At 64.0% G+C, this 115,343-nt stretch carries 97 protein-coding genes, 1 tRNA gene and 1 pseudogene (1 of these 99 running past the window's edge); 61 read left to right on the top strand and 38 right to left on the bottom strand.

Annotated features, from left to right (window positions below; all coding sequences use genetic code 11):
- Window positions 1-424: the beginning of an acetate--CoA ligase gene (gene acs / locus R3P93_RS13470; RefSeq protein WP_317533228.1), read on the bottom strand. It extends 1,547 nt beyond the left edge of the window; 424 of the gene's 1,971 nt are visible here — the first part of the coding sequence; it begins with the start codon at window positions 422-424; the stop codon falls past the left edge of the window.
- 444 nt (window positions 425-868) lie between these two features.
- Between acs and R3P93_RS13465 the strand changes: the two genes are divergently transcribed.
- The 5 genes from R3P93_RS13465 to R3P93_RS13445 all read left to right on the top strand — a co-directional run bounded on the left by R3P93_RS13465 (window position 869) and on the right by R3P93_RS13445 (window position 6,945).
- Window positions 869-2,491, top strand: coding sequence for a peptide ABC transporter substrate-binding protein (locus R3P93_RS13465; RefSeq protein ID WP_317533227.1), 1,623 nt, complete (start codon window positions 869-871; stop codon window positions 2,489-2,491).
- A gap of 147 nt (window positions 2,492-2,638) precedes the next feature.
- Entirely contained in the window at window positions 2,639-3,562 is a 924-nt protein-coding gene (locus R3P93_RS13460; RefSeq protein WP_094638620.1) for an ABC transporter permease, read from the top strand.
- Window positions 3,555-4,493, top strand: coding sequence for an ABC transporter permease (locus R3P93_RS13455; protein ID WP_094638621.1), 939 nt, complete (start codon window positions 3,555-3,557; stop codon window positions 4,491-4,493). Before R3P93_RS13460 ends, R3P93_RS13455 begins: the two co-directional genes overlap by 8 nt.
- 1 nt (window position 4,494) lies before the next feature.
- Window positions 4,495-6,168: an ABC transporter ATP-binding protein gene (locus tag R3P93_RS13450; RefSeq protein WP_094638622.1), complete on the top strand. Its 1,674-nt coding sequence runs from the start codon at window positions 4,495-4,497 to the stop codon at window positions 6,166-6,168.
- A 30-nt stretch (window positions 6,169-6,198) separates the two neighbouring features.
- The gene (locus R3P93_RS13445) at window positions 6,199-6,945 is read left to right on the top strand and encodes an oxidoreductase (RefSeq protein ID WP_094638623.1); all 747 of its coding nucleotides are present in this window, start codon (window positions 6,199-6,201) and stop codon (window positions 6,943-6,945) included.
- A 359-nt stretch (window positions 6,946-7,304) separates the two neighbouring features.
- On the opposite strand, the gene R3P93_RS13440 is transcribed toward R3P93_RS13445, so the two are convergent.
- A complete protein-coding gene (locus R3P93_RS13440; RefSeq protein ID WP_394855301.1) occupies window positions 7,305-8,150 on the bottom strand; it encodes an HAD family hydrolase in 846 nt (281 codons plus the stop codon).
- 334 nt (window positions 8,151-8,484) lie between these two features.
- Between R3P93_RS13440 and ssd the strand changes: the two genes are divergently transcribed.
- The 6 genes from ssd (at window position 8,485) to R3P93_RS13410 (ending at window position 17,198) form a co-directional block, all read left to right on the top strand.
- Window positions 8,485-9,600, top strand: coding sequence for a septum site-determining protein Ssd (gene ssd, locus R3P93_RS13435; RefSeq protein ID WP_317533225.1), 1,116 nt, complete (start codon window positions 8,485-8,487; stop codon window positions 9,598-9,600).
- Window positions 9,597-10,781: a TadA family conjugal transfer-associated ATPase gene (locus R3P93_RS13430; protein ID WP_094638662.1), complete on the top strand. Its 1,185-nt coding sequence runs from the start codon at window positions 9,597-9,599 to the stop codon at window positions 10,779-10,781. The genes ssd and R3P93_RS13430 overlap by 4 nt, the downstream gene beginning before the upstream one ends.
- Entirely contained in the window at window positions 10,778-11,557 is a 780-nt protein-coding gene (locus tag R3P93_RS13425) for a type II secretion system F family protein (protein ID WP_317533224.1), read from the top strand. The genes R3P93_RS13430 and R3P93_RS13425 overlap by 4 nt, the downstream gene beginning before the upstream one ends.
- Complete coding sequence (locus tag R3P93_RS13420; RefSeq protein ID WP_256989514.1) at window positions 11,554-12,126, top strand: type II secretion system F family protein; 573 nt, start codon at window positions 11,554-11,556, stop codon at window positions 12,124-12,126. The genes R3P93_RS13425 and R3P93_RS13420 overlap by 4 nt, the downstream gene beginning before the upstream one ends.
- Window positions 12,127-12,315: 189 nt before the next feature.
- Window positions 12,316-14,007 (top strand): recombinase family protein, encoded by a 1,692-nt coding sequence (locus tag R3P93_RS13415; RefSeq protein ID WP_317533223.1) that lies wholly within the window; start codon window positions 12,316-12,318, stop codon window positions 14,005-14,007.
- A 1,301-nt stretch (window positions 14,008-15,308) separates the two neighbouring features.
- Complete coding sequence (locus tag R3P93_RS13410) at window positions 15,309-17,198, top strand: hypothetical protein (RefSeq protein WP_317533222.1); 1,890 nt, start codon at window positions 15,309-15,311, stop codon at window positions 17,196-17,198.
- Between the two features lie 192 nt (window positions 17,199-17,390).
- Here R3P93_RS13410 and R3P93_RS13405 read toward each other — a convergent pair whose 3' ends face one another.
- Complete coding sequence (locus R3P93_RS13405) at window positions 17,391-18,341, bottom strand: ParA family protein (RefSeq protein WP_317533221.1); 951 nt, start codon at window positions 18,339-18,341, stop codon at window positions 17,391-17,393.
- 727 nt (window positions 18,342-19,068) lie between these two features.
- Here R3P93_RS13405 and R3P93_RS13400 point away from each other — a divergent pair.
- From R3P93_RS13400 to R3P93_RS13365, 8 genes are all read left to right on the top strand, one after another.
- A complete protein-coding gene (locus tag R3P93_RS13400) occupies window positions 19,069-19,593 on the top strand; it encodes a hypothetical protein (protein WP_317533220.1) in 525 nt (174 codons plus the stop codon).
- A gap of 889 nt (window positions 19,594-20,482) precedes the next feature.
- Complete coding sequence (locus R3P93_RS13395; protein WP_283347334.1) at window positions 20,483-20,629, top strand: hypothetical protein; 147 nt, start codon at window positions 20,483-20,485, stop codon at window positions 20,627-20,629.
- A 65-nt stretch (window positions 20,630-20,694) separates the two neighbouring features.
- Window positions 20,695-21,528 carry a hypothetical protein gene (locus R3P93_RS13390; protein WP_317533219.1) on the top strand — a complete coding sequence of 278 codons (834 nt, stop codon included), beginning with the start codon at window positions 20,695-20,697 and terminating at the stop codon, window positions 21,526-21,528.
- Window positions 21,529-22,497, top strand: a complete 969-nt coding sequence (locus R3P93_RS13385) for a hypothetical protein (RefSeq protein WP_317533218.1) — start codon at window positions 21,529-21,531, stop codon at window positions 22,495-22,497. It abuts the gene before it with no gap.
- Complete coding sequence (locus R3P93_RS13380) at window positions 22,487-23,848, top strand: radical SAM/SPASM domain-containing protein (protein ID WP_317533217.1); 1,362 nt, start codon at window positions 22,487-22,489, stop codon at window positions 23,846-23,848. The genes R3P93_RS13385 and R3P93_RS13380 overlap by 11 nt, the downstream gene beginning before the upstream one ends.
- Window positions 23,849-23,854: 6 nt before the next feature.
- The gene (locus R3P93_RS13375) at window positions 23,855-25,009 is read left to right on the top strand and encodes a hypothetical protein (protein ID WP_317533216.1); all 1,155 of its coding nucleotides are present in this window, start codon (window positions 23,855-23,857) and stop codon (window positions 25,007-25,009) included.
- A gap of 327 nt (window positions 25,010-25,336) precedes the next feature.
- Window positions 25,337-26,389: a GmrSD restriction endonuclease domain-containing protein gene (locus R3P93_RS13370; RefSeq protein WP_317533215.1), complete on the top strand. Its 1,053-nt coding sequence runs from the start codon at window positions 25,337-25,339 to the stop codon at window positions 26,387-26,389.
- Window positions 26,390-26,634: 245 nt separating this feature from the next.
- A complete protein-coding gene (locus R3P93_RS13365) occupies window positions 26,635-27,036 on the top strand; it encodes a hypothetical protein (protein ID WP_317533214.1) in 402 nt (133 codons plus the stop codon).
- A 2,655-nt stretch (window positions 27,037-29,691) separates the two neighbouring features.
- On the opposite strand, the gene R3P93_RS13360 is transcribed toward R3P93_RS13365, so the two are convergent.
- The 6 genes from R3P93_RS13360 to R3P93_RS13335 all read right to left on the bottom strand — a co-directional run bounded on the left by R3P93_RS13360 (window position 29,692) and on the right by R3P93_RS13335 (window position 35,583).
- The gene (locus R3P93_RS13360; RefSeq protein WP_317533213.1) at window positions 29,692-29,835 is read right to left on the bottom strand and encodes a hypothetical protein; all 144 of its coding nucleotides are present in this window, start codon (window positions 29,833-29,835) and stop codon (window positions 29,692-29,694) included.
- A gap of 920 nt (window positions 29,836-30,755) precedes the next feature.
- On the bottom strand, window positions 30,756-31,904 hold the full coding sequence (locus R3P93_RS13355) for a hypothetical protein (RefSeq protein WP_317533212.1): 1,149 nt from the start codon (window positions 31,902-31,904) through the stop codon (window positions 30,756-30,758).
- A gap of 651 nt (window positions 31,905-32,555) precedes the next feature.
- Window positions 32,556-32,933 carry a hypothetical protein gene (locus tag R3P93_RS13350; protein ID WP_317533275.1) on the bottom strand — a complete coding sequence of 126 codons (378 nt, stop codon included), beginning with the start codon at window positions 32,931-32,933 and terminating at the stop codon, window positions 32,556-32,558.
- Window positions 32,934-32,963: 30 nt separating this feature from the next.
- Entirely contained in the window at window positions 32,964-33,479 is a 516-nt protein-coding gene (locus tag R3P93_RS13345; protein ID WP_257216701.1) for an LppA family lipoprotein, read from the bottom strand.
- 95 nt (window positions 33,480-33,574) lie between these two features.
- Window positions 33,575-35,290: an alpha/beta hydrolase gene (locus tag R3P93_RS13340; protein WP_317533211.1), complete on the bottom strand. Its 1,716-nt coding sequence runs from the start codon at window positions 35,288-35,290 to the stop codon at window positions 33,575-33,577.
- The gene (locus R3P93_RS13335) at window positions 35,287-35,583 is read right to left on the bottom strand and encodes a hypothetical protein (protein ID WP_317533210.1); all 297 of its coding nucleotides are present in this window, start codon (window positions 35,581-35,583) and stop codon (window positions 35,287-35,289) included. The genes R3P93_RS13340 and R3P93_RS13335 overlap by 4 nt, the downstream gene beginning before the upstream one ends.
- A 312-nt stretch (window positions 35,584-35,895) precedes the next feature.
- On the opposite strand from R3P93_RS13335, the gene R3P93_RS13330 reads away from it, so the two are divergent.
- Together R3P93_RS13330 and R3P93_RS13325 are read left to right on the top strand one after the other, a co-directional pair.
- Complete coding sequence (locus R3P93_RS13330; protein ID WP_317533209.1) at window positions 35,896-36,237, top strand: hypothetical protein; 342 nt, start codon at window positions 35,896-35,898, stop codon at window positions 36,235-36,237.
- A 91-nt stretch (window positions 36,238-36,328) separates the two neighbouring features.
- Window positions 36,329-36,910, top strand: a complete 582-nt coding sequence (locus R3P93_RS13325) for a TRAFAC clade GTPase domain-containing protein (protein WP_317533208.1) — start codon at window positions 36,329-36,331, stop codon at window positions 36,908-36,910.
- Between the two features lie 97 nt (window positions 36,911-37,007).
- On the opposite strand, the gene R3P93_RS13320 is transcribed toward R3P93_RS13325, so the two are convergent.
- Complete coding sequence (locus R3P93_RS13320; protein ID WP_296774159.1) at window positions 37,008-38,408, bottom strand: IS1380 family transposase; 1,401 nt, start codon at window positions 38,406-38,408, stop codon at window positions 37,008-37,010.
- 278 nt (window positions 38,409-38,686) lie between these two features.
- Here R3P93_RS13320 and R3P93_RS13315 point away from each other — a divergent pair, with 278 nt between their 5' ends.
- The 11 genes from R3P93_RS13315 (at window position 38,687) to R3P93_RS13265 (ending at window position 54,935) form a co-directional block, all read left to right on the top strand.
- Window positions 38,687-39,190: a hypothetical protein gene (locus tag R3P93_RS13315; RefSeq protein ID WP_317533207.1), complete on the top strand. Its 504-nt coding sequence runs from the start codon at window positions 38,687-38,689 to the stop codon at window positions 39,188-39,190.
- 870 nt (window positions 39,191-40,060) lie between these two features.
- A complete protein-coding gene (locus R3P93_RS13310; RefSeq protein ID WP_317533206.1) occupies window positions 40,061-43,477 on the top strand; it encodes a helicase-related protein in 3,417 nt (1,138 codons plus the stop codon).
- Entirely contained in the window at window positions 43,474-46,125 is a 2,652-nt protein-coding gene (locus tag R3P93_RS13305) for a DUF1156 domain-containing protein (RefSeq protein ID WP_317533205.1), read from the top strand. The genes R3P93_RS13310 and R3P93_RS13305 overlap by 4 nt, the downstream gene beginning before the upstream one ends.
- A gap of 10 nt (window positions 46,126-46,135) precedes the next feature.
- Window positions 46,136-48,958, top strand: coding sequence for an ATP-binding protein (locus tag R3P93_RS13300; protein ID WP_317533204.1), 2,823 nt, complete (start codon window positions 46,136-46,138; stop codon window positions 48,956-48,958).
- A gap of 281 nt (window positions 48,959-49,239) precedes the next feature.
- The gene (locus tag R3P93_RS24625) at window positions 49,240-49,908 is read left to right on the top strand and encodes an 8-oxoguanine DNA glycosylase OGG fold protein (RefSeq protein WP_372581501.1); all 669 of its coding nucleotides are present in this window, start codon (window positions 49,240-49,242) and stop codon (window positions 49,906-49,908) included.
- Between the two features lie 1,058 nt (window positions 49,909-50,966).
- Window positions 50,967-52,100, top strand: coding sequence for a hypothetical protein (locus tag R3P93_RS13290; RefSeq protein ID WP_317533202.1), 1,134 nt, complete (start codon window positions 50,967-50,969; stop codon window positions 52,098-52,100).
- Window positions 52,093-52,542: a hypothetical protein gene (locus R3P93_RS13285; protein ID WP_317533201.1), complete on the top strand. Its 450-nt coding sequence runs from the start codon at window positions 52,093-52,095 to the stop codon at window positions 52,540-52,542. The genes R3P93_RS13290 and R3P93_RS13285 overlap by 8 nt, the downstream gene beginning before the upstream one ends.
- Window positions 52,543-52,955: 413 nt before the next feature.
- The gene (locus R3P93_RS13280) at window positions 52,956-53,870 is read left to right on the top strand and encodes a hypothetical protein (protein ID WP_317533200.1); all 915 of its coding nucleotides are present in this window, start codon (window positions 52,956-52,958) and stop codon (window positions 53,868-53,870) included.
- 239 nt (window positions 53,871-54,109) lie between these two features.
- A complete protein-coding gene (locus R3P93_RS13275; protein ID WP_317533274.1) occupies window positions 54,110-54,238 on the top strand; it encodes a DUF4244 domain-containing protein in 129 nt (42 codons plus the stop codon).
- Between the two features lie 23 nt (window positions 54,239-54,261).
- Window positions 54,262-54,573: a TadE family type IV pilus minor pilin gene (locus tag R3P93_RS13270; protein WP_068054152.1), complete on the top strand. Its 312-nt coding sequence runs from the start codon at window positions 54,262-54,264 to the stop codon at window positions 54,571-54,573.
- Complete coding sequence (locus tag R3P93_RS13265; RefSeq protein WP_068054155.1) at window positions 54,570-54,935, top strand: Rv3654c family TadE-like protein; 366 nt, start codon at window positions 54,570-54,572, stop codon at window positions 54,933-54,935. Before R3P93_RS13270 ends, R3P93_RS13265 begins: the two co-directional genes overlap by 4 nt.
- A 193-nt stretch (window positions 54,936-55,128) precedes the next feature.
- Here R3P93_RS13265 and R3P93_RS13260 read toward each other — a convergent pair whose 3' ends face one another.
- Both R3P93_RS13260 and R3P93_RS13255 read right to left on the bottom strand, forming a co-directional pair.
- Window positions 55,129-56,391 (bottom strand): alpha-hydroxy acid oxidase, encoded by a 1,263-nt coding sequence (locus tag R3P93_RS13260; protein ID WP_317533199.1) that lies wholly within the window; start codon window positions 56,389-56,391, stop codon window positions 55,129-55,131.
- 51 nt (window positions 56,392-56,442) lie between these two features.
- Window positions 56,443-58,092 (bottom strand): L-lactate permease, encoded by a 1,650-nt coding sequence (locus R3P93_RS13255; protein WP_317533273.1) that lies wholly within the window; start codon window positions 58,090-58,092, stop codon window positions 56,443-56,445.
- 148 nt (window positions 58,093-58,240) lie between these two features.
- Between R3P93_RS13255 and R3P93_RS13250 the strand changes: the two genes are divergently transcribed.
- Window positions 58,241-59,017 carry a FadR/GntR family transcriptional regulator gene (locus tag R3P93_RS13250; protein WP_068054166.1) on the top strand — a complete coding sequence of 259 codons (777 nt, stop codon included), beginning with the start codon at window positions 58,241-58,243 and terminating at the stop codon, window positions 59,015-59,017.
- A 265-nt stretch (window positions 59,018-59,282) separates the two neighbouring features.
- On the opposite strand, the gene R3P93_RS13245 is transcribed toward R3P93_RS13250, so the two are convergent.
- A complete protein-coding gene (locus R3P93_RS13245) occupies window positions 59,283-61,652 on the bottom strand; it encodes a DEAD/DEAH box helicase (protein ID WP_179276525.1) in 2,370 nt (789 codons plus the stop codon).
- A gap of 391 nt (window positions 61,653-62,043) precedes the next feature.
- On the opposite strand from R3P93_RS13245, the gene R3P93_RS13240 reads away from it, so the two are divergent.
- The 8 genes and pseudogenes from R3P93_RS13240 (at window position 62,044) to R3P93_RS13210 (ending at window position 69,520) form a co-directional block, all read left to right on the top strand.
- Entirely contained in the window at window positions 62,044-62,247 is a 204-nt protein-coding gene (locus R3P93_RS13240) for a cold-shock protein (RefSeq protein WP_005248460.1), read from the top strand.
- A 147-nt stretch (window positions 62,248-62,394) separates the two neighbouring features.
- The gene (locus R3P93_RS13235; RefSeq protein WP_037187885.1) at window positions 62,395-62,982 is read left to right on the top strand and encodes a hypothetical protein; all 588 of its coding nucleotides are present in this window, start codon (window positions 62,395-62,397) and stop codon (window positions 62,980-62,982) included.
- 109 nt (window positions 62,983-63,091) lie between these two features.
- The gene (gene topA, locus R3P93_RS13230) at window positions 63,092-66,094 is read left to right on the top strand and encodes a type I DNA topoisomerase (protein WP_317533198.1); all 3,003 of its coding nucleotides are present in this window, start codon (window positions 63,092-63,094) and stop codon (window positions 66,092-66,094) included.
- A 116-nt stretch (window positions 66,095-66,210) separates the two neighbouring features.
- Window positions 66,211-66,249, top strand: a pseudogene (locus R3P93_RS24620) (hypothetical protein).
- Window positions 66,246-67,382: a DNA polymerase III subunit delta' gene (locus tag R3P93_RS13225; protein ID WP_394855303.1), complete on the top strand. Its 1,137-nt coding sequence runs from the start codon at window positions 66,246-66,248 to the stop codon at window positions 67,380-67,382. The pseudogene R3P93_RS24620 and the gene R3P93_RS13225 overlap by 4 nt, the downstream one beginning before the upstream one ends.
- Before the next feature lie 85 nt (window positions 67,383-67,467).
- Window positions 67,468-67,543: transfer RNA gene (locus R3P93_RS13220), tRNA-Thr, on the top strand.
- A gap of 102 nt (window positions 67,544-67,645) precedes the next feature.
- The gene (locus R3P93_RS13215; protein ID WP_218829151.1) at window positions 67,646-68,689 is read left to right on the top strand and encodes a zinc-binding dehydrogenase; all 1,044 of its coding nucleotides are present in this window, start codon (window positions 67,646-67,648) and stop codon (window positions 68,687-68,689) included.
- A gap of 21 nt (window positions 68,690-68,710) precedes the next feature.
- Complete coding sequence (locus R3P93_RS13210) at window positions 68,711-69,520, top strand: esterase/lipase family protein (RefSeq protein ID WP_317533196.1); 810 nt, start codon at window positions 68,711-68,713, stop codon at window positions 69,518-69,520.
- On the opposite strand, the gene R3P93_RS13205 is transcribed toward R3P93_RS13210, so the two are convergent.
- The 4 genes from R3P93_RS13205 to R3P93_RS13190 are packed head-to-tail and all read right to left on the bottom strand — an operon-like array spanning window position 69,510 to window position 73,522.
- Window positions 69,510-70,322 carry an ABC transporter permease gene (locus R3P93_RS13205; protein ID WP_269595986.1) on the bottom strand — a complete coding sequence of 271 codons (813 nt, stop codon included), beginning with the start codon at window positions 70,320-70,322 and terminating at the stop codon, window positions 69,510-69,512. The two genes, R3P93_RS13210 and R3P93_RS13205, sit on opposite strands and share 11 nt — an antisense overlap.
- Window positions 70,319-71,281 (bottom strand): ABC transporter ATP-binding protein, encoded by a 963-nt coding sequence (locus tag R3P93_RS13200; RefSeq protein ID WP_317533195.1) that lies wholly within the window; start codon window positions 71,279-71,281, stop codon window positions 70,319-70,321. Before R3P93_RS13200 ends, R3P93_RS13205 begins: the two co-directional genes overlap by 4 nt.
- Window positions 71,278-72,402, bottom strand: coding sequence for a LolA family protein (locus R3P93_RS13195; RefSeq protein ID WP_317533194.1), 1,125 nt, complete (start codon window positions 72,400-72,402; stop codon window positions 71,278-71,280). Before R3P93_RS13195 ends, R3P93_RS13200 begins: the two co-directional genes overlap by 4 nt.
- Window positions 72,403-72,424: 22 nt before the next feature.
- Window positions 72,425-73,522 carry a DNA alkylation repair protein gene (locus R3P93_RS13190; RefSeq protein ID WP_317533193.1) on the bottom strand — a complete coding sequence of 366 codons (1,098 nt, stop codon included), beginning with the start codon at window positions 73,520-73,522 and terminating at the stop codon, window positions 72,425-72,427.
- Between the two features lie 314 nt (window positions 73,523-73,836).
- Here R3P93_RS13190 and R3P93_RS13185 point away from each other — a divergent pair, with 314 nt between their 5' ends.
- Together R3P93_RS13185 and R3P93_RS13180 are read left to right on the top strand one after the other, a co-directional pair.
- Complete coding sequence (locus R3P93_RS13185; protein WP_317533192.1) at window positions 73,837-76,362, top strand: putative bifunctional diguanylate cyclase/phosphodiesterase; 2,526 nt, start codon at window positions 73,837-73,839, stop codon at window positions 76,360-76,362.
- Between the two features lie 47 nt (window positions 76,363-76,409).
- Window positions 76,410-77,501, top strand: a complete 1,092-nt coding sequence (locus R3P93_RS13180) for a spore photoproduct lyase family protein (protein ID WP_394855300.1) — start codon at window positions 76,410-76,412, stop codon at window positions 77,499-77,501.
- Between the two features lie 52 nt (window positions 77,502-77,553).
- Here R3P93_RS13180 and R3P93_RS13175 read toward each other — a convergent pair whose 3' ends face one another.
- From R3P93_RS13175 to R3P93_RS13165, 3 genes are all read right to left on the bottom strand, one after another.
- A complete protein-coding gene (locus R3P93_RS13175) occupies window positions 77,554-78,504 on the bottom strand; it encodes a manganese catalase family protein (protein ID WP_068054204.1) in 951 nt (316 codons plus the stop codon).
- A gap of 109 nt (window positions 78,505-78,613) precedes the next feature.
- Window positions 78,614-79,645 carry a DUF2087 domain-containing protein gene (locus tag R3P93_RS13170; protein ID WP_317533190.1) on the bottom strand — a complete coding sequence of 344 codons (1,032 nt, stop codon included), beginning with the start codon at window positions 79,643-79,645 and terminating at the stop codon, window positions 78,614-78,616.
- A gap of 59 nt (window positions 79,646-79,704) precedes the next feature.
- The gene (locus tag R3P93_RS13165; RefSeq protein ID WP_094669097.1) at window positions 79,705-80,073 is read right to left on the bottom strand and encodes a winged helix-turn-helix transcriptional regulator; all 369 of its coding nucleotides are present in this window, start codon (window positions 80,071-80,073) and stop codon (window positions 79,705-79,707) included.
- A gap of 81 nt (window positions 80,074-80,154) precedes the next feature.
- Between R3P93_RS13165 and R3P93_RS13160 the strand changes: the two genes are divergently transcribed.
- The 3 genes from R3P93_RS13160 (at window position 80,155) to R3P93_RS13150 (ending at window position 82,459) form a co-directional block, all read left to right on the top strand.
- A complete protein-coding gene (locus tag R3P93_RS13160) occupies window positions 80,155-80,565 on the top strand; it encodes a RidA family protein (protein ID WP_094687657.1) in 411 nt (136 codons plus the stop codon).
- A gap of 69 nt (window positions 80,566-80,634) precedes the next feature.
- Entirely contained in the window at window positions 80,635-81,192 is a 558-nt protein-coding gene (locus tag R3P93_RS13155; RefSeq protein WP_317533189.1) for a dihydrofolate reductase family protein, read from the top strand.
- Between the two features lie 40 nt (window positions 81,193-81,232).
- The gene (locus R3P93_RS13150) at window positions 81,233-82,459 is read left to right on the top strand and encodes an AGE family epimerase/isomerase (protein WP_317533188.1); all 1,227 of its coding nucleotides are present in this window, start codon (window positions 81,233-81,235) and stop codon (window positions 82,457-82,459) included.
- A 30-nt stretch (window positions 82,460-82,489) separates the two neighbouring features.
- Here the strand turns inward: R3P93_RS13150 and R3P93_RS13145 are convergent, their stop codons facing one another.
- From R3P93_RS13145 to R3P93_RS13130, 4 genes are read right to left on the bottom strand one after another with little or no spacing between them, the layout of a single operon-like run.
- On the bottom strand, window positions 82,490-83,317 hold the full coding sequence (locus tag R3P93_RS13145) for a fumarylacetoacetate hydrolase family protein (protein WP_317533187.1): 828 nt from the start codon (window positions 83,315-83,317) through the stop codon (window positions 82,490-82,492).
- Between the two features lie 3 nt (window positions 83,318-83,320).
- The gene (locus R3P93_RS13140; RefSeq protein ID WP_317533186.1) at window positions 83,321-84,253 is read right to left on the bottom strand and encodes a VOC family protein; all 933 of its coding nucleotides are present in this window, start codon (window positions 84,251-84,253) and stop codon (window positions 83,321-83,323) included.
- A 1-nt stretch (window position 84,254) separates the two neighbouring features.
- Window positions 84,255-84,758, bottom strand: coding sequence for a DUF3237 domain-containing protein (locus tag R3P93_RS13135; RefSeq protein ID WP_317533185.1), 504 nt, complete (start codon window positions 84,756-84,758; stop codon window positions 84,255-84,257).
- A 1-nt stretch (window position 84,759) separates the two neighbouring features.
- A complete protein-coding gene (locus R3P93_RS13130; RefSeq protein ID WP_317533184.1) occupies window positions 84,760-86,346 on the bottom strand; it encodes an MFS transporter in 1,587 nt (528 codons plus the stop codon).
- A 147-nt stretch (window positions 86,347-86,493) separates the two neighbouring features.
- Between R3P93_RS13130 and R3P93_RS13125 the strand changes: the two genes are divergently transcribed.
- From R3P93_RS13125 to R3P93_RS13110, 4 genes are read left to right on the top strand one after another with little or no spacing between them, the layout of a single operon-like run.
- Complete coding sequence (locus tag R3P93_RS13125) at window positions 86,494-87,279, top strand: IclR family transcriptional regulator (protein ID WP_317533183.1); 786 nt, start codon at window positions 86,494-86,496, stop codon at window positions 87,277-87,279.
- Window positions 87,280-87,338: 59 nt separating this feature from the next.
- Window positions 87,339-88,958, top strand: a complete 1,620-nt coding sequence (locus R3P93_RS13120; RefSeq protein WP_317533182.1) for an FAD-dependent monooxygenase — start codon at window positions 87,339-87,341, stop codon at window positions 88,956-88,958.
- The gene (locus R3P93_RS13115; protein ID WP_317533181.1) at window positions 88,951-90,474 is read left to right on the top strand and encodes a carotenoid oxygenase family protein; all 1,524 of its coding nucleotides are present in this window, start codon (window positions 88,951-88,953) and stop codon (window positions 90,472-90,474) included. The genes R3P93_RS13120 and R3P93_RS13115 overlap by 8 nt, the downstream gene beginning before the upstream one ends.
- Window positions 90,475-90,512: 38 nt before the next feature.
- On the top strand, window positions 90,513-91,964 hold the full coding sequence (locus tag R3P93_RS13110) for an aldehyde dehydrogenase family protein (RefSeq protein ID WP_317533180.1): 1,452 nt from the start codon (window positions 90,513-90,515) through the stop codon (window positions 91,962-91,964).
- A gap of 44 nt (window positions 91,965-92,008) precedes the next feature.
- Here the strand turns inward: R3P93_RS13110 and R3P93_RS13105 are convergent, their stop codons facing one another.
- Both R3P93_RS13105 and R3P93_RS13100 read right to left on the bottom strand, forming a co-directional pair.
- Entirely contained in the window at window positions 92,009-92,320 is a 312-nt protein-coding gene (locus R3P93_RS13105; protein WP_068284000.1) for a hypothetical protein, read from the bottom strand.
- An 83-nt stretch (window positions 92,321-92,403) separates the two neighbouring features.
- Complete coding sequence (locus R3P93_RS13100) at window positions 92,404-92,937, bottom strand: CGNR zinc finger domain-containing protein (protein ID WP_068054245.1); 534 nt, start codon at window positions 92,935-92,937, stop codon at window positions 92,404-92,406.
- Between the two features lie 39 nt (window positions 92,938-92,976).
- Between R3P93_RS13100 and R3P93_RS13095 the strand changes: the two genes are divergently transcribed.
- Window positions 92,977-93,978, top strand: coding sequence for an EamA family transporter (locus tag R3P93_RS13095; RefSeq protein ID WP_094669105.1), 1,002 nt, complete (start codon window positions 92,977-92,979; stop codon window positions 93,976-93,978).
- A gap of 23 nt (window positions 93,979-94,001) precedes the next feature.
- Here the strand turns inward: R3P93_RS13095 and R3P93_RS13090 are convergent, their stop codons facing one another.
- Window positions 94,002-94,646: a TetR/AcrR family transcriptional regulator gene (locus R3P93_RS13090; protein ID WP_068054255.1), complete on the bottom strand. Its 645-nt coding sequence runs from the start codon at window positions 94,644-94,646 to the stop codon at window positions 94,002-94,004.
- Between the two features lie 73 nt (window positions 94,647-94,719).
- Between R3P93_RS13090 and R3P93_RS13085 the strand changes: the two genes are divergently transcribed.
- The 3 genes from R3P93_RS13085 to R3P93_RS13075 are packed head-to-tail and all read left to right on the top strand — an operon-like array spanning window position 94,720 to window position 97,802.
- Window positions 94,720-95,586 (top strand): SDR family oxidoreductase, encoded by an 867-nt coding sequence (locus R3P93_RS13085; protein ID WP_094638655.1) that lies wholly within the window; start codon window positions 94,720-94,722, stop codon window positions 95,584-95,586.
- Window positions 95,587-95,612: 26 nt separating this feature from the next.
- Window positions 95,613-97,103, top strand: a complete 1,491-nt coding sequence (locus R3P93_RS13080; protein WP_317533179.1) for a flavin-containing monooxygenase — start codon at window positions 95,613-95,615, stop codon at window positions 97,101-97,103.
- Between the two features lie 39 nt (window positions 97,104-97,142).
- Entirely contained in the window at window positions 97,143-97,802 is a 660-nt protein-coding gene (locus tag R3P93_RS13075; protein ID WP_068054262.1) for an NADPH-dependent F420 reductase, read from the top strand.
- Window positions 97,803-97,849: 47 nt separating this feature from the next.
- On the opposite strand, the gene R3P93_RS13070 is transcribed toward R3P93_RS13075, so the two are convergent.
- From R3P93_RS13070 to R3P93_RS13050, 5 genes are all read right to left on the bottom strand, one after another.
- Window positions 97,850-98,131, bottom strand: a complete 282-nt coding sequence (locus R3P93_RS13070) for a protealysin inhibitor emfourin (RefSeq protein ID WP_082899002.1) — start codon at window positions 98,129-98,131, stop codon at window positions 97,850-97,852.
- Between the two features lie 10 nt (window positions 98,132-98,141).
- Window positions 98,142-99,230, bottom strand: coding sequence for a M4 family metallopeptidase (locus tag R3P93_RS13065; protein ID WP_317533178.1), 1,089 nt, complete (start codon window positions 99,228-99,230; stop codon window positions 98,142-98,144).
- Window positions 99,231-99,317: 87 nt separating this feature from the next.
- On the bottom strand, window positions 99,318-100,067 hold the full coding sequence (gene surE / locus R3P93_RS13060) for a 5'/3'-nucleotidase SurE (RefSeq protein WP_317533177.1): 750 nt from the start codon (window positions 100,065-100,067) through the stop codon (window positions 99,318-99,320).
- Window positions 100,064-101,017, bottom strand: coding sequence for a 1-phosphofructokinase family hexose kinase (locus R3P93_RS13055; protein WP_068054270.1), 954 nt, complete (start codon window positions 101,015-101,017; stop codon window positions 100,064-100,066). The genes surE and R3P93_RS13055 overlap by 4 nt, the downstream gene beginning before the upstream one ends.
- Window positions 101,018-101,072: 55 nt before the next feature.
- On the bottom strand, window positions 101,073-102,746 hold the full coding sequence (locus tag R3P93_RS13050) for a phospholipase D family protein (protein WP_094669109.1): 1,674 nt from the start codon (window positions 102,744-102,746) through the stop codon (window positions 101,073-101,075).
- 54 nt (window positions 102,747-102,800) lie between these two features.
- Here R3P93_RS13050 and R3P93_RS13045 point away from each other — a divergent pair, with 54 nt between their 5' ends.
- Window positions 102,801-103,649, top strand: a complete 849-nt coding sequence (locus R3P93_RS13045; protein ID WP_068054275.1) for an aldo/keto reductase — start codon at window positions 102,801-102,803, stop codon at window positions 103,647-103,649.
- A 56-nt stretch (window positions 103,650-103,705) separates the two neighbouring features.
- Here the strand turns inward: R3P93_RS13045 and R3P93_RS13040 are convergent, their stop codons facing one another.
- Together R3P93_RS13040 and R3P93_RS13035 are read right to left on the bottom strand one after the other, a co-directional pair.
- Complete coding sequence (locus R3P93_RS13040) at window positions 103,706-104,344, bottom strand: 3-oxoacid CoA-transferase subunit B (RefSeq protein ID WP_317533176.1); 639 nt, start codon at window positions 104,342-104,344, stop codon at window positions 103,706-103,708.
- Window positions 104,341-105,102 (bottom strand): CoA transferase subunit A, encoded by a 762-nt coding sequence (locus tag R3P93_RS13035; RefSeq protein WP_068053500.1) that lies wholly within the window; start codon window positions 105,100-105,102, stop codon window positions 104,341-104,343. Before R3P93_RS13035 ends, R3P93_RS13040 begins: the two co-directional genes overlap by 4 nt.
- Before the next feature lie 143 nt (window positions 105,103-105,245).
- Here R3P93_RS13035 and R3P93_RS13030 point away from each other — a divergent pair, with 143 nt between their 5' ends.
- Window positions 105,246-106,019, top strand: a complete 774-nt coding sequence (locus R3P93_RS13030; RefSeq protein WP_317533175.1) for an IclR family transcriptional regulator — start codon at window positions 105,246-105,248, stop codon at window positions 106,017-106,019.
- Here R3P93_RS13030 and R3P93_RS13025 read toward each other — a convergent pair.
- Entirely contained in the window at window positions 106,016-106,285 is a 270-nt protein-coding gene (locus R3P93_RS13025; RefSeq protein WP_317533174.1) for a hypothetical protein, read from the bottom strand. The two genes, R3P93_RS13030 and R3P93_RS13025, sit on opposite strands and share 4 nt — an antisense overlap.
- A gap of 143 nt (window positions 106,286-106,428) precedes the next feature.
- On the opposite strand from R3P93_RS13025, the gene R3P93_RS13020 reads away from it, so the two are divergent.
- Entirely contained in the window at window positions 106,429-108,894 is a 2,466-nt protein-coding gene (locus tag R3P93_RS13020; protein WP_317533173.1) for an HNH endonuclease signature motif containing protein, read from the top strand.
- 33 nt (window positions 108,895-108,927) lie between these two features.
- On the opposite strand, the gene R3P93_RS13015 is transcribed toward R3P93_RS13020, so the two are convergent.
- Window positions 108,928-110,073 (bottom strand): NADH:flavin oxidoreductase, encoded by a 1,146-nt coding sequence (locus tag R3P93_RS13015; protein ID WP_317533172.1) that lies wholly within the window; start codon window positions 110,071-110,073, stop codon window positions 108,928-108,930.
- A gap of 65 nt (window positions 110,074-110,138) precedes the next feature.
- Here R3P93_RS13015 and R3P93_RS13010 point away from each other — a divergent pair, with 65 nt between their 5' ends.
- The 3 genes from R3P93_RS13010 (at window position 110,139) to R3P93_RS13000 (ending at window position 113,069) form a co-directional block, all read left to right on the top strand.
- On the top strand, window positions 110,139-110,960 hold the full coding sequence (locus tag R3P93_RS13010; RefSeq protein WP_317533171.1) for a sulfurtransferase: 822 nt from the start codon (window positions 110,139-110,141) through the stop codon (window positions 110,958-110,960).
- A gap of 72 nt (window positions 110,961-111,032) precedes the next feature.
- Complete coding sequence (locus R3P93_RS13005) at window positions 111,033-111,854, top strand: SDR family oxidoreductase (protein WP_068053525.1); 822 nt, start codon at window positions 111,033-111,035, stop codon at window positions 111,852-111,854.
- A gap of 69 nt (window positions 111,855-111,923) precedes the next feature.
- Complete coding sequence (locus tag R3P93_RS13000) at window positions 111,924-113,069, top strand: acyl-CoA dehydrogenase family protein (RefSeq protein ID WP_373454783.1); 1,146 nt, start codon at window positions 111,924-111,926, stop codon at window positions 113,067-113,069.
- A 7-nt stretch (window positions 113,070-113,076) separates the two neighbouring features.
- On the opposite strand, the gene R3P93_RS12995 is transcribed toward R3P93_RS13000, so the two are convergent.
- The gene (locus R3P93_RS12995) at window positions 113,077-114,114 is read right to left on the bottom strand and encodes an SRPBCC domain-containing protein (RefSeq protein ID WP_094669116.1); all 1,038 of its coding nucleotides are present in this window, start codon (window positions 114,112-114,114) and stop codon (window positions 113,077-113,079) included.
- Window positions 114,111-114,470 carry an ArsR/SmtB family transcription factor gene (locus tag R3P93_RS12990; protein ID WP_094640883.1) on the bottom strand — a complete coding sequence of 120 codons (360 nt, stop codon included), beginning with the start codon at window positions 114,468-114,470 and terminating at the stop codon, window positions 114,111-114,113. The genes R3P93_RS12995 and R3P93_RS12990 overlap by 4 nt, the downstream gene beginning before the upstream one ends.
- A 94-nt stretch (window positions 114,471-114,564) precedes the next feature.
- Here R3P93_RS12990 and R3P93_RS12985 point away from each other — a divergent pair, with 94 nt between their 5' ends.
- Entirely contained in the window at window positions 114,565-115,194 is a 630-nt protein-coding gene (locus R3P93_RS12985; RefSeq protein ID WP_317533170.1) for a nucleoside/nucleotide kinase family protein, read from the top strand.
- Window positions 115,195-115,343: the final 149 nt, after the last annotated feature.

Here is a 115,343-nt window from a genome sequence, read left to right as displayed (position 1 = left end):
GCATGTAGATCGCGACGCGGTCGCCGGAGGCGAGGCCGAGTTCGGTCAGGGTGTTGGCGGCCTGGCTGACGTCGGCGAGCAGATCGGAGTAGGTGACGTCGCGGCTGTCGCCGGGCTCGCCTTCCCAGTGGATGGCCACCTGGTCGCCGTGGCCGTCGAGGACGTGGCGGTCGACGCAGTTGTAGGCGACGTTGAGCTCGCCGTCGGCGAACCACTTGGCGACGGGGGCGTCGGACCAGTCGAGTACCTCGGTGAACGGGGTGTGCCAGTGGAGTCGGCGAGCCTGCTCGGCCCAGAAGCCGAGTCGATCGTTCTCCGCGGCGGCGTAGAGGTCGGCTCCGGCGTTGGCCTGAGCGGCGAACTCGGCCGAGGGCGCGTAGGAGGCAACCGCGGTCTCGTCGGTTCCGGAGGTACTGGTCGTCATCTCGAATAGCTCACTTTCGTCCGGTGCATTTCGCTCATGAAACTGCACTTCCGTGCCTGTCTCGAGCCCCTTGTGAGGGTAGTCACATGTGATGGCAATCGCACCGTTGCAATCGCCTGCAACCCCCTGATCTGCGGTGATCGGTAGTTTCTGCACGCTGGGCGGTAATCGGGACCGCCGGCGTGCACCCCGGGCGACGCCGATGTCCGAACTGTGAGAAATCGACTTGCCGAAACGTTTCGATCATGTTTCCTGCTTACTCACGGGTCAGCAAAATCTGGGGGAGTTCACATGTTCGTTTCAGGATGTGTCTAAAGTCCATCCCATCAGATCGTTGGAACGGCCCACCTGCCGTGCCATGCGGTCGCCCACGAATCCCCGGGCGTCGCGCCCGAGGAACTGAGCACGGACGACCCCGTGTTCACATCTGGATGGAGGATTTTCTTGCGTATCAAACGTGCCGCGGTAGTCACCACGGCTGTGCTGATGAGTGCGAGCCTGCTCGCCGCCTGTGGCGGCGGTGGCTCGAGCTCCGGCGGTAGCGCCGACGGTATCTACAGCATCTACATCGGCGAGCCCGAGAACCCGCTGATTCCCGGCAACACCACCGAGAGCGAGGGCAGCCAGGTTCTCGAGGCGCTCTTCACTCCGTTGGTCACGTTCAACGACGAGGACAACAGCGTCGAGTACAACGGCGTTGCCGAGTCCGTCGAGTCCGAGGACAACACCACCTGGACCGTCAAGCTCAAGGACGGCTGGACGTTCCACGACGGCACCCCCGTCACGGCTGAGTCCTACACCAAAGCGTGGAGCTACAACGCGTTGAGTACCAACGCTTTCGGTGCCTCCTACTTCTTCGAGAACATCGAAGGCTACGCAGACCTGCAGGGCAGCGACACCACCGAGCCCGTCGCGACCGAACTGAGCGGCCTGAACGTCGTCGACGACACGACCTTCACCGTCCAACTCACCGGACCGTTCGCGATCTTCCCGCTCACGCTGGGATACACGGCATTCGACCCGCTGCCCGAGGCGTTCTATGCCGACCCCGATGCCTACGGCGCTCGCCCGATCGGTAACGGCCCGTTCAAGGCCGACGAGGACTTCGTTCCCGGACAGGGATTCACCGTCACCAAGTACGACGATTACGCAGGCGACAATGCGGCACAGTCCGCAGGCGTCAACTTCAAGGTCTACACCGAGGTGAGCACCGGCTACAACGACGTTCAGGGTGGCGGACTCGACGTCATGCTCGACCTCCCCGAGGACGCGTGGGCCACTGCCCGCGACACGTTCGGTGACCGGTACGGCGAGCGCGCACGTCCCGACATCACCTCGCTCGGCTTCCCGACGTACGATCCGCGATTCCAGGATCCGAACGTGCGTAAGGCATTCTCGATGGCCATCGATCGCCAGGCCATCGCGACCGCGATCTTCACCGATACCCGCACTCCGGCAGGATCTTTCGCATCGCCCGTCGTCGACGGCTACCGCGAGGACGCCTGCGGTGCCAACTGCGAGCTCAACGCGGACGAGGCCAACCGTCTGCTCGACGAGGCCGGATTCGACCGCAGCCAGCCGGTGGATCTGTGGTTCAACGCCGGTGCGGGCCACGACTCGTGGATGACCGCCGTGGGCAACCAGTTGCGTGACAACCTGGGCGTGAACTACGCACTGCGCGGTGACCTCCAGTTCGCGCAGTACCTGCCGCTGCAGGACGCTCAGGGTATGACCGGCCCGTTCCGTTCGGGTTGGATCATGGACTACCCGTCGATCTACAACTTCCTCTCCCCGTTGTACTCGGCAGCCGCAACCCCGCCTGCAGGTAGCAACTACGTCTTCTTCAACGATCCGGCATTCGACGCCGCGCTGGCCGAAGGCAACAACGCTGCAGATATCGACGCTGCAACGGCGGACTACCAGAAGGCAGAGGACATCCTGATCGACCAAATGCCCGCTACTCCGCTGTTCTACGGCCTGAACCAGGCTGTGTGGTCCGATCGCGTCTCCGACGTCAAGATCGACAACCGAGGCAACATCATCCTCGAGGACGTCGTAGTCAGCTGACGACACACCCAGCTGGGTGGCAGCCAAGCGTGATCGGCTGCCACCCACCGGGTCTCGTTCAACCGTGGGGCGCATCCGTCCCACACCGACCTGCGCCGGCAAGACCCGAGGCGCAGGTTCGTCCCTTGTTCAAGGAGAAGACACACAGTGGGTCGCTACATCACTCGCCGATTACTGCTGACGATTCCCGTCCTGATCGGCTCCTCGTTCTTGATCTTCGCGATGGTCTACGCGCTGCCGGGTGATCCCATCCGCGCCCTCGCCGGAGATCGCCCCCTCGCCCCGGGCGTCGTCGCCCAGTTGCGAGACGAGTTCAACCTCGACGACAACCTGTTCGTCCAATACTTCAAATACATCGCCGGCTTCTTCCAGGGCGATTTCGGTACCGACTTCTCCGGACGCCCCGTTCTCGACACCATCGAGCGGGCGCTCCCGGTGACCGTCCGGTTGACCATCGTGGCCGTCGTCATCGAAACGATCATGGGCATCGCTGCAGGCGTGCTCGCCGCCCTCAAGCGCGGATCCTTCTTCGACAACCTCGTGCTCATCTCGACGACGCTGCTGGTGTCGGTGCCGGTGTTCGTTCTCGGCTTCATCGCCCAGTTCACCCTCGGTCTCAAGTTGGGGCTCTTCCCGATCTCCGGCATCAACGACGGCTGGTCGAGTTACCTGCTTCCCGGATTGGTGCTCGCATCGCTGTCGATGGCGTACGTGGCTCGTCTGACCCGCACCTCGGTGGCCGAGTCGATGGCCGCGGATTACATCCGCACCGCGAAGTCGAAGGGAATCAGCAACCGGCGCATCATCGTTCGACATGCGTTGCGCAACTCGCTGATTCCTGTTGTCACCTTCATCGGTGCCGACGTCGGTGGACTGCTGGGCGGTGCCATCGTGACCGAAACGGTGTTCAACCTGCCCGGGCTCGGCCGCGCCATTTACGACGGTCTCGCCCGTCAGGAAGGTGCCGTCGTCGTCGGCATCGTGACGCTCTTCGTGTTCTTCTACATCTTCTTCAACCTCGTGGTGGACGTTCTCTACGCGGTTCTCGATCCAAGGATTCGCTATGAATAAAGAAGATTCGAGCGCAGCTCAGCACGCCGCGGACGAGGGCCAGCCCGGAAACGTCGTCACCGGCGAGGCCGTCGAGCTGGTCGGTCAGGCCAGCCTGTGGGGCAACGCGTGGAAGTACCTGCGCAAGAGCCCGTTCTTCATCATCGGCACGTTCCTGCTGTTGGTGCTGTTGGTCATGGCGGTGTTCCCGCAGCTGTTCGCCCGCGGCATCGATCCGCGAGTGTGCTCGCTGTCCGATTCCGGTCAAAAACCCAGTGCAGCACACTGGTTCGGCACCGACATCCAGGGCTGCGACTACTACGCCAACGTCATCTACGGTGCGCGGATCTCGCTGTCGATCGGTGTGCTCTCGGTGATCGGCGTGCTGATCATCGGCGTCCTCATCGGTGCTCTCGCCGGCTACTTCGGCGGTGCGATCGACAGCATCCTGGCGCGCTTCACCGACGTGTTCTTCGGGATTCCGCTGCTGCTCGGTGCTCTGATCCTGCTCACCGTCACCGCTCAGCGCACCATCTTCACTGTCTCGCTGGCCCTGGTGGCCTTCGGTTGGATGACGGCGATGCGCCTGGTGCGATCGTCGGTGATCTCGATCAAGAACAGTGAATACGTCCAGGCGGCACAGGCATTGGGAGCGTCGACCTACCGCATATTGGTGCGACACATCCTTCCCAACGCGCTGGCCCCGGTGATCATCTACGCCACGATCTCGGTGGGTACGTTCATCGCGGCCGAGGCGACATTGACGTTCCTCGGAATCGGATTGCAAGCCCCCGAGATCTCCTGGGGCCTACAGATCAACCTCGGTCAAGCCAGGTTCCTCACGTCACCGCACCTGGTGCTGTTCCCGGCCGCGTTCCTCTCCGTCACAGTGCTGGCGTTCATCATGCTCGGCGACGCACTCCGTGACGCACTCGATCCGAAACGGAACTGACATGAGTATTCAGAAGGACACGGTTCTGAGCGTCACCGATCTGACGGTCGAGTTCGAGGTCGAGAAGGTCTGGCGCAAGGCGGTCGACACCGTCTCGTTCACGGTCGCCTCCGGTGAAGTTCTCGCTATAGTCGGTGAATCCGGATCCGGTAAGTCGACGACGGCGATGGCCGTCCCAGGCCTGCTGGCCGATAATTCGCGGGTGTCCGGCAGCATCAAGCTGGGCGAGAAAGAGCTGGTCGGGCTGCCCGAGAAGCAGCTCGCACCCATCCGCGGCAAGAACGTCGCGGTGATCTTCCAGGAGCCCATGACGGCGCTCAATCCGGTGTACTCGATCGGCTGGCAGATCACCGAGGCCATCCGCGCGCACACCTCGCTGTCGAAGAAGGAAGCGAAAGCGCGGGCCGTCGAGCTGCTCAAGCTCGTCGAGATGCCGGATCCGGAGACGCGGGTCAACTTCTACCCGCACCAGCTCTCCGGTGGTCAGCGTCAGCGCGCGATGATCGCCCAGGCGCTGTCCTCGGATCCGTCGTTGCTGATCGCGGACGAGCCGACCACGGCCCTGGACGTGACGGTGCAGGCAGAGATCCTCGACCTGATGCGTGATCTCCGGAACCGCATCGACGCGTCGATCGTCCTCATCACTCACGACATGGGTGTGGTGGCCGACATGGCCGACCGCATCGCGGTGATGAAGGACGGCGTCATCGTCGAAACAGACGCTGCGCAAACCATATTCAAGAACGCGTCGCATCCGTACACGCAGCAGTTGCTCGCCTCGGTTCCACACCTGGGCAGCAGCATCGAGGCCGTGACCGCGGGGAAGATCGCCGAGCCCAGTGCCGTCGAGGAGACCCGGGCTCTGAGCATCGTCGACGGTGTCATCGAGTACCCGGGCCGCACCGTGTTCCGGGCCGTCGACGGGGTCAGCCTCGACATCGAGATGGGTGAGGTGGTCGGCCTCGTCGGTGAGTCCGGCTCGGGCAAGTCCACGATCGGTAAGGCCGTGGTGGGACTGAACAAGCTCACCGGCGGCTCGTTGTCGATCGCAGGCGTCGACATCACCAACCTGTCGAATCGCGAACTGCGGTCGGTGCGAAGCAAGGTCGGCATCGTGTTCCAGGATCCGGGTTCGTCGCTGAACCCGCGCTGGCCGATCGGCCAGTCCATTGCCGAGCCGATGCTGTTGCACACCGAGCACAGTGCTGCAGACCGAAATCGAAAGGTCGAGGAACTGCTCGACCGGGTTCACCTGTCGCGGACCATGCGCAACCGCTACCCCCACCAGTTGTCCGGTGGGCAGCGTCAGCGCGTCGGCATCGCCCGGGCGCTCGCCCTGGAGCCGACGCTGTTGGTGGCCGACGAACCGACGTCCGCACTCGACGTGTCGGTGCAGGCCAAGGTGCTCGAGCTGTTCAAGGAACTACAGCGTGAGTACGGCTTCGCGTGCCTGTTCATCAGCCACGACCTCGCTGTGGTGGAGGTACTGGCCAAGCGCATCGCGGTGTTGAACAAGGGCAAACTCGCCGAGTTCGGTACGACGGATCAGATTCTGCGTCGTCCGACCAACGAGTACACCAAGCGGTTGCTCGCGGCCGTCCCGGTGCCCGATCCGGCCGAACAGGCCAAGCGTCGCCAGGCCCGCGCCGAGCTGTTGGCGGCAGGGGCAAAGTAGGGGTGAGGGGAGGGGGTACCGTCGTCTGTCGTGACGGACCCCCTCGCCCCGCTGCTGGAATTGCCCGGAGTTGTCGACTCCGCCGAACGGGCGCGTGACGCTCTCGGCGCGGTGCATCGACACAAGGCCAACCGTCGTGGCTGGCCGGCCACCGCGGCCGAGGCCGCGGTCCGCGCGGCCCGCTCGTCTTCGTCACTCGAGGGCGGGTCGATGGATTTCCCCCGCGAGGGCGAAGAAGGCGACCCCGTACTCGCAGGCGCGCTTCGAGTCGCGGCCGCCCTCGATGGCGACGCCCTGCAGAACACGCTCTCGACGTGGAAGCGCGCTCCGCTGCAGACCCTGGCTCGACTCCACTTGTTGGCAGCTGCAGATCTCGTCGACGACGCCTCCGCGCTCGGTCGTCCGCGCGGTGATGCGGGGGTCGGCGAGCGACTCGATCTGCTCGCTCAGCTCGTGACCGGTGGAACCTCTGCACCCGCTCCGGTGATCGCGGCGGTGGTGCACGGTGAGTTGTTGACGCTCAAAGCTTTCGGATCGGCCGACGGCATCGTTGCGCGGGCTGCATCGAGACTGGTGGCGGCGTCGTCGGGCTTCGACCCCCACAACCTCGGAGTGCCGGAAGTGAGCTGGATGCGTCGAGCAAATGCCTACCGGGACGGCGCGACCGGATTCGCCGAGGGCACCGCGACGGGCGTCGGGAGTTGGGTGATCCTGTGCTGTGGAGCCTTCGAAGCCGGTGCGGCAGAGGCGACTTCGATTGCCGAAGCCGCGGTCTAACCCACACATAAAAGGGCGGCGATGCCGACTTGCGTCGACTTCGCCGCCCGTTAGCACGGAGCGCCTGGTTACCAAGCGTGCTCAGGTGGGCTGTGATGGAAAACCACGTGGCCTCGGCGAGGGTTCGACGGTGATGAGGTCATCCCTGCAACCGGTGCAGGGTTCTTGCTGATCATCGACGAATCTCGCAGGCCCACAGCGCTTCTGCCATTAGGTGGCCGCTCCGCGTGGGTGCCTGGTGTCCGTGCTGGGAATCCCGGTCGGGAGAGCGAATCTTCTCTTCCGATTCGTTCTTGGCCTTCCGTTCTTCCGTACGTCATTTGTACCCCGTGACGCGCCTCACATCAAGGGGTTGAGCGTCATCTTTTTCTTCGGAGCAGTCCGTAGGTGATCGCGCCGGCCGCAAGAGCGCTGAAACCTGCTGCCGCACTTGCCGCTACGGTCTTGCCGGACGGGGTTTGGATCCGTGATCGCAGCGAGACCGGGTTGGAGAACGTGAGGATCGGCCAGCCGCGGGACGCGGCTTCCTTGCGCAGCGCTCGGTCGGGGTTGACGGCCGTGGGATGCCCGACGGCGCGCAGCATCGGCACGTCGGTGATCGAGTCCGAGTACGCGTAGCTCGACGTCAAGTCGTAATCATGTTGCGCGGCCAGGGAGTTCATGGCGTCGACCTTGCCCTCGCCGTAGCAGTAGAAGTCGACCTTGCCGATGTACTTGCCGTCCACGGTCACCATCGTGGTGGCCATGCTGTGATCGGCACCCAGGAGTTCTGCGATGGGGTGCACGATCTCGTCGCCGGACGCCGACACGATCACCACATCGTGGCCGCGGAGCTTGTGGTCTGCGATCAGGTCGGCGGCTTCGGCGAACACGAGGGGGTCGACGATGTCGTGCAGGGTTTCGGCGACGACCGCTCGTACCTGTTCGACGTCCCAGCCGGCGGTCATGCTCGCGATGTGTGCGCGCATGCGCTCCATCTGGTCGTGATCGGCTCCGGAGAGCAGGAACAGGAACTGGGCGTAGCTGCTCTTGAGAACGGCGCGCCGGTTGATGAGTCCTTGGTCGAAGAACGGTCTGCTGAATGCCAACGTGCTGGACTTGGCGATGATCGTCTTGTCGAGGTCGAAGAATGCCGCGACGCGCGCTGCGCGTCGGCCGGCCGGGGCGTCGTCGGTGCTCGCGCTCTGGGTCACGTTTGTCACCATAGTGGCCGGTGGTGACCGGTGGATGTTGCGCGGCGCCACTGGCGGACTCGGTCCGAAACCGTCGAGAAAAAGCGACGGTTGAACTTGCAAACAAGGAAGTCCACGGGTGTAGTATTTGCTATGAGCCCGGTTCATTCCGGGCGGTGTTCAGCCCGACCCCCCGGGGCTGAACCAGACGACCCTCGCCTCCTCCCCCCCTGGCGAGGGTCGTCCTCTTTTCCGGGTCGGGGCAAAAACTGGTACAGCAGTACCGGTATTCATCCACAGGCCCCGATCTATCCACATTTTCCCAAGTCGCGCGCACCTCGAGCAGATTCTCACGCAGGCTTGGCGCATGGAAACGGACCCGCGACAGCGAATCGCGCACCCGACTGTGGCGATGTCGATCGAACTTCGCGGACTCCGCGAGGACGTCTATCGAATAGCCGCGGCCGCGGATTGTGTTGTGGAAGAGCAGAACTTACTGGTCGGTATCGGTTCGGCTCGGTCGATGTGGGACCGACTCGGAACAATTTTGGTCGATTTCGAGTCCGCAGAGACGGCATTGGCGTCCGGATTTCCGCGACGCTCGGGCGTCATTCTGGTCACGGACGAGCAACCGACACTCGACGACTGGCGCATCGCCACATCGCTCGGTGCCGAGCATGTGATCTCCCTGCCGCAGGACGAAGACGCACTCGTGCGCATACTCGGCGAACCCGCATCGGTGCCGTCGGGAGACGGTGGAGTGATCGCCGTGGTCGGCGCTCGCGGCGGCGCGGGCGCATCGACATTCGCTGCCGCACTCGGACTCCGCAGCAGCCGCTCGGACCGACGTGCCCTCCTCGTCGAGGGTGATCGGTACGGCAGCGGCCTCGACCTGTTACTCGGCTGGGAGAACGCTCCGGGTCTGCGATGGTCCGGCTTGGTCGTCGAAGGCGGCCGAGTCTCCGGCGACGCTCTGCACGGGGCGCTGCCTTCCCGCGGCGGGTTGTCGGTGCTGGCGCTCGGCCGATCCGAGGACCGGGGTGCCGGACTCTCGGCCGTTGCAGTGGCGGCTGTGGTCGATGCAGGACGCGCAGCGGGAGATCTGGTGGTGTCCGACGCTCCGCGCCATCCGAGCGACGTCTCCGACGCCCTGTACGCCGCGGCGGATCTCGTCGTGCTGGTACTTCCGGCCGAACTGCGAGCCGTGACGTCGGCTGAGGCGGTGGCAGCGCAGGTCGTGGATCGAAACGCCAACGTCGGCCTGGTCGTTCGTGGGCCTGCGCCGGGTGGGCTGAGGGCAGACGACATCGCCGTCGCCCTCGGTCTTCCGCTGCTGACCTCGATGCGCGCCGAGCCCGCGTTGGCCGAGCGCCTCGAACGAGGAGGACTGGTGCTGGGCCGACGTTCGCCGCTGGCCGCGGCAGCCGACGCTGTGCTCGATACGTTCGCGCACAAGCCCGGTGGTCAGCGGTGGGCGGCATGAGCGCCGTCGTCACCGCGGATCTGCTCGACCGCGTCCGTGATCGCCTGGCGGCATCGGCCGATGCTCCGGTTCCCGCGACCGTCGCCGCGGCGATTCGAGCGGAAGCAGGCGGGGTGATCGGCGACACCGATATGCTTGCGGCCCTTCGTGTTCTGCAGACCGAGCTGACCGGTGCGGGGCCGTTGGAGCCGCTGCTGTCCGAGCCTGGAGTGACCGATGTGCTGGTCACCGCACCGGATCAGGTGTGGATCGATCGTGGTCGCGGACTCGAGCGCACCGGTATCCGCTTCGCCGACGAGGCTGCCGTACGTCGTTTGGCGCAGCGACTCGCGTTGTCGGCCGGCCGCCGCTTGGACGACGCGCAGCCCTGGGTCGACGGTCGATTGCCGGGCGTCGGGCAGGGGGCCTTCGGCGTCCGCCTGCACGCGGTACTGGCACCGGTGGCGAGCGGAGGAACGTGTGTCTCGCTTCGGGTGCTGCGACCCGCGACGCAGGGACTCGCTGCGCTCCGTGCATCGGGAGCCGTGACCGCAGACGGGTACGAGCTGCTGCGTCGAATCATGTTCGGCCGCCTGGCATTTCTCGTTGTCGGCGGTACCGGCGCGGGAAAAACTACGCTCTTGGCCGCACTGTTGGGCGAGGTGGATCCGGCCGAACGGATCGTCTGCGTCGAGGACGCCGCCGAGTTGGCCCCGGCTCATCCGCACGTGGTCCGACTGGTGGCCCGCGCACCCAATGTCGAAGGCGTGGGTGAAGTATCGGTGCGGCAGCTGGTGCGTCAGGCCCTGCGAATGCGACCCGATCGTCTCGTGGTCGGTGAAGTGCGCGGTGCCGAGGTCATCGACTTGATGACGGCACTCAATACAGGTCACGACGGCGGAGCCGGAACCATTCACGCGAATTCCCCGGCCGAGGTACCGGCCAGACTCGAAGCCCTTGCGGCACTGGGCGGAATGGGCAGAGACGCGCTACACAGCCAACTCGCCGCTGCGGTCCAAGTGGTGTTGCACGTCCACCGCAGCTCCGACGGTACTCGACGGCTACGTGAGATCGGAGTGGTCGACGTCGATCCCACCGGCCGAGTGCACATCGCGGCGGCCTGGTCGGTGACTGCCGACGCGACGCCGGGCGAAGGTCGGCTCCTCGAACTGCTCGACCGCCGTTGCGGTGACGCGCGATGACGGCGTCGGTGATGGTCCTCGCCCTCGCGGTTGCCCTGTGGCCGAGCAGTTTCCGTCGGTTGTCTGGTGAAGAACGGGCGGCTTCCTCCGCGCCGCGATGGCTGGTGCCGGCCTGCTGCGTTCTGCTTGCGGCAGGGGCGGCGTGGTGGTTCGGCGGAATCTGGGCCGTGAGCGCAGCAGCGGTGGCGGGCGGTACCGGATGGCGTCGTAATCGCCGGCGACTCGAACGTGACCGGCGTGCCGACGAATTGAACTGGCTCGCAACCGGAGTCGAGGTGGTCATCGGCGAGCTGCGCGTCGGATCCCATCCGGCCACGGCCAGCGCGGTCGCGGCGGACGAGTGCGGCGGCATCGCGTCGACGGCACTGCGCGGTGCGGCATCGCGCTCCCGACTGGGCGGCATGGCTGCGGACGGTATCGCCTCGTCCGATTCGTTGTTGGACGCCGAGCTCGGCCGGCTGGCCGCCGCGTGGAGAGTGGCAGACGAGCACGGGCTCGCGCTCGCCGAACTGCTCGACGCCGTCCGCGAGGACATGCTGGGACGCCGACGGTTTCGCGAACGAACCGACGCATCGCTCGCCGGTGCCCGTGCCACCGCGCTGGTGCTGGCCGGTCTACCGATTCTCGGAGTCGCGCTCGGTCAGCTGATGGGAGCCGATCCACTGCACATTCTGCTCGGCGGTGGGCTCGGCGGAATGCTGCTGCTCATCGGCACGGCGCTGGGCTGTGCGGGCCTGCTGTGGACCGATGCGATCACCGGCAAGGTGACGACGTGATGTGGGTGGCGGTTCTGTGTCTGGCCACGGCATCGATCACGCTGCCCTCGGTCTCGGGTGGGTTGCACAGGCTGGCATCCGAGCGCCGGGCGGACACCGACACCGTCGATACGCCGACACCCGACCCGCTCGCGGTGGCCACGACCTTCGATCTGCTCGCCGCCTGTCTGCGGTCGGGCTTGCCGATATCGACCGCCGCTGCGGCAGCAGCACATTCCGCTCCGACCTCGTTCGGTATCGCGCTCCGCAAGGCAGCCGATCTTCTCGAACTCGGTGCCGACGCCGCGACCGCGTGGGACGCCGTCGCGCAGGATCCCGAGACCGAGGCGCTGGCCAGGATGGCCCGCCGATCTGCCCGGGCCGGGTCGTCCATGGCGTCGGCGATGACGGAACTCGCTGCGACACAACGAACTCGCGCCGAGGACGCGTCGGCCGCTGCGGCCGAACGCGCGGGTGTGCTGATCAGCGGGCCGTTGGGTCTGTGCTTTCTGCCGGCCTTCATCTGCCTCGGCATCATCCCCGTGGTGATCGGCCTGGCGGGCAACGTACTGGGCGGCGGTCTGCTGTGACCGCCGCGCACACAGAATTCCGATGCGGAGATGCCGCGTCGGAGATCAGGGAGGGGAATCGAGATGATCGAGAACGCACTGCAGGAGTTGAAGACTCGAATCGTTCTGTTCGGAGTGGAGGACGATGGCATGTCGACCGCGGAGTAGTCCGCCGTCGAGGTTTACACCCGTTGACGTAGTATTCGACAGATGGGTGGGAGAGTAGCGCCTCGGGCACTGATCGTGGTCCGGCTATCGCGTGTCACAGAGGCAACTACATCGCCGGAGCGCCAGCTCGCGGAGTGCCGAAAGCTTTGTGACAGCAGGGGTTATGACGTCGTGGGGGTTGCCGACGATTTAGACGTCTCCGCTGGCAAGACGTCACCGTTCACTCGCCCGAAACTCGGCCCCTGGCTGGATGCACGTCACAACGATTTCGACGTGATCGTCTTCTACCGCATGGATCGGATCGTGCGCAGGTTGATGGACTTGGCGAAGCTGATCGAATGGGCCGAGACGCACCGTGTCACGCTGGTGTCAGCCACTGAGGCGTTTCTCGATCTGAGTCAGCCGTTCGGGAAAATTATCGCGCTTCTGGTGGCGAATGTCGCAGAGATGGAGCTCAATGCCATCACGGAGCGTAATGCGAACGCGTTCAAGCACAACTACGAGACGGGCAAATGGCGAGGTGGAGTTCCGCCCTGGGGCTTCCTGCCCGAGAAAAGCGCTGCTGGCGAATGGCGGTTGGTGCAAGACCCCGTGCAGGTAGAGGTCATCGACGAGGTTGTCGAGCGAGTGCTCAAGGGCGAGCCGTTGCGCGCCATCGCCCACGACCTGACCGACCGCGGGATACCTACACCGAAGGATCGCTTCGCGCAGTCGAGGGGCCGGGAACCGGCCGGATACGAATGGCACTCGGGCCCTCTCAAGCGGGGGCTGACGTCTCCAACGCTCCTCGGTCGCATCGTGACCCGCGAGCCGCGTGTTGATGAACTGGGCGAGGCCATGAGAGATCCAAACGGCAAAAAAGTCTTCGGTCCCGAAACAATCGTGGTGGGTGCCGATGGGTCTCCCCTCGTGCGTGCCAAGCCGATTGTGACGCGTGAGACGTTCGATCGCCTCGCCGCTGAGCTGTCCGGCCGTGAGAACCGCACGGAGCCGACAGTGCGTTCGACAGGCCTACTGCTGCGGGTCATCTATTGCGGGGTGTGCGGACGGCCTGCCTACCGACTCAAGGGTGGGACTGGACGAAAATCTCGATACCGTTGTGCTTCAGCGCAGTACAAGGACCAGTGCGAAAATAGAACTGTCACCGCAGAGGACGCCGAGGGTCGGGTCGAAGAGCAGCTTCTCAGAACTCTCGGCGAGATGGAGCGGACGGTGCGAACCTGGATGCCGGGCAGTGACGTCGCGACCGAATTAGCCGAAGTCGGCGAAATTCTGTCCGACCTCACTGACCAGATCGGTACGGGTTCGTTCAGGAGGGGCACGCCGCAACGAGAGCGTCTGAACGCGAGGATCGTGGCGCTGACCGAGCGGCAAACAGCGCTTGAGGCGCAGCCGACCGAGACCGCCGGATGGCGGTACGAGGGCACTGGACAGTCTTTCGACGATTGGTGGGCCTCGTCTACGTCTGAAGCGCGGAACGTATGGCTGCGGGACAACGTGCGTGTGACATGGCGGTCACACAGCGTCGGTACGCGAACCGTGCTGGACGCCCTCGACGTCGAGACGCTGGCACCGGATCTGGCTAGCGGCGTGCTGTTGGGACCAGTCGGGGCTCTGGCCGAGTACAAGGATGCGGGGGCTTGGGCGCATGCAGGTCTGGGCGCGCTGCCGGATGCCCTGGCTGCGGTCTACATGCGGCAAGGGATGTCACGACCGGGCGTCGTGGAGGAGTAGAGACACGCTCCGCGTCGACTCGGTGTGTGTGTTCGAGCGCTGTGGGTCTCGGCGCCAGCAGTCGGTGACGCGCTCCTCCTAGACAATCTCGCATGCAAGAAATTCCGTCGTTGATCTCGTCTGCTTCCAATCATTGATCGGGCTCAGTCGTTCCGTCCTAGCCGCGTTCGCGTGTTCGAGAACACAGCCACAGAAGCCGAGCGGCCCCTCGCTCAGGCCGACATGCACGGGCCACCGTTAAGTCCGCCGACAGCGGTGTCGAAACGCACGTAGGGAGCGGACTCGCCAAGCAGCGCGAGGTGGTTATCTATGTTCTCTGCTACGACTTCGGCACGGAGACAGATGTTTTGAGTACATGCGCGCACGTGAATTTTGCGTAGGTGCAACCGATGATGCGTTTGCGATGGAAGCTTCGAGGTGGCGGTCTTAGCTATCGAGCGCATCTGCGGTACCGCGCAGGCCTACCCGAATATTCCTCGTTGCCTCAGGACCGTGCGCGTCGCGAATCATCAGCGGGCCGGTCCGCGCGTGACTTTGCGGTCAGGATTCGACATTGTCTTCTGAATAACTCAACGAATAACTTTGTAGCGGTCGCCGACCATGCCGGTGACCGCTACGACCTGCGAAGCCTTAGCGAAACGGAGGGTTTAGGAGTTTCCGCGTGAGTAATATTTTTGTATAGCTGTTCTCCGACAAGCGATTTCAGTTCTTGCGATCACCTCGACTTCAACCTAGGGTGAGATCATGTCCGGGGATCCAGATAGGCCAAGTCGGTCAGATTCAACCGCCGCGAATGGTGGTCAAGCGGTTACGCACGAATGCGCGCCTCGAGTGTTGAGCGCGCGGGACTACGCCGAATTGAAAGGAATCCCCCTGCGTTCGCTGCGCCGATACCTGGCGCAGGGGCTGATTCCCGGTGCTGAGCGCGTGGGGCCGGGGAAGAAGTGGCGAATCACTACGACAACACCAGCCTGATCCGAAACTCAATTCGCCCGTGTTGCCTCGGCAGGGTTCTGCCCGAAGTCTCCTAAACGAAATCTCCACTGCAGGAACGCTTACGCGCGATCTTGATCAACATTCAGCAACACGGCTGGCCTCGACAGAAGAAAACCCCCGCGCCTGAAGCAACAGGAGGCGGGGGTCTCTATCGAAGTTTGCGAGAAGCGAGTTGCAAGCTCAAATCTCAGTGTTGCGCATCCCCAGAAGGGACTGTCTTGCCAGACACGTCTCAGGGTACCTCCTGCCCTGACGAAATTTCAACCGTCGCTGATTCATGTGTCGCGCGGCCGACACCCGAGGTCGTGTGGAAGCTGCTCTCGCCCTTGCTCGCCGCCCGTCAATCGATGCGGTTGGCCGAGCCCGATGGCGGCGGCAAATTCAACTCTCCGCGACCTCGAACGTCGCGTCTCCCCGACTACCCCGCCGCAATCCCCATCTACGACCGACAGCGCCGCACGAAATTGCTGGCGCTCGACTTCGACGCCAAAACGCATGGCGCTGCGCAAGTACAAGCTGACGTCGAACGCGTCCTTTCGTGGCTGCACGAATGCGGCGCTCGGACCGTCGCAGACCGGTCCACCAGTGGCGGTCGCCATGTGCTCGTGCCCTTGGCCGCAGGCACATCACTCGAGGTCGATGACTTCACCACCCTGCTGTCCCTGCTCGAATCCCGACTGCCGACATTCGACAAAACTCCGATGCGCAACGCCACGCACGGGTGCATCACTGCCCCGGGGTCACTGTGCAAAGAAGGTGGGCACAGGCAACTCGTCGGCGCACTTCCCGACGCCGTCGAAGCCCTCACTCTCAGATCCGATCGCGGCGTCGTCGCCCGCATGGTCGAACTGCTCGGCGGTATTACTACCTCGCGGCCTCGTACCCGCATCGCGGCCGTGCAGGCGTCGCTGACCCGCGACGCCCATCTCGTCGGTGTCGACGACACACGCAGGCTGCATCCGCGGTTCTGTCAGACGAGCCCGATCCCGGCCGCGGTCGCCGCGTTCGCGCGCGCCGGCGAGTTCGATCGCGGCCGCTGGGACTCGCCCTCCGAGGCGCGTCAGTCCGTCATTACGGCCCTGGTGCGGCGTGGTGCCACAGCAGCAGACATCGAAAGTCTTATCGGCTCCGACGAATACGCGGGCCTGCGCCAAGCCTATGACCGATACAAGAACTCCGCCCAGATCGCGCGCTCCCTACGGTCGGACGTCAACAAAGCGCTCACCTGGGCTGCGACCGTTGCGACCGAATTCCGCGTTCGCGAGCACAAGAACAAGCACACAGGGGGGTACGGAGGTATCGATCGATTGCGTGACGATCCAATCCGACGACGATGGCTTGCCTCTGCCAACACATGGATCGATCAGGAATTCCTAGCATCACGACAGCGCCACGCGATGCTCGCAGTCGTCCAATCTTTGGCCTACAGCTCCGCTCTCGCAGGCGAACTGGTGGAGGGTGTACCAGTGGTGGCTATCGGCGGCCGTGGGCTCTCACACGCCGCTGGGCTCATGTCCGAGGCGAGCGTGTGGTCGGCGCTACGGGTTCTGCGTGAGACGCCCGGCTCACCCGTGCTGCGAGTCGCGCGTGGCGCAGGCCAACTCCCGGACCGGTACGCCTTGACGACACCGGCGACAGCGCGCGACCCCAGCGCGGTGGCACTCGAACGAGCGCAGGTCGCACCTGTGCATCACGCATGGAGTGTGCTCGGTCTGCGCTCTCGGGTGCTCTATGACCTCATCCACACAGGTCACGCGCTCACCGTGAAGGACGCGTTCGCCGCTGCAAAGCTCAATACCTCTGCCGGCTACTCGGCCCTGACCGATCTGCGCATTGCCGGACTCATCACCAGGACCCGAGGTGCCGTCGCTGCCACGGAGCGCACTCTCGACGACGTCGCAGACGACGCGGGCCTCGATCTTGTCGCCTCCCAACGGGTCGTCCGCCACCGCGCCGAGCGACTTGTGTGGCACGCCTGGTTGGAAAGCCGTTCCGGTACATCACCCGATAGCCGTGGTGCACTTCAGCGGGCGTGCGAAGTGACAGGATGGGCCGATCCGCACTCCGATGCCCGCGACTCCGAATTGATATGGGCAGCGACCTTGGCAGCCGGTCCACCGACGCCGGATCCCGACCTCGAATCGTTGGACCTGCTACGAAACCAGCCCCGTGCGGTCATCGCGGCACCGAGCTGACGGTTGCAGCTCACGCATCATGGACCGATCCGCCGGCGTCGCACTGGAGATGGCTGAAGTCACGGTCGCGCAGCACGGCGTGCTCGATCAAAGTTCGCGGTGCACGCTGGGCAAGCCGCTCTACTGCCGGCCCGCGAATTGCCGGCAAGTGCGGAAGATTGAACGAACGCAGAATTACAGGGGTCCTTTCGTTCATCTCGCGTGTTCGAGATCTTGGATTCGCTGCAGGACTTCCTGGCTGAGCGTCACGTAGTCCTCGGCAAGGGCAGATGCGCTCCCAGGTCGGTGTTCCTCCGAAAGCTGTTCGGCGTCATCGGCCTGGTCGGCGAGCTCGTGTATGAGCCCTCCCTTCTCCCTGGCCTTCACTGCACAGCTCCCTGCGTGCTGGATGACCGCCTTGAGCAGCGGTGCTGCGCCGTTGAGTGCCGACTCGATGTCCGAGGCCGCGTTGCGACTGACAGCCTTGTCCGAGGTGGCGACGTCGAACAGAACCACGCCGAGAAGCTCGATGTCGGGGTTCACATCGCGGGCGGTCTCGATTTGTCGCGAAAGCACTCGCAAACCTTCGATGCTGGCTCGATCGGCCCGGGTGGGCACCACGATCCAGCGGGTGGCGCCCAATGCGAGCTGGATCAACGTCGGACGGGTCGACGGGGTGTCCAAGACGATGAGATCGTAGTCGGGGGCGATGGGTGCGAGCGCCTCCGCGAGGAGGCTCTGGTGGTGGCGTGACCGATGCGCACGACCGGTGATCTCTGACTCCCAATCGTCCAGCGCTTCACCGCCGCTGATGACGTCGAGGCCGGGTCGAACATCGGGGATGACAGGCACGAGTGCGGAGCCGGTCACCAGTGCGCTGCGCAGAAGCTTGCCGGAGTCGCCCCGGCCGTCCCAGTAGTAGCCCAGATCATGCCCCGCATTGCCATGCGGATCGAGGTCGATGAACAGTGTTCTCCACCCACCTTCCGCGGCAAGGCCGGCGACGTTCACGGCCGTGGAGGTTGCACCTGTGCCGCCCTTGCAGTTGGCAAAGGTGACTACGCGATTCAGTTCCTTCGTCATCGATTCCGTCACTACAGCCTCTCCTTCTCGCCGCGTCGTCTCGCGCGAGGCGAGAGTTGCGCGCCACAATCCGTGGTGCATGTGCGTGCTCCGTCAGTGAGGAACTGGGCCCCACTTCAACTTATCGTCGGTTAAGTCAAACAGGTCGCGTGACCAGTTAGGTCAACCGCGTCTAAAATTGTTGTGCGACTCTGTCTTTTGACGCGTCCACCGCCCGAGGGCGTGGTACTGCTAGGGGGATCCTATTTTCATTTCATTACATGTAACGAAATGAAATTAAATTCGGTCCGCATTGGCCTCGCATTTTAATTCTCGATGTATTGGTGCGCCGCCTCTTGCTGCGTCTCAATTGCCGTGACATCGTCCCCGCTGGGCGTAGTTCCAGGGCGGAAGTGTCCGCGACGGACGGACGGGGTGACCATCCTGATAACTCACATTGGTTCGGCGGCGCAGCGGTTGTCGCTACGCTAACGGTGAGTGTGCTGGCGCGACAGCGTCCGCTCCTACCGCTCCCGCGTGGGGGGTGTTCGGCGGCTCGGGCCGCGATCCCCGGTGAACGTCACTTCTGTTCGTCCTGTTCCTCGCCGAACTGACCTGTCTCGAGGGCCTGGCCGCCGCCTTTTGGGATTCGATCAGATCGGGGTTGTGTAGACGATCGCGTCCTGGATCTACCCCAGGACCTGTTCGCTGCACGTCCTTGATGGCGAAGCCGTCGTCGGACTTGTCGGCCGCGACTCCATCATGCGTTTGGAAGGTTGACGCTACGGTCACAATTGCATTGACTTAATCGACCGAGAAAGGACTGCTTATGAGCACTCTCGCCGAACAGGAACGCAAGCTGCTCGCGTTGCTCATCCACTCGGTCCACCGGACGTTCGCCGACGCCCGGGCCTCCGGTGTCCCTGCCGAGGTGTTCGCCGACATTGAGGCAATCGCAGCGTCGATGACCTCGGCGCTGCCGACCGGCCAGATCTACGACCAGCTTGTCGGTCCGTTCTACGACACCTCAAGCCTGACTCAGTGGTGGGGCGTGAGTCGACAGGCCGTCGCGAAGGCATCATCCACCGATGCCGTGATCGCATGCCAGCTCGACGGCGGCGGATGGGTCTATCCCACCTGGCAGTTCACCGACTCGGGAACGGTGTACCCGGACCTGCTCACCCTGTGGTCGACGTTGTGCGCTACAGCCGACGCCTGGACCTGCGCAACCTGGCTGCGTAGTCCTCTTGCCGACCTCGACGACCGCAGCGCAGCGAAATGGGTCGCCGAAGGTCGCTCCATAGAGCCCGTACTCGAGCTCGCACGCGCCGCCGCGCGTCGGTGGGCGGCGTGACCGGCCGCGACCACGCTGCACTCGGACCCGCGATCATGGCCACAGCGGAGCCGATCGCCGCCACTGCCGTTGCGGCCGTCATCGAAACCGGGATGAAGCTAAGTTGACCAACTATCAAGCCATCGTTGAAGATCGATCCGAGTAGTGCGCCGTCTTTCCCCGCCATTTGCCCACCGCTCTTCAGCAGCGCTCGTGAAACGCTCTCGTGTCCGGTCCGGGTGGTTCAGTGAGTCGACACAATCACCGCGCGACTCGCAGTACATCCCGATCGTGGTCTAAATGTCTGACTCGTAGGGGTCAGTCCCAGCGGCGGTAGGGCAGCTGAGAAGGCTTCTCATCGCCGTGACGCGTCATCTAATTTCCTCCCCAAGCGTCATCGCCGATAGCTATACGGATTTCACACCGGCCCGGTGAGTGGCACTGGTCGACTACGAATGGTGAAGTTCGGGCGCACAGCTGCTCACGGCACCAGGGGGAGAGATGCCGCGCCACGACAGGTTTTTTCGCTCAAAATCGTCGAAGTCGAACCGGAACGGCAGTCGCCGGTCCTGCCACGGCTTCTGACAGGTCACCCCTGCCGGACATGATGTCGACTTCGATTCCAGTCCCGATGGTTCAGCTGGCCATAGATCGTGCCAGCCGGGTCCGATCGTTAGGCGTCCATGAACCGGAGGGTGAGCGCGTCGATGCTGTTCGTCGAAGACATCAATCGCAGCCTGGACGATGCGATCGAGATCGTCATCCGTGGATAGCGGAGGGATGGTGCCTCGCGGGACGCCAATGGGTCAATTTTCGACTGATCGAATGATTGTTGCCATCTACGCCCAATGGGAATATATCCCTGCATTTGGTGAGAAGAATTCCCTCGAAGCGATACGGAGAATGTGAAATGTCTGCAGACAAGACGACTGTGGCTACGACGCCCACGAAGGCGGCCGACGCGCCTACCTTCCTCAAGAGTGTTGTGACACCCAGCGACACGCGCACCACGATGGGCCTCGGCAAGATGTGCAAGTACAAGTCGTACGGCAACTAGCTCCTGCATGCTAGAGAGGTGGCACTAATGCCTAGTGTCACCTCTCGGTGTAGCTCAGGTCATCCATGGCGAAAATAAAATTCAGCAAGTTCAGCGAACCCGGAGCATGGTCCGAGATTCTCGAGGGGCTGCTCTCGGACACCATCACAGGTGATCGCAGCACTGCATTCCGCGAGCGCTGTCGCGAGTTCGGGATCGAGACGACTACGCCCTTGTTCGACTGGTTGATTTCCGACCTCGCGTTCATTCGTCCGCCTGACGCAATCGCCCAGATCATTGCCCTCGTTTTGGGACTCGAACACCGAGCGGGAATCGACACCTTCACCGCAAGTATGAGGCTCACCTCGGCGTACGCACGCAAGATCGACTCGGATCCGGAAACCGCCCGATTGCTCGTCGGCGTAGCCGTAAGCTTAGCTTCCGACACCGGACTCGGCGGCGTTGCGATCGACCGGTGGGCCGGCGTCAACCAGCGAATGTTGCTGAGTTCGGAGTGGACCCTCACGGATGTTGCCTCCGCGGCCGACAACCAGCCTGAGTCCGTAATCTACGAAGCGCTGATCGGTGAGGACACTCGGCTGCGCGAAACGCGGCTGTGCGGACACGCATCCTCGCGCCTGGGATGGCACAGTGCCGAACTTATGCAAGTAACCACCGGTAATCGCATGTGGCGCGGTCCACTGACTGCACAGAAAGATCTCGCGCAGCTGGACGTAGCCCGGACCGTCTTACTTCCCCAGATGGACGATGACGCCCGGTACGTCGCCGAGCACATGCATGCGGCGATCGACGAGGGCCCCGCAGAATTCAGCGGGATAACGAAAGACTACTTCGAGGGCAGTATCGTGTACGCAGCCGAAATGTATCGACTATTCGACACCACCGGAACGTCGGCATAGATGGCAGCCGCGACTTACATCCTCGCCGACTACGACGATCCTGACCTACCCGCGATGACTGCGGTCCCTGGATCAGTCCACCTTCCCCTTTCCCTTCCGCACGACGCGTACTCGATCCTCGCGACGAAGACGGGCTGGTCGATTTCCTGCGGTCAAGACCGGCTGACCGACTCCGACCTTAGAGACTGCTCGGTGGTGGTCTACCGCCGCTGGCGAAGCTCTCCGCCGGCCCCACTGGTTCGCGCAGACGCCGAAGCCGACGCATCGGCGAGAGCGTTCATCGAGCGTCAATGGAACTCCACCATTGCCGGACTGCTGTCTCTGGCATATGACTCCGAACCGGCGAAATGGTCGCGAGATCCGATAGCTGTCGACAACAAGATTCGCAACCTGCGGCAAATCCGAGACCTCGTGCCGACCCTCGAAACGGTCATAGGCACGTCGACCCCCGTCATCGGCACACCCGCGGTTCTGCAACAGGTGATTTGGAAGCCCGTCGACGTCGACCAATCCGTCGCTGGCGGACGAGCTACGACCGTCGTCGCACCGCCTCCGCACGCTGAGTCTCGCGAGCCGTGTCCCGCGTTCTATCAGCGCCGGATCAATTCGGTAGCCGAAATCCGGGTCGGTTACTCCTTCGGAACGGTGTCATCGGTATGGCAAGAACCGATCAACGCCCCGGAATCCGCCATCGACCTCCGCTACGTGGACATGGACCGAAAGCCGTATCCCCATCCGCTCATCGAGCAACAGGCACGCGACATTGCCCGAGCACTTCGCAAGGAGATGTACACCGCCGACATCCTCGTCGACACTGCCGGGCAGATGTGGTGGACCGACATCAACCCCGACGGATTATTCAGCGGCGCCGACTCACCCGAGGGTGCCTTGAGCACCTGCCTCACTACTGGTATCCGCCTTCAGGCGAGCCTCCCACCAACCCACAGGGGAAACCGCGATGCGTCTTAGTCACTACACCCGGATCACCGACCTGGGCGACGACACCTCGTTACTCCTCAACCTTCCACACAAGCGTGCGGACGTGCTTCCTAACGGGGTAGTCGCCCTCATTGAAGCCGGACGCCTCGACGAACAAGCCGACACCTCTCACGCGCTCCTGGAAGCCGGCTACCTCACATCGATGTCAGCCGAGGACGAGGTGACATGGTTCCAGCAATACGTAGCGGACCAGGTCAGCGACACACAGGCCGCGAACATCGCAGTAGTCACCACCAACTCGTGCAACCTCGCCTGCTCGTACTGCTTCCAGGCCGACACAGGCATGCGAGCGCTCCCACAGCGTTACCTCACCGAGGCCGACGCGGATTCGATCCTGCGTTCGGTCACCTCGCTGATCGGGACCCGCGGAGTCAGTCATCTCGAATTGTTCGGCGGTGAGCCCCTCCTGCCCCGACTCGGGGACGTCGTACGCAAGCTTGTCCTCGGGGGAGCCGAGCTAGGGTTACAAACACATGCGACGACCAACGGCGTATTCCTGCACCAATTCGCCGACCTTCTCTCCCCCTCTATGCTGAACGACCTCATCGTCAGCGTGGACGGGACCGCCGAATACCACGACATCCGCCGGGTCCCGTTGTCCGGCGCCCCGACGTTCTCCACGATCATCGACAACATCGAGCTTGCCCTCGATAAAGGTGTCTCTGTCGCGATACGACCCAACATCGATCGCCGGAACATCGACGGTCTGCCCAAACTCATCGACTTCCTCGGCGAGCGCGGAATCCTCGCGCACGAACTTGTCGCGTTTCACCACGTGAATGTCCATCCGGATCCACTGTCGCCGGAGCGCGGCGTCGGCGACCACTACATGAGCGCCATCGAGATCGACGAATACCTCCTCGAGCGCGGCTACGGCGACTTCGTCTCCGGAGAACACAGTGCAGTGTTCGGTTCGCTCGGCAGCACCTCGAGCCGATTGACCGCTTACCTCCGCGATGTGATCAGCAGACCGATGTACGACGCGTGCGGGGCCCCAGCAAGGAACATCTACTTCTCACCCGAAGGTGCCATCTACAACTGCCACGAACTGGTCGGGCGGCCCGACAAGGCTGTAGGAATGAGCACAAAACGCGGCATCGTCGAGCTTCCGCTATGGGACAAATGGCGGGCACGCCGAGTCGACTTGCTGAAGAACTGCCAGACCTGCAATCTCGCCCTCACACACGGCGGCGGCTGCGGTGCCAGGCTGGATCCGGACAGCTTGGATGTCTGGGGGGTGTGTGCAGGGTTTCCCGAGGAATTCGATTCCAAGGTCGTTGCCCTGGCACGTGAAGACCGACTCGACATGATGAGCGCCTGAACACTGGTGTCCATCTCCCTCGCACCTGGAGTTCGCGTCGGATTTCGCGGTAATCCGGTGGTCCTTGTGCCTGGCCGCGATCCCCTCGTTGTCGACGGGGATACCCATGACTTCCTACTTCGGGTCGCCAACGAGGAATCCGGCGGTGCCCCGACCCTAGTCATGGACGACCAGGAGACGGCCCGGTCCATTCAACTGCTCGTCGACCACGGCGTACTGGAAGGCGAGTCGGCTGATTGGACGATACGACATCAGACGTACGCACCGAGCTTGTCCGACCTGTACTTCCGCCGCGATTCGCAGGTATTGCAACAGGTCTTCGCGGGGGTCGCGACAGCCACGGGCCGACTAGTGGCCTCCAAGGCCACCGTCGGCTTCGGATTAGCGACGCTCTTGCTCGCCTCGGCGTTCGTGATCTGGGCGCTTCCTGTGACCTCCACCATGGTTACGGTGCTCGACAGTCCTGGCACCGCGATCCTGCTCGTGTTCGTGGCTCAGACCGTCCGCTTGCTCCTGCACGAGTCCGGGCACTATGCCGTGGCTGCGCAATGCGGTGATCGGCCAGGGGTCGGCTACGGGCTCTACCTCGCAGGCCCGTCCCTCTATGTCGACCTCTCGCACCTCGAATCCGAGCCGGTGGCCACCCGCCTACGCGGCGACCTGGCGGGCCTCGCTGTCGACGGTTACCTCATCGCGGCACTTGCGCTGGCCTACCTCTGGCACTCCGATGGAATGGCGGCGATAGTCCTACTCTCCCTATGCACCGTCTCCCTCGCAAGTCTGCGGCCCACCGAAAAGTCGGACGGCTACTGGGCTCTGCGTGACGCCATGGGGGCACGCGCCGTCTCCGCCACCTGGGCAACGCCACGCGCTATGCTCACCGCGTTGCGAGCACAGGACACGACGGTGCAGCGGTTTGCCCGGGTACTGGTGATCATCTACACCTTGTTCAGCGTGTTCGCGCTCTGTTCACTTCCACGGTGGCTGTTCGGCACCTACCACGCGGTCATCGATGCGGGGCCGAGATCGCTGGCCGTAGTTCTGTTGGCTGGCGTTGGTTACCCGACGATCATGGTCATCGCTCTTTTGGTAGTTCGCCGACGCCGGACAACCCGACTGCGCCCAATAAGAGGTCGTCACCGACGTGATCGGTCTCGATGACCAATACACATCCGACACCGCTGACTGCTTCGGCCACCTACGGGTCAAGTGTTGCTGGATGCCGGAAACTGTGAGGAAAGCGCACCTTTCACCGCCGCGTTGGTCGGTGGATTCGCGCAACCTGCTTGAGGTTTGGGCCCGGTGACGTGGGACAACTTCCTTTGCCGATCGACTCGATGTAACCCTCCTGCCGCAGCCCATCAACTCGGCTACGCCATCGGCTGACGCGCTGCGCGGATTCGGTCAGAAGTAACAGCCGCCAACTGTGCCCGATACGGTGTCGACGGACCTCGCGCGTCAACGTTTTGCTCATAGGAGAACACCGCTGTGTCCGATCTAAAATATCCGCCGCCCGCAACACCGGTACCGAAGGGGCGACGGAACTGGCCGTGGGTTATCGGCGCTGTCCTGTCCGGCTTGCTAATCGTCGGTTGCGTCGATCAGACGGGGACCGCTGAGACCGCCGCGCAGGACGCAGTGGCGACTTCCGCGCTGACAATCAGCGCCTCGATCACTGCCACCTCCAGCGACGCACCCCCGACGCCCCCAGGCTCCAACCCGACGACACCCGAAGCGAGACTCGACAACGCCGACGGCGCACAGGCATCCCTGTCCACGCTGGCCACTCTGCCGATCAAGGGCCGAGCCCCGAAAACCGGGTACGACCGAGACCTGTTCGGCCAGGCCTGGACCGACGATGTCGACGTCGAATTTGGGAGAAATGGCTGTGACCAGCGAAACGATCTGCTTCGTCGTGATCTCGCCGACGTCACCCTCAAGCCAGGATCCAATGGGTGTGTGGTGCTGACCGGCACCTTGGCCGACGCGTACACCGGCACAACCATCGACTTCGTTCGCGGTGCCGATACTTCGATGGACGTGCAGGTCGATCATGTTGTCGCGCTTAGCAATTCGTGGCAAACCGGTGCGCAGCAACTCGATTCTGTCACACGGCAGAACTTCGCGAACGATCCCCGTAATCTGCAGGCCGTCGACGGCCCCGCGAATCAACAGAAGGGTGACGGCGACGCCGCTACCTGGCTGCCGAGCAACAAGTCGTACCGGTGCACCTACGTGTCGCGGCAGGTCGAGGTCAAAGCCGCCTACGGGCTGTGGGTCACCCCGCCCGAACACGATGCCATCGTTCGGGTTCTCGGCGACTGCGGCGGCAATGCCGCCGCAGTCGCGGAAGCGGCCCCGTCCACTGAGCCGACACCGGTGGCTCCTGCGCCGGCTCCGGTCGAGGCACCCGCACCGTCGAACGTCACCTACAAGAACTGCGCTGCTGTTCGTGCCGCTGGAGCCGCACCGATTCGTGTCGGAGAACCCGGCTTCAGCACCAAGTTCGACGGTGACGGCGACGGTGTCGGCTGCGAATAGCGTCGGTGGCGACACCCTTCTTGACCGAACTCTCACCCAGAACCCGCACTCTGCCTCCGCAGCAGGTGCGGGTCTTCTTTTTCGCCGGCTGCGCCAGCAGACGGCGCAGCCGCAATTTCGATGGCCGCAGACATCGTCGTTCGTCTGCCAGACGTCAGAGTCCGGCGGAGCCGACCTCGAAGCGACATCGACGCGATCAGGCACCCCCGCCGTCGTGACAGAGCCGTTCGAGCAGGAGAAACGCCATGACTGTCACCCTCACCACGATCGACCGTGCAGCACTGACCTTGCTGGTCCTCCCCGCACGAACGCTTCCGGTCGCCAACCTGTGGCAGGCCTACCCCATCGATCTCGGAGAATCCGCTGCAGAGATCGGCGACGCACTCCATGCCGTGGCCTGGCTCAACGACATCACGCCGGACCAGCTCGCCATCGTGGGAGTCGAATTCGCGGATCCGGAGCAGCACAACACCACCGTCACGTTGAGCGGCACCGACCTGGACGCCATGTCCTGGGTGCTCGGCGACGGCGGCATGGCGCTGGAAAGTACAGCCGGCGTGCTCACACAGCTCGAACGCCTCGCCTCGGTCGCCGTACCCGTGTACGCCTCAATGGGCGTGAACGAACTCGACCAGATCGCACACTGACGTTCACGGAGCACAACGAACCCGATCGAAGGACCACGTCCACCGCACGAACCCGCACTCTGCCCCCGGCAGAGTGCGGGTTCTGTTTTTTCCCACACAGTCCGGATATCCGCCGAACGCAGTGGCCGCACTGGTGACAGCCGACAAGCACCGCCGTGTCGGCGACAAACTCGATCTGTGCCGCTGTATTTCCGTGCAACAGCCGGTACTACGGATATACAACGGATATCCACAGGCTCTCGCCCACGTGCGGCGGCGCTACGGACGCACTGTGGATGTAGAGCGGCGGGACTACGGACGCACTGTGGATGTAGAGCGGCGGGACTACGGATATACACCGGCTACAGCACGGTCACTCCGACTCAAGGCTGCCCACCGAAGCAAGGCATGGCCGATTCCCATGCCGTAAGCCGCTGACCTGGCCGTTCGTCACGTCCAGAATCGCCACCATCGCCCCGCAGCACGCACAAAAATACTGTTCCAAGATAGTCGAGACCGACTTTTCAGCGGATAGGAGCGCTCGATTTCGGACAACTGCCGAATACCGAAAAGCAGTACATGTTCTCGCACTGAATGTGAATGTTCGGACTCCAATAAGAGCGGCTCAATTTGCCGATTATGACCCATAAAGAGGTTTCACTGACGTCTCTGAGCCACGCGAGATAAACCGAGTCGAAGCGGACAGACGAAATACTCCGCGACACCGATAAAACAGACTTCTCCGGCGCACGTGGGCACCAGATATTCGATGCGATACCGGTGATCTGGCAGGCGGCCCGGGGGCCACCATCGTCCGCAGAAATGCGCTGCGGCCGCCACCCACGTGCGCCGGAGAAGCCCGCCTGTGACCGTTCCGTCCGCGGCCTGTGGCCGCAGCCGACCCCCGGAGCCCGATGGCTGCGACAGCCCCGAGAAGCGAGACCGACCCAACCTTGCTGTCGTGCGGCCGGCCGGTGAAGCTGGCAGGCCGCACGGGGTCTCGACGAGTCTGTGGAGCGGCCCTGCCGGGCCGTCAGATCCCACTCGCAGCGACCGTTCGCAGCCCCGATCACGCCACCCGCTGAGGCGGGCGGCCGAACCGTGGACGGCCACCGACGCTGTGACGTCACCGGGCGGCCGGATCACCCCTCGAAGCCGCCTGCGGCGAGGCTTCGGAGCCCGTCGAGCGGGGCAGTGACACGTCTGGGAGATGCCTGCGGCCGGGCGGCTGCGCGCCCGTGACGGTCTGCCGCGAAGAGCTGCGGCAGGCCTGTGCCCGAGGCGGTTGCCGAGGGCGGCACCGCCGGCGCTCACGCGCGGTCGAGACTCTCCGCCACACCGGGGGAACGACAGGGACTTCACCGACCCGGCAAGGGTCGAAGTGGCCTTCGGCCACCGAGGCCTGTTCGCGCCGGGACCGCTCCGGTTCCGTGTTCTCGTGGGGCCCTCACCGATGCCATCTACTCTCTCGGGCGCGCTGACGCGCGGGCATCGGACCCACGAGACCACTGCACCTGCGCGGACGGTGGGGACGGCGGCCGAGGCCGCCTGCTGCTCTGAGATAGAGACCCACCGGGGGACCGCGGCTGACGCCGCGGGCACGGTGTCTCCGTGCTGAGACGGACCGCTGGGGCGGCCCGTGTGACCCTGACGCCACCATGGGGTGCAGCCCCGCCAGTCGCTGCGCTCCCAGCGGCTCTGAGACCGCCACAAACCCAAAAACGGGGTTTGCGCCGTCTGCGTCAGGTTCCTGGCTCACAGGGCGCAAGGCGTCACCGCTCCATGCTGGGGAAACACGACATCGATACCGTCCTTGCGACCACCCGTTCCGGGCGGCTGTCGCCGGTCTGCGACCGGTCGCAAGGACGGAGATTCTGCTATGTTTCCCCAGATCGCCACGGCCGCAACCTCCCGCCGCTAACGCTCTGGGTCGGTTGCTGTGGCTCCAAACTAAAAGGGCATAAGGAGTCGTGACGCACGGCGGGTTCCGTTCGCTTCGCTCACTACACCCTTGTTTGCCCGGCAGAGCCGGGACGACCTCCTCGGCTGGCGCCTCGTCGCCACTCGCTGCGCTCGGGTCCTCATCGCCTTCGGCTCTCTCCTCCGGCCGCTGGCGCGCCCTCCCTCGTTCACCTACGTCGACCCCGCGGGGTGCCCTGGGGACGCTGCTGCTGTGACACGGCCGGCATCGGTCCTGCGGCCCTCCGGCGGGGCGGTCACTCGCTCGTGCCCCGTCGCTGCGGATGCGTCCTGCCGGCCCGTATCGCGCCCTGGCGCGCGTTGCTGTGACGGGTGAGGCCGGAAGTCGAGACCGCTGCTGCCGCCCGCGGCACCCGCGGAGTGACCAGTTCGTGTCGGCAGGACCGTCTCGATTCGTCGGATGTTCCGACACTCGACTACTTCAATTCTCGGTGTCGAGGCGCACCAGGTGGAGCCGCGGAAGGAGCGTCACTCTGAGCCCCGACAGCCCGTTGACCGGTCTTTAAGCGATCCCACAAGACCCTTCGGTCTCGCGCTGTCGATTCGGTTCGGCGCGGCGGCCGAGGACTGCTGCGCGACTTTTCGTTGTGACGTCACGGCTCCGCTTGGACGTCGTTCAGCAGCTCTGCGGGCGCTGGAAACTCGCTATCGATGTCCGGACGCCAGACGCCGGATGCCGGACCCCGCTGCGGGCAGTCAGCGGAATTGAGAGGCGGCCCGAAACTCGCCCCCGGAGAGAGCTGCGAGGAGCTCGCCGACCTCTTCTCCGTGCCGGTACGGGGTGTCGGCAGTGGCCGACTTCGCGGCGATCGTGTCCGCTGAGTCAAGTCGGGTGACCATGTCTGTCGGTCTCCTGACCCTGGGCAGCTGTCGGCTCTGATAGCCGGGTCAGGTGGAGCCCGAGGCAGTCGATCGAGGCCGGTAATTGGGACCGGCAGTGAACTCGACGGTTGGGGGGTGGTCGCGGTTGCGCCGATCGCGGACGGGGACACGCCGTGCTCGAAGTTACTCCGGGAGAATTATCTGTGACTTTACGGGCTGGTCCTTGAATCCATAGTCGGCGTCGTTATTCGTATTATCGACACCGGGTTGATGAATCTCGGTGGAGCAGTCGGCGTGTTCTTGGTTCAGGGTCATAATAGGCGTGTAAAGAGGCGCGATGTCCACTCCGCCGGGAATGATCGAAAGAGCTCGTAACGATATCGCAGGTCGCCAGAGAATTCGCCGAGTCAGCTAAGAACTGACAAGACGTTTCCCTTCTGCCATAGGCCGCACTGAGTCAACATATAATTTCGTTTCGTTACATGTAACGAAACGAAACGAAACTCTATCCTTACCATGACCGCAGCTAAGCCACCCCGCATCCACGCCAGCCCGTCCTGCAAGGTCCGGGGCGCACAGTGCCAGAGCTGTCGAGCAGGCGGGCAAGCCGAACGCGCGGCCGACGCACACTGTGGGATATGGGCTAACGAACGAGTTACTGTTCAACGACTACGACCGAGCGGTCCGGTCGGTTGCTTTGAGGTACATGTCGTCGTCGTCCTCAGCAGTCTGCGCCGCGTGCGCGGGTGGTCCGGGTGGGTCTTGACGAACGAGGTGACCAACTGGGCGTCGGAATCGCTGAGAACATGTCTGCTTACCCCATGGGATCCTTCGGCTTCTGAAGAATTCGAATTCGCACGGCCAAAGACATGGCGATTGTCCAGAAGCACCGGTCTCTTGCGAGACCCGCCCAAAACGGCACCGCGGAGACGCCCTTCTCACGGTGCCTTAAGAAAGTCGAGCGCCTCTGTGAGCATGTCCCCGAGAACATCCAGCGCTCGCTTGCTACTTGAGGCGGACGAAAGCCCTTTGAACACTTCAAGCCGATCCACTCTCTCGATCACCTGCTTGTCCGATAGCTGCGAGAGCCAGCGACCGATCTGCTCCGGGCCCGGCGCACCCGGCACCAAGCCGAACAGATCCACCAGATCCAGACGCGCAGATGCGGCCACCAAGCGATCTGTCTGACGGCTGACCGCCGAGGTGTGGGACCCCCCAGCTATTGCTAGGCGCTCATCGCTGTACCCCAACGATATGTCGAATCTCGCGGGCAGTTCGCTCGCTGGCAGGTCTCCACATGTGATGAGCCGAGGTACTGCCAGCTTGCGCACCCAATCAGCAATATCCCTCAGCTCATGCATCAGGATTGGCCAGTCGTCAGTATTCGGGCGGTTGAGCCCGACCGTCGGGTTCAGGCTCAGCGGCGCGACCTCGCCCACGGGGGCTGTGAAGATGACCTCGCCCAGCTCCAACGGCCGCTCAGGGCGTTTCTCCAGTTCGGCGAACGACCGCGGGATGCGGTCCTCCCGATAGACCACGGGCAGTAGCACTGCGGCGAGGGCCTGCTTACGGTGCTTAGAGTGGTTTGTGTGCACAGTCAGGCGCGCCAGCGGATGCTCTGCGGGCCTGAGCTGATGCTGAAAAGGTTGCAGCGACTCGATCGCCCGCATCACGTCACCGTCCGCAGCCAGCGACGGAGGACCTTTGCGCTCTCGGCGCTTCCTCCACTCTTCAAATCCCTTGTGATTGAGCGTCGCCGGCATCTCTACGAGCCTGGCCCACTCATCGCCAAGTAGCCCGTCGCGGTGCTCGATCTCGGCAAATAGGGTGTGTTCCAGGACGCCACGAAGCGCGACCATCGCATCCGCCACCACGAGCGTCAGTTTTCTCGGTATCGGCAGCAGTGATTCCACGATGAGCTGGTTGACCAGACCATCGGATTGCTCGCGCAACTCAATTACGTTCCCCGACTCGACCTGGTAGGTGAACAGCAGATCGCCCGCCTGAGCGATCAACTCGTCAGCGTGTGCCAGCGCCCCCACAGCACCGAGGTGGTGGTCGGGTAGCCAGTCGTAGTTCGAGGCCATCAGCGAATGATATTCAGACCAACCCCAAAGTCGCCTGCACAAATCCACAATGCTTGGTCACCCTGAGGTAGCCCTGACGGACCTGCCGCCCGGTTCCATCCGCCATTACAACCGACGGAGGTCCTCCATCGAAACCAAAGCCGCCACCGGCCGCCCATTCTGTTCGATGACCTTGGATTCGGATGGACCGTTGACACGAAGATCACCGAAAGAACCAAGCGTGGAGCCTGACCCAGGGGACGTGGGTGACAATCCGTCAGCGTTCTCGTCGCCGAGGCTGTTCATGTCGGGCATGGCGGTCGCCTTCGGTGATGTGTCACAGCTGAGCGCTAGGTTGTGGATTGAGCAGACGTACTCATCCCGACTTTGGCCCAATAGAAGCCTAGGCCAGGAAATGCCCGACATCTGCATGTCGTCGCGGGCCTTTCAGACTGCCGAATCGATGCATATCCAGGACGGGTCCGTCGAAGCCGCTGCTGCACCGCGCAATCATGGCCTCAGACGACGACCAACATCGAATGAACAACTTTGTTGCCAAGACCGCAACGCGCACATCGCTGTCGGAGCTGATCTGGACATAGCCGAGCACGCCGCCCGACGAAGAGAAGAAGCGATCCATTAAACGTGGGCTATACAGAACTGACCCGCGGGTCATCGATTCCGGCCGAGTGGATCCTGCTTGAAATTTTCAAAGTAGGTGTCGTCCTCCTCGACGGACTGCCCCGATTGCACCGGATCCGCTTGGCCGCCGGGATTGTGAGTGCCGACGAACGATGTGACGGCCTGGGCGTCAGGATGGCTGAGAACAGCCTGCATCGCCTCGTCCACTTGCGGTTGCTTATCCAGTAGCGCAGCTCGATAGGCAGCCAGGATTACGTCGGCATCTGGGTGATGCAGTGCGACGAGTCGGTTCTCGGCGTCTACCTCGACGGTGATACCGCTGACTCTGCCGACGCCACGAATCTCGCGCACGACCGATTGTGCGCGTTGCACTTTGACGCCAAGCTCATCGAATGCGCTGTCGAACATCGTCACCGGGACCCTTCAATGCGCGGATGGTCATGGGTTCGGCGTGACAGGAGGTTGCGGAGCCTGTGCCCCCGGCATTTTCGCTTGGGGCAGTCGACATCCCGTGCTGCTGGAGATCACTGAGGCAGTCAAGCTTCCGACTGTGATGAATGTGGCCTCCGGGCTGTAGAACCGAACCTCGTGATTGCCCGGATTATCGTGGAAGGTTTGGTACTCGGTCGCGCCCACCGCCGCGGCAAGAGTACGAGCCTGCTCGAACACAGCCGGCCACACCGCATCCGGGATCGGCCCCGGCGACACGTAGTTTTTCGAGTAAACGAGTTTCCCATCCGTGTCTTCGTATCGACCCAAGCATCCGCCGCCTCTTCGGTCTCGTATCCAGGTCCACTCCATGCCCGGTACGAGAGTGGCGACATAGGCTCCGATCTGCTCGACGGCGCTCGCAATCTGGACCTCGGTGTCTTCGAGCGACGGAAGCGATTCCAGGACCGCGGCTGAGTCCGCCGTCACGGCGGGGCTGGGTTTTTCGTACGGATCGTCGAGCACGTCTGATCCACATCCTGTCAACGTAAGGACTGCGACGACGGCAACTGCCGTCGACCACCGTCGTGGTCGTGTGTCGGTCGGTTGTCTCTCGCGCATCATCGCCCCAGCTCTGTGAGTTGGTTCAATAAATCGATGCCGCCGGTCTGGATTGCCGAGTCACCGGTGACGAGCACGCCGGGCACACCGGCCAGACCAGCGATGACGACGGCGGTGTTGTAACCGGAGGTACGCAATTCGCCGTTGTCGCCCGACCTCGGGTACTCGCTGTGCCCCGACGCGCCTTGGCGCACCACACCGTCGGCGGTGGTCGTCGCATCGGTGTCGAGGTGGGTGAACTCGGACATGTAACCGGGACTCCAGCCGAAACGGTTCATGTGCGCGACGGGGTCGTTGTGCGCGGTCATCTCGTACGCGTGGCCGGGTGCGATGTTGAGCTTGTCGAGACTGCTGTCGAAGTCGTGGCCGGTGCCCAGGCCGGGGGACCCGTAGACCATCACGTCATCGACAATTCCCTCGGGAGTCTCTTGCAGCGCGAGCCCGGTGGTGAACGACCCGTACGAATGCCCGACAGCCGTCAGATGTGGGTCGTCGTCATAGTTCGACGCGTCGATGCCCTTGTAGAACTGCGACAGGTCGGGCGCGGCTGCCTGCGCGTTCCATGGTTGCGCCACCTGGATTGCCCCTGCAATGCTCTCCTCGGAGAAGTAGTCGTCTTTGTCGAGTTGTGGTGCGTCGTAACCGATCCACGCGATGGTCGACACCGTCTCGCCCTGATGACCGGCCGTCCTGTCCAGCTGTGCCTCGGCTGTCGACTTCATCTGTTCGCCCTCCTGGGTCATGGCCCCGATGGCGCCGCCGACGGTGGTGTTCAAGCCCGGCGTGGTGACGGACATGTGATCTGCGGTGTCCGGGTTGCCGACCGCTACTGCCGCATGCGTCTGCGCACCCGACTGAGTATCGAGGAGCATGAGCATCCGGTTCGGATCTTTCTCGATGGTGTCCCGAACGGCCTGCAGGTCGATGAGCCGATTCGACACGGTCGGATCGCAGGCCTCGGCGCGGGTCAACTCGTCGTCGAGTTTGATTCGGTTGTAGTGGTCACGATCGACGACGGGTAGGCCGTCGCGGTTGCCGATGTAGTTGTCGTGAGCGAACAGCGCATCCTTGTCGGCCGGGGACAGTGTGGACCACATCTGGTGCAACTGCGCCGGGTCCGACGGCAGCGATGTCGTGCCGCTAATGATGTCCGATACGGCAGGGCTGATGGTTGCAGCCCCGGGCGATCCGGCCGCGTCGAGCTGCTGTTGCGCCGCTCGAATTGCTTGCGCGGCTTGCATTTCGCCTTCTCCGAACTGAACGAGAAGTGCCTCGATACGTACCTCGAGGGCGTCGGCCTGCGCGTCCAGTTGGCTTTGCAGGAGCATCGAGACAACTACATCGCTACCGAGTGGAACAGTCGGGGCCGTCACGATGCCGTCGTCGGACACCGTCATACCTGCGCCGGGTGCCTCGAGGTCCACGATGGCCAACAGGGACGTGCGTATGCCCTCGAGTACACCTCCGTGGGAGGAGTGCGCTTCGGCGATGGCGATGACGGCCGTGTCGATGTGCGAGGCGGCCAGGCTTTCCGACAGACTGCGCGCCGACGCGGCTGCTGCCGCCTCCCCCTGCCACTTGTCCATCGCCGCGTCGACCGCACGGTCCATCCGGTGGATCTGATCGGTGAACGTGCTGTTCGACGCCAGTAGAGACGTGGCGTAGTCCAGCATCGAACTCGGTTGGCAGCCCCGCACGTGCGAGATGGTGGTCACCGCGGGGCACCGGCTTCGTAGCGCAGCAACTGAGAGCTGAACGCCTCGTCCACGTTCTCGTAGCTCGTCGCGCTCCACTCACACGTTGCCGACATTTCGTTGACGTTGAGGGCGATGCGTGTGTACGCCTCCGCCGTGGATCTCGTGCTCTGCTCGGAATCCGCGGCAATGGGCGAGCCCGGCATGATGACCGTCGCCGTCACACAGATTCGGTTCATCGTGCTCGCCGCATCGGCGAGTGTTCTGCCGAGCGCTCGAAGCTCCCCCAAATCGACTGCCAGCAGTTCGCCCACTTCTCGCCCCCCAGCGAATCCATCGGCGCGATCGGACTAGCGCCATGTCGCCAGGAGATTAACACGCCGATGCCAGGTAGAACTCGCACCGATTCAACGGTGGTGTAGCTGGTCATAGAGATTCGGGATCTCCATAAGCCCCGATGAGGTGGCGCAGGCGTTGCGGTCAGTCACCGTATGCTCGGCAGCTGCTGGTAAGCGGTATCGCTGGGTTAGTGACACCTTTCACGAAATCGTTGCCTTCAAGGGTGAGGATGACTCGGTCGGGTGGGGCCTGTGGCTGGTGCCCGTCAAGTCGGCCGCATTACTTTGATGATGAGATCCAAAGGCATCGAAGCAACTCTCGACGACATCACCACCGCGTGGACCAGCGTCCGGCAACAAGTACGCGACGCAGGCCTGCAAATCGGCGTCGCTGCGGACCAACCCGCGCGTAGTCAGGTACCCGATCATCTGTGGCACCGAGAGCAAGCGGTGCGCTCGAGTCGCACCGGCACCGGTCCGCAGGTGATGGCCACGGTCCGCAGGCGTAGGCCACGGTCCGCAACACCATCGTCAGCGTCCCCCGCTTGGCCGGCCGACAACATCACTGCCGTGCTACGGCATCACAGCCGCAACCCGCACCGGCCGGTAGACCTGCCCCATGAGGCTTGACGCGCGGCTATGCGACTTATTCTGGCCCCGGGCCCCGGCCGTACACCCGTCCCTACCGATAGCGTCAGACGGCTGAGATAGGTTTCCGGACATGGCGAAGCATCCGCGAATTCGGCAACAGAACATCGCAGTCTTTGGTGAGTCAGGGTCGGGCAAGACTGTGCTGGTGTCATCGTTCTACGGCCGCACCCAGGACGGCTCCCATGAGAACGACCTATGGGATCTCGTCGCCGACAAGGGTGGGCAGGGAAATCGCCTGTACCAGTACTACCTCGGCATGCGAGACAGCGCAAAGACGCCCATGACAAACCGCTTTCTGAACACCACATACGACTTCTCGGTCAAGCTCAAGGCAGGGGAAGGCGATGAGGAAAAGTCCCGTCCCTTCGATGAGTTGCGCCTGGCATGGCATGACTACCCGGGTGAGTGGTTCCAGGACGATCCCAGCAGCGAGGAAGAGAACCTGCACCGGATCGACACATTCAGGACCCTGCTCAGTTCGGACGTTGCCCTCCTTCTCGTGGATGGACAGAAACTCCTTGACCACCGCGGCGAAGAAGAGCGATACCTCAAGTCCCTCTTTCACAACTTCCGCCAGGCCTTGGTTCGACTCAAGGGCCCTCTCCTTAGCCCCGGTGATTCACGGACCGTGAGGACTGCTGCTGTTGGGTGACGGCGGGGTCGATTTCGCGTGTGGGCGTGCGAGGGTGCCGGCTGGCGCTGCCGGTGGGCGGGTCTCCGGGGGGTGCTGTCGAAGGTGGGCGGTGGGGTCAGGCCGGTTTGGGAATCGCGGCGATCGTGTTGAATACGGCGACGATGGCGGTCGCCCACGGCCACGTTTCTGGGATCTTCACCCGGCGTCGTCGGCCGCTGCGGACCAGCCGGGCTGCGACGTGCAGGAAGCGGTAGCGCAGTGCCTTGGGCTCGCACAACGCCAGGATTGCGGCCTCGCCGGTGCAAGCGAGCATCCGCGTCCAGGCCACGAGGTCCGCTGCGATCATCACCGCCACCAGCCAGGCCTGGTTGAGCGCGAACTCCCGCGAAGGTAGCCGCCCGAGCCCGGTGTCCTTGGCGTGGCGTATCCGGTCCTCGACCCGGGCGTGAGCCCGATGCCTGGCCTCGAGGAACTGCAGCTGACCCGTGGCGGTGTTGGTGACGAACGCCTGGTAGCGCCACCCGTCCGCTTCTTCGAACATCGACAACTGAGCACCCGGATGGGGCCGTTCTCGGCGGACGATGACCCGCATCCCATCCGGCCACTTCGCGAGCAGCCCGGCGGCGAGGAACCCGGTCAGTTCGGCAACCTCAGCCCCGTCGCGGATATCCCCGGACGGGTTCAACGCCGGTCCCCACGCAGCCTCGGGAGCGATCGCGATGGCCCGGCGCACTCCGGCGTTGATGGCGAAGCCGACCGAATACTCCACCCGCCGACCACGGACGCGGTTCTGCTCTGTCATCCAGTCGATCAGGTCATGGGATGCGCCGGCCCCGTCGGAGCGGATCAGCAGGTCACGCCGATGACTGGCGGGGATCTGCGCGATCGCCTGGCCCAGGACGTCGATGTGGTCGGCGGCGGTGTTCGACCCGGCATTGCCCGGCCGCAGACTCGCCGCGAGGAACTCGGTGGTGTTGTCGCACCACACGCCGATCGGGTGGTAGCCGAACGAGCGCTTATATGTCGGCGCGGCAAGCTCCTTCTCGCTGTGCGTGACCACGATGGTGGCGTCCACATCGAGCACGATCGTGGCTCCCAGGTCCCGACCCGCACACGTCGACGCTGGGACACCTCCGGGCAGCTGGGACCACACGTGCCGCCGTGCCCGAGCCCGCGCCACCTGGATCTTCTTGCGCTTACCGACCGTGACCTCGTCCAGAGTCCGCCACACCGTTGGTGCCGAGGCGACCGGGCCGAGAACCTCAGATTGATGGCGCAGGACACCGATATCGGAGATGGCCTCGCCGCCATCGGCGAGCATCACCGCCACGTCGATCAGCACCCGGCCGCGGTCATGGATTGGGATGAACCGCCGGCGAGCCATGGCCTCCGACAGTTCGGCGGTGAGCCCGACCCGATCAGCCAGAAGACGTGGCGCGATGGCCCCTGCGTGAGAAATCACCCCGACACCATCAGCAGTAACGGACAGACCGGACGACCACGAAGTACGCTTCACCTACCGAGTGCTTTCTGCTTGAGGAACCGGATCCTTAGACAAGAACCAGTTTCCCCTGTTCAGGAAGCACTTCGGTGTATCAGTACCCGGAAATTCGCAGATCCCCGTGAATCACCGGGGTTAGCGATGACGGGCCGCTGATCGAGTTTCCTCGAATCTGGATTCTTTCGCTATCCAAGGCCGATCTGTTCCCCGACTGGAACGTAAACACGTTCCGTGATCTCGTCATCCTGAAGGCTGCTGACGATATCGAGCAGCTTCGCTCGACAATCGCGGGCATGATTGTTACGCCGGACGCGCTGTCCATCGGCGAAGACTTCATGCTTCTCTCGTCTGCCAAGTTCGAACTCAAGGCGGACAGCGCAGAGCCGGTCGAGATCGACCTGAAACAGCGCATCGGCCTTGACCTGATACTCCCCATCGCGTCACTTCTGCCGCTGGAGCGCCGTGTTCTGTGGGAGGAGAGGATGAAGCTCCCGTGGAAGGTGGCTGACACGCTCGCTGACGGGGCGGACGTGATCGCAGCAGCCATGGCTGGTGTCAAGTTCACAGGATTCGAGAAGCTCCTGCGAATGGTCACCAAGAACGATGCGCAAGCCGCGTTCGTGGCCAAGGTTCTCCCAGCGGCGTTCGCTGCTGCGATCAAGATCGTCGGCCCAAAACTCAAAGAGATGAACGAGGACGCGCGCGCGAAGCATCTGTACCTGCGGGCCATGCTCACGCAGTTCAAGATTGACCTCGACCAAGCGGTGACCGAGAACGTGCTCAGGAAGCAGAAGTGACTTTGAGAGAGGGGTCTCGGTCACACCTCATCTGGGCGACTCGGGGCCGGAACTGGGGATTTCGATTCTTGCTCGATGCAGGCCTGGGCGATCCGCTTCCAGGATACGAGCGTGCATTCGCCGAACTCCCGGACGAACCCGCGGCGTGGCGCCGAAGCGGACAAGTGGTCGCAGTGCGATTTCCGGACCCGGGGGGGCGACGAGACGCAGCGGGACGAGTCATCCCTCACGAGTTCGTGGTCCTTGGTGACGGGGCTGACGTCGTGAACTCCGTGTACGACGGCGAACAGCACCTGTGGCCACTGGTCGAAAAAATCTTCGAACATGTGTGGGACGCCGATACGCCGCCGTCCGTCGCCGACCTGCGCTTCGATTAAGCCGCCTCAGATGATATGTAGGAAATTTCGTGTCAACGTCAGGCCGACGCGGGGCGAGACCGATAAGCGGCCCTTATATCAAGCAGTCGCGGCTAGAGCCGGGACCGTGTTCGGCGGGTGGAGGCTTCGGAACTCTCTTCGGTGCGGTGGTAGGGATCGCCGTCAGTGCCGCGCCGCGTCAGCACACCGTGCAGCCGCCTGAAATTCCAGATGGGCGTTGACCGCCCCGTTCGGCACCGACTCATCCTTGCTGGCGTTTGGTGTGCAGAGACAACGTGCGGGTTAGGGCTACCGACAGGGGCAGCATACGGACCGTCGTTCGAGTGAGAACGACGGTCCCCAGTATGGTCACGGCATGAGTGTGGAGTTTCATGGTCCTCGGTAAGCGTCCAGGTTCTCAACTTAGTTTCCACGACGGTTTTCGAGCAGGGCGTCCCAAGGATGCGGTGACGGCCGTGGGTCAAATCCACTTTCGGGCGGGAAGGAAGCGCGCGTGATTGGTCAGGAGCATTTGGTCCCGGGATCCCGCGTTCGCTTTCCTGGCGATGCAACGGTGGTGACGTTGGTGCAGGTCAAGCAGGGTTCTTTCTGGGATTTTGTGTATCGCGACGCCGATGGATCTCTTGCTGACGTGACGTTGGCAGAGGAGGAAATCGGCGAAATCGAGCTGGTATCGAGTACCTCGTCGCCTAGGTTCACGGGCAATCCTCGACAGTTCCGGCTCGGTGTCGAAGCGCTCCGCATCCAAAACGCCTTTCGGCACGACATGGCTGGTCTCGCAGTGTCGAATATCTCGCCGCTTCCGCACCAGCTCGATGCCGTCTACGGCTCGTTCCTTGAGGAACCGGCGCTGCGGTTCTTGCTTGCCGACGATCCCGGTGCCGGCAAGACCATCATGGCGGGTCTGTACATCAAAGAACTTATGCTGCGTCGGGCTGCTGACCGGGTTCTCATCGTCACCCCCGCCAACCTTCGGCCTCAGTGGCAGCGGGAGTTGGCCGAGCGGTTCGACATCCACTGTATTCAGTTCGATTCGTCGACGCTCGACTCGAACCCGACTCAAAACGCGTGGGACTTGCACGACTTCGTCATTGTGTCGCGCGACTTTCTGAAACGGGAGGAGGTCATCAATGCTTTCGCCGCGGCAGAGAAGCACTGGGACTTGGCAATACTGGATGAAGCTCACGGCTATACCCTTCATGTGGATGGCAAGGGACTTATCAACAAAAGAAGCGAACGATATAAGGCCGCCGAGAGGATCGCAGAAAAGGCTCACCGCTTAATCCTGCTGACTGCAACACCCCACTCTGGCCGAAATGAGTCCCTCTGGGGGTTACTGCGACTATTGGATCCGGATGCCTACGGCGACCGCTGCCCGAAACACGGTCTATCGCTCAACCCGAACCAGTACCGCAAAGTCGCCAAAGAGCGAATGGTCGACATGGCGGGGAACAAGCTGTTCAGACCCCGCTTCCCCCACACCGTCGGCTATGAACTCCGTGGGGCTGAGCTTGATCTCTACGACGCCGTGACCAACTTTGTGTCCAAGGAGCTTGCCGAGATCCGCGGGGCAGGTGCGGCGAGTGCCGCCGGATTCGCGCTCACCACCATGCAGCGGCGTCTCGCGTCATCAGTCCGAGCAATTAGACGAACGCTCGGTCGGCGTATAGATAGGTTGGAGCGTGCTATAGAGGACCCCGCGGCTTACCTACGGACCCGGCGAGACTTCAAGGCCACCGCGTACCCAGACGACGCCGAAATGCTCGCCGACCTAGATGAGGATGACCTGTGGAAGCTTGAAGAACAAGCGCTCGAAGAATGGCTGCCGGCTACCATCTCCGAACTAGAGGACGAACTCGTAGCGCTACGTCCGCTGCTCGTGAAGGCTCAGGAAACCGAGGAAGGCGGGACTGAGGTAAAGCTAAACGAGCTTCTCGATGTTGTGAAGAACGAGGGGCTTCGCGATGATCAGACCACCAAGCTACTGATCTTTACCGAACACAAGGACACCCTCGACTACCTCGTCGAAAAACTGCAACCCAATTTTACCGTCGCGGTAATTCATGGGGGAATGAAACTTCGCGAGCGAATCGCCGCTGAACGGGAGTTCCGCGAGCGAGCGCAGATCATGGTTGCTACGGAGGCAGCTGGAGAGGGAATCAACCTCCAGTTTTGCCACCTAATGATGAATTACGACATCCCATGGAACCCCAACCGCCTGGAACAGCGAATGGGTCGTATCCACCGGATCGGACAGACGCGAGACGTCCATATTTACAACCTCGTCGCGACCAACACACGTGAAGGCCACGTTCTCGCAACGCTTCTACGCAAAATGGAGAACATGGGTCGTGCCCTGGGGGACGAGGTATTCGACGTTATTGGCGAGACCTTCAATGGCTACCGCCTCAGAGACTTGATCGAACAGGTCATTGCCGGCGAACTTAGCAAGGAGGCTGCGGCCGAGGCGATTGGAGGAGATCTGGTCGACCCTGAAATGGAAGCCAGATTTCGAGCGCTCACCGAAAATGCGCTCGCCACACACCATCTGGACTGGCAAGCCGAGGCCGACCGGGCCGCGCGCGCCGAGGAGAAGCGTCTTCCTCCCGGATATCTTGAGCGTTTCTTTCGAGACGCAATCGAATATCTTGGGGGCACGATCTCCGATCGGCTCGATCGGGGAACGCTCCGAGTGAAACGCACACCAGACCACCTCGTCGCGCGTTCACGGCTCACAGGTGCTACACGTGAGGTGTTCCCCAGCTACGAACGTCTCACCTTCGATAAGGCAGTTGCCTTGCGCCAACGCACAACGGACGAAGATCGGGCGATGCCTGAGGCCGAACTGTGCGGTCCCGGGCATCCGCTGTTCGACTCGATGATCACAGCGATCATCGACAGCACCCATGAAGATGTGGAACGAGGCGCGCGTTTCGTTACGCCAGATGCAGACGAGCCAGCCATCGTATATTTTGTTGTCGGTGACAGCGTCGATGGAAACGGTGAGGTTGTTCACCGTGCATTTTCGACGGTCATGCAGCCCGTAGGCGGGAGTCTTTCTTCCGTGAAATTGTTTCTGTACGACCTTCTCACGATGGACACTGAGAGGACCACCGCCGAGGTGGCGCTATCCGAAACCGACGCGATCACCGCCTGGGCGCGCCGCCACGAATTCGAGCGCCACTTCCAACAGGCCCGCGACGATCGCATCAAGGTCTCTGCCATTCAAGAGGACTACCTACGCCGGTCGTTCGCCGCAATCCTTCAGCGCCACCAAGAAACGCTGTTCGACCTGGATGCCGAAGTCGAACAGAGTGCCCCCGGTGCGGAGGGGCGACTCCGCAAGTCGGAACTCGGAAAAGCGCAGGTCGAGGAAAAACGTAACCGGCGACTTGCCGAGACCCAGCGGGGCCGGAACGTAAAACGCGGTCCTGTCCGCATCCTTGCTACCGCTCTTGTTCTCCCAGGACAGGAAGACTCCGACGACCGATCCCACCCAGCATTCCCTGAAACCAAACATTCCAACAGCGAAATCGAAACAATAGCGATCAATGAAGCCACCCGATTTGAGACAGAAAGTCGCGACGCGGACATAGTAAAATCCGTCGAGGCCGACAACGTCGGCTTCGACCTACTGTCCCTCAAAGGTATCGAAAGACGGTGTATCGAGGTCAAAGGCAGAGCAGGAGTCGGTGCTGTTGAGCTGACCTGGTCTGAGTTCGCCAAAGCTATCGAACTAGGCGACGACTATTGGCTGTACGTGGTCCTAGATTGTGCGTCGTCCAAACCCCGTCTCTACCGTGTACAGAATCCTTCACGGGCCCTTGCTAACGCTTGGTCCAGCAACCTTGACGTCCGTTACGAGGTTGCCCCCCAACCCATAATCGACGCGTCAGAGGATCAATTATGAAACGCGTGTTGATCGAGGCGGAACTTCCCCTCGTGCAGGTAAATAGAGAATCGGCGAAAGAGAAATCGCTCCGGCACGGCCACATCTCAACGCTTCATCTGTGGTGGGCTAGGCGGCCGCTATCGATGAGCCGCACCGTCGTATTCGGTTCGCTCATGCCGGATCCGGACAACGAACCCGAACGGCGAGACTTGTTGACGAAGGTCGGAGGGGCAGCAGCGTTCGAGCACTCCAAAAAGGGTGGCGAAATGCTCCGGAAGGAACTTCGCTCCGCGTGGCCAGAACGCCCCCCTCGCGTCCTCGATTGCTTCGCTGGTGGTGGCGCAATCCCGCTTGAAGCAAGTCGTCTTGGCTGCGAAGTTCACGCATTGGACATTAACCCTGTCGCGCACCTCATACAGCTCGCAACCTTGGACTATCCACTCCGATACCGGGAGCAAGGAGAGGGTGGCGGCTACCGCCTGATCGATGATCTGAACCACTGGTCCGAATGGATCTCAAGCCGCGCGGAGACCGAACTCGCTCCGCATTTTCCCAAGCCAGGCAAGGGTCGTCCGGCAATCTATTTCTGGTGCAGAACCATGCGATGCCCGGACGGCGCTTGCGGCCGAGAAATACCGCTCCTCAAGTCACGCAAGCTCGCGGACTCAGGCCGTCGGACGGTGCGTGTCGACCTCACCGTCAGTGGCGACACCATCGCAATCACGGTCGCTGCAGGTAAACCGACAGATGGATCAGACTGGACGGAAGGGACAACGAAGGCAAGCTCAGTAACCTGTCCCGCCTGCGGCACGACCGCACCGGCCAAAGAGGTCCGCCTCTACGCCAAAAACATCGGCTTCGGTGCCCGTCTCTATGCCGTCATGGACGTCGCAGGAAGCGAGCGAACCTATCGTGAGCCTGCGGAGGAAGAGTTGCGATCGGTTGCGGAGGCAGAATCAGTGCTCGCAGATTTGCCTGATACCGAAGACGGCACCAGCGCTGTGCCAGACGAAAGTATGGTCAAATCGCAATATCGACGATACGCCAATCTGGTCTACGGCATCGACACTTGGTGCGGTCTTTTCAACAGCCGCCAACTGCTGGTTCTCGGCACCCTAGCGCGGCTCGTGCGTGAGGCAAGCCACGAAATGCTCGCTGCGGGTATGGAACCCGGTCGAGCTCGCGCGGTGTCCACTTATCTGGCTTTCGCGTTAGACAAGGTCGCCGATTACAATTCCTCATTTTGTACCTGGGCGGCGAGCGGTGAGTTCATTCGGGACACATTCCCCCAACAGTCCATTCGGATGGCGTGGGATTACACGGAGGTCGATCCGTTTGCTGGCGTATCAGGTTCATGGGAAGGTTCGGTCGACTGGATTCGGCGCGTATTGCAACACCTGTGCAACGTTGACGCGCAGCCAGCGACCGTCCAACGCGGTAATGCACAAGCGATCGACTATCCAGACGGATACTTTGACGCAGTAGTTGTAGACCCCCCGTACTACGACGCATTCCAGTACGGCGATCTGTCGGATTTCTTCTACGTCTGGCTCAAACGCAGCATCGGCCACCTGTACCCCGAACTGTTTCGTACACCGCTGACGCCGAAAAACGCTGAGATCATCGAGAACCGTGCAGACAAAAAGTCCGCGGAGTACATATCACACAACGAGTTCGAGGCCCGCCTGCAGCGGGCACTGAACGAGATAGCTCGCGTCGTCAAGCCCGATGGCCTGGTGACCCTGGTCTTCGCCCACACCGACGTCGAGGCATGGGAGAGCCTTCTTCGCGCACTCCGCGCGGCAGGCCTGGTCGTGACGACTTCGTGGCCAATGCGGTCTGAGCGTGAATCGCGGCCAACTGCGCAAGTTAGCGCGGTGCTTGGTTCATCTGTTGTTCTCGTGTGTCGCGTCTCCACCGCTGCGGGCGAAGGATTCTACGACGATGTTGTCCGAGAGCTAGAAGCCCGCATCGCGAACAGGCTCGCAACCTTCGAGGAAATGCAGCTCGTCGGTGCCGACTATTTCATATCTGCCATCGGACCAGCATTCGAGGTTTTCGCACAATACACACGGGTAGTTCGCCTATCTGGCGAAGAAGTCGACGTCGACGAACTCATGGTTCTAGCGAGGCAGTCAGTCGCCCACCACGCTATCCGCCGACTGCTCGGCGGTGAAAATGTCTCAGTGCTCGACGCCCGATCGTTGATGTACCTCACATGGCGATGGGCATACGACGGTGAGCCGATCCCTGCGGACGAGGCATACAAGCTAGGTCGAGCTTTCGACATTGATCTCACTCACCTGGCTCGGCCAGGCGGCCTTATTGCTAAGACAGGTGACAGTTTCAAGCTGCTCGGCCCCCACGAACGCAAGAACGTCAAGGTCGGGGCAGTACCGTCGCCTATCGACGTGATGCATATTGCCGTCCAGCTGCATGATGCCGGCCGACGCAACGAACTCGAACAGCTGCTCGGCGCGTCTGCCATGGGCACCGAGCCCGGGTTTTGGGCCGCGGCCACGGCGATCGCCGAATCACTTCCCGACGGAAACCGGGAACGCACGATGCTGCTTGGACTGACAGGAAGCCGGGATCAGCTCGCCCAAGCATCCGGCCGTCACGTCGGAGCCGCCCTCGCAGAACTCACGCTATTCGACACTCGGTAGGGATCTCCTCATGAACAAATTGAAGCCATGGATAGAGATTGCAAAGCCGCACCGCGACATACGCGACGGATCCTTCGACGAGTCCCTGTTCGCAGCTGATCTTGGACTCGTCGCTAATGGGAAAGGGCCGAAAGACTATCTCGACCCTGAATTATTCGCCCGCAAAACCTACCTGACGAACAATCTTCGGGCAGCATTGGTGGAGGTCGGCAACAGGCTCGGGGGCGACGACACAGCGGCAGCCGTGTTTCGGATGCAGACGGACTTCGGTGGTGGAAAAACCCACACCCTCCTCGCCGCGTACCATTTGTTTGGCTCGCCAGACAAGGTGGGAGCCACGAAATTCGGCCGGGAACTCGCCTCCGAACTTAAGAGTGGAGAACTGCCGAGAGCGCGCGTAGCAGTTCTCGATGGGTCGGCAATGACGGTCGACCCAGAAACGATGCCTGACGGAACCACGCTGCATTCATTCCTGGGTCATCTTGCCTGGCGTCTCGGCGGAGCCACTCTGTACGAGAAGATTCGGGCCAAAGACGAAGGGCTCCGCGGCACATCGACTGTCGAGATGGTCAACCTTCTGACCGATGCGGCACCGTGCTTGATTTTGCTCGACGAGACGCTCGAATACCTGAATAAGGCGCTTGAGATGCGCGCTCAGGACGGAAATCTCGCTGCTACTACGCTGACAATTATCAAAGAGCTCTGCACCGCGGTATCGAACGTACCGGGCGTCGCAATCATCGCGACCCTGACGTCGTCACGACTGGAGGACTACGCAACTCTCGCCGGGGAGGAAATGCAGGAACGACTGTCCAAGGTTGTCGGCCGTACAGAGAACATCGTTACCCCAGTCGAAGGCGACGACATCTTTCCTATCTTGCACACACGCCTTTTTGAGACGGTAGGCGACCAATCCGAGCGGCGAGCCGTCGCGGATGCGTATGGAGCATGGTACGAGCAAATGGGAGACGCACTCCCGCAGCAATTTCGCGACCCGGCATACCGAGATCGGATCGAACACGCCTACCCATTTCACCCTGAACTTATCGACATCTTGACCAATCGTTGGGGGTCACTGTCGGGGTTTCAGCGCACGCGTGGTGCCCTGCGCACGCTCGCCCACACCGTCAAAGCGCTCGCTCAGCGAAACCAGCAAAGTCCGCTTATTCACGCAGGTGACATGCCGCTAGCCGATGCCGGTGTGCGGGCCGAAGTAATTCGCTTCGCGGGGGAGTCGTTTAAGGCCGCACTCAACGCAGACATAATCCGCAGGGAATCAAAGGCTGCCGAAGAGGACCGCCGCCGCGGCGGGGAGGTCGAGAAGTACAACATTGCTGTCGCTCTGGCCACCACAGCGTTCCTCAATAGCTTCGGTGCAGACAAGGTGGTCGGTGCCTCAGCGCCACAGATGCTCATCGGGGTTGGAAGGCCAAACCCTGGGTTGTCCCGCGGTGTCCTGGACGATGTGCGCGATGCCTTATCGGGTTCGCTTTGGTACATGCGCTACGAAGCCGGCCGTTACCGTTTCACAACCGAGCCAAACTTGAACAAAGTGATAGTCGAGCGTGAGGGGGCGATCGGGGACGACCGTCTGATCGAGTTACTTCGAGAGGCAACGATCAAGGTAGCCCCGCAGACTGAGCCATTCCGAGTCGAAACCAGCGTCACCGAATCGAGCGATCTCGCCGACGAACCACGTCTGACGATCGGAGTTCTGACCCCGGACCTCACTATCGGACCCGAACACGGCCCGGACACCGTTGCCCGAGCCAGCATTATCCTAAATAATCGTGGCGGATCCGCGAGGACCAACAAGAACGCCATTGTCCTCATCGCGGGGGATCGCGCTGGCATTGCCAAGGCTCGGCAAACCGCTCGGAGTCTCGCAGCAATGCGAGACATCACGCGAGATCAGGCCCGGCTCAAGAGGTTTAACCAGGAGCAGAGAGGCCAGCTCGCCGAGCGCTTGGTCTCCGCAGAGGAACGACTCCCTCAGCAGATCACAATGGCTTATCGGCACTTGATTCTGCTCGGCGGTGACGGCGGCAGTGTTTCACGCGTCGACACGGTTGACCTCGGGCCTACAAGAGCGTCTGCCACAATTCCCGGACGCATCCTTGAGCACCTCAAGAACAACGACAGGTACCTCGACTCCACGCTCGCTCCGGCCGCGCTTCTGACCGAACGCTTTGGAGTGATCGCTCCCGGAGAGCAAGCGGTCGAGCTTGATCGGCTGCTTGGTTATTTCTACCGACTCCCTCGGTTACCCAAGCTCGCCGACCATGATGTCCTCCGACGCTGTCTCATCCAAGGCGTTGCTAACGGAACGTTTGGACTTGCTTCCGGGGCTATGTGGGACGCGCCCGACGCGGTGCTCCGCCACGGAACAGCCGTCGATCCATCCGAAGTGCAGTTTCAGCCCGGCACCTGGCTCGTCCGCGCCGCTGCCATCGCTCTTCGCATTCAAGCGAGGCAGCCCAACATCACCAGTGCGGCCAACGGGGATGGCACAACCAAAGGCGAACCAGCCCCAGGCGCGCAGGACGAGACCCCGTCTAATTCGAGCCCTGTCTCGGCACCCGAACCAAACTCGCGGCCTGGCAGCACCGACCCGAACTCAATCACAATCTCCATCTCCGGGGTTCCGGCAGATAAAATACGAGATGTCGTGAAGGTCGCTGTAATGCCACTCGCCTCCGGTGGTGCTGAACTCGCTGTCGATGTCGAGATCCGCGCTCGAAACCCAGCTGGGATCTCCCGCAACACGCTTAACCTTGTCGTGGCCGAGGGATTGCGGCAACTGGGCGTCGAGCACAGCTTTACGGAGGACTGAACCTGCAACTTGTGAGCAGGTTTGGCCGTCTCGGGCGCGCCCGATAGTGTCCAGCCGACCAGTCCTGTCCTCGTACTCTGGCGCTCCGTACCGGGCTGCTCTTTACGATTGTCAGTGAGTTGGGGCGAGATGAAGGGCCAAGGAGCTTGTTCTCTCAAAACAGCTATCAGACCTCCGGAGGTGTGAGCGGCCCGGTTGCTGACTAGTGCACATGCGGGGTTGATCGGGCTCGGCCCGACGCGGTGAATGGGTCAGAATCCGATCGGCTGTAACGTGCAGTCATGGGTGTACCGACCAGCCTCTTCTCGTCCAGTCCAGCTCCAGGACGGGATTGGGTTCTGTCGCAGACAATTCGATTCGATCCAGTAGATCTTCGTTCGAAGTTGCCCGACCCGCGAATGTGGCCGGCCGAGCTGGATGACCTCGCCGTCGGCGAGGGGAAGTACCGACTGATTGCTCGCCGCGACGTCTTCGCTATCGCCGAGAGAGCAGCCCACGGAGGGTCTTCCTGGGCTGTAGCTCAGCTACACGTCGCATGCATCGCCTGGGGTACCAGTCCTGGTCAGACGCTCATCCGGGCCTTGAGGCCTATGCACGAAGCAGGTGTGGCTGACAAACTGGCCAAAGGGCTGGATCTCGCTCAACGTGAGGGACCGGTGAGCGCCTACCGAGCACTGGGCGGCGGCGGACGCTTCAAAGTGCGCTACCTCGCGGCGGGCTTCTTCACCAAGTTGCTCTACTTCGGTGGATACGACACCAAACCTCTCCTCGGACGGCCACTAATCTATGACAGCAACGTTGTTGCCGCACTCAATAAGTGGACGAACGACACCTGGAAAGTCGATGGACCGGCCGAGATGTACTCGCGCTATCTGGATTTGGCCGCGGACTGGGCAAGTGAGGCCGGTACCGATGCTGACGTAGTCGAGCGGGCGCTGTTCGGCAGATGACGAATCCGCTATCGTCAGGGCCACGAACTCTTCGGAGGCTCCAGCTCAATAATTTCGGCAGTAATAATGGGTACCGATAACAGATATTCCGTCAACTCGTGTAAATCTCAATCGATCGTGTTCCTCGCCCCGAATACAGTCTTCTGCAATGGTGCCGGGCCGATGCCGACAGCCTCGGCGAGGGTTCGAGAAGCCCGTCGACTTGCACTGTTGTCCGAAATGCTGCGCAATATGCGGTTCACGCACTCGGAGCCTGCCGACCGCCGACGTGGCTCGTGTCCTCGTCCCCACGTCTCAATACCCGAAATCTCGATGAAGATCGGCCCCGTATCCCCGCGCTGTAGTCAGTCCCCATTCATGCGCGGTTACCCACGAGAACTCTCTTTCCCGCAGCGTCTCCCGCAAAACACCACATCAACACCCCTTTTCTTAAATCAGAGTGTCGGTCAGCCCCGGTACGACGGCCTTATGGCGCGCCGACGAGAAGGGGCAGTCACTGTCAGCTGGGCTTGCGATGTCTCTGCTGCCGCGCCCCGACTTTGTCCGAAGTCGGGGCCACTCGGTCGATAGCCGCGCCCTGAATTGTGGCGTCCAATCGCCCCTCTGGATAGACATTTGAGACCACCGTTGCCGGACACCGAGTCGCGCAGCCACTTCTATTCCTCGCTGATCAGTGGAGGTTTGGTTGCCGAACGCAACTGCTCGGGCCGCGGCAGAGGCGAAGCGTGAGATCTCGGCACGTCACGTGATCAATGCTGACGCGATCGCTGTTTCCGTGATCGTCGTGCGGCGAGTTGCATATTCGCCGAAGGACGCCAACCCGTGAACCGTCGGTCGTCGCTGTTGAAAATCTGTTCAGACACGCGGTGGCGGAGAATCGTCCGACCGCCGCGTCTGCGGCTAGTTGTTCGATAGCCTGCGCGCTCTGCTTACCTGCGTATCGCTCAGTTTCCGGTCAGGCGGTAGAGCAAGCGCAAGTCGGCCCTTGCGTCAGAACGGACAAATGTAATTTCTACCGCAATACAACGGCCCGAGTGTGGTGTGGCTAGACTTCCGGCATGACCAGCAATGACGTGACGCCCTTTGGGTATCTACGGCTGGCTGGCGGAAGATTTGAAGTGGCGGAGGGGCTACCCGTTGTGTCGGCGGCAGAGCTGGAAAGGTACGCCCTCCTTGTCAGTGCCGTCGCTCGCGAACTTTATCTTCGCGACCATCCGAAGCGTCAGCGTGTGCCGAGGGGCTTTGACCAAGCATTCGATCTTCGACTGACCCGGGTCGAGCGGGGGAGCCAGATTCCCACGCTGGTACGTCCTGTGGCCCGCGATGGAGGGTTGTTCCAAAACACAGACTGGCACGACGAGGCTCGGCGGTTGATCAACAGTGCGCTCGGCGACATCAGTAAGGCGGACCGCGTCCCGGCAGCCTTCCCTATGGCCGCGATCAAACCACTGGCTCAGTTCGGCCGTAGCTTGCGCGCAAATGAGCGAATCGAGTTGGCGAACAGCGTAGATGATCCGCAGCGTGCCGTTCTAACCACCGAAACGCGCAAGCGCATACAGCGGCTTGCACGCTTGGATGAGCTAGAGATCGAAGCGGTTGTCGTCGGCCAGGTGAACGGCCTGTCGTCTGTCCCTCCTCATGTGGACGTGATGGTAGCTGAGGGGGCTGGGCAAAGGCGGATTGGAGCGACGTTCTCGGACCCATCGGTCTGGGGATCGCTGCATAGCTACCTCGGGTACGGAGATGCTGCGCCGCCGGTCTCCCTGAGCGTCATTGCCATGCAGAATCGCGATGGCGAAATCGTGAAGATCACCGACGTATTGCACGCGGAGCCCGCCCTGCCCCCGTCATGGTCGGAGCGATTGCGGAATCTCGCCGGTCTCGGGAGTGGCTGGCTGCACCCCGGCTCGGAGCCGCCCTCGAATGAAACTGTCGAGCGGGTTGAACGCATTCTCCTGGCGACGTTGGATGCGGAAGTGGGCGCACCAGCGATCTATCCTTCTGGCGACGGTGGCATTCAGCTCGAGTGGCGCACAGCCACCCGCGCGATCGAGGTGGAGATTCTTAATGCTGGTTCGGTCGACTCGGCCTGGTATGGCCGCGCGGGTGGCGACGACGGTGAGGATAGATCTTTCCCAATGGACGATCCCGACGGTATTGCCGACTTCGTGAAAGATGCGATCAGTGAGTGATAATACCGAAGCTGAGACTACCGAGGTAGCGGCCAGCGAGGAAGTTCTTGTCGAACGGGACGAGCTTTTGTGGCGTAATGCCCACCCCGACTGGATTGTGGATGGTGAGCTGACCTCGCAGGCGTTCCGACCCACGCCTAAGGATAAGAAGAAGCTGTCGAGTGCCCGCGCCGCCAAGGTGTCCGAGGAAGCGAACTTCAAGGAGTTCACAGAAGACTTTGGGTTCGAGTCGGCTGGCGTGTGGGCAGTTTCGGTCGGTGAGGTGCAAGACCAGAAACTTCGTTCTGTGTATGATGAGCATTCTCCGGCGACTCCCACCCCGTGTCTGAAAGGTCATACTTCACTTGACTTTACGACCGTGACAAGTAGCCAGGCGAAGCGGATCGGCGGGCGGTTGCGAGATCACGCCGAAGGCCGAGGACTCAGGTACCCGCCGGCGTAACCGGAGCTGATTCGGGAGTAGCAGCGTCAGGAGGTCGTCTTTTGCACTCGGCCAACACGACGATCGCCAGTGACGGGAAGTGCTACGTGTTCGGTACGAATGATTGCCGTATCTTGCTACGCGGCCTCACCCCACTGTGTCCATAAATACTGGGGGCACAGCTGTTCAGAAATCGGTTGCGCGGCACTTTTTTCGGGGTGTTGCAATCCCAAGTTAGTGACCCACAATATGTTCTCTAACGGTTGCACGGTGGATTTCGCCAGGGAATTCTTCACGGTGCCAGTTGACGATCGGGCGGCAGGTCTATGATGGTCCGCCACGGTCAGTTTGATGAATAACATTCATGTCTGCGAACCAAGAGGATCGACCCGAGGGTAACGGAGGTAATTGGTGGCAGTACGTACACTTGCCGCATGATCGATGAGAACTTTCCCAATTCACTTCAGGGTGTCCGGGAGTTCGCAACCGCAGCTACGGATGTCGGACAACTCGTGGCTTACTTCGGTTTGACCGCGGCGCATTTCACATCAGTTTATCGCGAACCCGGTGTTAAGTCGATCGACGCGATCGATGCGGATGTAGGCAGCGAGTCCGACGTGGTGGGCCCCTTGCTGACCGCTCATCGGCTTGCGAAGTTTTATGTCATCTCCTGCGGTGACGCGCTCCTGTCATGTTGCGAGTTGATCCGCAAGGACCATCCAATGCATATCGGGTCGGCGGCGCTTGCGCGCTCAGCGGCAGAGCACGCATCGAAGGCTATGCTCCTCGCCGATCCTGAGATCGGGTGGAAAGCACGGGTACTCCGTGCTCACGAATTGTTCAAGTCCAGCCTCCAGGAGTACAGATCGTCGAACGACGCCGGGGCGACGAAACTTATCGACGATTGGAAAAGATGGCGCGCGAGGACTGCATCGGCGTTCAGCGGCGTCGCACGGCAGCCATCGGTTGGAAACAATCGCGCGCTGATCGAAAGGTACTTCGCCCACCAACTCGCTTACGACGAGCTCAGCCGACCCACTCATGGGAACGCTACTTGGATGACTTTGGCGGTGATTCAGGAGCAGAAGGGCACGAATTACACCTGGTGCGCAACGCTGAGGAACTTCTGCTTTGCGATGGACGTGTGCATCGCGGCAAGTGACCGACTATGCGAATTCTGGGGTCTGGATCGAGACGAAGTGCTCCGCGTGATGTGTGAAAAGCTGTCCCTTGAACTGATCACGTGGGACACGCTGCGTGTGGAGTGTGAGTCTGTGCGATTCGGCGTTGATCATTTGTCCACAAACGTCACCATAGACACATCGGAGGACCCGCAGCCTGAACGCTGAGTCGGGACTTGCCAATCCCAACGCAACTGCGCTGTGCTCCTCGGTCGATGGCTAGCAGCCTCTCAGGCACCGCGCGAGCGGCATGAGTGCGTTCACAGTTCCTTCATCTGTTCTGAGGTAACTCCGGCTAGGCAATCATGAACGTGCGAACCGGAACGGGTGCAGTCACCAGCTTGCACCGTTTGACCGAAGGCAACCTCCACACGAGCGGCGGATCGACGCGGGTGTAAACAGCGACCATTGAGTACGCGATCGGGACCATCGCGGCCGCGGCGTTCGGGGCGGTGCTGTACACGGTGGTGACCGGCGACAGCATCGTCACGGCGTTGACGGGGATCATCGATCGAGCGCTGAACACAGCCGTCTGAGCCTGACCGATGACGACGGTGCCGTGACGGTGGAGGCGGCGTTCGCGATCGCGTCCATCGTCGCGGTGATCGTGGTGTGTATCGGGGCGATCGTGTCGGTGACGATGCACATCGGCTGCGTCGATGCGGCCAGGGAGGCAGCGCGGTTGGCGGCCAGAGGGGATACGAACCGGGCTGTCTCGGTGGGGGAGAGGGTCGCGCCGGAGGGGGCTCGCATCACGGTGACCGAGGACGGGGAGTTCTTCGTCGCGCGGGTGGAAGTGGCGAGTCCGCTGCCTGGGTTGACGTTGTCTGCTGAGGCGGTTGCTGCTGCGGAACCGATTGCCGCGGAATGAGGCTCGCTTTCGGGAGGGTGCTGCGTGATGACGAAGGTGGCGCGACGGTGTTGGCGGCGCTGGCGATGTCGGCCTTGATCGTTGTCGTGGTGATGGTGATTCACGTCGGCTCGGCGGTGGGTGCGCGTCATCAGGCACAGTCGGCGGCCGACCTCGCTGCGTTGGCCGGTGCCGGGTCTCTCGATCGTGGGATGGCGGATGCGTGTGAGACGGCGCGGGGTTTGGCGGGGCGAATGGGGACCGTGTTGCGAGAGTGCACGATCGCCGACTGGGACGTGATCGTGACGGTGGGCCAACCGGTGTTCCTCGGTCGCTTCGGAATGTCCGACGCCATCGCCTCGGCGCGGGCGGGTCCGGGGTGACGGGCGGGTCGGCCCGCTTGCCCGCCCCGGTCCGCCTCGCCCGCTGGCCGAATTCGCAAATGCGCGCGCGTTGGTCAGGTGCGCGGGGATTCGCCTCGTCTGGCCAGCGATTTCGCGAGCGTTCAGCGAATGCGCGCGCGTTTGCCGTGAGCCTTTGCCGTGAACCCAGGCCACGAACCCCGGCCTACAGCGGTCAGCGCGTCGTGAAGGTGCGGGCCCCGGACTGTAGAGGAGCGAATCGAGTGAGTTGGGTGACGTGCTCCGGTGTGAGCTCCGCGAGTGAATTGACCTGCAGCAGTTGCATGGTGCGCACTACCTCTTCGCGCAGGATCTCGATCATGCGGTCGACTCCGGCTCGCCCTCCGGCCATCAGGCCGTACAGGTACGCGCGTCCGACGAGGGTGAACGACGCTCCCATCGCGATGGAGGCGACGATATCGGCACCGTGCATGATGCCGGTGTCGACGGCGACCTCGAAATCGCAGCCGACTTCGCTCACCACCTGAGGCAGCAGGTGGAAGGGAACGGGGGCCCGATCGAGTTGTCGGCCTCCGTGATTGGACAGGATGATTCCGTCGACTCCCAGTTCGGCGAGACGGACCGAATCCGCCACCGATTGAACACCTTTGACGACCAGCTTGCCGGGCCAGATCTCCCGGATGACGTCGAGATCCTCGAACGAGATCGATGGATCCATCGCTGAATTCAGCAGCTCTCCTACCGTGCCGCCGGTGGAGGACAGCGATGCGAACTCGAGCTTGGCCGTGGTGAGGAAGTCCCACCACCACCAGGGCCGCGGGATGGCGTTGGCGATCGTCGACGCGGTCAACTGCGGCGGGATGGAGAATCCGTTGCGCTTGTCGCGCAGTCGTGATCCGGCGACTGGCGTGTCGACCGTGAACAGGAGGGTGTCGAAGCCTGCCTTCGCGGCGCGTTCGACCAGCCCGAACGAGATGTCGCGGTTGCGCATGACGTAGAGCTGGAACCAGTTTCGTCCGTTCGGGTTGGTGGCCTTGACGTCCTCGATCGACGTGGTGCCCAGGGTCGAGAGGCAGAACGGGATTCCGGCAGCTCCGGCTGCGGCAGAACCGGCGTATTCGCCCTCGGTCTGCATCAGGCGGGTGAATCCCGTCGGAGCGATGCCGAACGGCAGCGCGGACGGCCCGCCGAACACCGTCGTCGAGGTGTCGACGTGAGAGACGTCCCGCAGGATCGAGGGATGGAATTCGACGTCACGGAAGGCCTGACGAGCCCGGGAGAGCGAGATCTCGGCGTCGGCGGCACCGTCGGTGTAGTCGAATGCAGCGCGTGGGGTGCGGCGTCGGGCGATGGTGCGGAGATCGTCGATGGTGAGTGCGGCGCTGAGGCGTCGTCGACGCAGGTTCAGATCGGGCTTTTTGAACGAGAGGACCTCGCGCAGGTCGGTAGCTTTGGGCATCTGCCGGGTGATGGGCATGTCATGGTCTCGATTCTGTGCAGTATTACGGCGAGTGGTGGGGACGACGGGTCAGGGGAGCATCCAGGCCAGTACCGAACTCTGGAGTCCGACCAGGAGACAGATGGCAAGCAGCAGGCCGAGGCTCCACCCGATGACTTTTCGGAAAATCTCGGACTCCCGCCCGACCAACCCCACCGCGGAAGCAGCGATGGCGAGATTCTGCGGGCTGATCATCTTTCCCACCACACCACCCGAGGTGTTGGCGGCGACCAGCAGGGTGGGGTCGATGCCGGCGTTGATCGCTGCAGTCTGCTGCAGCGTCGCGAACAACGCGTTCGCGCTGGTGTCCGAGCCGGTGACCGCGGTTCCCAGCCACCCGAGAATCGGGGAGAGGTAGGCGAAGAATGCGCCGGTGCCGGCAATCCAGGTTCCGATGGTGATGGTCTGCCCCGACTGGTTCATCACGTAGGCGAGCGCCAGAACCGCGCCCACCGTGAGTGCGGAGAATCGGAGTTTGATCAGAGTGCTTCCGAACAGCCGGGCGGCGTCGGGAGCGCTGACGCGGTAGACGGCGGCGACGATGACACCGCAGATCAGGAGCAGTGTTCCCGGCGTGGACAGCCAGGTGAACTTGTAGATGGTGGTGGTTGCGGGGGAACCGGCGGCGGTGAGGATGTTGCCGTCGAGACCGGGCCACGGTACGGCGATGTCGGTCGAGGCGAGGAACCTGGCGACCGGGGACCATAGTTTGGCCACCGAGAACACCGCGATGACGAGAAGGTATGGGAACAGTGCAAGCCACACTCGTTGGGTCGTCAGCGGCGCGGCCTGGATGGTGCGGGTGGCGACCGGCGCAGGCGTGATCGGAGCACTGCCGGAGCTTTCCGAATCGAGGTCGGCATCCCGGGCCAGGAGGATGCGTTCGCGGGCCGCGTCGGATCCGGTCGGCTTCCAGAACCGCAGAACCACGACTGCTGCGGCGATGCCAGCGAGCGAGGCGATGATGTCGGTCAGCTCGACCGAGATCCAGGTTGCGCTGACCCACTGCGCGACGGCGAACACGACACCGACGGCCAGGGCGACCGGCCACGTCTGGGCGACGCCGCGTCGACCATCGGTGAGGAACGCGATGAACAGCGGTACGAACAGGGCGATGAACGGGGTCTGGTGACCCACGTACGCGCCGATCTCGTGGTAGTCGATTCCCGTCAAGTTTCCGGCGGTGAGGATCGGAATGCCGATGGCACCGAAGGCAACCGGCGCGGTGTTGGCGAGCAACACGACGACGGCTGCGCGCATCGGAGCGAAACCGATGGCCAGAAGCATGACACCGGTGATGGCGACGGGAGCACCGAATCCGGCGAGGGCTTCGAGTAGCCCGCCGAAGCCGAACGCGATGATGATCGCCTGGATACGCGGATCGTCGGAGATGGCATCGATGATGCGGCGCAGGTCGTCGAACCGTCCGCTCGTCACGGTCAACTCGTACAACCAGATCGCACAGATCACGATCCACACGATGGGAAACAACCCGAAGGCGAAGCCTTGTGTTGCCGACAGCCCGGCCAGGTTCGCCGGCATGTCGTAGGCCAGAACCGCCACCGCCAATGCGACGACGAGCCCGGCCAGACCGGCGAAGTGGGCTTTCCACCGAAGAAGTCCGAGCGTGACGAAGACCGTCAACATCGGCAGGCAAGCCACCGCTGCGGACAATCCCATGCTGTCCGCGAGCGGTGCGAGATCGGGTGTGTACACAGCTACTCCATTCAAGACCTTCAAGGTGTGTGAGGTCTGACCACACAAAGAATGATATGGATCACACTCAACGGGGTCAAGAGGCTGAGGCCACAGACCTTCTTCTGGTTGGATGACCGATATGGCAGACGACGCTGGACGGACGCATAACGAAACGCTTTCGTGGAAGCCGGTCCGGCGCGCCCGCGCGCACGAGCTGGTCATCGACGCAATCGAGGAGCGCATCATGGCTGGTGATCTCCGCGTCGGGGATCCGCTGCCGCCCGAGCGGGAGTTCGCAGCTCAGCTCGACGTCAGCCGGGCTGGGGTCCGTGAAGCCGTGCGCGTCCTCGAGAGCAGTGGAATTCTGCGGTCGTCACCGGGTTCCGGTCCCGGAGCCGGCACCTTCGTTGCGGCTCTGCCGCGGCCGGCACTCACACGTCTCCTTCGCCTGCACGTCGCGCTGACCAACTTTCGGATCGATGACTTGATCAGCACGCGAGTTGCGCTCGAGCGGGCAAGTGTTCACCTTGCCGCGGTGGCCCCCGATCAGAACAAGCTTGCGCAGGCGAGGGCCGCCGTGGAAATCATGGCAGCGCGGGGTGTCACCCGAGAGGTCTTCAACGACGCCGACACGAACTTTCACATCGCCTTGGCCGAGGCCTCGGGTAACGACTTCGTCGCGTCCCTCACCGCAGCAATCCGGGAGTCGATGCGTGCGCCCATCCTCGCCGCGCTGTTGGAGATCGAGGATTGGGACTCGTTGGCCGACAAGCTGAATACCGAACACCGGCAGATTCTGGCGGCCGTCGAAGCCGGTGACGCAGAGCTCGCAATGAAGTCGGCCGAACAACACATCCGGTCGTCCGCTGCGGCCCTGTCCATTCGCAACAGCCCGGAACCGACGTAGCATCGGCTGTCGCATGTTCGCGTACCCGCGGACCTACGAATGTCGTTGTGCAGGTAACGGATTCCGCTGTAGCCCGTGAGTTCGCGCCTTGCGCCCAGCGACCGCGAATGCGCGCGCGTTTGTCAGGTGCGCGCGATATAGCCCCGTTCAGCAGCCGATTTTGCACGCGTTCAGCGAATGCGCGCGCGTTTGCGCCCATCGCTGGACCGGCGCTGGACCATCACTGGACCATCACTGGACCGGCGCTTAATCGGAATCCCCGGACTCAACCCTCCCGAGTGATGGCCGCCAGTACCGCCGTCAACACTCGAACAGCACCGTCTTTGTCCAGTGGATCGTTGCCGTTTCCGCATTTGGGTGATTGCACACAGGAGGGGCAACCTGTTTGGCATTCGCAGGAGACGATGGCGTCTTTCGTGGCCGTGAGCCAGTCGGCGATGGCCACGTGACCGCGGTCGGCGAAGCCTGCTCCGCCGTCGTATCCGTCGTAGACGAACACCGTAGGCAGGCCGGTGTCGGGGTGCAGAGCCGTCGACACCCCGCCGATGTCCCAGCGATCGCAGGTGGCAACCAGGGGCAGCAGCCCGATGGCGGCGTGCTCGGCCGCGTGCAGTGATCCGGGGAATCGTTCGTACGGAACTCCGCTGTGCTCGAGCAACTCCGGGGTGATGGTGTACATGACGGCTCTGGTGTCGAGTGTCTGTGCGGGCATGTCGAGTTCGATGGAGTCGAGTACCTCGCCGGAGAGGAGGCGTCGCAGATATCCGACGACCTGATGGGTGACGTTGACCTGCACCAGTGCGACGCGTACCTCGCCGTAGTCGACGGATTCGTGCACCGCGGTGATCGAGATGTCGGTGATCTCGCGGGCCGAGGTGTTCCACTCGGGCTGCTCGGCGTGCACCAGTGCGAGGCCGGCATCGAGATCGAGGTCGTCGACCACGAACGACTCACCCTGGTGAATGTGGACGGCACCCGGGTGGGCGGTGGCGGGCGCTCTGCCGCCGTCGACGGTGCCGAGCATGCGACCGGACTCGCCGTCGACGATGGCCACCTGCACCCCGGTGCCGCCGCGAATGTTCACCGCACCGTGCGGCGACAACTGCTGCCCCTCGGGAGTGATGAACCACCCGTGCGGACGCTTGCGCACATAGCCTTTCAGTTCGAGTTCCTCGAGCACCGATTCCGCGCTCAGCTCCTCGGCCTCGACGAGGGTGATCGGCAGTTCCACTGCAGCGCAGAGCAATTGCGGAGCCAGGATGTACGGGTTGGTGGGGTCGGTGACGGTCGCCTCGACGGGCTTGTCCAACAGAGCCGCCGGGTGATGCACCAGATATGTGTCGAGTGGATCGTCGCGCGCAACGAGCACCAGTAGCGAGCCCTCCCCGCGTCGACCGGCCCGGCCGCCCTGCTGCCAGAACGACGCGACGGTGCCGGGAAAGCCGGCGACGATCACCGCGTCCAAACCGGCGATGTCGACGCCCAGTTCGAGCGCATTGGTGGTGGCGACGCCGAGCAACGTGCCGTCGGACAGATCGGATTCGAGTTTGCGCCGATCCTCGGCCAAATATCCTGCGCGATAGGCGGCGACGCGTCGTATCAATTGCGGATCGACGTCGGCGAGAATTCTCTGGGTCCCCAGCGCGGTCACCTCGGCTCCGCGCCGGGACCGCACGAATGCCAGAGTTCGCGCGCCCTCCACCAGGAGGTCGGCCATGATGCGCGACGCTTCCGCACCTGCGGATTTCCTGACCGGAGCGCCGTTTTCGCCGGTGATCTCTTTGAGTAGCGGTGGTTCCCACAGTGCGACGGTGCGGGCTCCGTGCGGGGATCCGTCCTCGGTGACTTCCGCGCACGGCGCGCCGATGAGGCGGCTCGCGGCCCGCCCCGGTTCGGAGGTCGTGGCACTGGCGAGAACGAACACCGGCGATGCTCCGTACCGTGCGCAGAGGCGTCGTAGCCTGCGGAGCACGAGCGCGACATTGGATCCGAAAACGCCACGGTAGTAATGGCATTCGTCCACCACCACGTAGCGGAGGTTGCGGAGGAATCGCGACCACCGCTCGTGCGAGCCGAGGATCCCGAGATGCAGCATGTCGGGATTGGTGAAGATCCAGCGCGCATTCGCGCGGGCCCACTGACGAATCTCGATCGGTGTATCGCCGTCGTATGCACTCGGGAACACCTCGGCGAGTTCGTCTGACACCGAACGCAACTCGTCGGTGATCGAGATCGTGGTGCGCAGCTGATCGGCACCGAGGGCCTTGGTGGGGGCCAGATACAGCGCGGTGGCCCGGGCGTCGGCGGACAGCGTCGTGAGGATGGGGAGTTGATACGCCAGCGACTTACCCGACGCGGTGCTGGTCGAGAGCACCACATGACTGCCCTCGGCGGCGAGTGTTGCCGCACGTGCCTGATGCGTCCAGGGTTGTGAGATCCCACGAGAGGTGATCACCTGCACCACTTCCGGGCCCACCCACGACGGCCAGGAGGAGAACTGGGAGGCGCGTGCCGGCAGTTCGGCGACGTGGGTCAACGGGCTCTCGCTCGCAGGCGATCCCGCCGATACTCGATCCAGCAACCGCTGCCCGTAGCTCCCGGCATCCGCACCGCCCAGCGGATTCTTCTCGGTCACGGGCCTCCATGCATTCGTTCGATCTACAAGCGCCGTCGGGCTGTTCGCGACAACCCCATGCTAGCGGGGACCTGCTCAGCTCCTTCGCGCCCTGGTGGGAGCAGCAATTCGCTTGTCGGATGTTGTCCGTTTCTACAACACGGACAAAATGTTCGAAAACGGTCGACTTTCGACTGTTGCGAACGCGGAGTTCATGGTTCACTTGACGCGGTCGCAGCTTCTGTGTTCGTTCTACGCTCGCAGGATCTAATGTTGCGGGCGCGGTACTGGAAGAGCTCGTCCGTCAGGGGGAATCCTGAGGGGGATTCGTAGAAAGTGCAGCGGTCGGAACCGGCCCGATGGACCGAAAGTGCGCTCCATCGAATCCGGTGTTAGAAAGAGAAGGAAAAGCATGGCACAGGGAACTGTGAAGTGGTTCAACGCCGAAAAGGGCTTTGGATTCATCGCACCAGAAGACGGCTCCGCTGACGTCTTCGTTCATTACTCCGAGATTCAGGGCAGCGGCTTCCGCACCCTCGAGGAGAACCAGCGCGTCGAGTTCGAGGTCGGCCAGGGCACCAAGGGTCCTCAGGCCACGGGCGTTCGCGCAGTCTGATTCTCTTCTCTTTGGAGTCGAGAACCGTCATCCCCCTTTTCATCGGTCCTACAAGGCCGATCGAAAAGGGGGATGTTTCGTTTCCACGAACCACCGGGGAGCGCCGAAAGCCGTGAGCGCGGGCGTCGATGTCCTAATGTCCATGCTGTGAACCAGCTGTCCTTCTTCTCCGCCGAGTCGTTGCCGCCCGCGGTGACCGATCTCAGTGGGTTGCTGGCTGCCACCGGCCATGTCGTCACTTCGGCGGGTGCGGCCCGAATTTCCGTCGTGGTCGACGCTCAGTGGCGCGCGGATGCCATCGCCGAACTCATCGAGCAATGCGGTCTGACGCCGGAGCTCGGTCGATCGGAGGAGGACAGGCCTCTGGTGCGTACCGCGTCGGTGCCCGAACTGTCCGCATTGGCGTCTCTGTGGACCAAGGGCGCCGTCAAGGCCGTCCCGCCCGGTTGGGTACCGGGTTCTCGCGAACTGCGCGCCTGGGTGCTCGCGTCGGGTCGTCCCGAGGCGGAGGGGGAGCGGTACGTGCTCGGTCTGGATCCCCACGCGCCGGAAACTCACGCCGTTCTCGCTCAGTCGTTGATGCGCGCAGGCATCGCGCCGACGCTCATCGGCACGCGTGGGTCCAATCCGGGCCTCCGAATCACCGGTCGACGCCGGCTGCTGCGGCTCACCGAGAACGTCGGCGAGGCTCCACAGAACGTGGACGCACGTACCAATTGGCCCCACGCCGAGTAGGCCGATCTGTGACTGATCTGCGAGTATTTGGCCGACGTATGTCAGTCTGTTAGTAGTGGGACAGGCAAATCTGCCTGTGAAAACGCACTAGGGAAGGTTCGGCAGCAAGGTGGCAGCACGTAACAACGGCACGGGGGACAGCTCCGCCGAGCCACGTCGTCTGGTCATCGTCGAGTCTCCGACCAAGGCAAAGAAGATCGCCCCGTACCTCGGGAGCAACTACGTCGTCGAGGCCTCCGTCGGCCATATTCGCGACCTTCCCCGCGGTGCCGCGGACGTTCCCGCCAAGTACAAGGGTGAGCCATGGGCACGTCTCGGCGTGGACGTCGACCACGACTTCGAGGCCCTGTACGTCGTCTCGCCCGAGAAGAAGGGCAAGGTCGCAGAGCTCAAGAGCCTGCTCAAGGACGCCGACGAGCTCTATCTCGCCACTGACCCCGACCGCGAGGGTGAGGCCATCGCCTGGCATCTCCTCGAGACCCTGAACCCCAAGATCCCGGTTCGACGCATGGTGTTCCACGAGATCACCAAGCCGGCCATTCTGGCTGCCGCCGCCGATACCCGTGACCTCGATCAAGACCTCGTCGACGCCCAGGAGACCCGTCGTATCCTCGACCGTCTCTACGGCTACGAGGTCAGCCCGGTGCTGTGGAAGAAGGTCATGCCGAAGCTCTCGGCAGGCCGAGTGCAGTCCGTCGCCACCCGCATCGTCGTCCAGCGTGAACGCGAGCGGATGGCGTTCCGCAGTGCCGAGTACTGGGACATCTCCGCCACGCTCGACGCCGGAGCCGACGCCACCCCGCGCAGTTTCGGAGCCCGCCTGGTCAATGTCGACGGCAATCGCGTCGCCGCCGGTCGCGACTTCGGGGCCGACGGCAAGCTCAAGTCCGATGCGGTGACCGTCCTCGACGAACCGCGTGCCCGACGCCTCGCCGAGGCTCTCGAAGGCGTCGACCTGACGGTCGCGTCCGCGGAGGACAAGCCGTACACCCGCAAGCCGTACCCGCCGTTCATGACGTCGACGCTGCAGCAGGAAGCCGCCCGCAAGTTGCGCTTCAGCTCCGAGCGCACCATGCGTGTCGCGCAGCGACTGTACGAGAACGGCTACATCACCTATATGCGTACCGACTCGACGACGCTGTCCGCGTCGGCGATCTCGGCGGCACGTACCCAGGCGACCGAGCTCTACGGACCGGAGTACGTCCATCCGTCGCCGCGTCAGTACACCCGCAAGGTCAAGAACGCGCAGGAGGCCCACGAGGCCATCCGCCCGTCCGGTGATGTCTTCCAGACGCCCGGTCAGTTGCACTCGGCCCTGCAGACCGACGAATTCCGCCTGTACGAGCTGATCTGGCAGCGCACGGTCGCGTCGCAGATGGCCGACGTGCGCGGCACCACGCTGACACTGCGCATCACCGGAACGGCCGGAACCGGCGAGGAGTGCACGTTCTCCGCTTCGGGGCGCACCATCACGTTCGCCGGCTTCCTCAAGGCCTACGTGGAGAGCGTCGACGATCAGGCCGGCGGACAGTCCGACGATGCCGAATCCCGTTTGCCCGCACTGGTTCAGGGCCAGGCCGTCACCGCCACCCAGCTCGATCCCGACGGTCACACCACCAACCCGCCCGCGCGTTTCACCGAGGCGTCGCTCATCAAGACGCTCGAGGAACTGGGCATCGGTCGGCCGTCGACGTATTCGTCGATCATCAAGACCATTCTCGACCGCGGTTACGTCTACAAGCGCGGCAGTGCGCTGGTGCCGTCGTGGGTGGCGTTCTCGGTGGTTGCGTTGTTGGAGGCGCACTTCGGGCGTCTGGTGGACTTCGACTTCACCGCAGGCATGGAGGACGACCTCGACGCCATCGCGGGAGGCCGTGAGCGACGCGGCAATTGGCTGCAGAGCTTCTACTTCGGCGGCGACACCGGTGCCGAGGGTTCGGTGGCTCGCTCCGGTGGACTGAAGAAGATGGTCGGCCAGAATCTCGAAGAGATCGACGCCCGCACCATCAACTCCATCCGTCTGTTCGACGACTCCGAGGGTCGCGAAATCCATGTGCGCGTGGGCCGTTACGGTCCGTATCTCGAGCGCATGGTCAAGAACGACGATGATCCCGACGGCGATCCGATCAGCCAGCGCGCCAACCTGCCCGACGATCTTCCGCCGGACGAGTTGACGATCGACTTCGCCGAAAAGCTTTTCGCCACACCGCAAGAGGGGCGCAAGCTGGGTGTCGATCCGCTGACCGGTCACGACATCGTCGCGAAGGAAGGCCGTTTCGGTCCCTACGTCACCGAAATCCTGCCCGAGCCGGAACCCGAACCCACGCCCCCCGAGCCCGATATCGTCCCGGTGCCGTCCGGCAACGACGGTGACGGTGGCGTCAAGACCGCGGTGAAGAAGGCGGCGGCCAAGAAAGCTCCGGCCAAGAAGGCGGCTGCGAAGAAGGCAACCGGCCCCAAGCCGCGCACCGGTTCTCTGCTCAAGTCCATGGACCTGGCGACCATCACGCTCGAGGATGCGCTCAAGCTGCTCTCGCTGCCCCGCGTCGTCGGAGTCGATCCGGAGTCCAAGGAAGAGATCCTCGCGCAGAACGGTCGATACGGCCCGTACCTGAAGAAGGGCACCGACTCTCGCTCGCTCGCCGACGAGGATCAGATGTTCACCGTCACCTTGGAAGAGGCGTTGAAGATCTACGCCGAGCCCAAGCGTCGGGGTCGTCAGGGCGAAGCCAAGCCGCCGCTGCGTGAGCTGGGCGTCGACCCGATCAGTGAGAAGCCGATGGTGATCAAGGACGGTCGCTTCGGGCCGTACGTCACCGACGGCGAGACCAACGCCAGCCTGCGCAAGGACGACGAGGTCGAGTCCATCACCGACGACCGTGCGTCGGAGTTGTTGGCGGACAGGCGCGCTCGTGGTCCGGTGAAGAAGAAGGCACCGGCGAAGAAGGCCGCCGCCAAGAAGGCTCCGGCCAAGAAGGCCGCAGCGAAGAAGGCCCCGGCAAAGAAAGCTGCTGCCAAGAAGACGGCCACCAAGACCACTGCCTCCAAGACCACGGCCGCGAAGAAGTCACCGGCCAAGAAGGCGCCAGCGAAGAAGACCGACACCGAGTAGCCGCCGAGCTCGAAGTTATGGACGTTTTCCGTGCCGTATCCATGCATAACTTCGAGTTCGCGGGTTCGGGTTGTCGGCCCCAACCACTAGGGTTGCGTGCATGGCGGGTGTGTTCGATCGATTGGTCGGTCAGGAAGATGTCGAGGCCGATCTGACGGCCGCTGCGGTAGCCGCTCGCACCGGCGTCGACTCGTCGGCGATGACGCATTCGTGGCTGTTCACCGGCCCGCCCGGATCCGGACGTTCCATCGCTGCCCTGTGCTTCGCTGCGGCATTGCAGTGCACCACCGAGGGCACTCCCGGGTGCGGGCACTGCCAGGCCTGCTCGACGACCATGGCCGGTACCCACGGCGATGTGCGACGCGTCGTGCCCGAGGGGTTGAGCATCAGCACCAAGGAGATGCGAGACATCGTCTCCATCGCCTCGCGTCGCCCCAGTACCGGGTTGTGGCAGGTGGTGGTGGTCGAGGACGCCGACCGGCTCACCGAGGGTGCCGGAAACGTGTTGCTCAAGGTCGTCGAGGAGCCGCCGGCCAAGACGGTGTTCCTTCTGTGTGCGCCGTCGGTCGATCCGCAGGACATCTCGGTGACTCTGCGCTCGCGGTGCCGGCATGTCTCGTTGGTGACGCCCACGGTGCCGGCGATCGCGCACGTGCTGCAGACCCGCGACAAGCTCGACGCCGAGACCGCGGAGTGGGCCGCGTCGATCAGCGGCGGCCACGTGGGCAGAGCGCGTCGTCTCGCCACCGATGAGGACGCCCGAGCGCGTCGTAAACGTGCCTTGGCACTGGCGTCGGCTGCAGCCCGGCCCAATCAGGCGTACCTCGCGGCCGAGGAGCTGGTGAAGGCCGCTGAGGACGAGGCCAAGGAAATGAGTGCCTCCCGCGACGAGGCCGAGACCGAGGAGTTGCGGACGGCTCTCGGTGCAGGCGGTACCGGCAAGGGTGCGGCGGGTGCGCTGCGTGGCTCGGCCGGAGTGCTCAAGGACCTCGAGAAGCGGCAGAAGTCGCGTGCCACCAGAACCGGTCGTGATTCACTCGATCGCGCGCTGATGGATCTGGTGGGCCTGTATCGAGATGCGCTCGCTCGCTCGTACGGATCGACCGCCACGGCAACCCATCCCGACATGGCCGAGCAGGTCGAGCGAATGGCAAAAGCCGTCTCGCCCGAGGCGCTGCTGAAGAGTATCGAGGCAATCCTCGAATGCCGAGAGTCGTTGGCAGTCAATGCAAAACCCAAGTTCGCGATCTATGCGATGGTGGCGACGCTGGGCGACGTGCTGCGTTAGGGGCCGAGCCCGCCTCGCCGCTCGAGGGAGGGCGATTTTCGTTTCGACGTGATGCTCCGTTAGACTCACCAACGCCGAAAGGCACGCCGCCTTAGCTCAGTCGGTAGAGCATTTCACTCGTAATGAAAAGGTCAAGAGTTCGATTCTCTTAGGCGGCTCCACCAGCAGGCCCTCGATACGCACCAGCGCGTCGGGGGCCTTTTTGGTTGTCGATCCAGCGCTGCATCGGCCTGTTCGTGACATCGGTCCTGCAAGATGACTTCATGCGAACCGATAGCACCCGCGGTGATCTGATGACAGCCATCGTCACCACCGGCAACGGTGGGTACGACAACCTCGTCGTGTCCGAGGTGCCGATACCCGTGCCGGGCCCCGGGGAGGTGCTCGTTCGAGTGTTGGCCGCGGGGATGAACAACACCGAAATCAATACACGCGTGGGCTGGTACGCGGACGGCGGGTGGAACGACGCGACGCCTTTTCCGCTGATTCAGGGCACGGACTGCTGCGGTCTCGTGTGTGCGAGTCCGGGGACGGACGAATCCATCGTCGGCCGCCGTGTCCTGGTTCGATCGTGCATGCGCGTCGACGGCTTCTCGTCGGGCGAGACGCGGTGGTTGGGTTCGGACATGGACGGCGCGTTCGCGCAGTTCGTCGTCGTTCCGGCGAGCGAGATCTTTCCGGTCGACTGTGGGTGGACCGATGCGGAGTTGGCGACGATTCCGTGTGCCTACGGCACGGCGGAGAACATGATCGCTCGCGCGGGGGTGCATCGAGGGTCGACAGTGCTCATCACCGGCGCGTCGGGCGGAGTCGGTTCTGCCGCAGTGCAACTCGCCGCTCGGCGCGGTGCCCGCGTGATCGGCGTCGCCAGCCGGGCCAAGCACGACCAGCTTCGCGAACTCGGCGTCCACGAGGTCTACGGGCGCGATGTCGACGTGGTGGACGCCCTCGGCAAGCACAGCGTCGATGTGGTGATCGACAACGTCGCAGGCGACGGTTTCGGTCCGTTGCTCGACGTCCTCGTTCGTGGGGGAACATACGTGTCCTCGGGTGCGATCGCAGGACCCATCGTCGCGTTGGATCTACGGACGATGTACCTGAACGACCTGACGCTCCTCGGCTGCACAGCCTGGGACGAGGACGTGTTTCCGAACCTCGTGTCGTACATCGAAGCCGGTGAGATTCGTCCTTTGTTGGCCGAGTCGTTTCCGCTCGAGCAGATCGCCGCCGCGCAGCAGCGCTTCCTGGAAAGGGACCACGTGGGGAAGTTCGTGCTCGTTCCTCCGGTGGTCCGCGATCAGGCGTGATCTCCAGGCACACTGGACAGAGTGTTCGCCTCCCTCGCCCCGGCTCGCCGTCGTCTCGTGTTCGTCTTACTCGCCCTCGTATTGGTCGCGGTCGTCGCGGCTGTGGCGGCCTTCGTGGCATCACGCCCCGCGAGCGACCCCGTCGCCAGCGTCGACCAGTCCGTGCCCGGCCCAGTGCTGCTGATCCCCGGGTTCGGCGGATCCACCGACTCGCTGGACGTGCTCGCGGCCGAACTACGGGAGGACGGTCGCGACGCCACAGTGGTGGCCCTGCCCGACGGTGGCGTCGGCGATCTGACCGTGCAGGCGCAGACCCTGCGCGACGCCGTCGACGCGGCTCTGGCTCGGACGGGAGCGACTTCGGTCGACGTCGTCGGGTATTCCGCCGGTGGGGTGGTGGCCCGGCTCTGGGCCGCCGACCTCGGCGGTGCCGAGCAGGCCCGACGCATCGTCACTCTCGGCTCCCCGCACCACGGCACTCAGGTGGCGGCTCTGGCGGCCCAGTTCGTGCCCGACCAGTGCGCGACCGCCTGTCAGCAGCTCGCCCCGGACAGTTCCGTGTTCGCCGCCCTGAACTCCGGGGACGAGACCCCGGAGGGTCCGCAGTGGGTGTCGATCTGGACCGAGTTGGATCAGGTGGTGACCCCGCCGACGTCGGCCGAACTCGACGGGGCCGTCAACATCCCCGTTCAGAGCGTGTGTGCGGACTCGACCGTCGATCACGGGAACCTGCCCCGCGATCCTCTGGTCGGCGCGATGGTCTCCGCCCAGTTGGACGGCGACTCCACCACCCAGCTCGGCGCAGCCGATTGCAGCCGTCTCAGCTCGTGATGTCCTTGGTGGTGAAGTTCGCCCACGCCGCGCCGAGAAGAACGACGACGTAGACGCCCTGCACACCGACGCCGCGCATCAGGTCCCGCGTCGGCACCGGGTCGCGGAACAGGTCGACGAACGCCAACCAGTATCGCGTCGGCAGGTACGGCGCGATGGCGTCGGCGGCGTCCAGCGTCAGCAGCAGCGAGCTCGCGATGAGGAACGCCAACGCGCCCAATGTCGCGGCGAGCGGGGAGTCGGTCAGGGTCGACAGGAAAAGGCCCATGGCGGCGACCCCGAGCATGGACATGGTCACGTAGAGCACGGCGATGACGGTGCGCGTGGCGACCTGTTCGTCGGTCAGCACTGTGCCGGACACGCTGGAGACGCCCCCCAGAGTCGTGACGTCGAACAGCGTCGTGCCGACGAAGTATGCGATGACGGCCACGACGACGACGGCCAGCAGCACGAACGCGGCAACCGAGATCAGCTTCGCCACCAGCAGTTTGGTTCGTCCCACCGGGCGGGCGAGCAGGTAGCGCAGCGTGCCGGCCTGGGCCTCCCCGGCGACGGCATCGCCTGCGATCACCGACACGGCGACGGGCAGGAACAGCGGGAGCACGATGGCGAGAGCTGCGAGCGGAAACAGCTGGCCGTTGGTGGTCACCGCAGAGAGGAAGGCGGGGCCTTCGCCGGGACGCGGACCGACGTCGGTGAGGGCGAGGAGGCCCGCGACGATGGTCGGCAGCAGATTGAGCAGAAGGATGACGACCCAGGTGCGGGGTCGGCTCAGCATTGCGCGCAGTTCGACGCCGATCATGCGGTCACCTCGGTCCGGGTGGCGCTGTCTCGAAGTGCGCCGGGGGCGTCGACTCTGTCGGAACTGGCCCCGGTGACAGCAAGCACGGACTGTTCGAGGCTCATCCGCTGCTCGCTCAGCTCACTCACCCGGACTCCGCCCTCGACGAGGAGCCGGTTCAGCTCGGCTGGGTCCTGATGCTCGACGACGATTTGCTGACCCACACGTTCGAGCACCGTGGCCCCGTCGACGCCGGAGAGCACGGAGACCGCGTGAGCGGGATCGGCGGTGCGCACCGACACCCGGCCGGTGGACCGCTGCATCGAGGACAGCTGGTCCTGCAGGACGAGTCGACCTCGGTCGAGCACTCCCACTCGGTCGCACAGTTGCTCCACCTCGGCCAGCAGATGGCTGGAGAGGAACACCGTGGTGCCCTGAGAGTGCAAGCCCAGCAGCAACTCTCGAATCTCGAGGATTCCCTGTGGGTCGAGTCCGTTGGTCGGCTCGTCGAGGATCAGCAGTTCGGGGGTACGCATCAGCGCCGCCGCCAGCCCGAGACGCTGCCGCATGCCGAGCGAGTACTGCTTGACCGGTCTGCGTCCCACTCCGGCGAGGCCCACCTGCTCGAGGGCTTCACCGACCCTGGTTTTCCGGGTCCGCCGGGACCCACCCGGACCGGCCGCGTCGAGCAGCGTGAGGTTTCTGCGTCCGGACAGGTTGGGGTAGGCGGCGGGGTTCTCGATCAGCGCCCCCACCCGTGGCAGCACGCTTCGGCGTCGCCGGGGCATCTCCTCGCCGAGCACCTGTATCTGCCCGGAGGTCGCCAGCACCAGGCCGAGCAGCATCCGCACGGTCGTCGTCTTGCCGGAGCCGTTCGCGCCCACGAAGCCGTAGATGTCGCCGGCGCGCACGTCGAGGTCGACACCGTCGACTGCCCGCACCGATCCGTAGCTCTTGGTCAGGCCGGTCGTGCGGATCATGTGGCTGCTCCTCCGAGCTGTTGGGCGGCGGTCGTCAGGGTTTCCGCGGTGACGGTGCCGGACAGCAGATAGCGACGCCGGTCGTCGGTGGGTCCGGTGACGAGGACGTTGAGTGGACCGAGCGACACCGCGACGCTGTCGTCGGTGACGATTGCCCCGGGGGCGGACTGCAACTGTTCGACGAGTCCGCCCGCGGCGCGTCGCGGCAGGGGAACGGCGAACAGTTCGGTCACGCCGCGGCCGTAGATTCCCACCGACCCCTGGCCGCGGGGGCGCAGATCGAGGCCGGACAGGGTCGACGGCAGGCCTGCGGTGTCGAGCCGGTCGGCGAACGAGGCGATGTCGCCACCGTCCTGCTGCTGCACGTCGGTACCGGGCGGGGGAACGAAACGGACGGTGTCGGCATCGGGGGTCTCGGAGGAGAAGTCGAGGAACGCGGTGCTGACGACCGGACGGGTGGCCCCGGCTCCCAGCACGTCGACCTGCAGCGGTAGCCCGCTGCCGGGGTCGACCCAGACGTCGACTCCGGTGACGGTGCTCTGCGGCTGGCTGGGGACGAGCCTCAGGCCAGGGGCGTCGCGACCGGCGATCCGGCGTGCCGGAAGCCGGGTGACCTCATCCGCGGTCGCCTCGCTCAGCAACCGCCGGCCCAGCTCCGGGGGGAGCAGGTCGGCCTCGCGTGGCAGGCGCAGGCTCGGTTCGGGGACCGGGGTCACCACGGCCGTGTTCTGCTCGTAGTCCCATCTCCACAGCCGCGTCGGGCTCCGGTAGAGACCGCGCTCACCGGCCAGACGCACGGTGTCGACGCGCCAGCTGTCCGGGGCGCGATACCAGGCACGCAGAGAGGTGGTGTCGCCGAGCAGATCCGGCAGGCCGCCGAGCCCCTCGGTCACCGGAATGATGACGCCGCCGACCGCCTGGGCGTAGCCCGAGTACGGCGTCTCGGTGGAGGACTTGACCTGTTCGAGCAGTTCGGTCGCGCCGATGTCGGACGGGTCGACGGGCAAGCGCGAGATCACCGAGGGAGTTGCGACGAGCACGGCGATGCCGAGCACCACCGCCAGCCACCGCCACTTCTTGCGCACCTCTTCGACCGTACGGACGTACCCGAGGTGCTGCATGTGAGCTGCACGACGCTCGCCGCTAGCCCCCGAGCGAGAACTCCGCGCGACCGTAACTCACACCGTTGATCTGGAGCTCGATGGAGTGTGGGCCGGGGTAGTACTTCCGTGTGGTCAGCGGCTCGAACGAATGTTGCCGCCGTACGTCGATGCTGTCACCGGGCGTGATCGTTCCGGTCGTCAGCTTGAACGTCTTCCCCGTCACCCCACCGTTGGCTTTGGTGTGGTGAACGATGTAGTCGATCGCAACCTTGGCCGGTTCGGTGCCGACGTTGCGGATCGAGGCCGTGAATTCCACTCTTCCGCCCATGGGCAGCTCCGTGACGTCGAGGGTGGGGCCGTCCACCTCGAGGTCGGCCGGAGCGAACCCGAGCAGCTCGAGTGCGTCCTGGTTCCCCTTCTTGATCACCGTCCGAAGTGCATGTCGCACAAGCTTTTCGGTGTGCGCGTCCGGGCTGTCGAGCCATCGGGTGGTGGTCCCGACGACCAAGTCCGGGACGTCTCGGCTGACATCGTTGAGATGGTTCGCGACAGAACGTCGAACGTAATCACTGTCGTCTCGGTAGAGCCGGTCCAGGATCGGCACCGTGACGCCCGGGCGCGCGAGTATTTCGGGGACGCGCACCGACCACGGAAGATACGGGCGGGTGCCCTCAGACGCCAGACGCCGCACATGCTCGTCCGAGGATGTCGTCCAGTCCGACGCGATTGCGAGCGACCGATCCAGGTCGGCTCGAAGAAACGAGCGGATGGCGAATTCCGAGCTGAGTCGGCCGGTGAGCTCGGCGAGCAAGGCCATTCCGTCGTCGAATGCGCTCGAGGTGTTCTCCTCGACGGCCTTCGATGCGACAGCGCTCGTGACCGGCCAGATCGACCAGCCCCGGAAGTCGGGATCGGTGGCGGCACGTCGGATGATGCGGGCGAACTCCGTGTAGGTGCCGGGCAGTGCCGAGAGCAGGCCGTCACGCAACAGATCTGCGCGGGCTCGAAGCGCGAGTGGACCCAGCCGATCGATCGATCCTTCGAGTACCGACAGATTTGCGCCCGGAGCGGCGGTGCGCATGGTCCGAAACAGCGTGCCGGCCGCGTCCGGGCCGAGGAGTTCGTCGGCGAAAGGCATGAGAGCTTCTTACCCGACGACTCTGCTCCACGGGGTCGGCGGGGTTCGACGCTGTGTCGAGGGCTGCGCGGGAGGGTGAAATCACCAGGGCCGACACCTATTTTTCGGGCTGCGCCAATGGCGGCTGTGGTAATCGGAGTGGGATAACCTTCGTCGAATATCAAAGTGCTGAGCGGCTGGTCGACTCGGTTTCTCCGGCCGGACCGGTCTTTCTGCGCGGTGGGCTACAACCCTGGGGGTCGCGTCATGCCCGTCGTCTGTGTCGAGTGGAACCAGAGCCACTGTTGTCGGACTCGATTCGGTGAGCACGCACTGTGAGCGGCTGGGTGTGGGTGGTGGTCCTCAACGGGATCACCGCTGCCGCGTATCTGGGGATCGTGCTGTTCATCGTCCGTGGGCTGATGCGGACCGGACAGCTGCGCAACAACAGGTTGGCGGTGGCCACAGCAGCGATCTTCCTGACCTGCGCCGCGCATCACCTGGTGCACGCGGTGCACTTGTGGACAGGATTCGACGGCCACGCCTCGCATCTCGCTGCAGGTTCAGGCGGGGGGATGCTCGACGCGATGCGGGAGTCGATGGGCGGCACCCTCGACGTCGCGGTGACGGCATCGACGGCACTTGCCGGTGTGATCTATCTGGGGATGCGTCGCTTCTACGGTCCGTTGCTCCGCTCGCCTTCGATGTTCGACGATGCGAGCGAGGCTCGATACCGGCAGCTGGCAGCCAACCTGCCGCACACGTCCGTTCTGGTCGTGGACTGCGATCTACGATTCGTCCTCGTCGAGGGTGCCGGTCTGGTGGCCGAGGGCTACGACCCGCGGCGGATGGAGGGGCAGCTGCTCCGAGACACGGTGTCGCCGGAAGCCTTCGCGATGCTCGAGCCGCATTACCTGGCGGCCGTGGCGGGTGAGGAGATTTCGTTCGATACCGTCAGCCCCCGAACGGGCGCAATCTTTCAGGTCGAAGCGAGGCCGTTGCGGGATGATTCGGGCCGGATAGTCGGTGCCATGGTGCTCTCCGAGGACGTCTCCGCCGAGCGGGCGGCGCGAGCCGAACTCGAGCAGGCCCGGGCCTTTCGTGACGCGGTGTTGACTGCTTCACCGGACATCACGACCGTCACCGCCGTCGATACCGGGCGGGTGACGTGGGCTTCTCGCAGCCTGCGGTCGCTACTGACCGGACCGACTTCGGATGGAGCGGTCGAGGACGGTCGGGTGCCGTGGCTCGGACTCGGTCGGTCCGACGACTCCACTGACGGCGAGGATCGATTGGACGGGGTGGTGGAACAAGATGTCGAGGTCGTCCGAGCGGCGGACCGAACCGCGGCATCGCTTCCGGAGGGCGAGAGCGTCAGTATCCGGTATCGGGTACTCGCGGCCGACGGCTCGCTGCGGTGGTTGTCTCGACGCACCACGCCCTTTCGACGTGGGCCGTCGGGTGAGGTGTCGGAGGTCCTCTCGGTGGTGCGGGAAGTGACCGACGTCGTCGAGGCGGAACTCGCGCTCGAGCGAGCGGCCCTGCAGGATCCGCTGACCGGGCTGCCCAATCGGATGCTGCTGCTCGACCGTATCGGCTCGGCGATCGCACGCGGTGAGAGCACGGGAGCCGCTGCTGCGGTGCTGTTCTGCGATCTCGACGGATTCAAACGAGTCAACGACACCGGCGGGCATGCTGCCGGTGATGCGGTTCTCGTCGAGGTTGCGCGACGGCTGCGGTCGGTGCTGCGAGCCAACGATTCGATCGCCCGTGTCGGCGGTGACGAGTTCGTCCTCGTCGTCGATGCGTTGCCGGCCGAGCGCGGTGCCGACAAGCGTGCCGGTGCCGGGTTGGCGGAACGCGTCGCCGAGCGCATCCGAGCGGTTCTCGCCGCGCCGATCGTGTATCAGGGCAGCCAGTACGTGGTGTCGGCCAGCGTGGGCATGGTGTTGGTTCGCAAGGGTGCCAGCGCGCAGGAGGTACTGCGGGACGCGGATTCCGCGATGTACCGGGCCAAGCAACTCGGTAAGGACCGGATCGAATTGTTCGACGACGCGCTGCGCGCGAACGCCCTCGAGCGTGCTTACATCGAGCGGACCTTGCGGAGTGCCCTCGATCCCGAACACCGCGGAGCTGCGAGGCTGAACGTCGTCTATCAGCCGGTCTACGACCTGGACAGCAGAGCGCTCACGAGCTTCGAGGCACTCGCGCGCTTGCGTGACGACGAGGGCGCAGGAATTACGCCGGACCGATTCATCCCGGTGGCCGAGGACACCGGTCTGATCTCCGAGCTCGGGGAGCGTGTGCTGGACGACGCACTGGGAACTCTGGTGCGATGGCGTACGGCGAACCCGCTCGATTCGGACTCGGGTGTCCCCGTCACGATTGCCGTCAATCTCAGTGCCCGGCAGGCTCAACACGTGGACATGGCTGCTGTGGTGAGCGCGGCTCTGGGACGGCACCGAATGGCTCCGGCGGACCTGATTCTCGAACTCACCGAGTCGGTGCTGCTCGAGTCCGGCTCCTCGATGCTGCGTCAGCTCGGTGAACTGCGTGAGTTGGGTGTCGGCATCGCCATCGACGACTTCGGCACCGGATTCGCGAGCTTGCGTTATCTGGCCACACTGCCGGTGAGTGCAGTGAAGATCGATCGGTCGTTCACCGCCACGATGACCAGCGACGAGACGAGCAGCAGCATCGTTCGGGCGATCATCAACCTTGCCCGAGATCTCGAGTTGGGGTGCGTGGTCGAAGGCATCGAAACCCCCGACCAGCTCGACGCCTTGCCGAGTTTCGTTCAAGGACAGGGCTATCTGTTGGGTAGGCCCGCCGAGGTACCGTCGAACACGTGGATCTCGTAACCCCGAAACGGGAAGGATCCACCGTGTGCGGGCGTTGACTCCAGATAATGGACGACACCCTCTCTGCACCCACTCGACTCTGGACGCCGTCGCGCGTCCTGATCACGCGGTCTGCATCGGAGCTTCCCCACACTGGGGAGATAGTTCGACGGTGCGAAGCGGCCGGTGTGACCGAGATCGACGTGCTGCCCGGTGACCGCCTGACGGGTCTACGGGGCGAGACCGAGCGAGAGACCTACGCGCGAGCCAAGACGACGATGGCCGTGGTGGTCGCACCACCGAGTGTGCTGAAACCACAACCGATTCCGCCGAGCGCCGACTGGCGTATCGATCTGGCGAAGGGATGCCCGGCCCACTGTCAGTACTGCTATCTGGCGGGGTCGTTGTCCGGGCCGCCGATCACCAGGGTGTTCGCCAACATCGACGACGTACTGTCCGGCATCGGTACCCACGCAGGCCGCGGCACGATCACCTCCGGCACCGAGGAACGTGGGCACGAGGGAACCACCTTCGAGTTGTCCTGCTATACGGATCCGTTGGGTATCGAGCATGTGACCGGATCCCTCGCCGAGGCCGTTCGTCGAGTGGGCGCGGGGGATTACGGCGATGACGTGTCGTTGCGCTTCACGACCAAATTCGACGACGTCACCGAGTTGGTGACGTTGGACCACCGACGCCGTACCCGAGTTCGCTTGTCGGTCAATGCCGATGACATCGCTCATCGGTTCGAGGGCGGAACTGCGCGGATGCCTGCTCGAATCGAGGCGCTACGGCAGCTTGCGCTGGCCGGATATCGAGTGGGGCTCACCATCGCTCCGATCATGCCCATCCCGGGGTGGCGAGAGCATTACGGCCGACTTCTCTCGAATGTCGCCGAGGCGTTGGGTGACGTTCCCGATCTGGACCTGACCGCCGAGATCATCACCCACCGATTCACGCCGTCGAGCAAGGACGTGCTGTTGAGCTGGTACCCGGGGACGAAGCTCGAGATGGACGAAAGTGCCCGCACAGCAAAGAGAAACAAGTTCGGTGGCGTGAAGTACGTCTACCCGAAGGACACCATGTCGGAAATGCGGACGTGGTTCGTGGAAGAACTCGAATCAGTCCTACCCGAAGCGCAGCTGCTGTACTGGACGTGACGAAGCCCGACCTCCGTCGTGCGATGGAGGTCGGGCTGCGAAAGCGTAGGAGTTACTTCATCTTTCCGAACGTGGCGTCGATATCTGCCATCTCCATCTCGGCCGTCTGCTGAATGAGCTCCATGAGGTCGGTGTCGAGTCCGGGCGCGAACTCCTCGAGTCGCTCGGGTGAGATCTTCATCGGAGCGCCGGCGGGGGCCTGCTCACTGGCATCGAGGTCGGTGCCGTCCTTGGACGGCGACATGCCCTGGTAAATGCGTCCGGCCTCGGACGCCCCGGTGAGGTCGAAGCTGTACTGCTTGCTCTGCAGGCCGAGTTCGACCAATTTCTGGACCTCCGGGAACTTCTCGGCGTTGGTCTTCGGAATCGGCAGCGTCTTCTTCCACTCGACGCCGAGGGTTTCGAGGGCCTTCGCGTAGCCGTTCTCGTGCGCCTGGTCGCGCACGATCAGGTACGAAATAGTCGATCGCGCAGCCTTGTTGGCGGTCATCTCGTACATCCGGCATTTCTGGAGGCGGCCGGTCGACTCGAGCATCAGGTTGTACATGAGGTCGAGAACCAGATTGCCGGAGTTGTAGACGTAGCTACCGCTCCACGGGTTGCCGACGGAGTCGACCGGCAGTGCGCCCTGTGCTCCGACGAGGTAGTGGTGGATATTGCCCTGTGACAGAGCGAGATTCAACGGAGTGGCTCCGCCCGCACCGGGCGTGTCCAGCGGGTCTTCCAGCTTGCCCTGGTACTGCGGCGAGCCGTCCAGCAACCGTGAGATGGTGGTGCCGATGAGCTCGACGTGACTGATCTCCTCGGTGCCGATTCCCTGGATCAGATCGCGGTACGGCTTGGCCGCAGCCCCACGAAAGTTCATGGCCTGGAACAGATACTGCATCATCGTGCGCATCTCGCCGAACTGTCCACCGAGGCCCTCCTGAAGGGCGTTCGCGGCGGCCGGATCGGGCTCGTCGGTGGCAATGTCGTGAATGAGTGACTGAACGTGCAGGTACATGGAAACCTCCGAATGGCGACCAGCAAAGTTTGCTGCCCTCACCCAGTGGTTGCCCGCAACGCCGTCGTCCGAATCCTGGGCCCCCTCCGCATGGCCGTGGGCAGGCGATCTAGTCGTTGCTCTGCGCCCGGTACATCGAACCTGCGCTGTTTCGCTCGAGAAACCCGGTGTCGACGAGCTCGCGTCGCAATGTCGCGTAGTCGTCGCCGAAGAAGCTGCACAATTCGTTGACCTGATGCTCCGAGGACCATCCCGTCGTACTCAGCTGGCGTGCGATTGCCTTCAGAAATTCGGGTCGGTCCCGGCTGTACCGAGACATGTCGGTCGGTGGGGGCGTCGTGCGCGGAAGATTCCGAAAACTCTTCACGGTGTTCTCGTCCACAACGAGTCGATCGTCCACCCGGGTCACCACCGACAGGGTCAGCAGGCGTGCGATCGCTTTGTGTGTCGCACGGACCGACAGTGACGTGTGGGATTGCAGCGCAGCCAGTGTCGAGACTCCACTGCCGATCGCGAAGAGGACCGCCCGAAGATCCGAATCCGCGAGAGCATGAAGCACGCCGGTCGCGTGGTCCAGCAGCGGCGCATCGTCGTGCACGCCGATGGACTCGAACCGCAGCGGAACCCCGGTGGCGGACACCATCTCGTCGGTGAAATCGACCTCGCGAACGGGCTCCGATCGCTTCTTCAGAAGGCCGATTCCCGGAAGCGTCAGGGTCTCGATGTCGTCGGCACCGAAACGCAGAATGGCATTCCACAGAGGATTCGACCCGGCCGGAGAGAACGAGTTCTCTACGGCGGCAACGCCTCCCATCGCAACGTGTGGCCACAGAGTACGGAGGATCCGTGCGTTCGACACCAGGGATTCATCGTCGATCCAGACCAGGTCGAATGGGCCGATGTCGTGCAGATCCCGAGGGGGCAAGTCGAACAAGGACTCGGTGACCGACTCGCTGGGACTAGCGACGAAGTTCCAGAGTTGGGGCGAGACTTCGGGTGCCGCCGATTCGAGAGCCCGCGACAATGCGGTTCCGGCGCTGCCGGCACCCACGGTGACCACTTTCTTCGGTTGCAGCATCGCAACCAGGCCGGACAGCAACGCGTCAGCGCGCGCGGTGGAGTGCTGTGGATTGCTCGCCATGGTGTACCTCTCCTCCGAGATCTCGAACGTTCGGGCAGCACGCTGCTGCGGTGAGCGGATCAGAGAGCGTCGAATCGCTCTCGTGCACTGTCGATTTCGTGCATGTGAGCGGCCGCCCAGGCCAACAGCACGTCGACGGGTGCCCGAAGAGTTTTGCCCAGTTGCGTCATTCGATACTCCACCGCCACCGGGCGAGTACTGAGAACCGTGCGTTCGATGATTCCGTTGCGTTCGAGCTTCCGCAGCGTTGCGGTGAGGGATTTCTGAGTCACCGCCGGAATTGCACGGCGCAGATCGTTGAATCGGCAGGGGCGCTCGCACAGTTCGTTGAGCACCTGAAGTGACCATTTGTCCAGTACCTGATCCAACAGCTCACGGTGAGGGGCACTGATCGTCAGTTCTGTAGCGGCATCGGCGGTATCGGTCATGAAACCAGGTTCCCTTGAAGTGTCCTTTGTGTACCAAGTATCAATGCTATACCGCGATTCGGTCACCACGAAAGGAACTCCATGAGCGTCACTCGATTCACCCCGTCCGGCATGATGCAACCCACCCCGTATCACCACGTAGCAGTGGGCCAGGGGTCTCGACATATCCACGTCAGCGGTCAGATTGCGCGCAACGAGGACGGGTCGGCGATCGCCGAGAACGACCTCGCCGGGCAGGTGGCGCAGGCGCTGCGCAACACCGCGATCGGATTGGCCGGTGCAGGAGCAACATTCGAGGACGTCCTGCGGCTGACGTTCTACGTCACGCACTGGGCTCCGGAGCGGATCGGTGAGTTCATGGACGGCGTCACCCGCGTCGTCGAGGAGATCGGACTACCTACTCCGATGCCACCTGCGTCGCTGATCGGCGTGGACTACCTGTTCGAGCCCGACGTTCTCGTCGAGGTGGAGGCCACCGCGATCCTGGACTGACCTGCTGGCCGGTGAATTCCGGGGGCCGTCGAAGTCATACTCTCGAATCCAACCGACCCCAGGAGTGACATGGCCATACTGACCTACAACATGCATGTTTCCCTCGACGGCTACATCGAAGACTCGGCGGGCAGTCTCGACTTCTCGGTGCCCGACGCGGAGTCACATCGATTCTCCAATCGGCAGACCGAAGCGACCGCTGCGTTTCTGTTCGGACGCCGACTGTACGAGGCCATGGATGACTTCTGGACAGATCCGGAACGCCTCGACGGCGACGAAGTAGAGGCGGAGTTCGCCGAGCTGTACAAGGCCACTCCCCGGATCGTCTTCTCCGACACCCTCGACTCCGTTCCCGACGGCTGCCGCCTGGTGCGCAGCGCAGACGCGATCGCCGAGGTGGAGCGGCTCAAGCGGGAGACCGAGGGAACGCTGGCTGTGGGAGGAGCAGCCTTGGCAGCCTCACTGGTCGACCTGATCGATCAATTCGAGGTCATCCTGCTGCCGACGATCCTGGGCAGTGGCAAGCCCTACTTTCCGGTGGGACATCACCTCGACCTCGTTCTCGCCGAACAGAAGCTCTTCCCGGTATCGGGATGGATGTACCTGCGCTACAGCGTCTCTCGCTGACCGGCGTCGGGTGCTTTCTCGTCGGGCGCACAATGAACACATGGATACCGGAGATGGTCGCAGCTGGCTGACGCTGCCCTCGCATCAGTTGTGGCTCGACACCGAATCGTCGAGGCTTCTCGATTTCGGAACCACACTCGACCACCCGGCCGGTGGTGCCGCGTGGTTGGACGACCGAGGGAACCCCGACCTCGATCATCCGGCCCATACGTACATCACCGCGCGGATGGCGCATGTGCACTTTCTCGCCTCGATGCTGGGACGGCCGGGGTCTCGGAGGAAAGCCGATCGGGTGTTCGAGGGATTACTGACGACGTTGCGAGACAGCACGAACGGTGGTTGGTTCGAGTCCAGTGCCGACGCGTTCTCGCCCGAAGCAGTGAAATCGGCCTACACGCATGCCTTCGTGGTACTTGCCGCGTCGGCTGCTACCGCAGTGGGGCACCCCCATGGCCGACAGCTTCTCGAGGAGGCACTTGATACCGTCGAACGTCGTTTCTGGGACGATCATCACGGGATGTGTTCGGACACATGGACTGCGGACTGGTCCGTGCTCGACGACTACCGCGGGATCAATGCCAACATGCACATGGTCGAGGCACTGCTGGCCGCTGCAGATGCCGGCGCACCGCGGATCTGGCGCGAGCGGGCACTGCGCATCTGCGACAACGTATGTCGCTGGGCCGAAGCGAACGACTGGCGTGTTCCGGAGCATTTCACCGCCGAGTGGATCCCGCAGCTCGAGTACAACAGCGACGACACCGCCAACCAGTTCAAGCCCTACGGAGCCACAGTCGGCCATGGATTCGAGTGGGCCCGGCTTCTCGTGCAGGCAAGCCTCGATGCGAGCGGGCACGACCGTATCGCCGCCGCCCGAGCGCTCTACCACCGCGCAGCGGTCGACGGCTGGCAACCCGGGCCAACGCCCGGATTCGTCTACACCACGGACTGGTCGGGGGAGTCGGTCGTGACCGAACGTCTGCACTGGGTGCTGTGCGAGGCGATCGGTGCGGCGGCGACACTCGCGCGCCACACCCGAGAAGACCGCTACGAGCAGGACTACCGCACCTGGTGGGATGTCGCCGCCGAATACTTCCTCGACCGCGCCGACGGCTCCTGGCATCACGAACTCGACAGCAGCAATCGTCCGGCCGCGACGGTGTGGAGCGGCAAGCCCGATCTCTACCACGCCGTCCAGGCGACGTGGATCAGTCGATACGAACCGGGTTCGAGCATGGTGGCTGTGCTGCAGCGCAATTCGCACTGACGTCCATCAAAGACAGCCGAGCACCAAGCCTCAGAGCACTTCCGCCACCAGTCTGTTGCTGACCGATCCGACACCGTCGATCTCCACGCTCACGTGATCGCCCGGCTTCAGCAACAGCTGCGGCTTACGGCGATATCCGACGCCACCGGGGGTGCCGGTGAGAATGACGTCACCGGGCTCGAGGGCGGTGAACGTGGAGATGGTCGCGATCAAGTTCGGCACCGTGAACAGCAACTGCGACAGATCCGATTCCTGTACCTTCTCGCCGTTGACGACGGTGCGGATGCCGCAGCTCGCGAGGTCCACCTCGCCGGGGCAGATGATGCGGGGGCCGAGGGGAGTGCTTGCGTCCCATGCCTTTCCCTGCATCCACTGGTGCGTCCTGTACTGGAAGTCACGCATCGTGATGTCGTTGGCGACGGTGTAGCCCAGAACGTGGTCGAGCGCGTTCTCCTCGGTGATGCGCCGGCCGGAGCGTCCGATGATCACCGCCATCTCGCCCTCGTAGTCCACCTCTGCACTCTCCGGCGGTACGGCGATGTCGTCGTAGGCCCCGATGAGACTGGAGGCGTACTTGGGAAACATCACCGGATACGTGGGGAACTCGCGTCCGGTTTCGGCGATGTGGTCGCGGTAGTTCAGGCCGACACAGATCACTCGGGCCGGGTCGGTGACCGCCGGGAGCACCCGCACGTCCGAGATCGGCAGGCGCTCCTGGGTCAGCCGATCCGCGCCGGCGAGTGCCTCGAGCGAGCTGGTCCGTCCGATCGCGTCGATGCCCTGCAGCGGAATCAGAGTGTCGCCGTCGACCTCGCCGACTCCGCGAATGTCGTTGTGCTCGTAACTGATGTAGGCCATCGGTCAGATCTCGCTCTCACTCGTCTTGCGCCAGCTCGCCAGTTGTCCGCCCCACAGATTCACCGACGCGGGTACCGGACGCCACTGCCGCGTCACGTACGTGGCTCGGTCGTCGTGGAACTTCTCCATCTCGGCCGAGAGCTCGATGTGGTTGCCGGCGAGATCGTCGAAGAAGACGAACAGGTTGTTGCCGGGGCCGTGACGGCCCGGGCCCCAGACGACGTCGACGCCGATCTCGGTGAGGCGATCGCACCAGGACTTGAAGTCCTCCCACTCGGCGAGGTCGTAGGAGTAGTGGTCGAGATTGCCGGGGTTGCCGTTCTCGACGACGGCCAGGGTGTGGTGATCGCGGTCGCTGCGTAACCACGCGAACTTGCCGTCCTCGAGCTGATCGGAGATGCGGAACCCGACGGTGTCGACGAAGAACGAGACCATCTGCGCCACGTTGTCGGTGCCGAGAGTGGTGTGCTGAAACTTGATCGGGCGTCGTCCCGGATCGGCAGCGTTCTCACCCTGGCGCGCGACCGGCCCGTGGAAATGCACCGTCGTGCCGTCGGGGTCGGTCACCGAGATGCCCGACGGTACGCCGACGGCATGGTCGATCACGGACGGATCCAGATCCGCGACATCGTGGCCTGCGTCCTTCAGTCGCGCGGTGATTCCGGCGATACCGTCGGAGTCGCGGACTTCGAAGCCGTAGTGAGACAGTCCTTTCGGACCTTCGGTCAGATCGAGAACATGGTGTCCGAGGCCCCAGCCGAGGCGCAGGCCGCCGCTCGCGAGTTCCTCCTGCACCGTCAGACCGACGGTGCGGCCGTAGAAGTCGGCGGTGGCGGCGACGTCGGGAACGGTGAAACCGATGTGCGAGACGGCGGTCTGTCGCAGCGTGCCCACAGCACCACCTTCCTGCAGTGTGTTCCTGGTCGGAGTGGTCATGTCAGTGATCCGCCTTTCGGGGCGTCGATGGGGTGGGAACGGGGGCGTCGGTGTAGACGGTGACCCGAACCCGGTCGCCGCGGCTCGGGGGCAAGAGGTGTCCGACGAACACGCTGTGGTTCAACCAGTTCCACTCTTGGTCGGCCACTTCGAATCGAGGGTTGGTCGAGCAGTACCAGCGGTCGACGTCGGCACCGCCGCCGGAGAAGATGCGCTCCATGGTGGCGTCGTCCTGGGTGCCCCAGCCCTCGTTGGTGACCATGATGGGCACGTTGTCGTCGGTGACGATCGTGTAGCGAGCCCACAGATGGGTGACGCCGTCGGCGCGTACGAGGTTCCAGTCCGCACCGCCGGGCAGGATCGTTCCGGATCCGGCCGGTCCCTGGAATCGGCCGCCGGTGATCGGGATGACCCGGCGCATTCCGTGCGGGGTCGGCCCGATGACCACCGGAGGAGCCAGCTCGACGTCGAGGGTGAAGACGTGATTCATTGTGGGCATGGACATCTCACTCACCTGCCGGCAGCAGTCGCCCGGCCGCAGGTGACGCTGCCGCATCGATCGGGGCCGCATCGAGGCCCTTCGGGGCTCCGCCGGGGATGACGAGGGCGATGAGCGCAGCCAGGACGGTGGCCCCGGCACAGACGTAGATTCCCATGTCGAGTCCGGTTTCGAGGGCCGTACGGGCAAGCGGTGCAACGAGATCCGAGATCGGGCCGAGATCGGCGTTGGCCACCGCCAACGGTCCGCCCTGCTCGGCGACGCCGGAGGCCACGCCCACCGCCTCGGGAGGGAGGGAACCGTCGGACAGGTTGGAGGTGAGGGTGGCTCCGGCAACTCCGAAGGCCACGGCGCTGACGATCGCGGGGCCGAGGCTCTGGCCGGTTTCGCGAACGAGACTGGTGACCGCGCTTGCCATTCCGGCGTAGTCGATGGCGACGGCTCCGACGGCGACGGCCGTCAGTGCGGTGAACATGGTGATGAATCCGGTGCCGAGCAGCAGGATCGGGCCGGTCATGGCGAGCAGTGAGGTGGAGTCGCCCGGTAGCTGAGCCATCCATATCTGACCGATGGCCAGTGCCGAAAGCCCGGTGACCAACAGGGTGCGGGCCGCGACGCGCATCAACAGGCGCGGGAGCAACGGAGTGAGGAGCAGCGGTACGGCTTGGATGAGGGCGAACGGTAGAGCTGCCTGCAGCGGGCTGACGTGCAGGATCGCTTCGAGTTTCACGCTGAGTGCGTAGGCGGTTCCGATGAACCCGAACATCGCGAGCAAACCGATCAGGGCGGCCGCCGCGAAGGCGGGCGTACGGAAGAGCGCGAGGTTCAGCATCGGGGTGCGGGCTCGCTGCTCGCTGATGACGAACGCGACGAACGACGCTACGGCGAGAACGAAAGTGCCCACGATGACGGGGCTCGAGTAGCCGTCCACGGAGCCCTGGATCACCGCGTACAGCAGCGCAAGCAAAGCGACGGCGATGGTGATCTGGCCGGGCCAGTCGAGTCCGCGTCCGGCGGGATGACGCGAGTCGACGATCACCGCGGCGCTGACGGCTGCGGTGACGAGACCCAGCACGGCGGGAATGGCGAACGACCAGCCCCAGCTGAAGTGTTCGGCGGCGAAGCCGCTGATCAGCGGGGCGATCATGGCACCGAACGCCAGGCTGACCGCCCAGAGAGACAGGGCGCGGGCTCGTTCCTGACGTTCCGGGGTTGCCGAGACCAGCATGGCCAGTGACGTGGGAAAGATTGCGGCAGCGCCGAGTCCGGCGATGGCCTGCCCGGCGATCAGCTGCGTCAGAGTTCCCGACGTTCCGGCGACGACGTCTCCGACGAAGACGAGCACGCCGCCCCAGCCGAGCAGCCTCTTGCGGCCGAACATGTCGCCCAGCACGCCGAAGTTGAGCTCGAGGATGGCGGTGGGAAGGATGAACGCGGCCGGGATCCAGGCCAGCGCCGCAGCGCTCGCTCCGAGGTCGCGTTGGATCACGCCGAGAATGGGCGCTGCGAGCGAGACGCCCATCTGGGCGACGCCGATCGCGAGGCAGCAGGCGATGAGCGTGCCGCGATCCAGCGTGTGTTGGGTGGGTTTCATGTGTTCCTCGTCCGGAGGCCGTGTCCTGTAAAGCAGGACTGCTGTTGTTTAATACAGGACAGTGTTCATGGCCTGGATCACAGCTGTCAAGGGTGTTGGTTCGTTTGATGACACTGCAGTCCTGACAGTCAGAACTATGATGACGACATGGCTTCGGAAACTAGTGGATACAGAGAACGCAACAGCACGGCCGACCGCGCGCTGATCATCCTGGGCATGTTCACCGAGGATCGGCTGCAGATCAGCGCGAACGATGTTGCCGAGGCTCTCGGCAGTGCCCGCTCCACGGCATATCGATATCTGCAGACGTTGGTCGGCGCATCGTTTCTCGAGGAAGCCCCCAACGGCGGCTTTCGGTTGGGTGTCGCGGTACTCGAACTTGCTCGATTGGCCCGGCGCGGTTACGGATTGACGACGATCGCCCAACCGGTGATGCGCGAACTTGCCGATGAGGTGGGCGAAACCGTGTTGCTCACCAGGCTCGTCGACGACACGGCAGTGTGCATCGAGCGGTGTGAGGGAGCCAAGCAACTGGTGCGCCTGAGCTACGAGCGGGGGAGTCGACTGCCCATCAACGCCGGCGCGTCGGCGCTGACGCTGTTGGCCTGGTTGCCGGAGAAGGAAATCCGCTCGATTCTGGGTCGTCACGAGCTGCAACGCTTCACCGATCGAACGTTGACCGACGTCGATCGCCTCGTCGATCGCCTCGAGCGGATCCGCACCACCGGCTACGGCCTGACTGTCGCCGAGGTGGATCCGGATGCGATGGGAATCGCCGCACCGATCTTCGACGAGTCCGGTTCGTTGGCAGCGGCATTGAGCATCGTCGCGATCAGGCGTCGAGTCCCGGAGGACCGGACCGACGTGCTCGTCACCGCAGTGCGGGCCGCGGCGCAGACGCTGTCGACGAGATTGGCCGTCGTCAGTTCGTAGCGTGTCCTATTTTATGGGACAGCATTCCTATTTAACGTGATGCACGCTACGTTGGTGGTGTGGATACGAGATTCGACACCCTCTACGACGTAGCGATCTGCGGCGCCGGTCCGGTCGGGATGACCGCGGGCCTGCTGCTCGCTGCACGAGGGCTCCGTGTCGTCGTTCTCGAGCGGCGCTCGACGACGAGCGACGAACCCAAAGCGATCAGCATCGACGACGAGGCGCTGCGCACCTATCAGCAGGCAGGTGTGATCGACAGAATCCTGCCGATCGTCGTGCCCGGCACCGGAACCCGCTACTACGGACTCGACGACGAACCGCTGTTCCACGGCGGCGCGGAGAGCGCCTACCGATTGGGCTACCCGTTCAAGAACCCGTTCGCGCAACCGGACCTCGAGCGTGTGCTGGCCGAAGCGCTGCACACGGCGCGCAATGTCACCGTTCGGTTCGACACCGAGGTCACGTCGATCGTGCAGGACGCGGACGCCGTGGCCATCGAAGCGGGCGGACGCACGGTGCGAGCCCGCTACCTCCTCGGTTGCGACGGCGGACGATCGACCGTCCGAAACCTGCTCGGTATCGGGATGATCGGACGCAGCCACCCGGAATTGTGGTTGGTGGTCGACACGCTCGGCGACCCGCACATAGAGCGCTACGGCATGCACCACGCCGATCCGAGCAGGCCGCACGTGGTGGTGCCGGGTCTCGGTGGCCGCTGTCGATACGAATTCCGCCTGTTCGAGGGGGAGGGTACGGCCACCGACGCGCCGCCGTTCGAGCTCATCGAGAAACTCGTCTCGCGCTACCGGCCGATCACACCCGCCCAGGTCGAACGAGCCGTCAACTATCGATTCCACGGCCTCGTAGCCGATCGATGGCAATTGGGGCGCTGCTTCCTGCTCGGCGACGCCGCACACATGATGCCGCCGTTCGCCGGTCAGGGTCTGAACTCCGGCATTCGTGACGCCGCGAACCTGACGTGGAAGTTGGCCGGCGCGCTCGACGGTTGCCTGCATGAAAGTGTGCTGGCCACATACCAATCCGAGCGCGGCCCGCACGCCGCCGCGGTTGTTCGCGCGTCCGAGCGGTTGGGTCGCGTGGTGATGACGACCAACCCTCGCATCGCGGCCAGGCGCGACGAGTTGGTCCGGGCCGCACTGGCCACCGAGAACGGGCGACGCTGGTTCGAGACCATGGCCTATCGTCCGCCGTACCGATTCGCCGACGGGCTCGTGCTCCCGGGTGACGACACCGGGAGCGTCATCGGGCAGCCCCGGGCCTTCGACTCGGCGACCCGAACCATCCGCCCGCTCGACGAGATACTCGGAACCGGTTGGGCGCTGGTGGGAGTCGACGTGCACGACACGGCGGAATGGGCGCACGCACGTGATATCGGGCGCGGCCTACACGCCGTCGAGGTCGCCGTGCCCACCGATCGCACGGTGCCGAGAATCGACGGCATCAACGTTCTACTCGACGTCGACGGCGGTCTGGACGACGAGATGCGGACGTACACCGGAAGATTCGTGCTCATCCGGCCCGACCGCTTCGTTGCGGCCGCGTGGCATCCGCACGACGGTGACGACGTTCGAGCCGCGGTGGCGTCGTGGATCGGAACTTCGGCGAGTCCTTCCGAACTGTCCTACATCGAGACGAAAGGCATCAGCTATGCGTGAACTTCCCACCCCGCTGCCGACGACAGTGGTCCGCCGCACCGCGCCCCCGACTCCGCGGCACGAGGCGGACGTCGACTGGAACACGTCCAACAAGTTTCTCAACGGGCCGTTCGCGCCGTGGCACGAGGAGACCGAGGCGTTCGACCTCGAGGTCATCGGGAAACTCCCCGACGATCTCGCCGGCGCGCTGTTCCGAGTGGCCGACAATCCACGCTTCGAGCCACTCGACACCGACCGCTACCACTGGTGGGAGGGCGATGGCGGCGTCGCGGGCACCTACATCCGCGACGGTAAGGCGTCGTTCCGGATGAAGTGGGTGCACACCGACACCATGAAGATCGAGGTGGAGGCCGGGGAAGCGCTGTACAGCGGTTTCGTCAACGGCTCCGGCAAGGCCAAGCGAGATCTGCCCGCGGGCGCGCCGCCGTCCAAGAGCGTCGCCAATACCAACGTCGGGCTGTTCGCCGACCATCTGCTGGTGTACTACGAAGGCGGACTTCCGCATTCGATGCACCCCGAAACTCTCGATACGCAGGGCACGTACAACTTCGGTGGTGCACTCGACATCCTGTGCACGGCGCACTACAAGATCGAACCGTCGACCGGAAACATGCTGTTCTACTCGGCCATCGGGCCGAGACTGACGTGGTACGAGGCCGATACCAGCGGCACCGTCGTCGATTCCTTCGGTTTCGACATGGGGTGCCCGGCAATGGTTCACGATTACATCGTGAGCGAACACCTCGCGATCTTCCTCATCTCGCCCAACCAGTTTCGCCTCGACCGCATCATGGAGGGGCGACCCGGCGTGCTCTGGGACGAATCGGCGACGCCGAACGGCAGCAGATTCGCCGTGCTCGACCGTCGCACCCATGAGGTGAGCTGGTACGACACCGGCCTGATGCTGGCCCCGACGCACTTCTTCAACGCGCACGAAACCGCCACAGGAATCGTGGTGGATCTGCACGTCATCGCGCGTCTGGGCAATCCGGCCGACGACTCGGACGAGCCGATCGACTCGCACTCCTGGTTTCCGCCCGCGATGGCCTGGCGGTTCGTGCTCGATACCGCGACCGGGACGACCACCCAGCACATGCACAGCGGGATCGCGGGTGAATTCCCGAAGATCAACGACGCGTGGCTGGGCAAGGAGAATCGCTTCGGCTACTTCGCCACCACTCGAGATCTGTCTCCGCTGACTCTGACGGATGGGCTTGCGCGCCATGACTTCTCCACCGGCCAGACCATCGTGCTCGAAGGGCCCGACGGATTGACCAGCCCCAGCGAACCGGTCTTCGTCCAGCGTCGAGGAGCGAGCGGCGAGAACGACGGATATCTGCTGACCCTGTGGTGGAATCCGGCGACCGGACTCTCCGAGCTGCTGGTGCACGAGGCCGACGCGTTCACCCGCGAACCTCTCGCGCGGGTGAAGCTTCCCGTCCGAGTTCCGTTCGCGTTCCACGGATCCTGGGCCGAGGCCGAGGTGCTCGACGCAGCGATCGCAGCCCAGCGGTAACGAAGAAAGAACACCGAGAATGAAAGAGCAGGACTGACATGGCGAACACACTGGCGTGGACGGCGAAGATATTCGACGGCGGATGGCTGGACGGCGGCGGTGGAACCCTCGACGTGACGGCTCCTGCCGACGGGGCCCTCGTGGCCACCGTCGGTGCTGCGGACGTCGCGGACCTCGATCGAGCTGTCGCTAAAGCTGCACGTGTGCAGCAAGAATGGGCCGCCAAGCCCTACCCGGAGCGAGCATCGGTCATGACGAAGGCTGCAGCGATTCTCGAGCAGAACCCCGAGCGTCTGACGCGGTGGCTGATTCCCGAATCGGGATCCAGCCACGGCAAGGCAGGGGCCGAGGTCGGCTTGGTCCTTGCCGAACTGACCGAGGCGGCCACGTTGGCGTCCCAGCCCTACGGGCAGGTCCTGCGCAGCGCGAAGTCCCGGTTCTCGGTAGGGCGATACGTTCCGATGGGCGTCATCGGCGTGATCAGTCCGTTCAACTTCCCGGCGGTATTGTCGATGCGGTCGGTCGCGCCAGCTCTGGCCGTCGGCAATGCCGTAGTGCTCAAACCCGATCCACGAACTCCGATTTCGGGTGGGCTGGTCCTGGCCGAGATTCTCGCCGAGGCCGGCCTGCCGGACGGTCTGTTGCACGTACTGCCCTCGGGTGCCGACGTGGGAGCGGCGCTCGTCTCGCACCCCGACGTGCCGTGCATCTCCTTCACCGGATCCACCGCGGCCGGCCGCCGAATCGCGGAAGCCGCTGCGCCGTTGCTCAAGAAGGTCCACCTCGAGCTCGGCGGGAACAACGCATTCCTCGTGCTGCCCGATGCAGACATCGAGGCCGCCGCGTCGGCGGGTGCGTGGGGATCGTTCCTGCACCAGGGGCAGATCTGCATGGCGTCGGGTCGGCACCTCGTTCCCGAGCATCTCGCCGAGCAGTACACGGCGGAACTCGCGAAGATCGCCGCGCGCATCACCGTCGGAGATCCGACCGACCCGTCGAATGCGTTGGGGCCCATCATCGACGAGAACCAGCTCAAGCGAGTCGACAGCATCGTGCAGGCCACGGTGACGGCCGGTGCCGAACTGGCTGCAGGCGGAACCTTCGACGGGCTCTACTACCGACCGACCGTGCTCGGTAACGTGCCGAAGGATTCACCCGCGTTCACCGAGGAGATATTCGGCCCGGTCGCACCCATCACCACGTACCGCACCGTCGACGAGGCCATCGACATCGTCAATTCCTCGGAATACGGCCTGTCCGTTGCTGTTCTGACCTCGAACCCGTTCAAGGCCTACGAGCTGGCGGACCGAATTCGTTCCGGTGCCGTGCACATCAACGATCAAACGATCGACGACGAGGCCGTTGCGCCGTTCGGTGGGGTCAAGGCATCGGGTTCCGGTGGACACTTCGGCACCACCGTCAACCTCGAGACGTTCTGTGATCTGCAGTGGGTCACGATGCAGTCGGACATTCAGAAGTATCCCTTCTGAAGTCACAGTGCTTCTGAACCTGCAGCGGCCCCGCATCGAGTGCGCTACTCGCGGTGCGGGGTTCGCTCACCGGTGTTCGGGTCGACGTCGAACAGCTGGTCGGTGTTGTCCGGGGCGTAGACGACGGTGTTCGTTTCGAGGGCTCGTCGTCGAGCGCCGTCGCGAATCGCGAGGAATCCGGCACCGAACAACACGATCACGGCGATTCCGGCGACGATCGCCCAACCTTCGAAGCCGCCCGCCAATGCGGCGATCAGACCGCCTGCGGCGGCGATACCGGCGAAGATCAAGATGACGGCCAGCATGTTCTCGACAGCTCTGGCCCAGCTCGTTTTGGTAGGCCTTTTCTCGACCATAGGGGCAATTCCTTTCGATCAGCTCGGAGCGGGGGATACCCGAAAGCCGACCGATTAAGCCCCGCACTGCCCAGTGGCCGTCGTCACTGAGCCTTGCGCGCGCGGTATGCGGCAACGGCCGCTCGGTTCCCGCAGGTAGTGCTGCAGAACCGGCGGGACCGGTTGCGCGAGAGGTCGAGGACCAGCCCGTTGCAGTCCGGATCCGCGCAGACGTCGAAGCGCGAGAGCTCGTCCGCTCGGATGACGTCGATCATGGACATCGCGGTCTCGACGACGATGCGGGTCGCGAGCGGACTGTCGTCGGCGACGGCATGGATGTGCCAGTCGAGATCTCCGTGACGAACCAGTCTGGGCAGGGCCGAGGATTCGGCGAGCAGACGGTTCACCTCGACCACGGCGTCGTCTCGGCTGCTGGTGAGCAGCGCGCGCAGGGTCGGGCGCAGTGCTCTCACGGCCTCGAGCTCGGCGTCGTCGCCGTCGAAGCGGCCGGAGTAGCCCTGTTCGGTGAAGAACTCGGCGAGCTGCTCTCGGGTGGTCAGCGTGTCCGGCTCCTCGGCGGAATTGATCAACGCCACGGCCGCCAACAGTGACAGTTCCGCGTCATGAGCAAAAAGCATATTGACACCTTACCAAGTCGGTCCCTACTGTCACATGTCATGACGGCTTACACTCATGACGCGAATGCGGATCTCGCGGCCACCCACGATGCTGCCGCGCGGTCGCGTCGACTCTCGGGACTCGGTTTCGCGCTGCTCTCCGCGGCGTCCTTCGGGCTTTCCGGCTCACTCGCCACGGGCCTGCTCGACGCAGGCTGGACGGCCGGGGCCGCGGTGACCGCGCGAATTCTGCTCGCCGCAGCCGTCCTGCTGATTCCGTCGATCCTCGCGTTGCGCGGGCGGTGGAACCTGCTGGCGAAGAACTGGAAGCTGCTCCTCGCCTACGGTGCCTTCGCGGTGGCAGGGTGCCAGCTCGCCTTCTTCAACGCCGTCGGACGCATGGAGGTGGGTGTCGCGCTGCTGATCGAGTTCACCTCGCCCGTGGCCGTCATCGGGTGGATGTGGTTCCGGCATCAGCAGCGTCCCGGTCGCCTGACCGTGGTGGGCGCACTGCTGGCCGCGATGGGTCTCGTGCTCGTGCTCGATCTGATCTCCGGTGCGGACGTGGACTCGGTCGGCGTGCTGTGGGCGCTGGGCTCGATGGTCGGTGCGGCCGTGTACTGGGTGCTGTCGGCGGACGAGAGCAACGGCCTCCCGCCGATCGTGCTCGCCGGAGCCGGTCTGCTGACGGGTGGGCTCATCCTGCTGGTCGCCGGTCTCATCGGGATCGTCCCGTTCGCTGCTCCGCTCACCGACGTCACCTTCGTCGATGCGGTCGTTCCGTGGTGGGTGCCGATCATCGGCCTCGGTGTCGTGACCGCCGCGCTGGCCTACGTTCTCGGCATCGCGGCAGGCCGACGCCTCGGGTCGCGGTTGGCGTCGTTCATGGGTCTGATGGAGGTCGTTGCGGCCTTGGTGTTCGCGTGGCTGCTGCTCGGGCAGGCACCGGCACCGGTCCAATTGGCCGGTGGCGCACTGGTTCTGCTCGGCGTGGTCGTCGTCAAATCAGGAGAACGCGCCACTGCGGAGGAGCCGGTGGAGCCGTTGCAGAGTAGGCCGTGAGCCTGTAGGTCCTACATCGCAGCTCAGCTGTCGACGCGTCCGAACACCACGGCGGCGAGGATGGTGTGGGCGCTGGCGATCACCGAGTCCAGCGGTTCGCGTTCGGGAGAGAGCAGCCATTGTTGGGCGATGGTGAGGACCGCGCCCACCAGGCCCATCGCCAGTGTTCGACGGTTGGGCCCGGCGAGCCCGCGGCTGGATCCGGCGGCCTCGGCCACCTGCAGCACCGTCTCGGAGAACGAGGTCGTCGTCTTGCGGTAGAGCGCGTCGACGGTGGGCGAGACTCCGAGAATCTCGACGAAGGCGATGCGCGCGGATTCAGGATTCTCGGCGACGAACGTGAAGAAGCCGGTGAGAGCTCCCCGGAGAACCTGCTCGGTGGAGTCGGCCTCGGCCTGCGCACCGGCCAGGATGTTCTCGCGCATGGCGTCGGTCGCTCGGCCGTAGGCGGCCATGAGCAAGTCCTCGCTGTTGGAGAAGGACTCGTAGAAGTAGCGCTTGGTCAGCCCGGCCTCGCTGCACACCTTCTCGACGGTTGCCGTCCGGTAGCCGGTGGTGCCGAAGACCTTCACGGCGGCGTCGAGCAGGCGAATTCGACGCTCCTGCTGCCGCTGCTGCGGGTCGGCGCCTCGGTAGGTACGGCCGGGTTCGCTGTGATGGGTAGTCACAGACAGATCTTGACACCGCTCGGTATCAGATGCAAAGTGTTCGCAGACAAGCATTCCGATCGAGGGGGAGCAGATGGCGGCGTCGACGCTGCGGAACAAGGTCGTTCTGATCACCGGAGCGGCACGGGGAATCGGTGCCGCAACGGCACGTGCGCTGGCGGGCCGAGGTGCCCAGCTGGTTCTCGTCGACGTCGACGAGGCACCCCTCCTGGAACTCGCAACCCAGCTGAAAGCAGCGGCATTCGTTGCCGACGTGCGGAATCTCGACGACATGCAGCGCGCCGTCGACGGGGGAATCGAGGCGTACGGCGGCATCGATCTGGTGCTGGCGAACGCAGGCATCGCCAGCTACGGATCGATCATGCAGGTCGATCCCGCCACGTTCCAACGCGTCATGGACATCAACGTGATGGGCGTGTTCAACACCGTCCGCGCGGCCCTACCTTCGCTCATCGAGCGCAACGGCTACGTACTCGTCGTCTCCTCGCTCGCGGCGTTCACCCCGTGCCCCGGCCTGGCCGCGTACAACGCCAGTAAGGCTGCGGCAGAACACTTTGCGAACGCCCTCCGGCTCGAGGTCAACTATCGAGGTGTCGATGTCGGCTCTGCGCACATGGCATGGATCGACACACCGATGGTGCAGGACGCCAAGTCCGATCTCACCGCATTCCAGGATCTGCTCGCGGTGCTGCCCGGCCCGCTGGGTAAGACGATGACCGTCGAGCAGTGCGTCGACGCGTTCGTCGACGGCCTGGCCAAGCGCAAGCGGCGCGTCTACGTGCCGCGGTGGGTGGGCGCAGCGTCGTGGTTCAAGGCCGTCATCACCTCGCGGGTCGGTGATCGCAGCATGCTCGAGCACGTGCCGACGATCCTGCCGAAGATGGACGAAGAAGTAGCCCGCCTCGGCAGGTCCGAGAGCGCTCGCAACAAGACCAGCTGACACCGGACATCGAAGGAATCGCTGACATGACTGCCGTACTGCCCTCTCCCGAGGTCGACGTTCTCATCATCGGTGCCGGCCTGTCCGGGATCGGGGCCGCGCGCCACCTCGGGCACGATCTGCCCGGTAAGACCTACGCCATCCTCGAAAGTCGCGGCGCGATCGGGGGAACGTGGGATCTGTTCCGCTACCCCGGGATTCGCTCCGACTCCGACATGTACACCCTCGGATACAGCTTCAAGCCGTGGATGGGTGAGAAATCCATCGCCGACGGCACCGACATCCGCAACTACATCGTCGACACCGCGCAGGAAGCGGGTGTCGACAAGCACATCCGGTTCCATCACAAGGTCGTCGCGCTCGAGTGGTCGTCCGAACAGCAGTTCTGGACGGTGACCGCGCACCGTACCGATACCGACGAAACAGTCACGATCACCGCGTCGTTCGTGTTCTCCTGCAGTGGCTACTACAACTACGACAAGGGATTCACCCCCGAGTTCGCCGGGCAGGAGAATTTCGGCGGCCAGGTGATCCACCCGCAGCACTGGCCCGAGGATCTGGACTACTCCGGCAAGAAGATCGTCGTGATCGGTAGCGGTGCAACGGCAATCACGTTGGCTCCCAACCTGGCTCGCGACGCCGAGCACGTCACGCTGCTGCAGCGCTCGCCCAGCTACGTCCTCTCGCTTCCGTCACAGGATCCGATTGCGCAGACGCTACGTAAGCGGCTGCCGAAGAAGTTGGCGTACAGCGTCACTCGGCTCAAGAACGTGTCGATGGCCATGTTGATCTACACGCTGAGCCAGAAGTACCCGGAGTTCATGAAGAAGCGGATCCGGACGATGCAGGAGGGGTGGTTGCCGAAGGGATTCGACCTCGACACCCACTTCACCCCGTCCTACAACCCGTGGGATCAGCGCCTGTGCCTGGTGCCCGACAACGATCTGTTCCGTTCGATTCGCAAGGACGAAGTCTCGATCGTCACCGATCACATCGACACGTTCACCGAGACCGGCCTGAAGCTGAAGTCGGGCCAGCACCTCGACGACGATATCGTCGTCACCGCAACGGGATTGAACCTTTCCGCTCTCGGCGGTGCGCAGTTCCGGGTCGACGGCAAGGATGTCGACCTGCCCAGCACCATGGCCTACAAGGGCATGATGCTCACCGGTATCCCCAACTTCGCCTTCGTCGTCGGTTACACCAACGCCTCGTGGACGCTCAAGGCCGACATGGTCTCGAACTACGTGATGCGACTGCTGGCGCACATGGACGAGAAGGGCTACAGCACAGTCGAGCTCGAACGCGACCCGTCGATCGACGAGGAACCGTTCCTCGATTTCGCGGCGGGGTACGTGCTGCGGGCGGTGGACAACTTCCCGAGACAGGGCAGCGAGACCCCGTGGAAGCTGCGCATGAACTACTTCCGCGACCTGCCGGTGCTGCGCTACGGCAAGGTGGTGGACAAGGCCATGAAGTTCGGTCGTCCCCGGTCCAAGGTCTCCGTCGGATCCTGACGGGAATTGTTCGGGGTCGGGCGTGCGTTGGTTCCGAGTATGAAAATTGGAATCATCGGAAGCGGATTCATCGGCGGTACTCTCGTCCGTCGCCTGACGGCACTCGGTCACGAGGTTCGGTTCTCCAACTCACGTGACCCGGAGACCCTGGCAGACCTGGCGGCGGACACCGGGGCGACGGCAGTGTGGGCCGCCGACGCGGCTCAGGACGCAGACCTGGTGATTCTGAGCATTCCGCAGAAGAACGTGCCGGATCTGGCACCGGGAATTGCCGGTGCCCGTAAGCCCGGGGCACCGATCATCGAGACCAACAACTACTACCCGCAGCAGCGGGACGGGCTGATCGAGGAGATCGAGGGTGGTACACCCGAAAGTGTGTGGGTGTCTCAGCAACTCGGCGAGCCGGTGATCAAGGCGTTCAACGGAATCTACTGGAAGCACCTGTTGGAAAAGGGTGTGCCCAGCGGTACCAGCGGTCGTATCGCACTGCCGATCGCAGGCGACGACGAGGATTCCAAGAAGCTCGTGTTCTCGGTGATCGACGAGCTCGGATTCGACCCCGTCGACGGCGGCACCCTCGCCCAGTCGTGGCGTCAGCAGCCGGGAACGCCCTCGTACGGCAAGGACTTCGGAGTCGACGCCCTCGTCGAGGCGATGGGGCAGGCGACCGAAGAACGCAGTGCGGAGTGGAAGGCCTGAGCTCGGTTCCTCCTGCTACCCGACACGACAGCTACCTGACGCGACAGCTACTTGACGCGGCCCTCGCGGAGAGTGCGCTCCGCGAGGTCGCGTAGTGGTCCGGTCAGGTTCGAATCGCCGACGCGGCACGAGTGCTCACCCACCGACACGTTCCAGACGAACGTGTCGCGGGCATTCGAGTCGGCCGAGTCGGTGGCCTGCTGATCGGCGATGTACGGCTGCGCGGCCTCGACCAACGACTGCCATTCCGGCTCGTCGGTCTCGACTACTCCGCGCTTGGACATACCGGCGACACCGCCGGTTCGCAGTACCTCGATGCGCAGGCTCATTTGCCCTCGATCACACCCGATCGTCGCTCGGCCTCGGTATGGACTCGATCCCTGTTGTCCGAACTCCCACGGTAGACCACCCGGTCGACACAGCCTCGGCAACGTCGGAACCGGCTCCGTACCGCTTGTTCGCCGCGGCGAGCGTGGCGGCCGCGAAGCCGGCGAAATCGATCGTAGGAGACAGTCCGCCGACCGTCATCGTGTCGAACCACACCTGCCCGACGCGATCCCAGGCCGGACCGCCCAGCGTGGTGGCGGCGACGGCGAACGCGCGGTTCGGGATACCCGAATTGATGTGCACACCGCCCTCGTCCTCGGTGGTGACGACGAAATCGTCCATGCTGGCCGGCTGCGGATCCTTACCGAGCACGTCGTCGTCGTACGCGGTGCCGGGCTCGAGCAGAGAACGCAACGCTTTCCCCTGAACGGCCGGAAGGAACAGCCCTTCGCCGATCAGCCAGGACGCGTCCTCGGCGTTCTGCCCGGCGGTGTACTGCTCGACCAGTGCGCCGAACACATCGGAGATCGACTCGTTCAGCGCGCCGGCCTGGTCCTTGTATTCGAGCGGGGTGGTGTACTGCGTGAACCCGTGCGCGAGTTCGTGTGCGATGACGCCGAGCGAGACGGTGAATCGAGCGAACACCTCGCCGTCACCGTCGCCGAACACCATGCGCGAGCCGTCCCAGAACGCGTTGTCGTAGTCCTGCCCGTAGTGCACCGTCGCGTCGAGGGGCAGGCCGCTGCCGTCGAGACTCGAGTAGCCGTAGACCTCGTCGAAGAATGCGTACGTGGCCCCGAGACCGTCGTACGCCTCGTCGGTCGCAGCGTCGCCGGTTGCTTCCTCGCCCTCGGCGCGCACCTGCTGGCCGGGGAGATCCCTGGTGGACTTCGCGTCGGAGATCGTGCGTTCGAGCGTGCCGCCGGTGCGCGGAGCGATGGCGGTGCGCGCCTGCACCACCTCGCGTCCCGCACGCATTTCACGATCGGCGAGCAGTGTGGCGCGAGCGCCCGCACCCTGGAGCCTTTCGAGCAGGAACGGTGGAACAACCCCGTGGAAGTGCTGGCTGCGCGATGATCCGGAATCGAGAACTGACGTCATACTCGGTGACCCCCTAGGTCCGTGGCATGTGCGGTGATGGTTTCAGTGTGCCCGAGGGCACCGACACAGTCGGTCTCGTCGGTGAGATCACGCGCCCATCGTGGACAGGTCGACGCCGTCCACCTCGCTCGGTGGACGAAGCGCAGTGACGGTCGCCCAGTGTCGGGCCAGCAGGGAGGCGTCGGAATCGTCGTCCTCGGCTCGGATCTCGTCGAAGCGAACGGTGACGAAATCCTCCCCGCGATCGCCTATCTCGGCCTGTACCGCGCCGTAGCGGGCGAGCGATGCCGGCACGATCCCCGCCAGATCCGCCAGTGGAACGTCCGGGATGTTGACGTTGACGACGGCGTCGGACGGTCCGTGCGACACCATCCACGTCACCGCGAGGTGTGCGACGTGCTCGGCGGTGTCCCAGTGAGCAGGCTCGGTGGCGATCGACGACAGGGCCATGGCCGGAACTCCATGGGTCAGCGCAGTCAATGCGGCCCCGACGGTGCCCGAATGCAGAACGGCTGCACCGGTATTGGGGCCGTGGTTGATGCCCGAGAGCACCAGGTCCGGCACGTCGCCGAAGGCTCCTCGGGTGGCGACGAACGCGATCAGAGCAGGCGACGCCTGCACCGCGTACGCCGGGACATCGGGCAGACCGTCGATCTCCACCGCTGCGACGCCCAGATGATCGTCGACGCCCATGCCGGTCAACGATGCGCTGGCCCCGCTGCGCTCCTCGTGGGGCGCGGCGACGACGACATCGAGACCGGCAGCGACAGCCACTCGCGCGAGCAGGGCGATGCCCGCGCTGTGCACGCCGTCGTCGTTGGTGATCAGGGCTCTCATTTCTTGCCTGCCTTCTTGTACGGACGAACCTCCACCGATTCGGTCAGGCCGAGAACCAGGTCGCGTCGCCCGCTGCCGAGGCCGCGTCGGGTGACGTTGGCCGTGCCCGCGCCGCCGCCGAGACGCAACGCCTCCGGGACCGACAATCCCTGCGCGAGCCCTGCGGCGATGCCGGCACTCATCGAATCGCCTGCTCCGTGGTGATCGACCATGCGTAGACCCGGCGTGACAATTTCGAGCACGTCGCCGTCCACCAATGCCAGGGCTGGATCTCCGGCCCGCGAGATCACGACGATCTCCGCGCCGTCGTCGTGCATCTTCCGCATCGAGTCGATGAGGTGCGCCGGGTCCTCGGACTCGGCCCGGCCGTCGGCGATGAGGTCCTCGTGGCTGACCTTGAGCACCGTGAGGCCGCCGGCGAGCGCAGCGATCATGGTCGGCCCGGACAGGTCGGCCACCACCGTCTTGCCCAGGGCGGTGAGGTCCGCGCACAGCCGCTCGTACACCTCGGGCGGGACGATGTCCTCTTCGTGCGGTCCGCCGAGGATGGCGACGTCGCTGCGGGCACCGGCTGCGAGTGCCGCGCTGAACAGGTCGTCGAGCGCATGCCTGGCCAGGGGCGGCGGGTCGACCGTGGCAAGGATTTCACGCTCACCGCTACGGCGATCGTGCACGTACGAGCCGCTCTCCTGGCCGATGTCGACCGAGACGACGGAGATGCCCTCCCGCTCGACGATGTCGCGCAGAATGCCCCCGATCTCGCCGCCGAACACTCCCGTCAGTGTGACGTCGAGACCGAGCACCGTGGCCATCCGGGCGATCCAGTGGCCCTGACCACCCGCGTGCACGTGCAGTTCGGTGTTGCCGTTGGGAGCTTTGTCGAGGGTCACCGTCAACAGCGGAGACGGAGCGAAGACGAGGGCACTGAGGGATTCGGAGGAGGGAGGCATCGACTGCGAATGCCCGATATGTCAGGACCGAAACGGCTGGTGCTCGGCGATAGCCTCAGAAGCGACGACGCAGACGCATTCCGATCGGGCGGCCGTCGGGATCCACGAACAGGCGATAGGCGAATGCGGCGAGTCGCTGTTGCCACACCGGTGGCACGGAGATCTCGTGTCGGCGAAGCCTGCCGGCAGGGCGCGGGCCCGAGGACGGGTTGTGGTGCCACTCGTCGAGCGCGGTTGCACTTGCCGAGATGGCGTCGAAGAATGCCTGCGGGTCCACCAGATCGGCGTCGTCACCGTCGGCCCGGCCGAGGTGTTCGCGAATCAGTTCCAGGCGCAGGTTGCGGGCGTGGGTTCGGGCACCGTCGCCCAATCCGGCGGGGTCGAGAGGTTCCCGTTCGTCGCGTTCTTCGTCGACGATCGCCGCCGTCAGCTCCGAATCGTGAGTCCAGGAGCGACGATTGAAGTTGTCCGAGCCCACCGCGGTCCACACGTCGTCGATGATGCAGACCTTCGAATGCACGTATACCGGTATGCCGCGGTCGTTTTCGATGTCGAGAACCAACACGCGATCGCCTCCGGCGGCGCGGATGACCTCCAAGGCAGCCGAGTGTCCCAGCAGCGCAGAGGGAATGGTGAGAGCACTGTCGTCGTCGAGGTGCTTGGGAACCACCACCACCAACCGCAGGTTCGGCTTACGGCGCAGTGCCGCGGCGAAGACGCGTGCGACATCCACCGACCACAGGTACTGGTCTTCGATGTAGATCAGCTCGGTTGCCCGGTTGAGCGCCTTGGCGTACGCCCGTGCCGCGCTGCGCTCGCCCTTGGTGGCGAACGGGTAGGCGGGGCGTCGACGCGGGTAGGTGCGCAACAACTGCACCGAGCACGTGCCCTGCGGTTCCGGCGGCGCAGCTGCAGGCGGCAGTTCCGACGGCTCCCGAGTCACTCCGCGCAGCATGTCGGGGATGGCGTGCCAGGGGAGGCGGGACAGGGCTGCGGGATCCTCCCAGCGCTCGCGGAAGACGTCCTCGACGTCCCGCACCGCGGGTCCCTCCAACTGGACCTGCACGTCGTGCCAGGCCGCGATCTCGCCGTACTCGGGAGGGAAGGGACGGGAGACCGGATCGCCGAAATGATCGGCGTCGTCGCGTCGAGCACGGGCCAAGTCGATGCCGCCCACGAACGCGACGTCGGGCAGATCTTTCCTGCCGTACCGCACCACCACGAACTTCTGGTGGTGGCTTCCGGTGACCAGCACGCGCTGGTCGAGGATCACCTCGCCGCCTGCCTCTTCGAGCTTCATGGCGAGCTTGCGATTCTTCGGGCCGGTGAATCCGAGCGTCTCCATGTGCGAGCGCCACACCATGCCCTTCACGACGCCACCGCGGTGCGCGACGGCCGTGAGCGCGTCCTCGACGGTCACGCCGTCGTCGGTGAGCAGCTGTTCCGGATCTCCGCGCCAATCGGTGAACAGCACCAGGTCGTCGCGCTCGGTGCGGTCGAGGGCTCGGGCGAGTGCGGCGAAATAGGTCTTGCCGTGCACCAGGTTCTCGACGCGGTTGCCCTCGGTCCAGGCGGTGATTCGGGTGTCGTCGTTGCCGCGCTCGACGGCAGTGAGGAACCACGGGTGCGCCGGATCGAAGTGTCGCTCCGGTGCGATGAGGGCGGAGGTGGATCTGCCGAGGCTCTCGGCGACACCGTCGACGACGCGCCGGATGCGCTGCACTATCACGTTGGCATCATTTCATCCGGTTTGAAGCGCGGGGAGGGCGGGCACCCGAGCGATATGACTCAGGTACCCAACGTCACGCTCAGAAACGGCAAGCAGATCCCGCAGCTCGGCTTCGGCGTGTTCCAGATCGATCCCGAGAAGACTGCGCAGGCCGTCGAGACGGCCCTCGAGATCGGCTACCGCCACATCGACACCGCCGAGATGTACGGCAACGAGAAGCAGGTCGGCGAAGGTATTCGGAACTCGGGTATCGACCGCGACTCGGTGTTCGTCACCAGCAAACTCAACAACGGCTTCCACAAGCCCGACGACGCGCGCAAGGCGTTCGACAAGACGCTCAGTGACCTCGGTACCGACCACGTGGATCTTTTCCTCATCCACTGGCCGCTGCCCACCCGCTACGACGGCGACTTCGTCTCCACCTGGAAGACGCTGGAGGAGTTCGCCGCAGACGGCCGTGCACGCAGCATCGGCGTCTCCAACTTTCAGCCCGCCCACCTCGATCGCCTGGCGGAGGAGACCGAGACGGTCCCCGCGGTGAACCAGATCGAAGTGCACCCGTACTTCGTCAACAACGACGTCTGGGCCTACGGCCGCGAGCATGCGATCCCCACCGAGGCGTGGTCTCCGATCGCCCAGGGCAATGTTCTCGACGACGCGGAATTGAAGCGAATCGCCGACGCGGCAGGCAAATCCGTCGCACAGGTGGTGCTCCGCTGGCACATCCAGCGCGGAAACATCATCTTCCCGAAGTCGGTCACGCCGGAGCGAGTGAAAGCCAATTTCGACATCTTCGACTTCGAGCTCAGCTCGGCAGATGTGGATGCCATCACGGCTCTGGACAAGGGTGAGCAGGGTCGTACCGGACCGAATCCGGACACCTTCGACATGATCCCCGACTGATCACGTAACCCTGTGGGCTCGAACATCTTCGGATGTTCGAGCCCACAGTCGTTCGATCAGTGCTTCAGGGCCGATCCTGTTGCCGCGGTGACCTGCTCGGTGGTCACGCCCGGCGCGAGTTCGACCAGTTCGAGGGTGCCGTCGCCGACGACGTCGATGACAGCGAGGTTGGTGATGATGCGATCGACGACGCCTTGGCCGGTCAACGGCAGGGTGCAGGCGTCGAGGATTTTCGGGTTACCGTCGCGGTCGGTGTGCTCCATGACGACGATGACGCGCCGGGCGCCGTGTACGAGGTCCATCGCGCCGCCCATGCCTTTGACCATCTTGCCGGGCACCATCCAGTTGGCGAGGTCGCCGGTGCGGGAGACCTGCATGCCGCCGAGTACGGCGGTGTCGATGTGGCCGCCGCGGATCATGCCGAAGCTAATTGACGAATCGAAGTATGCGGCACCGGGATTGACGGTGACGGTTTCCTTGCCTGCGTTGATGAGGTTGGCGTCGACTTCGTCCTCGGTGGGGTAGGGCCCGGTGCCGAGGATACCGTTCTCGGAGTGCAGGGTGACCTTGACCGCGTCGGTCAGGTATCCCGGGATCAACGTCGGTAGTCCGATGCCGAGGTTGACGTATTCGCCGTCGACCATCTCCGCTGCGGCGCGTTCGGCAATCTGGTCGCGGGTCCATCCTGTGCTCATGCTCGAACTCCTGAACTGACGGTGCGCTTTTCGATGCGCCTGTCCTGTGGGCCGGTGTGTACGACGCGTTGGACGAACACGCCGGGCAGATGTACGTGGGCCGGGTCGATTTCGCCCGGTTCCACGAGGTTCTCGACCTGGGCGATGGTGATCTTTCCTGCCATCGCGGCCAAGGGGTTGAAGTTCATCGCAGTTTTGTCGAACACGAGATTGCCTGCGGTGTCGCCGATCTCGGCGTGCACCAGTGCGAAGTCGGCGTTGATCGACTCTTCGAGTACGTACCGTTTGTCGCCGAACACTCGGGTCTCCTTGGGTGGGGAGGCGATCGAGACGGAGCCGTCGGGGTCGTAGCGCCAGGGCATTCCGCCGTCGGCGATGGGGCTGCCGACTCCTGCGGGGGTGAAGAATGCGGGAATTCCGGTGCCACCGGCGCGGAGTCGTTCGGCGAGTGTTCCCTGTGGTGTCAGTTCCACTTCGAGTTCGCCGGCGAGGTACTGCCGGGCGAACTCTTTGTTCTCGCCGACGTAAGAGGCGGTGACGCGGCGGATTCGTCCGGCGGCCAGCAGGATTCCGAGTCCGTAGCCGTCGACGCCGCAGTTGTTGGAGAATACTTCGAGCTCGGTGGCGTCGGTGTTGGCGATGGCCTCGATGAGGGCGTCGGGGATGCCGCACAATCCGAAGCCGCCGACCGCGAGGGTCGCTCCTCGGCCGATGTCCGCAACCGCGTCGGCGGCGGACGCGTAGGTCTTTCCAGTCACTTGCAGCTCCTGATGTGTTCGTTGAGCAAACGTTGTAGTCAGTGAACCTGAGCTGTGTATTCCGGTGAAGCGAATGCTGGTTTCTGTTCGTTCGGTGAACGGATGTGGACTAGGCGTCCGGTGAGTGGACGTACGATGGCCGGGTGACGTCACCGGATGCCAACGCAAGTGTGATCGACAAGATCTGTTCGTTGCTGCGCGCAGCGGGGAGCGAGGAGCCGTCGGGTGCCTCGACCACCGCGCTCGCGCGGGCGACCGGTATCGCGCGACCGACCGCACATCGCCTATTGGCGTCGCTCGCCGACCAAGGATTCGTCGACCGTGACGCGACCGGCCACTGGTCACTGGGCCCGGAGATCTATCTACTGGGATCGATGGCGGCATTGCGGTACGACATCACCGACCAGGCTCGAAAGATAGTGCAGGCGTTGGCCACCGAGAGCGGAGAGAGCGCGTTCCTCTCGGCCCGGCGCGGTGCGGAGACCGTGTGCCTGCTTCGGGTGGAAGGGAGCTTTCCGTTGCGCTCGCACGTGTTGTACGAGGGCATTCGGCTACCGCTCGGGGTGGCGTCCGCCGGTTTGGCCATTCTTGCGCACCTGCCCGATCGGGAGGTCGACGAGTACCTCGGCGACGTCGACCTGGTGCCGGAGTGGGGCGAGACTCATTCCGCGCCAGCGATTCGGCACCGCGTCGGCCACACTCGGACAACAGGTTTCGCCGTCAACCCAGGGTTGCTCGTGGAAGGCAGCTGGGGTCTCGGTGCTGCTGTATTCGACCGCGCCGGAGGTCCTGCGTGGGCACTGAGCCTGACGGGCGTCGAGACGCGATTCCGCGACGACCGACGCCGGGAATTGGGCAAGATGCTGCTCGACGCGGCACACCGACTCACCGTGCAACTGGGGGAGCGGCCCGCTTAGCTGTCTAGTTCCTCCAGAATGTCCGCGGCGTCTTGGCTGCCTGCGGCGGCCAATCTCTGCAACTCGGCGCGGTCGCCACGTTCACCGGCGAGCTCGACGAGAATGTCGACGGCATCGCTGCTGCCTGCGCCGGCGAGAGAGCGGAGTTCGTCGAGGTCGTTGCGCTCGCCTGCAAGCTCTACCAACTGGTCGATGGCATCCTGATCGCCGCCGGCCGCACGCCGGCGTAATTCGATCGGTGCCGACTTCGAATCGGGCTCGCTCATGGAGTGGAGTGTAGAACGATTCCGCGGATAGCGGCAGGTCAGCCGGTGCTTTTTCGGCTCGAGCGTTCTTGTCGGTGGGTCGGGATAGTCTTCATCTTGTTCGAACAGGCGTTCTTGTTTCGGCTCACCGGGGGGGTGAAAAAATGGGTGCAATACCGACCGTGTCGCTGGAGGCGTTGACCGCTGCCGCGCGCGAGGAAAATCGACAGGCGGCCCGCAAGATCACCGCCTGCTACCGCGTGCACTGCGACTGGATCACCCGCGACACCAAACACAAGCACTACAGCCGATACGGACGCACCGAAATGTCAGTGGCGTTGGGCTGCTCGGCGACCGTCGCCGAAGCGTATATCTCCGTCGGCGTCGCCCTGCACACCCGAATGCCGCTGCTACGGGCAGCGTTCGAGGCCGGTGAGATCGACCTTCCCCGCGTGCGGACGGTATGCCGGATCCTCGACAACCTCTCCGACGACATCGTCAGGTCGGTCGAAGCCGAGGTCGTCGAGGCGGCGCGGAGGTCGTCCCCGGGCCCGCTCGAACAGGCGATCTGGGACATCCTGCTGCGCGTCGCACCCGAGGAAGCCGCCGCGTTGCGGGAGTTCGCGAAGAAATTCCGCACCGTCACCTACAGCCCCGCCGGCGAACTCGCCCGTATCCGAGCCGAGTTGACCGCCCCCGAAGCCGCCGCCGCGTGGCAACTCCTCGGGGAGATGGCCGATACCCTCTGCCCGAAAGATCCGCGCGGGAAGAAAGAACGCCTGTGCGATGCATTCATGGCCCGCATGCACGGCGAACCCCGACTGGCATGCCTGTGCCAACGCACCGATTGCCCGAAGAAAGACACAGCGTTGCCGGATCGACGGGTGCCGCTCACGATGATCACCGTCGACATCGCCACCCTCATCGGACTACTCGCCAACCCCGCCTATCTGGCCGGGCACGGTTCCATCGACCCCGACCTCGCGCGAGAGTTGGCACGCAGCAGTCAGTGGCAGATCCTGCTCACCGAAGCAGTGACCCTCGCGGAGAAACTCGGACTCGCTGTGCAGAACCCGGAGACCGGGGAATGGGAACGAACCCCGAAAAATCACAAGCAGGAGTCGGACTCAGCGTCGGATCCGGCGAACGACCCGGACATGAAATCTGAGACGAACGCTGCTTCGGGAACAAACGCTACCGAAACTCGCAGCTGGATCGGTAATGACTCGAAAACGGTGACCGAATCCGAATCATGCACGAGTACAGGCACTTCCACCGATGCCGAGACCGACACCGACACGGCGACCGACACCGACACGGCCACCGACGCGGCGACCGACACCGACACGGCCACCGCCACCGCAGCCACCGAATCATCCACGGCACCATCACCCGCCTCCGCGCCCTCGCCGACCGGCGCGACCGCAACGGCCACTGCGCCGGCACCGGCGACAGCAGCGGACTCTGCCGCCGGCACGGAAACAGATCCCGGCCGTGGCTCCGATCCAGCACAACCACCGCATGCAGCATCGGCCCGAGGTCCGGTCGGCACATCGAGTTCGACACCCGCCCCGACCGGCGAATCACCTCGAACATCGGACGCAGCACAAGCACCTGTGCCGGAGCCGGACCCTGACTCGATGCCGGAGCCCAGCAGTGCATCCGATCGAACCGAAACCCGGACTGCTTCAAATGAACCCGAGGAAATCAGGCCAGTCACACGGGCACCTGGACCAACACCGAAAACAAATCTCGAGCGAGGAACAGCTCGCACGCCGGAAGCGGGGGCAACGACATCTCCGGATCTGACGCAGGGCCACGCAGGGGACACCCCTGCCCATCCAGCGGCAGACTCAGCTCCACCTGACCTCGGCGGAGGAGAAGACAGACCACGACGGACCCAATCACTGACGTCCGCTGCAGCCCTGTTCTGCACCCACACCCCCGTCGGCCGGGGCACACGGCACAGCTCTGCCCTCGACCTGGACGACATCAGACATCCCGCCCGCAACATGAGAGCACTCGACCTCCGCTCGGCAATCCGGCTGGACAACCGAACGATCCCCACTGCAGGCCACACACCCTCAGGGCTCTACCTCGGCAACGCCTCCCTCGCCGCCGCGCTCGAAGCCGCCATCGCCGCCGACCCCACCCTCGGAAAATCGGTCCCCCGCGACCCGCTCACCGACCGAGCCCTGATCTACCGACCCGACGCCCTCACCACAGCCGCGGTCCGCCTGCGCGACAAACACTGCCGATTCCCTGGCTGCCACCGACCCGCCGCATGCTGCCAACTCGACCACATCGTGGCCTTCGACCACGCCAACCCTCGCGGCGGCGGCTGGACCACCGTCAACAACCTCCAATGCCTCTGCGACTACCACCACTCCGTCAAAACAGCCGGCTACTGGAAGGCCGTCATGCTCCCCGGCGGGGCGATCCTGTGGACATCGACCTCCAAGACCACCCGAATCACCCTGCCCACCAACGGCACAGCCGTACCCATCCTCGGAAACGACCTCAGGCCACACATCCCCACCCGACAGAAACGATCCGGCCACATCGCCTACCCCAACCCACCCGACAATCAACCGCCCGAGACAGACGAAACGGCAGCACCGCCGTTCTAGGCGATGCTGCCGTGGATTCCGGTGCCCGATCCGTCAGACCAAGTGCTGAATGTGGTCGCGGGTGAATTCGATGCGCTCGTCGACGCGTCCGTCTCCGACCTTGTTCACCCAATCCGGGTCGGACAACAGCGCACGTCCGACGGCAACGAGATCGAACTCGTTGTCCTCGAACTGGCCTACCAGGGCATCGAGTCCGGTGACACCGGATGCGGCGTCCTCCGACCACGCCGAGGTGAACACCGAGTCGAGGCCCACGGATCCGACGGTGATCGTCGGGACACCGGTGAGCTTGCGGGTCCACCCGGCCAAGCCCAGCTTGCCGTCGTTGCCGTCCAGCTCCGGGAACGCCGGATCCCAGTGGCGACGGGTCGAAGCGTGCAGAATGTCCACTCCGGCGTCGACCAGGGGAGTCAAGACACGTCCGAGTTCCTCAGGGTTCTGGGCGATCCGGGCGTCGAAGTGATTGCTCTTCCACTGCGAGAACCGGTAGACGATGGCAAAGTCCTCGCCCACCGCAGCACGGATCGCCGCAACGACCTGCGCGGGGAAGCGAGTCCGAGCTTCGAGGGAGCCACCGAATTCGTCGTCGCGCACATTGGTTGTGGCCCAGAGAAATTCGTCGAGAAGATATCCGTGCGCGCCGTGCAGCTCGAGACCGTCGAATCCGGTGTTCTTCGCGTTGACCGCGGCCTGCACCCATTGCGAGGTGAGTTCGTCGAGGTCTGCGTCGGTGAAGGCTCGACCGACCGGGGAGCCGTCGAGTGCAATACCGGACGGGCTCACGGTGGTGACGTCCGGGAACAGGCGAGGCTCGGTGCCGCGCTCGACGCCGAGGTGCCACAGCTGCGGGATGATCGCGCTGCCCTCGGCGTGCACGGCGTCGACGACGCCCTTCCAGCCCTCGAGGCTGGCGTCACCGTAGATCCGCGGGACACGGGTGTGCGGGCCGGCTGCGGGATCGGGAATGTAGGTGCCCTCGGTGATGATGAGGCCGGTGCCGCCGGCCGCGCGCTTGCGGTAGTACTCGGCGACATCCGGGCCGGGAATGCCGTCGGGAGAAAAGGCGCGCGTCATCGGGGCCATGGCGAAGCGATTGCGCAGCTTCAGCGACTTGACCTCGAACGGCTCGAAGAGCCCGGCGGTGGACAGATGCTGAGTTGTGGATGCAGTTTCGGTCACGCCTGCGCACAACCGGCATGCAGCCCGAGCTATTCCCGGCGCAGGGCTGTTAGCGTCGGAGCCTTATGAGCCCTTCGCCGCTGATTTCTGCCGCCGAACTGCACGACCTCTTCGAGATGGGACGGGCGCCGGTCGTCCTCGACGTTCGTTGGGCGCTCCAGACCGGCAGCGACAGAGCAGGTTACGAGTCCGGCCACATCCCGAACGCGCAGTTCGTGGACCTCGATGCAGAGCTTGCCGGGGTCCCGGGTTCAGGCGGCCGCCACCCATTGCCCGACGAGGAGACCTTCGTCGCAGCGATGCGTAGCGCCGGGGTGAGTGACGACTCCTCCGTGGTGGTCTACGACGCGGGCCCCGCAACTGCCGCGGCGCGCGCATGGTGGCTGTTGCGCTACTACGGCCATGCAGACGTGCGAGTCCTCGACGGCGGTCTGGCTCAGTGGGTGGCCGAAGGGTTTGCCACCGGCACCGAGCCGTCGATCGCCGCAGCCGGATCTTTCAGCGCCCGGCCGTCCCTGGCACGAGTCCTCGACGTCGGCGATGTACTCGAGTTCGCCCAGAGCAACGTCCTGCTCGACGCCCGAGCACCCGAGCGATTCCGCGGCGAGGTGGAGCCGGTGGATCCGGTGGCCGGACATATCCCCGGCGCAATCAATCGACCGACCACAGACAACATCGATTCGGACGGCAAGTTTCTGGACCCCGGGGTACTCAATGGCACATTCGGTGGACTTGTGCCCGAGGGAAAGGCCGTCGCCGTCTACTGCGGCTCCGGCGTGACCGCCGCCCATCAGATTCTGGCGCTCGAGTTGGCGGGCTTCGATGCTGCGTTGTATCCGGGATCGTGGTCGGGGTGGATCACTGATCCGACGCGTCCTCGGACCTAGATTCCGCGCTCTGACCAGCATCTTCATGCAACCAGGGTTGAACTTGAATCCGACTTCAACTATACCTGGGGCATGAAGGTAGAAGGCAAAGTTGGCATCGTCACCGGCGGTGGTGGCGGAATCGGCGGGGCCATCGCCGCTCGACTCTCCGAGCACGGCGCACGCGTCGTCGTCTCCGATCTCGACGAAACCACGGCCCGATCCGTGGCCGACGCCATCGAACGCGACCGGCCGGGGACGGCCGTCGCCGCCGCGGCGGACGCGTCGAACACCGAGGACATCCAACGGCTGATCGCACTGGCCGAGGACTCGTTCGGACCTGTCGATCTCTACTTCGCCAACGCAGGAATCAGCGGCGCACCCGGACTGGACGCCACCGACAAGGACTGGGACCTCTCGTTCGATGTCAACGTCCGCGCACACATTCGCGCCGCGCAGCTGTTGGTGCCGGGTTGGCTCGAGCGCGGTGAAGGCTATTTCGTCAGCACCGCCTCGGCGGCCGGTTTGCTCACCCAGATCGGCTCGGCGACGTATGCGACGACCAAGCACGCCGCGGTCGGATTCGCCGAGTGGATGAACGTCACCTACGGCAACCGCGGTATCCGCGTCAGCTGCCTGTGCCCGATGGGTGTCAACACCAAACTGCTCTACGAGGGACGGGAATCCGGAGATACGTTGGGAGCGGCGGCAACTGCCGCGGTTCTCAGTGCCGGTGCCGTACTCGAACCGCTCGATGTCGCCGACGTGGTGCTCGACGCAATGGACCGCGAGCAGTTCCTGATCCTGCCGCACGAGAACGTGCTGGACATGTACCGCAACAAGGGTGCCGACTACGACCGGTGGTTGCGCGGCATGCGTCGCTACCAGGACAGCTTGCTCGACAACAACCGATAGGGGCCCACCGTGGCATTTTTCGAGACCTCCGACCGTGCGAAGAAGTACGAGTCGGATCTGTTGGAGTTCATGGACTCTCACATCTACCCGGCCGAGGCAGTGTACGAGCAGCAGATGCTCGAATCCGGTGACCCGCACTTCCAACCGCCGATCATCGAGGATCTGAAGAAGGAAGCGCGCTCGCGCGGACTGTGGAATCTGTTCCACCCGCATCCCGAGTGGGGCCCCGGTCTTACCAACCTCGAATACGCACCGTTGGCCGAGATCATGGGACGCAGCCTGCTCGCGCCCGAGGCATGCAACTGCAACGCACCGGACACCGGCAACATGGAGGTGTTCACGCTCTTCGGCACCGACGAGCACAAGGAGAAGTACCTGAAGCCGTTGCTGGACGGCACCATTCGCTCTGCCTTTGCGATGACCGAACCCGATGTCGCCAGCTCCGACGCCACCAACATCGCCATGAAGATGGATCGCGACGGCGACGACTTCATCCTCAACGGGCGCAAGTGGTGGACGTCCAATGCGATGCACAAGAACTGCAAGGTTCTCATCGTCATGGGCAAGACCGATCCCGAGGCGGCCACGCACCGTCAGCAGTCGATGCTCGTGGTGCCCATCGACGCACCCGGAGTCACCGTCCTGCGCAATCTGCCGGTGTTCGGCTACATCGACCGCGAAGGTCACGCCGAGGTGCTCTTCGAGAATGTACGGGTACCGGCGAAGGACGTGCTGAAGGGGCCCGGCGAGGGATTCGCCATCAGCCAGGCTCGCTTGGGACCTGGTCGTATCCACCACGCGATGCGCACCATCGGCGTGGCAGAACGCGCACTCGAATTGCTCTGTCGCCGTGCGGTATCCCGAGTGACGTTCGGCAAGCCGGTGGCGATGCGCTCGAACATTCAGGACTGGATCGCCGAGGCGCGCATCGAGATCGAGAAGACCAGGTTGCTCACGTTCAAGGCGGCGTACCTGATGGACACCGTCGGGAACAAGGAAGCGCGCACGGAGATCGCAGCGATCAAGGTTGCGGCACCGGAGATGGCGCTGAAAATCATCGACCGGGCGATCCAGGTCCACGGCGGAGGCGGAGTGTCCAACGACTTCCCGCTGGCCATGATGTACGCGCACATTCGCACGCTGCGGCTCGCGGACGGTCCCGACGAGGTGCACAAGATGTCGATCGCGAAAATGGAGCTGAAGAAGTACCTCTGAACGGAGGTTATCGACCCGGCTGCCAGGCCGGGTCGCGGCCGATGAAGGCCATCAGCTTGTCCTGCGAGGAAGCGTCGTCGGCAACGGGGGCGGCGGGGCCGTACTGCCCGCTGTCCCGTAGCACCTGCTCCATCGGTCGCATGGCCTCGAGCGCTGCAGCGCAGCGTTCTCGGCCCAGATCAGGCTCTCGGCCAATGGCTTTCGCCAGGTCCCAGGAGTGCATCCAGACGTCGGCGGTGTAGAACATGTCGATTGCCTCGTCCACCGGCATGTCTCCGGTGTGCGGGTTGCTCAGCACCCGGCCGGCGGGGTCGTCGAGAATTGCTTGGATATCGGCGACGTGCTGGGTCCAGGCTGCGGCCGGGTCGGCTCCGACGTCCAGTGCCGGTAGTTCGATACCGGCCCCGCCGGCGAGAAAGCCGCGGGACCACTCGACCAGGTGCCGCACCACATCGATTGCAGCCCAACCCGATACCGGGCTCGGCCGAGACCAGTCCGCCGGTGATGCGGACTCCACCAGCGCAGTGAACATGGCCGCGTCCTGCAGGTGTTGCTGGGCCGGGCCGGTCCTGTGCCCGAGCAGTTCGTCCAGCTTGTCGTAGCCCTCCTTCACGCCGACGTCCATGCCACTGGACAGCATGCCGTCGCGCGTCGCGAAGTCCGACATCACACTCAATACCTTCAGACGTGTACCGCCATCGCCTCGGCTCTCGAAAGTGAGCGTTTCGAGCGCGACCGAATCGGGTGCACCCTTCCAGGTGAAGGTCCACACGATTCGCTCGCTCGCACGCACCTCGTGAAAGCTGCCGAAGAAGGCAGCGATCTCTTCACCGTCCCGGTCGTTGGCGAAGGCCCAAGCGCCTCCGGTGTGCCCCTCCCACTTCAGGATTCGGGTCGTCAACGATCGCGGCCCCACCCACCGCCGATACAGCTCGGGGTCGATGTGAGCGCGAAACACCTGCTCCGGCGTCGCGTCGAACTCTCGGACGATCTCGATCGTGGGGACTTTCTCGTCCGCAACGATTTCGGTTTCGTTTGCAGTCATGACACTTCTTTCGACTCGGTGGTCTCGTCGTCTGCGATGCTGTCCAGCAGGGCGTCGAGGCGTCGGTACCGCTGTTCTGCTTCCTGGCGATAACGCTCGATCCATTTCGTCAACAGGCCGAACACCTCGGCATCGAGATGCACCGGACGACGCTGGGCATCCCTGCTGCGCGTGACCAATCCGGCCTCCTCGAGCACCTTCACGTGTTTCGAGACCGCTTGCAGGCTCATCTCGTACGGCTCGGCCAGTTCGCTGACATTCGCGTCACCGCTGGCCAGCCGGGCAACCATGTCACGTCGAGTGGGATCGGCCAATGCCGCGAACGTCCTGTTGAGCTGCTCTGTTCGATCGTCCATGGGGTTCCTCGCTGTGCGTTGTTCCTGAGGGTAAGCCGCCCGCTCGACGTAGTCAACCACTTGGTTGACTAAGTTGATCGCCTACCCTCGAGCCATGAGCGTCGGTGATGACCTGGTGCAGGATGTGCTCTCCCGGGCCCCGGGACACCCGCTACGGGTGGCGATCGACGGGGTGACGGCTTCGGGCAAATCCACCTGCGCGCGATGGCTGGTCGATGCGGTTGCGGCACAGGGGCGTCCGTCCGTGCACGTGACGATGGACGGCTTTCATCATCGGCGCGCCCACCGGTATCGGCAGGGTCGGGCGTCGGCTCTCGGCTACTACCGGGACGCGTACGACTTCGACGCGTTTGCGGCACACGTGCTGATCCCGTTGGGGCCGAACGGAAGCGGGGCCATTCGGCGTCGGGTCATCGATCTGGCGACGGATGAGCCGGTGGACGATCCGCTCGAGCCGGTGCCGGCCGGTGCGATCGTCGTGGTGGACGGAACGTTCTTGCATCGGCCGCCGCTGCCCGAGTACTGGGACTACACAGTCTTCGTCGATACCCCCATGGAGGTCGCACGGGCTCGCGGTATCGCCAGGGATGCGGAGGCGCTCGGTGGCACGGAGGCGGCAGGTCGCGCCTTCGACCAGCGCTATCACGCAGCATGCCGGATCTATCTGGACGAGGTGGACCCGCGTGCTCGGGCAACGCGAGTGTTGCCGATCGACTGGAGATGACCACCATCGTTCGTGCATTCGGATGCTCACAGCGGTGGGGGGGGGGGGGCCCCCCCCCCCCCCCCCCCCCCCCCCCCCCCCCCGGGAGGGGTCACCTCACAAACACCCCCCCCGCCTGTCAGCGCCGGGGTCGGGGGGTGGCGCGCGGC

The sequence above is a fragment of the Rhodococcus cerastii genome (genome assembly GCF_033042195.1).
Lineage (GTDB): Bacteria > Actinomycetota > Actinomycetes > Mycobacteriales > Mycobacteriaceae > Rhodococcoides.
This window is presented reverse-complemented; position numbering and strand designations above follow the sequence as displayed.

Coding starts and splice junctions, on each gene's coding strand:
- R3P93_RS13455 (WP_094638621.1), top strand. CDS start 3,555: ATGAATAAAGAAGATTCGAGCGCAGCTCAGCACGCCGCGGACGAGGGC.
- R3P93_RS13450 (WP_094638622.1), top strand. CDS start 4,495: ATGAGTATTCAGAAGGACACGGTTCTGAGCGTCACCGATCTGACGGTC.
- R3P93_RS13440 (WP_394855301.1), bottom strand. CDS start 8,150: ATGGTGACAAACGTGACCCAGAGCGCGAGCACCGACGACGCCCCGGCC.
- ssd (WP_317533225.1), top strand. CDS start 8,485: ATGGAAACGGACCCGCGACAGCGAATCGCGCACCCGACTGTGGCGATG.
- R3P93_RS13430 (WP_094638662.1), top strand. CDS start 9,597: ATGAGCGCCGTCGTCACCGCGGATCTGCTCGACCGCGTCCGTGATCGC.
- R3P93_RS13425 (WP_317533224.1), top strand. CDS start 10,778: ATGACGGCGTCGGTGATGGTCCTCGCCCTCGCGGTTGCCCTGTGGCCG.
- R3P93_RS13415 (WP_317533223.1), top strand. CDS start 12,316: ATGGGTGGGAGAGTAGCGCCTCGGGCACTGATCGTGGTCCGGCTATCG.
- R3P93_RS13405 (WP_317533221.1), bottom strand. CDS start 18,341: ATGCACCACGGATTGTGGCGCGCAACTCTCGCCTCGCGCGAGACGACG.
- R3P93_RS13400 (WP_317533220.1), top strand. CDS start 19,069: ATGAGCACTCTCGCCGAACAGGAACGCAAGCTGCTCGCGTTGCTCATC.
- R3P93_RS13395 (WP_283347334.1), top strand. CDS start 20,483: ATGTCTGCAGACAAGACGACTGTGGCTACGACGCCCACGAAGGCGGCC.
- R3P93_RS13390 (WP_317533219.1), top strand. CDS start 20,695: ATGGCGAAAATAAAATTCAGCAAGTTCAGCGAACCCGGAGCATGGTCC.
- R3P93_RS13385 (WP_317533218.1), top strand. CDS start 21,529: ATGGCAGCCGCGACTTACATCCTCGCCGACTACGACGATCCTGACCTA.
- R3P93_RS13380 (WP_317533217.1), top strand. CDS start 22,487: ATGCGTCTTAGTCACTACACCCGGATCACCGACCTGGGCGACGACACC.
- R3P93_RS13365 (WP_317533214.1), top strand. CDS start 26,635: ATGACTGTCACCCTCACCACGATCGACCGTGCAGCACTGACCTTGCTG.
- R3P93_RS13360 (WP_317533213.1), bottom strand. CDS start 29,835: ATGGTCACCCGACTTGACTCAGCGGACACGATCGCCGCGAAGTCGGCC.
- R3P93_RS13355 (WP_317533212.1), bottom strand. CDS start 31,904: ATGGCCTCGAACTACGACTGGCTACCCGACCACCACCTCGGTGCTGTG.
- R3P93_RS13350 (WP_317533275.1), bottom strand. CDS start 32,933: ATGTTCGACAGCGCATTCGATGAGCTTGGCGTCAAAGTGCAACGCGCA.
- R3P93_RS13330 (WP_317533209.1), top strand. CDS start 35,896: ATGATGAGATCCAAAGGCATCGAAGCAACTCTCGACGACATCACCACC.
- R3P93_RS13325 (WP_317533208.1), top strand. CDS start 36,329: ATGGCGAAGCATCCGCGAATTCGGCAACAGAACATCGCAGTCTTTGGT.
- R3P93_RS13315 (WP_317533207.1), top strand. CDS start 38,687: ATGATTGTTACGCCGGACGCGCTGTCCATCGGCGAAGACTTCATGCTT.
- R3P93_RS13305 (WP_317533205.1), top strand. CDS start 43,474: ATGAAACGCGTGTTGATCGAGGCGGAACTTCCCCTCGTGCAGGTAAAT.
- R3P93_RS13300 (WP_317533204.1), top strand. CDS start 46,136: ATGAACAAATTGAAGCCATGGATAGAGATTGCAAAGCCGCACCGCGAC.
- R3P93_RS24625 (WP_372581501.1), top strand. CDS start 49,240: ATGGGTGTACCGACCAGCCTCTTCTCGTCCAGTCCAGCTCCAGGACGG.
- R3P93_RS13290 (WP_317533202.1), top strand. CDS start 50,967: ATGACCAGCAATGACGTGACGCCCTTTGGGTATCTACGGCTGGCTGGC.
- R3P93_RS13280 (WP_317533200.1), top strand. CDS start 52,956: ATGATCGATGAGAACTTTCCCAATTCACTTCAGGGTGTCCGGGAGTTC.
- R3P93_RS13265 (WP_068054155.1), top strand. CDS start 54,570: ATGAGGCTCGCTTTCGGGAGGGTGCTGCGTGATGACGAAGGTGGCGCG.
- R3P93_RS13260 (WP_317533199.1), bottom strand. CDS start 56,391: ATGCCCATCACCCGGCAGATGCCCAAAGCTACCGACCTGCGCGAGGTC.
- R3P93_RS13255 (WP_317533273.1), bottom strand. CDS start 58,092: ATGGGATTGTCCGCAGCGGTGGCTTGCCTGCCGATGTTGACGGTCTTC.
- R3P93_RS13250 (WP_068054166.1), top strand. CDS start 58,241: ATGACCGATATGGCAGACGACGCTGGACGGACGCATAACGAAACGCTT.
- R3P93_RS13240 (WP_005248460.1), top strand. CDS start 62,044: ATGGCACAGGGAACTGTGAAGTGGTTCAACGCCGAAAAGGGCTTTGGA.
- R3P93_RS13215 (WP_218829151.1), top strand. CDS start 67,646: ATGCGAACCGATAGCACCCGCGGTGATCTGATGACAGCCATCGTCACC.
- R3P93_RS13205 (WP_269595986.1), bottom strand. CDS start 70,322: ATGATCGGCGTCGAACTGCGCGCAATGCTGAGCCGACCCCGCACCTGG.
- R3P93_RS13200 (WP_317533195.1), bottom strand. CDS start 71,281: ATGATCCGCACGACCGGCCTGACCAAGAGCTACGGATCGGTGCGGGCA.
- R3P93_RS13195 (WP_317533194.1), bottom strand. CDS start 72,402: ATGCAGCACCTCGGGTACGTCCGTACGGTCGAAGAGGTGCGCAAGAAG.
- R3P93_RS13190 (WP_317533193.1), bottom strand. CDS start 73,522: ATGCCTTTCGCCGACGAACTCCTCGGCCCGGACGCGGCCGGCACGCTG.
- R3P93_RS13180 (WP_394855300.1), top strand. CDS start 76,410: ATGGACGACACCCTCTCTGCACCCACTCGACTCTGGACGCCGTCGCGC.
- R3P93_RS13175 (WP_068054204.1), bottom strand. CDS start 78,504: ATGTACCTGCACGTTCAGTCACTCATTCACGACATTGCCACCGACGAG.
- R3P93_RS13170 (WP_317533190.1), bottom strand. CDS start 79,645: ATGGCGAGCAATCCACAGCACTCCACCGCGCGCGCTGACGCGTTGCTG.
- R3P93_RS13165 (WP_094669097.1), bottom strand. CDS start 80,073: ATGACCGATACCGCCGATGCCGCTACAGAACTGACGATCAGTGCCCCT.
- R3P93_RS13160 (WP_094687657.1), top strand. CDS start 80,155: ATGAGCGTCACTCGATTCACCCCGTCCGGCATGATGCAACCCACCCCG.
- R3P93_RS13155 (WP_317533189.1), top strand. CDS start 80,635: ATGGCCATACTGACCTACAACATGCATGTTTCCCTCGACGGCTACATC.
- R3P93_RS13150 (WP_317533188.1), top strand. CDS start 81,233: ATGGATACCGGAGATGGTCGCAGCTGGCTGACGCTGCCCTCGCATCAG.
- R3P93_RS13145 (WP_317533187.1), bottom strand. CDS start 83,317: ATGGCCTACATCAGTTACGAGCACAACGACATTCGCGGAGTCGGCGAG.
- R3P93_RS13140 (WP_317533186.1), bottom strand. CDS start 84,253: ATGACCACTCCGACCAGGAACACACTGCAGGAAGGTGGTGCTGTGGGC.
- R3P93_RS13135 (WP_317533185.1), bottom strand. CDS start 84,758: ATGTCCATGCCCACAATGAATCACGTCTTCACCCTCGACGTCGAGCTG.
- R3P93_RS13130 (WP_317533184.1), bottom strand. CDS start 86,346: ATGAAACCCACCCAACACACGCTGGATCGCGGCACGCTCATCGCCTGC.
- R3P93_RS13125 (WP_317533183.1), top strand. CDS start 86,494: ATGGCTTCGGAAACTAGTGGATACAGAGAACGCAACAGCACGGCCGAC.
- R3P93_RS13115 (WP_317533181.1), top strand. CDS start 88,951: ATGCGTGAACTTCCCACCCCGCTGCCGACGACAGTGGTCCGCCGCACC.
- R3P93_RS13110 (WP_317533180.1), top strand. CDS start 90,513: ATGGCGAACACACTGGCGTGGACGGCGAAGATATTCGACGGCGGATGG.
- R3P93_RS13105 (WP_068284000.1), bottom strand. CDS start 92,320: ATGGTCGAGAAAAGGCCTACCAAAACGAGCTGGGCCAGAGCTGTCGAG.
- R3P93_RS13100 (WP_068054245.1), bottom strand. CDS start 92,937: ATGCTTTTTGCTCATGACGCGGAACTGTCACTGTTGGCGGCCGTGGCG.
- R3P93_RS13095 (WP_094669105.1), top strand. CDS start 92,977: ATGACGGCTTACACTCATGACGCGAATGCGGATCTCGCGGCCACCCAC.
- R3P93_RS13085 (WP_094638655.1), top strand. CDS start 94,720: ATGGCGGCGTCGACGCTGCGGAACAAGGTCGTTCTGATCACCGGAGCG.
- R3P93_RS13080 (WP_317533179.1), top strand. CDS start 95,613: ATGACTGCCGTACTGCCCTCTCCCGAGGTCGACGTTCTCATCATCGGT.
- R3P93_RS13075 (WP_068054262.1), top strand. CDS start 97,143: ATGAAAATTGGAATCATCGGAAGCGGATTCATCGGCGGTACTCTCGTC.
- R3P93_RS13070 (WP_082899002.1), bottom strand. CDS start 98,131: ATGAGCCTGCGCATCGAGGTACTGCGAACCGGCGGTGTCGCCGGTATG.
- R3P93_RS13065 (WP_317533178.1), bottom strand. CDS start 99,230: ATGACGTCAGTTCTCGATTCCGGATCATCGCGCAGCCAGCACTTCCAC.
- surE (WP_317533177.1), bottom strand. CDS start 100,067: ATGAGAGCCCTGATCACCAACGACGACGGCGTGCACAGCGCGGGCATC.
- R3P93_RS13055 (WP_068054270.1), bottom strand. CDS start 101,017: ATGCCTCCCTCCTCCGAATCCCTCAGTGCCCTCGTCTTCGCTCCGTCT.
- R3P93_RS13045 (WP_068054275.1), top strand. CDS start 102,801: ATGACTCAGGTACCCAACGTCACGCTCAGAAACGGCAAGCAGATCCCG.
- R3P93_RS13040 (WP_317533176.1), bottom strand. CDS start 104,344: ATGAGCACAGGATGGACCCGCGACCAGATTGCCGAACGCGCCGCAGCG.
- R3P93_RS13025 (WP_317533174.1), bottom strand. CDS start 106,285: ATGAGCGAGCCCGATTCGAAGTCGGCACCGATCGAATTACGCCGGCGT.
- R3P93_RS13020 (WP_317533173.1), top strand. CDS start 106,429: ATGGGTGCAATACCGACCGTGTCGCTGGAGGCGTTGACCGCTGCCGCG.
- R3P93_RS13010 (WP_317533171.1), top strand. CDS start 110,139: ATGAGCCCTTCGCCGCTGATTTCTGCCGCCGAACTGCACGACCTCTTC.
- R3P93_RS13005 (WP_068053525.1), top strand. CDS start 111,033: ATGAAGGTAGAAGGCAAAGTTGGCATCGTCACCGGCGGTGGTGGCGGA.
- R3P93_RS13000 (WP_373454783.1), top strand. CDS start 111,924: ATGGACTCTCACATCTACCCGGCCGAGGCAGTGTACGAGCAGCAGATG.
- R3P93_RS12995 (WP_094669116.1), bottom strand. CDS start 114,114: ATGACTGCAAACGAAACCGAAATCGTTGCGGACGAGAAAGTCCCCACG.
- R3P93_RS12990 (WP_094640883.1), bottom strand. CDS start 114,470: ATGGACGATCGAACAGAGCAGCTCAACAGGACGTTCGCGGCATTGGCC.
- R3P93_RS12985 (WP_317533170.1), top strand. CDS start 114,565: ATGAGCGTCGGTGATGACCTGGTGCAGGATGTGCTCTCCCGGGCCCCG.